Origin of the sequence: Rhizobium metallidurans (genome assembly GCF_014196505.1) — a bacterium.
GTDB lineage: Bacteria > Pseudomonadota > Alphaproteobacteria > Rhizobiales > Rhizobiaceae > Rhizobium > Rhizobium metallidurans.
In genome coordinates this window covers 57179-170244 of record NZ_JACIDW010000001.1, presented here as the reverse complement: position 1 = coordinate 170244, position 113066 = coordinate 57179, and the positions used below count along the sequence as shown (strand labels likewise).

At 62.0% G+C, this 113066-nt stretch carries 105 protein-coding genes (2 of these 105 running past the window's edge); 61 read left to right on the top strand and 44 right to left on the bottom strand.

What is annotated here, in order from left to right; genetic code table 11:
- On the bottom strand, positions 1–108 hold the 5' portion of the coding sequence (locus GGQ67_RS00780) for a hypothetical protein (RefSeq protein WP_183898280.1). 66 nt of this gene lie to the left of the window's left edge; only the first 108 of its 174 coding nucleotides appear in the window; the start codon lies at positions 106–108; its stop codon lies beyond the left edge, outside the window.
- A 296-nt stretch (positions 109–404) separates the two neighbouring features.
- A complete protein-coding gene (locus GGQ67_RS00775; protein WP_183898279.1) occupies positions 405–665 on the bottom strand; it encodes a DUF2934 domain-containing protein in 261 nt (86 codons plus the stop codon).
- Between the two features lie 290 nt (positions 666–955).
- On the opposite strand from GGQ67_RS00775, the gene GGQ67_RS00770 reads away from it, so the two are divergent.
- From GGQ67_RS00770 to GGQ67_RS00760, 3 genes are all read left to right on the top strand, one after another.
- A complete protein-coding gene (locus tag GGQ67_RS00770; protein ID WP_183898278.1) occupies positions 956–2419 on the top strand; it encodes a phospholipase D-like domain-containing protein in 1464 nt (487 codons plus the stop codon).
- A 93-nt stretch (positions 2420–2512) separates the two neighbouring features.
- Positions 2513–3334 (top strand): endonuclease/exonuclease/phosphatase family protein, encoded by an 822-nt coding sequence (locus GGQ67_RS00765; protein WP_183898277.1) that lies wholly within the window; start codon positions 2513–2515, stop codon positions 3332–3334.
- Positions 3335–3445: 111 nt separating this feature from the next.
- Positions 3446–4495 carry an alpha/beta hydrolase gene (locus GGQ67_RS00760; RefSeq protein ID WP_183898276.1) on the top strand — a complete coding sequence of 350 codons (1050 nt, stop codon included), beginning with the start codon at positions 3446–3448 and terminating at the stop codon, positions 4493–4495.
- A 55-nt stretch (positions 4496–4550) separates the two neighbouring features.
- Here GGQ67_RS00760 and GGQ67_RS00755 read toward each other — a convergent pair whose 3' ends face one another.
- Genes GGQ67_RS00755 through GGQ67_RS00740 form a run of 4 tightly spaced genes read right to left on the bottom strand, consistent with a single transcriptional unit; the run spans position 4551 to position 8354 of the window.
- Positions 4551–5591 (bottom strand): sulfate/molybdate ABC transporter ATP-binding protein, encoded by a 1041-nt coding sequence (locus GGQ67_RS00755; RefSeq protein ID WP_183898275.1) that lies wholly within the window; start codon positions 5589–5591, stop codon positions 4551–4553.
- A 9-nt stretch (positions 5592–5600) separates the two neighbouring features.
- Positions 5601–6473, bottom strand: coding sequence for a sulfate ABC transporter permease subunit CysW (gene cysW / locus GGQ67_RS00750; RefSeq protein WP_183898274.1), 873 nt, complete (start codon positions 6471–6473; stop codon positions 5601–5603).
- Positions 6463–7320 (bottom strand): sulfate ABC transporter permease subunit CysT, encoded by an 858-nt coding sequence (cysT, locus tag GGQ67_RS00745; RefSeq protein ID WP_183898273.1) that lies wholly within the window; start codon positions 7318–7320, stop codon positions 6463–6465. The genes cysW and cysT overlap by 11 nt, the downstream gene beginning before the upstream one ends.
- Before the next feature lie 8 nt (positions 7321–7328).
- The gene (locus tag GGQ67_RS00740; protein WP_183898272.1) at positions 7329–8354 is read right to left on the bottom strand and encodes a sulfate ABC transporter substrate-binding protein; all 1026 of its coding nucleotides are present in this window, start codon (positions 8352–8354) and stop codon (positions 7329–7331) included.
- A 337-nt stretch (positions 8355–8691) separates the two neighbouring features.
- Between GGQ67_RS00740 and GGQ67_RS00735 the strand changes: the two genes are divergently transcribed.
- Entirely contained in the window at positions 8692–9735 is a 1044-nt protein-coding gene (locus tag GGQ67_RS00735) for an NAD(P)-dependent alcohol dehydrogenase (protein WP_183898271.1), read from the top strand.
- Between the two features lie 3 nt (positions 9736–9738).
- On the opposite strand, the gene GGQ67_RS00730 is transcribed toward GGQ67_RS00735, so the two are convergent.
- From GGQ67_RS00730 to GGQ67_RS00715, 4 genes are all read right to left on the bottom strand, one after another.
- Complete coding sequence (locus tag GGQ67_RS00730; protein WP_183898270.1) at positions 9739–10320, bottom strand: VTT domain-containing protein; 582 nt, start codon at positions 10318–10320, stop codon at positions 9739–9741.
- Between the two features lie 39 nt (positions 10321–10359).
- Positions 10360–11727, bottom strand: coding sequence for an FAD-containing oxidoreductase (locus tag GGQ67_RS00725; RefSeq protein ID WP_183898269.1), 1368 nt, complete (start codon positions 11725–11727; stop codon positions 10360–10362).
- On the bottom strand, positions 11727–12185 hold the full coding sequence (locus tag GGQ67_RS00720; RefSeq protein ID WP_183898268.1) for a DUF4126 domain-containing protein: 459 nt from the start codon (positions 12183–12185) through the stop codon (positions 11727–11729). The genes GGQ67_RS00725 and GGQ67_RS00720 overlap by 1 nt, the downstream gene beginning before the upstream one ends.
- Before the next feature lie 93 nt (positions 12186–12278).
- A complete protein-coding gene (locus tag GGQ67_RS00715; RefSeq protein WP_183898267.1) occupies positions 12279–13466 on the bottom strand; it encodes an acyl-CoA dehydrogenase in 1188 nt (395 codons plus the stop codon).
- A 158-nt stretch (positions 13467–13624) separates the two neighbouring features.
- Between GGQ67_RS00715 and mmsB the strand changes: the two genes are divergently transcribed.
- Positions 13625–14500: a 3-hydroxyisobutyrate dehydrogenase gene (gene mmsB / locus GGQ67_RS00710; RefSeq protein WP_183898266.1), complete on the top strand. Its 876-nt coding sequence runs from the start codon at positions 13625–13627 to the stop codon at positions 14498–14500.
- 7 nt (positions 14501–14507) lie between these two features.
- Here the strand turns inward: mmsB and guaD are convergent, their stop codons facing one another.
- On the bottom strand, positions 14508–15875 hold the full coding sequence (gene guaD / locus GGQ67_RS00705; protein ID WP_183898265.1) for a guanine deaminase: 1368 nt from the start codon (positions 15873–15875) through the stop codon (positions 14508–14510).
- 172 nt (positions 15876–16047) lie between these two features.
- Complete coding sequence (gene gcvA, locus GGQ67_RS00700) at positions 16048–16950, bottom strand: transcriptional regulator GcvA (RefSeq protein WP_183898264.1); 903 nt, start codon at positions 16948–16950, stop codon at positions 16048–16050.
- Between the two features lie 128 nt (positions 16951–17078).
- On the opposite strand from gcvA, the gene GGQ67_RS00695 reads away from it, so the two are divergent.
- From GGQ67_RS00695 to GGQ67_RS00680, 4 genes are all read left to right on the top strand, one after another.
- Positions 17079–17783 carry an SDR family oxidoreductase gene (locus GGQ67_RS00695; RefSeq protein ID WP_183898263.1) on the top strand — a complete coding sequence of 235 codons (705 nt, stop codon included), beginning with the start codon at positions 17079–17081 and terminating at the stop codon, positions 17781–17783.
- 190 nt (positions 17784–17973) lie between these two features.
- Positions 17974–18537 carry an alkyl hydroperoxide reductase subunit C gene (gene ahpC, locus GGQ67_RS00690; RefSeq protein WP_018901244.1) on the top strand — a complete coding sequence of 188 codons (564 nt, stop codon included), beginning with the start codon at positions 17974–17976 and terminating at the stop codon, positions 18535–18537.
- A 104-nt stretch (positions 18538–18641) separates the two neighbouring features.
- On the top strand, positions 18642–20222 hold the full coding sequence (gene ahpF / locus GGQ67_RS00685) for an alkyl hydroperoxide reductase subunit F (protein ID WP_183898262.1): 1581 nt from the start codon (positions 18642–18644) through the stop codon (positions 20220–20222).
- A gap of 22 nt (positions 20223–20244) precedes the next feature.
- Positions 20245–21162 carry a LysR substrate-binding domain-containing protein gene (locus GGQ67_RS00680; protein ID WP_183898261.1) on the top strand — a complete coding sequence of 306 codons (918 nt, stop codon included), beginning with the start codon at positions 20245–20247 and terminating at the stop codon, positions 21160–21162.
- Positions 21163–21180: 18 nt separating this feature from the next.
- On the opposite strand, the gene GGQ67_RS00675 is transcribed toward GGQ67_RS00680, so the two are convergent.
- Both GGQ67_RS00675 and gabD read right to left on the bottom strand, forming a co-directional pair.
- A complete protein-coding gene (locus GGQ67_RS00675; RefSeq protein ID WP_183898843.1) occupies positions 21181–21708 on the bottom strand; it encodes a hypothetical protein in 528 nt (175 codons plus the stop codon).
- 444 nt (positions 21709–22152) lie between these two features.
- Positions 22153–23607, bottom strand: coding sequence for an NADP-dependent succinate-semialdehyde dehydrogenase (gabD, locus tag GGQ67_RS00670; RefSeq protein WP_183898260.1), 1455 nt, complete (start codon positions 23605–23607; stop codon positions 22153–22155).
- A gap of 277 nt (positions 23608–23884) precedes the next feature.
- Between gabD and GGQ67_RS00665 the strand changes: the two genes are divergently transcribed.
- From GGQ67_RS00665 to GGQ67_RS00640, 6 genes are all read left to right on the top strand, one after another.
- The gene (locus GGQ67_RS00665) at positions 23885–24832 is read left to right on the top strand and encodes a lytic transglycosylase domain-containing protein (protein ID WP_183898259.1); all 948 of its coding nucleotides are present in this window, start codon (positions 23885–23887) and stop codon (positions 24830–24832) included.
- Positions 24833–25010: 178 nt separating this feature from the next.
- Positions 25011–26156, top strand: coding sequence for an extracellular solute-binding protein (locus GGQ67_RS00660; RefSeq protein WP_183898258.1), 1146 nt, complete (start codon positions 25011–25013; stop codon positions 26154–26156).
- A gap of 11 nt (positions 26157–26167) precedes the next feature.
- Entirely contained in the window at positions 26168–27049 is an 882-nt protein-coding gene (locus GGQ67_RS00655) for an ABC transporter permease (protein WP_246400055.1), read from the top strand.
- A complete protein-coding gene (locus GGQ67_RS00650; protein ID WP_183898256.1) occupies positions 27046–27873 on the top strand; it encodes an ABC transporter permease in 828 nt (275 codons plus the stop codon). Before GGQ67_RS00655 ends, GGQ67_RS00650 begins: the two co-directional genes overlap by 4 nt.
- A 36-nt stretch (positions 27874–27909) precedes the next feature.
- On the top strand, positions 27910–28989 hold the full coding sequence (locus GGQ67_RS00645; protein WP_183898255.1) for an ABC transporter ATP-binding protein: 1080 nt from the start codon (positions 27910–27912) through the stop codon (positions 28987–28989).
- Positions 28964–29824 (top strand): glycerophosphodiester phosphodiesterase, encoded by an 861-nt coding sequence (locus GGQ67_RS00640; RefSeq protein ID WP_183898254.1) that lies wholly within the window; start codon positions 28964–28966, stop codon positions 29822–29824. Before GGQ67_RS00645 ends, GGQ67_RS00640 begins: the two co-directional genes overlap by 26 nt.
- Here the strand turns inward: GGQ67_RS00640 and GGQ67_RS00635 are convergent.
- Positions 29821–30657 carry an inositol monophosphatase family protein gene (locus tag GGQ67_RS00635; protein WP_183898253.1) on the bottom strand — a complete coding sequence of 279 codons (837 nt, stop codon included), beginning with the start codon at positions 30655–30657 and terminating at the stop codon, positions 29821–29823. The two genes, GGQ67_RS00640 and GGQ67_RS00635, sit on opposite strands and share 4 nt — an antisense overlap.
- Before the next feature lie 199 nt (positions 30658–30856).
- A complete protein-coding gene (locus GGQ67_RS00630; protein WP_183898252.1) occupies positions 30857–31195 on the bottom strand; it encodes an ArsR/SmtB family transcription factor in 339 nt (112 codons plus the stop codon).
- Positions 31196–31764: 569 nt separating this feature from the next.
- On the opposite strand from GGQ67_RS00630, the gene GGQ67_RS00625 reads away from it, so the two are divergent.
- Complete coding sequence (locus GGQ67_RS00625; protein ID WP_183898251.1) at positions 31765–34554, top strand: bifunctional aconitate hydratase 2/2-methylisocitrate dehydratase; 2790 nt, start codon at positions 31765–31767, stop codon at positions 34552–34554.
- A 134-nt stretch (positions 34555–34688) separates the two neighbouring features.
- Here GGQ67_RS00625 and GGQ67_RS00620 read toward each other — a convergent pair whose 3' ends face one another.
- The 5 genes from GGQ67_RS00620 to GGQ67_RS00600 form a co-directional block, all read right to left on the bottom strand.
- On the bottom strand, positions 34689–34943 hold the full coding sequence (locus GGQ67_RS00620) for a helix-turn-helix domain-containing protein (RefSeq protein ID WP_183898250.1): 255 nt from the start codon (positions 34941–34943) through the stop codon (positions 34689–34691).
- Positions 34944–35066: 123 nt separating this feature from the next.
- Positions 35067–35432, bottom strand: a complete 366-nt coding sequence (locus GGQ67_RS00615) for a hypothetical protein (protein ID WP_183898249.1) — start codon at positions 35430–35432, stop codon at positions 35067–35069.
- Between the two features lie 67 nt (positions 35433–35499).
- Positions 35500–36339: a TIGR01459 family HAD-type hydrolase gene (locus GGQ67_RS00610; RefSeq protein ID WP_183898248.1), complete on the bottom strand. Its 840-nt coding sequence runs from the start codon at positions 36337–36339 to the stop codon at positions 35500–35502.
- Positions 36332–37609 carry an FGGY-family carbohydrate kinase gene (locus GGQ67_RS00605; protein WP_343056440.1) on the bottom strand — a complete coding sequence of 426 codons (1278 nt, stop codon included), beginning with the start codon at positions 37607–37609 and terminating at the stop codon, positions 36332–36334. The genes GGQ67_RS00610 and GGQ67_RS00605 overlap by 8 nt, the downstream gene beginning before the upstream one ends.
- Positions 37606–38772, bottom strand: a complete 1167-nt coding sequence (locus tag GGQ67_RS00600) for a class II aldolase/adducin family protein (RefSeq protein ID WP_246400054.1) — start codon at positions 38770–38772, stop codon at positions 37606–37608. Before GGQ67_RS00600 ends, GGQ67_RS00605 begins: the two co-directional genes overlap by 4 nt.
- A gap of 95 nt (positions 38773–38867) precedes the next feature.
- Here GGQ67_RS00600 and GGQ67_RS00595 point away from each other — a divergent pair, with 95 nt between their 5' ends.
- The 6 genes from GGQ67_RS00595 (at position 38868) to GGQ67_RS00570 (ending at position 45581) form a co-directional block, all read left to right on the top strand.
- Positions 38868–39644 carry a DeoR/GlpR family DNA-binding transcription regulator gene (locus GGQ67_RS00595; protein ID WP_183898247.1) on the top strand — a complete coding sequence of 259 codons (777 nt, stop codon included), beginning with the start codon at positions 38868–38870 and terminating at the stop codon, positions 39642–39644.
- Complete coding sequence (locus GGQ67_RS00590) at positions 39644–41044, top strand: FGGY-family carbohydrate kinase (protein ID WP_183898246.1); 1401 nt, start codon at positions 39644–39646, stop codon at positions 41042–41044. The genes GGQ67_RS00595 and GGQ67_RS00590 overlap by 1 nt, the downstream gene beginning before the upstream one ends.
- Positions 41041–42585 carry a sugar ABC transporter ATP-binding protein gene (locus tag GGQ67_RS00585; protein WP_183898245.1) on the top strand — a complete coding sequence of 515 codons (1545 nt, stop codon included), beginning with the start codon at positions 41041–41043 and terminating at the stop codon, positions 42583–42585. Before GGQ67_RS00590 ends, GGQ67_RS00585 begins: the two co-directional genes overlap by 4 nt.
- A gap of 31 nt (positions 42586–42616) precedes the next feature.
- Entirely contained in the window at positions 42617–43600 is a 984-nt protein-coding gene (locus GGQ67_RS00580; RefSeq protein WP_183898244.1) for an ABC transporter permease subunit, read from the top strand.
- Between the two features lie 65 nt (positions 43601–43665).
- Positions 43666–44604 carry an ABC transporter substrate-binding protein gene (locus GGQ67_RS00575; protein ID WP_183898243.1) on the top strand — a complete coding sequence of 313 codons (939 nt, stop codon included), beginning with the start codon at positions 43666–43668 and terminating at the stop codon, positions 44602–44604.
- 77 nt (positions 44605–44681) lie between these two features.
- Positions 44682–45581 carry a sugar phosphate isomerase/epimerase family protein gene (locus GGQ67_RS00570; protein ID WP_183898242.1) on the top strand — a complete coding sequence of 300 codons (900 nt, stop codon included), beginning with the start codon at positions 44682–44684 and terminating at the stop codon, positions 45579–45581.
- 223 nt (positions 45582–45804) lie between these two features.
- Here the strand turns inward: GGQ67_RS00570 and GGQ67_RS00565 are convergent, their stop codons facing one another.
- Complete coding sequence (locus GGQ67_RS00565) at positions 45805–46668, bottom strand: SDR family oxidoreductase (RefSeq protein ID WP_183898241.1); 864 nt, start codon at positions 46666–46668, stop codon at positions 45805–45807.
- Between the two features lie 100 nt (positions 46669–46768).
- On the opposite strand from GGQ67_RS00565, the gene GGQ67_RS00560 reads away from it, so the two are divergent.
- The 7 genes from GGQ67_RS00560 to GGQ67_RS00530 all read left to right on the top strand — a co-directional run bounded on the left by GGQ67_RS00560 (position 46769) and on the right by GGQ67_RS00530 (position 54149).
- The gene (locus tag GGQ67_RS00560; protein ID WP_183898240.1) at positions 46769–47662 is read left to right on the top strand and encodes a LysR family transcriptional regulator; all 894 of its coding nucleotides are present in this window, start codon (positions 46769–46771) and stop codon (positions 47660–47662) included.
- A 266-nt stretch (positions 47663–47928) separates the two neighbouring features.
- Positions 47929–48651 (top strand): FadR/GntR family transcriptional regulator, encoded by a 723-nt coding sequence (locus GGQ67_RS00555; protein ID WP_183898239.1) that lies wholly within the window; start codon positions 47929–47931, stop codon positions 48649–48651.
- Positions 48648–49814, top strand: coding sequence for a PLP-dependent transferase (locus GGQ67_RS00550; RefSeq protein WP_183898238.1), 1167 nt, complete (start codon positions 48648–48650; stop codon positions 49812–49814). Before GGQ67_RS00555 ends, GGQ67_RS00550 begins: the two co-directional genes overlap by 4 nt.
- A 42-nt stretch (positions 49815–49856) precedes the next feature.
- The gene (locus GGQ67_RS00545; protein ID WP_183898237.1) at positions 49857–51116 is read left to right on the top strand and encodes an ABC transporter substrate-binding protein; all 1260 of its coding nucleotides are present in this window, start codon (positions 49857–49859) and stop codon (positions 51114–51116) included.
- A gap of 200 nt (positions 51117–51316) precedes the next feature.
- Entirely contained in the window at positions 51317–52252 is a 936-nt protein-coding gene (locus GGQ67_RS00540) for a carbohydrate ABC transporter permease (RefSeq protein ID WP_183898236.1), read from the top strand.
- Between the two features lie 3 nt (positions 52253–52255).
- Complete coding sequence (locus GGQ67_RS00535) at positions 52256–53086, top strand: carbohydrate ABC transporter permease (RefSeq protein ID WP_183898235.1); 831 nt, start codon at positions 52256–52258, stop codon at positions 53084–53086.
- A gap of 4 nt (positions 53087–53090) precedes the next feature.
- Complete coding sequence (locus GGQ67_RS00530) at positions 53091–54149, top strand: ABC transporter ATP-binding protein (RefSeq protein WP_183898234.1); 1059 nt, start codon at positions 53091–53093, stop codon at positions 54147–54149.
- A gap of 12 nt (positions 54150–54161) precedes the next feature.
- Here the strand turns inward: GGQ67_RS00530 and GGQ67_RS00525 are convergent, their stop codons facing one another.
- Positions 54162–55253 (bottom strand): calcium:cation antiporter, encoded by a 1092-nt coding sequence (locus GGQ67_RS00525; protein WP_183898840.1) that lies wholly within the window; start codon positions 55251–55253, stop codon positions 54162–54164.
- A gap of 192 nt (positions 55254–55445) precedes the next feature.
- Entirely contained in the window at positions 55446–56375 is a 930-nt protein-coding gene (locus GGQ67_RS00520; protein WP_183898233.1) for a LysR family transcriptional regulator, read from the bottom strand.
- 173 nt (positions 56376–56548) lie between these two features.
- Between GGQ67_RS00520 and GGQ67_RS00515 the strand changes: the two genes are divergently transcribed.
- Genes GGQ67_RS00515 through fhuB form a run of 3 tightly spaced genes read left to right on the top strand, consistent with a single transcriptional unit; the run spans position 56549 to position 61568 of the window.
- On the top strand, positions 56549–58678 hold the full coding sequence (locus tag GGQ67_RS00515; RefSeq protein ID WP_183898839.1) for a TonB-dependent siderophore receptor: 2130 nt from the start codon (positions 56549–56551) through the stop codon (positions 58676–58678).
- Positions 58679–58698: 20 nt separating this feature from the next.
- Complete coding sequence (locus GGQ67_RS00510; RefSeq protein WP_183898232.1) at positions 58699–59604, top strand: iron-siderophore ABC transporter substrate-binding protein; 906 nt, start codon at positions 58699–58701, stop codon at positions 59602–59604.
- On the top strand, positions 59601–61568 hold the full coding sequence (gene fhuB, locus GGQ67_RS00505) for a Fe(3+)-hydroxamate ABC transporter permease FhuB (RefSeq protein ID WP_183898231.1): 1968 nt from the start codon (positions 59601–59603) through the stop codon (positions 61566–61568). Before GGQ67_RS00510 ends, fhuB begins: the two co-directional genes overlap by 4 nt.
- Before the next feature lie 7 nt (positions 61569–61575).
- On the opposite strand, the gene GGQ67_RS00500 is transcribed toward fhuB, so the two are convergent.
- The 6 genes from GGQ67_RS00500 to GGQ67_RS00475 all read right to left on the bottom strand — a co-directional run bounded on the left by GGQ67_RS00500 (position 61576) and on the right by GGQ67_RS00475 (position 68312).
- Positions 61576–62637 (bottom strand): Ldh family oxidoreductase, encoded by a 1062-nt coding sequence (locus GGQ67_RS00500; RefSeq protein ID WP_183898230.1) that lies wholly within the window; start codon positions 62635–62637, stop codon positions 61576–61578.
- Between the two features lie 34 nt (positions 62638–62671).
- A complete protein-coding gene (locus GGQ67_RS00495) occupies positions 62672–63637 on the bottom strand; it encodes a hydroxyacid dehydrogenase (RefSeq protein ID WP_183898229.1) in 966 nt (321 codons plus the stop codon).
- A 74-nt stretch (positions 63638–63711) separates the two neighbouring features.
- Positions 63712–64701 carry a 4-hydroxythreonine-4-phosphate dehydrogenase PdxA gene (gene pdxA / locus GGQ67_RS00490; RefSeq protein WP_183898228.1) on the bottom strand — a complete coding sequence of 330 codons (990 nt, stop codon included), beginning with the start codon at positions 64699–64701 and terminating at the stop codon, positions 63712–63714.
- Positions 64702–64732: 31 nt separating this feature from the next.
- Positions 64733–65866, bottom strand: coding sequence for an iron-containing alcohol dehydrogenase (locus tag GGQ67_RS00485; RefSeq protein WP_183898227.1), 1134 nt, complete (start codon positions 65864–65866; stop codon positions 64733–64735).
- A 345-nt stretch (positions 65867–66211) separates the two neighbouring features.
- Positions 66212–67396 (bottom strand): sialidase family protein, encoded by a 1185-nt coding sequence (locus GGQ67_RS00480; RefSeq protein ID WP_183898226.1) that lies wholly within the window; start codon positions 67394–67396, stop codon positions 66212–66214.
- Between the two features lie 10 nt (positions 67397–67406).
- Entirely contained in the window at positions 67407–68312 is a 906-nt protein-coding gene (locus GGQ67_RS00475) for a dihydrodipicolinate synthase family protein (protein ID WP_183898225.1), read from the bottom strand.
- Between the two features lie 306 nt (positions 68313–68618).
- Here GGQ67_RS00475 and GGQ67_RS00470 point away from each other — a divergent pair, with 306 nt between their 5' ends.
- From GGQ67_RS00470 to GGQ67_RS00435, 8 genes are all read left to right on the top strand, one after another.
- Entirely contained in the window at positions 68619–70259 is a 1641-nt protein-coding gene (locus GGQ67_RS00470) for an ABC transporter substrate-binding protein (protein ID WP_183898224.1), read from the top strand.
- Between the two features lie 158 nt (positions 70260–70417).
- Entirely contained in the window at positions 70418–71374 is a 957-nt protein-coding gene (locus tag GGQ67_RS00465) for an ABC transporter permease (RefSeq protein WP_183898223.1), read from the top strand.
- A gap of 2 nt (positions 71375–71376) precedes the next feature.
- Complete coding sequence (locus GGQ67_RS00460) at positions 71377–72336, top strand: ABC transporter permease (RefSeq protein WP_183898222.1); 960 nt, start codon at positions 71377–71379, stop codon at positions 72334–72336.
- Positions 72336–73343, top strand: coding sequence for an ABC transporter ATP-binding protein (locus GGQ67_RS00455; RefSeq protein ID WP_113362685.1), 1008 nt, complete (start codon positions 72336–72338; stop codon positions 73341–73343). The genes GGQ67_RS00460 and GGQ67_RS00455 overlap by 1 nt, the downstream gene beginning before the upstream one ends.
- Positions 73343–74335: an ABC transporter ATP-binding protein gene (locus GGQ67_RS00450; RefSeq protein ID WP_183898221.1), complete on the top strand. Its 993-nt coding sequence runs from the start codon at positions 73343–73345 to the stop codon at positions 74333–74335. The genes GGQ67_RS00455 and GGQ67_RS00450 overlap by 1 nt, the downstream gene beginning before the upstream one ends.
- Positions 74332–75393 (top strand): four-carbon acid sugar kinase family protein, encoded by a 1062-nt coding sequence (locus tag GGQ67_RS00445; RefSeq protein WP_183898220.1) that lies wholly within the window; start codon positions 74332–74334, stop codon positions 75391–75393. Before GGQ67_RS00450 ends, GGQ67_RS00445 begins: the two co-directional genes overlap by 4 nt.
- A gap of 19 nt (positions 75394–75412) precedes the next feature.
- The gene (locus GGQ67_RS00440; protein ID WP_183898219.1) at positions 75413–76171 is read left to right on the top strand and encodes a FadR/GntR family transcriptional regulator; all 759 of its coding nucleotides are present in this window, start codon (positions 75413–75415) and stop codon (positions 76169–76171) included.
- Between the two features lie 105 nt (positions 76172–76276).
- Positions 76277–77044, top strand: coding sequence for an SDR family oxidoreductase (locus GGQ67_RS00435; RefSeq protein ID WP_183898218.1), 768 nt, complete (start codon positions 76277–76279; stop codon positions 77042–77044).
- 18 nt (positions 77045–77062) lie between these two features.
- On the opposite strand, the gene uxuA is transcribed toward GGQ67_RS00435, so the two are convergent.
- Together uxuA and GGQ67_RS00425 are read right to left on the bottom strand one after the other, a co-directional pair.
- A complete protein-coding gene (gene uxuA / locus GGQ67_RS00430) occupies positions 77063–78250 on the bottom strand; it encodes a mannonate dehydratase (protein WP_183898217.1) in 1188 nt (395 codons plus the stop codon).
- Positions 78251–78293: 43 nt separating this feature from the next.
- Positions 78294–79016, bottom strand: a complete 723-nt coding sequence (locus GGQ67_RS00425; RefSeq protein WP_183898216.1) for a GntR family transcriptional regulator — start codon at positions 79014–79016, stop codon at positions 78294–78296.
- A gap of 210 nt (positions 79017–79226) precedes the next feature.
- Between GGQ67_RS00425 and GGQ67_RS00420 the strand changes: the two genes are divergently transcribed.
- From GGQ67_RS00420 to recX, 6 genes are all read left to right on the top strand, one after another.
- Positions 79227–80402, top strand: a complete 1176-nt coding sequence (locus GGQ67_RS00420) for an extracellular solute-binding protein (protein ID WP_183898215.1) — start codon at positions 79227–79229, stop codon at positions 80400–80402.
- A gap of 69 nt (positions 80403–80471) precedes the next feature.
- The gene (locus GGQ67_RS00415) at positions 80472–81557 is read left to right on the top strand and encodes an ABC transporter ATP-binding protein (protein WP_183898214.1); all 1086 of its coding nucleotides are present in this window, start codon (positions 80472–80474) and stop codon (positions 81555–81557) included.
- Positions 81554–82432 (top strand): ABC transporter permease, encoded by an 879-nt coding sequence (locus GGQ67_RS00410; RefSeq protein WP_183898213.1) that lies wholly within the window; start codon positions 81554–81556, stop codon positions 82430–82432. The genes GGQ67_RS00415 and GGQ67_RS00410 overlap by 4 nt, the downstream gene beginning before the upstream one ends.
- 2 nt (positions 82433–82434) lie before the next feature.
- Positions 82435–83277 (top strand): ABC transporter permease, encoded by an 843-nt coding sequence (locus tag GGQ67_RS00405; RefSeq protein ID WP_183898212.1) that lies wholly within the window; start codon positions 82435–82437, stop codon positions 83275–83277.
- A 140-nt stretch (positions 83278–83417) separates the two neighbouring features.
- Complete coding sequence (locus GGQ67_RS00400) at positions 83418–83633, top strand: hypothetical protein (protein WP_183898211.1); 216 nt, start codon at positions 83418–83420, stop codon at positions 83631–83633.
- Between the two features lie 95 nt (positions 83634–83728).
- Complete coding sequence (gene recX / locus GGQ67_RS00395; protein ID WP_183898210.1) at positions 83729–84280, top strand: recombination regulator RecX; 552 nt, start codon at positions 83729–83731, stop codon at positions 84278–84280.
- Positions 84281–84319: 39 nt separating this feature from the next.
- Here the strand turns inward: recX and lpdA are convergent, their stop codons facing one another.
- The 7 genes from lpdA to GGQ67_RS00360 form a co-directional block, all read right to left on the bottom strand.
- On the bottom strand, positions 84320–85717 hold the full coding sequence (lpdA, locus tag GGQ67_RS00390) for a dihydrolipoyl dehydrogenase (RefSeq protein WP_183898209.1): 1398 nt from the start codon (positions 85715–85717) through the stop codon (positions 84320–84322).
- Between the two features lie 5 nt (positions 85718–85722).
- The gene (locus GGQ67_RS00385; protein ID WP_183898208.1) at positions 85723–86997 is read right to left on the bottom strand and encodes a dihydrolipoamide acetyltransferase family protein; all 1275 of its coding nucleotides are present in this window, start codon (positions 86995–86997) and stop codon (positions 85723–85725) included.
- 2 nt (positions 86998–86999) lie between these two features.
- Positions 87000–88013 (bottom strand): alpha-ketoacid dehydrogenase subunit beta, encoded by a 1014-nt coding sequence (locus GGQ67_RS00380; RefSeq protein WP_183898207.1) that lies wholly within the window; start codon positions 88011–88013, stop codon positions 87000–87002.
- Between the two features lies 1 nt (position 88014).
- Positions 88015–89247 (bottom strand): thiamine pyrophosphate-dependent enzyme, encoded by a 1233-nt coding sequence (locus tag GGQ67_RS00375; protein ID WP_183898206.1) that lies wholly within the window; start codon positions 89245–89247, stop codon positions 88015–88017.
- A gap of 62 nt (positions 89248–89309) precedes the next feature.
- Positions 89310–90437, bottom strand: coding sequence for an acyl-CoA dehydrogenase family protein (locus tag GGQ67_RS00370; protein ID WP_183898205.1), 1128 nt, complete (start codon positions 90435–90437; stop codon positions 89310–89312).
- A gap of 22 nt (positions 90438–90459) precedes the next feature.
- Positions 90460–91647: an acetyl-CoA C-acyltransferase gene (locus GGQ67_RS00365; RefSeq protein ID WP_183898204.1), complete on the bottom strand. Its 1188-nt coding sequence runs from the start codon at positions 91645–91647 to the stop codon at positions 90460–90462.
- 357 nt (positions 91648–92004) lie between these two features.
- Positions 92005–93261, bottom strand: coding sequence for a D-amino acid dehydrogenase (locus GGQ67_RS00360; protein ID WP_183898203.1), 1257 nt, complete (start codon positions 93259–93261; stop codon positions 92005–92007).
- A gap of 204 nt (positions 93262–93465) precedes the next feature.
- Between GGQ67_RS00360 and GGQ67_RS00355 the strand changes: the two genes are divergently transcribed.
- The 5 genes from GGQ67_RS00355 (at position 93466) to GGQ67_RS00335 (ending at position 98470) form a co-directional block, all read left to right on the top strand.
- Positions 93466–93924: an Lrp/AsnC family transcriptional regulator gene (locus tag GGQ67_RS00355; protein WP_183898202.1), complete on the top strand. Its 459-nt coding sequence runs from the start codon at positions 93466–93468 to the stop codon at positions 93922–93924.
- A 188-nt stretch (positions 93925–94112) separates the two neighbouring features.
- Positions 94113–94913, top strand: coding sequence for a glycosyltransferase family 25 protein (locus GGQ67_RS00350; protein WP_183898201.1), 801 nt, complete (start codon positions 94113–94115; stop codon positions 94911–94913).
- 81 nt (positions 94914–94994) lie between these two features.
- Entirely contained in the window at positions 94995–96911 is a 1917-nt protein-coding gene (locus GGQ67_RS00345; RefSeq protein WP_183898200.1) for a polysaccharide biosynthesis protein, read from the top strand.
- Between the two features lie 43 nt (positions 96912–96954).
- Positions 96955–97890 (top strand): NAD-dependent epimerase/dehydratase family protein, encoded by a 936-nt coding sequence (locus tag GGQ67_RS00340; protein ID WP_183898199.1) that lies wholly within the window; start codon positions 96955–96957, stop codon positions 97888–97890.
- Between the two features lies 1 nt (position 97891).
- The gene (locus tag GGQ67_RS00335) at positions 97892–98470 is read left to right on the top strand and encodes a sugar transferase (protein WP_183898198.1); all 579 of its coding nucleotides are present in this window, start codon (positions 97892–97894) and stop codon (positions 98468–98470) included.
- Positions 98471–98491: 21 nt separating this feature from the next.
- On the opposite strand, the gene GGQ67_RS00330 is transcribed toward GGQ67_RS00335, so the two are convergent.
- Positions 98492–99745: an O-antigen ligase family protein gene (locus tag GGQ67_RS00330; RefSeq protein ID WP_343056435.1), complete on the bottom strand. Its 1254-nt coding sequence runs from the start codon at positions 99743–99745 to the stop codon at positions 98492–98494.
- Between the two features lie 61 nt (positions 99746–99806).
- Here GGQ67_RS00330 and GGQ67_RS00325 point away from each other — a divergent pair, with 61 nt between their 5' ends.
- The 4 genes from GGQ67_RS00325 (at position 99807) to GGQ67_RS00310 (ending at position 102751) form a co-directional block, all read left to right on the top strand.
- A complete protein-coding gene (locus GGQ67_RS00325; RefSeq protein ID WP_183898196.1) occupies positions 99807–100493 on the top strand; it encodes a hypothetical protein in 687 nt (228 codons plus the stop codon).
- Between the two features lie 166 nt (positions 100494–100659).
- A complete protein-coding gene (locus tag GGQ67_RS00320) occupies positions 100660–101088 on the top strand; it encodes a helix-turn-helix domain-containing protein (RefSeq protein ID WP_183898195.1) in 429 nt (142 codons plus the stop codon).
- 126 nt (positions 101089–101214) lie between these two features.
- On the top strand, positions 101215–102369 hold the full coding sequence (locus GGQ67_RS00315; protein WP_183898838.1) for a YcaO-like family protein: 1155 nt from the start codon (positions 101215–101217) through the stop codon (positions 102367–102369).
- Between the two features lie 187 nt (positions 102370–102556).
- Positions 102557–102751 carry a hypothetical protein gene (locus tag GGQ67_RS00310; protein ID WP_246400052.1) on the top strand — a complete coding sequence of 65 codons (195 nt, stop codon included), beginning with the start codon at positions 102557–102559 and terminating at the stop codon, positions 102749–102751.
- A 21-nt stretch (positions 102752–102772) separates the two neighbouring features.
- Here GGQ67_RS00310 and GGQ67_RS00305 read toward each other — a convergent pair whose 3' ends face one another.
- A complete protein-coding gene (locus GGQ67_RS00305; protein ID WP_183898193.1) occupies positions 102773–103243 on the bottom strand; it encodes a GNAT family N-acetyltransferase in 471 nt (156 codons plus the stop codon).
- Positions 103244–103547: 304 nt separating this feature from the next.
- Here GGQ67_RS00305 and GGQ67_RS00300 point away from each other — a divergent pair, with 304 nt between their 5' ends.
- From GGQ67_RS00300 to GGQ67_RS00290, 3 genes are read left to right on the top strand one after another with little or no spacing between them, the layout of a single operon-like run.
- Positions 103548–104246 (top strand): glycosyltransferase, encoded by a 699-nt coding sequence (locus GGQ67_RS00300; RefSeq protein ID WP_183898192.1) that lies wholly within the window; start codon positions 103548–103550, stop codon positions 104244–104246.
- A 3-nt stretch (positions 104247–104249) separates the two neighbouring features.
- A complete protein-coding gene (locus GGQ67_RS00295; RefSeq protein WP_343056434.1) occupies positions 104250–104795 on the top strand; it encodes an acyltransferase in 546 nt (181 codons plus the stop codon).
- A complete protein-coding gene (locus GGQ67_RS00290) occupies positions 104792–105655 on the top strand; it encodes a 3-deoxy-manno-octulosonate cytidylyltransferase (protein ID WP_246400051.1) in 864 nt (287 codons plus the stop codon). The genes GGQ67_RS00295 and GGQ67_RS00290 overlap by 4 nt, the downstream gene beginning before the upstream one ends.
- Positions 105656–105700: 45 nt before the next feature.
- On the opposite strand, the gene GGQ67_RS00285 is transcribed toward GGQ67_RS00290, so the two are convergent.
- The 3 genes from GGQ67_RS00285 to GGQ67_RS00275 all read right to left on the bottom strand — a co-directional run bounded on the left by GGQ67_RS00285 (position 105701) and on the right by GGQ67_RS00275 (position 108656).
- Positions 105701–107614: a monovalent cation:proton antiporter-2 (CPA2) family protein gene (locus GGQ67_RS00285; protein ID WP_183898191.1), complete on the bottom strand. Its 1914-nt coding sequence runs from the start codon at positions 107612–107614 to the stop codon at positions 105701–105703.
- Positions 107607–108224 carry an NAD(P)H-dependent oxidoreductase gene (locus GGQ67_RS00280; protein ID WP_183898190.1) on the bottom strand — a complete coding sequence of 206 codons (618 nt, stop codon included), beginning with the start codon at positions 108222–108224 and terminating at the stop codon, positions 107607–107609. Before GGQ67_RS00280 ends, GGQ67_RS00285 begins: the two co-directional genes overlap by 8 nt.
- Before the next feature lie 186 nt (positions 108225–108410).
- Entirely contained in the window at positions 108411–108656 is a 246-nt protein-coding gene (locus GGQ67_RS00275; protein ID WP_183898189.1) for a DUF982 domain-containing protein, read from the bottom strand.
- A 217-nt stretch (positions 108657–108873) separates the two neighbouring features.
- Between GGQ67_RS00275 and GGQ67_RS00270 the strand changes: the two genes are divergently transcribed.
- From GGQ67_RS00270 to GGQ67_RS00260, 3 genes are all read left to right on the top strand, one after another.
- Complete coding sequence (locus GGQ67_RS00270; RefSeq protein WP_183898188.1) at positions 108874–110922, top strand: NADH:flavin oxidoreductase; 2049 nt, start codon at positions 108874–108876, stop codon at positions 110920–110922.
- A gap of 195 nt (positions 110923–111117) precedes the next feature.
- Positions 111118–112119, top strand: coding sequence for an ABC transporter substrate-binding protein (locus tag GGQ67_RS00265; RefSeq protein WP_183898187.1), 1002 nt, complete (start codon positions 111118–111120; stop codon positions 112117–112119).
- A gap of 111 nt (positions 112120–112230) precedes the next feature.
- Positions 112231–113066, top strand: partial view of an ABC transporter permease gene (locus GGQ67_RS00260; protein ID WP_183898186.1) — the 5' portion only. Its footprint extends 52 nt past the window's final position; 836 of the gene's 888 nt are visible here — the first part of the coding sequence; its start codon is at positions 112231–112233; the stop codon falls past the right edge of the window.

Sequence of the window (113066 nt, the reverse complement as noted above, 5' to 3'; positions counted from 1 at the left end):
TGCAGCGGATTTTTCTCGGAAGAAGAAGGCCACGAGATTGTCGACGACGACGACAAGCAACATGGCGAGCGCCAGATAAGCCGTTGCAGCTAGGACCAGGGTCGGCATTGTCTCTCACACGGGAGCGATGAACATGTAGCAACCTGCTACGATGAGGGAAACGAGAATTGCGTCGAAGTAGCTGCGGTTCATGACCATTCTCCCAGTTTTGCAGGACAACCGTCAAACGTCACTTTTGTTCCATCCGGAACAGTCACCGCCACACTTTTAAGCAAAACTGAAATTGCGCTGCGACTGAAGACTTTCCGGCATTCATTCAATACGACTGAATTAATGCAGAGATATGACTGAAATGAAAACAGGGCGCCTTGGGAGCGCCCTTTTAAATCAATAATTTGCGGAGATCATGCCGACTTTCGAGCCGACGATTTCCTAGGCGCGGCCTTCGTCGCCTTCGCCGCGCCGCTCACCTTGATCTCGGGAGCCGCGCGCTTCGTCCTCGTCTTCACTTCCTTGCCGTCGGAAGACGCAGCCGATCCCTCGAGCGCGGCGCGCTCTTTCATCGCCTGTTCCCAATGAGCATGATCACGCCCGGTGGGGCGACCTTCCTCTTCCCAGAGCGCATACGCGCGCTTCTGAACCCACTCTCTTTGAGTTTCCGTCATCGCCGATCTCCACTGCAGGGATGCCATCGTTCAAACGCGATACTGATTGAAGAGTTCCAGACGAATCGCATTGTTTCAAGTCATTTCTGACACACTGCAAAAATATATGCGGCGTTGCAGCACGATGATTAAGCTGACATGCCGTTCGTGCTCCAAATATGGACATATCGAGCTTCAGATAGCGCCATCATACTATCTTCGGATCATGGACGCTATCCGCCGAACGGGGCCGGACGTTGCTGCCGAAGGCGTGATTGAACAGTGCCGAATTGCGACTATATCTTGCCTGCATGTTTTATCTCATATCGACCTATTGGCCGCATATCCTGTTCGTAATTTCGTTGCTCATGGGCGCCGCCGCGGCGATCCATGCGACCATGACGAAGGTGGAGGTGCGCGCCGCGATCGGCTGGGTCGGCGTGATCGTCTTGTCCCCCATCATTGGCGCGGTGCTTTACGCGATCGCCGGCATCAACCGCATCAGGCGTGCCTCCTTGAGCATGCGCCGCGACGCGCTGATGCCGCAGGCCGATCTCGATGAGTTGGAAACGTTCGACGCGGAAGCCGAGATTGTCATCAGCGGTTTCGGGCGACGTTTCGCAGCCCTGCAGACGCTCGGCGATCGCGTCGCCCGTAGTCCGATTTCGACCGGCAACACGATCGACATACTCGACACCGGCGATGAGTGCTACGCCGCGATGAAGGCATCGATCGACAGTGCCGAGCGAAGCGTTCTTCTCGAAACCTACATCTTTGATCGTGATCCGATCGGCCTCAGGATCGCCGATGCATTGATCGCGGCGACAAAGCGTGGCGTGCTGGTCCGCGTGCTGATCGACGCCGTCGGCGCCCGCTACTCGGTGCCGAGTATTCTGGGTTATCTGGAGGAGGGCGGCGTTTCCGTTTCCGTGTTCAACGGCAACGTCATCATGGGGTTGCGCCTGCCTTACGCCAATCTTCGTACCCACAGAAAGATCGTGATCGTCGATGGCCGGGTGGCGCTGACGGGCGGCATGAATATCCGGGCGGGCTTCACACGCGAGATCGCCGGCGAAGACTTCGCGCGAGACACCCATTTCATGGTCACCGGGCCAATCGTGGCCGATCTGTTCGACATCGCCGCGGAAGACTGGCGGTTCACGACGGGCGAGGCGCTTATAGAAGACGAGTGGCGCATCGCCGCGCCGGAGCGGGAGCCGGGCGATCCGGTTTTCATGCGCGTGGTCGCTTCCGGTCCCGACAGGCGGGTGGAGACAAACCACAGGATGCTGATGGGTGCGTTTTCGGTTGCCCGTAAATCGATCAAGATCATGTCGCCCTACTTCCTGCCCGATCGGGAACTGATCAGCGCGCTGGCGACCGCCGCACGCCGGGGTGTGGAGGTCGATATCGTGGTGCCGGCCGCCAACAATCTCGTTCTTGTCGATCGGGCGATGACCGCGCAATTCGACCAGATCGTCAGCAACTATTGTCGTATCTGGCGCGCCAGCGGCTCCTTCAGCCATTCGAAACTGCTGTCGATCGATGGCGTCTGGTCCTATGTCGGGTCGTCCAATCTCGATCCGCGCTCGCTGCGGCTGAACTTCGAGATCGATCTCGAAGTGTTGAACGAGGGGTTCGCCAACGAAATCGAGGAGCATATCGACGAGGCCATCCGCTCGGCGTCGCCGGTCACGCTGGAGGGGTTGCGGTCCGAGCCTTTCGCGGTGCGTCTGCTGAACAAGGTTCTCTGGCTTGGCTCGCCCTATCTGTGACCGTTTTTCGCGCTTCAACATGGCAACTTCGGACAGAGCGCCTATACTGAAACCAACGGAACCATTCGCTTCACGGAGAACCGGAAAACAACGATGCATGCCAGGAACAACAATCTGCCAGCAAGCATTCTTGCTTCCATAAGAAACCACAGGAAGCGCATCGAACTGGCTCCTGACAGCCCGATGTCACGGCCCGAGGGCACGCTGATTGCATCCTACAACGTCCATAAATGCGTTGGCAACGACATGCGGTTCGACCCCGATCGGACCAGCCGCGTCATCCATGAAATCGGTGCCGACGTCATCGCCCTTCAGGAGGCCGATACGCGTTTCGGCGAGCGGACGGGCATTCTCGATCTGCCTCGGCTCGAACGGGAGAGCGGGCTGCTGCCCGTCCCCATCAGCGGCGTCAACAAGGCGCATGGCTGGCACGGCAACGTGGTGCTGTTCAAGAAAGGGCTTGTCAGAGACGTCCACCAGATCAAGCTTCCCGGGCTGGAGCCGCGGGGCGCGCTTGTCGCCGAACTCGATCTTGAGCGGGGTGGGGCGCTGCGCATCATCGCCGCGCATTTCGGCCTACTCAGACATTCCAGGGCGCAGCAGGCGAAAGTGCTGCTCGAATTGATGACGGACAAATCCGACGTTCCGACCATCCTGCTCGGCGACCTGAATGAATGGCGGCTGGGCGATCGCTCATCGCTCCACTCGTTTCAGTCGGTCTTCGGTCCGCAGCCGCTGGCCGTGCCGACCTTTCCAGCGCGTTTGCCGGTACTTGCGCTCGATCGCATCATGGCCAATCGCAAGGGCGTGCTGACCACGGTCGAGGCTCACGATACGCCACTGTCGCGCGTTGCGTCCGATCATCTGCCCATCAAGGCTTTCGTCAATCTGCGGCGAGCGGCCGAGCCCGCCTGATAAGAAACTAGCCGCCCGGTTTACCATAGGCGTCTCGCGCATCTTGACAGCGTTTGCAGGCGTGAGAGGGTCGCGCGGACCGGCATGGGGGCCGGCGCGGAGAGTCCAGCTATGCGAAGCGCACACCATTCTGGAGATGCGGTCGGCCGGTCGATAGTGGCCGCGTTGCGTGCGGCCGTATCAGTCGCCTTGCTCTCGCTCTGTCTCGCGGCTCCCTCGCTTGCCGCGGAAGAGCCCGTCCAGACGGAGGCCTCGAAGGCACAGGTCGCGAAGCTTCTGGACAAGATGGGCGAGTATTATTCCAAGGCCGGTACCCTTGCCGAGCGCCGCGCCGCTTTCGAACAGTTGATGCAGCAGACGCCGGGCCCGTCGAAAGTGCAGATCAGGCAGGTCGATGCCGGCGGCGTGGCCGCTGAATTGATATGGCCGGCGCGGGTTCACTACGCGCTCGGCAAAAGGGCCATCCTCTATGTCCATGGCGGCGGTTTCTACAGCGGCTCCCTGGATACGCATCGCGCGTCGGCGGCTTCGTTCGCGAAGGCGGCATCGGCGGATGTGCTTCTGATCGACTACCGGCTGGCGCCTGAATATCCCTATCCCTCCCAGATCGACGATACGTTGACCGCCTATCTGTGGCTCCTCGATTCCGGATACGAGAGCGGCAACATCGTGGTGCTCGGCGATGCCGCCGGTGGGAACCTCGCGATCCAGGCGGTGCTCCGGCAGATCAAGTTGCGCGGGCCGCCGCCGGCGGCCGTCATCGCCATCAGCGCGGTTACGGATCTTGCGGCGACCGGCGCGTCGATCACGACCAACGCCGCCAATGATCCGTTCGGGAATGCGTTCCAGATCGAGGCGGCGCGAAAAGCCTATCTTGGAGACCGTTCGCCGACGGATCCGCGCGTGTCGCCGCTTTATGCCGACATGAAGGGGTTTCCGCCGCTCCTGATGCAGGTCGGCTCGAGGGAGATCTCGCTCGACGACACCTTGCGTCTCGCCGATAGGGCCAGGCAAGCCGGTGTCGATGTGACGACCGAGGTACTGCCGGGAATGGTGCACCAATGGCATTTGTTCCCGTTCTGGCTCGATGACGCCCGCAAGTCCAACCAGCGCGCCGCTGAATTCGCGCTCCAGCATTTCGCAGACAAGCCGCGACCGTAGAAACGACAATTGGAACTCACCCGGCCGCCAAGCGGCACCGTGGCTGGGTCGATCCTCAGGCCGACCGGAACAGTTTCCAGCGGGTCGGACGAAATGCGATGCCGCCGTGCTCGAGGCCGCCTGCGGCTGCCGGCGGCAGCTCAAGCTCGATCAGCGGATGGCCGTGTCCGATGTCGATCTCGACATGGCGCGTTCCGGCAACGCGGCGGCTGCTGGTCACGACACCCGCGATGCCCTCGGTGCCATCGCGAACTTCGATGTCGTGCGGACGGAAATAGAGGCTCGCTTCGCCATCGGCCTCGCCCTCGGCGCGGATGCCGAGCGAGCGCCCGTCGAACCAGATGTCGCCGTTCGAAATCTTGACCTTCAGACAGTTCGATTGGCCGACGAAGCCGAAGACGAATGGCGAATTCGGGTGATCGTAGACATCATCCGGCGTGCCGACCTGCTCGATCGCGCCCTGGCTCATCACCACGACCCGGTCGGCAAGCTCCATCGCTTCGTCCTGGTCGTGGGTAACAAAGACGGTCGTGTGCCCGGTCCTGTCGTGAATCTCGCGGAGCCACTTGCGCAGATCCTTGCGGACCTGCGCGTCGAGCGCGCCGAACGGTTCGTCGAGCAGCAGTACATTCGGTTCCACCGCCATGGCGCGCGCCAGCGCCACGCGCTGCCGCTGGCCGCCGGAGAGCTGCGCGGGATAGCGCTTTTCAAGGCCGGGAAGCTGCACGAGATCGAGCAATTCCAGCGCCCTTCGCCGTATCTCGTCCCTCGGGGGACGGCGCGAGGAATGGCGGACCTTGAGGCCGAAGGCGACATTGTCGAGCACCGTCATGTGGCGGAACAATGCATAGTGCTGGAACACGAAGCCGATATTCCGCTCCTGAACGCTCTTGCGCGATGCATCCTCGTCACCGAAGTAGATCAGCCCCTCGGTGGGGCTCTCCAACCCGGCGATCAGGCGCAGGAGGGTCGTCTTGCCGGAGCCGGACGGACCAAGCAGCGCGATCAGTTCGCCGGAACGGATATCGAGCGACACGTCATGCAGAGCCGGAAACCGATCGAATTCCTTGCGTAGGTTTTGAACACGAACTTCCATTCTAATTCCTCAGTGCCGCCGGCTCGCGGCGATTTCATCGCTGTATCGCATTTCCAGCAAGGTCTTCAAAACAAGGGTGACGAGCGCGAGCAGCGCAAGCAGGGTGGCAACGGCGAAAGCACCGGTGAAATTATACTCGTTGTAGAGGATTTCCACCTGCAGCGGCATGGTGTTGGTCTGGCCGCGAATGCGGCCGGAAACGACCGAGACGGCACCGAACTCGCCCATTGCGCGAGCGTTGCACAGCAGTACGCCGTATAGCAGTCCCCACTTGATGTTCGGCAACGTCACGTACCAGAAGGTCTGCCAGCCGCTGGCGCCAAGCGAGATCGCCGCCTCCTCGTCGCCGGTTCCCTGTTCCTGCATGAGCGGGATGAGCTCGCGCGCGACGAAGGGAAAGGTGACGAACATGGTTGCCAGGATCAGTCCTGGAACCGCGAAGAGGATCTTGATGCTGTTGGCGCTCAGCCATTGCCCGAGGTAGGTGTTGGCGCCGAGCAGCAGCACGAAGACAAGACCTGATATGACCGGCGAGACCGAGAAGGGCAAGTCGATCAACGTTGTCAGGAAGGCCTTGCCCTTGAACTCGAACTTGGCGATCGCCCAGGCGGCCGCCACGCCGAAGACGATGTTCAGCGGCACGCTGATGCCCGCGACGATCAGCGTCAGCCAGATCGCCGAAAAGGTTTCCGCGTCCTGCAAGGCCGTGAAGAATGCCGCCGGCCCCTTTCGCAACGCCTCGACGAACACGGCCGCCAGCGGCAGGATCAGGATGAGCGTCAGGAACACCAGCGAAATGGCGATGAGCGTCCACCGCGCCCACCGATGCTCGGTGATCACGGATCGGACTTTAGCCGTGGGGGCGTTGGTCTCAAGCGCCATTGCCGTACCTCCGTCTGCTCCAGCTCTGGATGAGGTTGATCACGAGAAGCATGGCGAAGGACAAAACCAGCATGACGGCGGCGATGCCGGTGGCGGCCGCGTAATTATACTCTTCCAGCTTGATGACGATCAGCAGCGGGGCGATCTCCGATTTGAACGGCAGGTTGCCGGCGATGAAGATGACCGATCCGTACTCGCCGACGCCTCTGGCGAAGGCCAGGGCGAAGCCCGTCAAGACAGCCGGCGCCAGGCCGGGCAGCAGCACGCGTGTGATCGTCTGCAGGCGGTTCGCGCCAAGCGTGGCCGCCGCCTCCTCGACCTCCTTGTCGATCTCCTCCATGACCGGTTGCACCGTGCGTACCACAAAGGGCAGGCCGACGAAGACCAGAGCGACGACGATGCCGACGGGTGTGAAGGCGATCTTGATGCCGAGCGGCGTCAGGAACTGCCCGAGCCAGCCATTGGGGGCGTAGAGCGTCGCAAGCGCGATGCCGGCGACCGCGGTTGGCAGAGCGAAGGGCAGGTCGACCATGGCGTCGATGATGCGCTTGCCGGGAAAGCGGTAACGCACGAGAACCCAAGCAAGCACGATGCCGAAGAGGACGTTGACGCACGCGGCTGCGAATGCGGTGCCGAAGCTGATCCGCAGGGCGTTCACCGTGCGGGGGTCAATGGCGATCGACCAGAATTTCTCCCAGCCGAGTTCGCTCGAACGCCATGCGAGGCCCGAAAGGGGTATCAGGATCAGAAGGGTGAGCCAGATCAAGGTAAAGCCGAGTGCCATTCCAAATCCTGGAATGACACTCGGCCGCCTGAACCGCCACCGCGTGGGGCTATGTGCTCTCATGCGATGTATTATTGTGCCGGCTTGTAGATTTGGTCAAACACGCCGCCATCGCCGAAGAATTTCGGCTGCGCTTCTTTCCAGCCACCGAAGTCGTCGATCGTTGCGAGCGTCAGCTTCGGGAAGCGGGCGATATCGGCAGGATCGGCGGCTTCGGGCTTGATCGGGCGGTAATAGTGCTTGGCCGCGATCTTCTGGCCCTCGTTGGAATAGAGGTAGTTCAGATAGGCCTCGGCGACCTTGCGCGTGCCCTTCTTGTCGACATTACCGTCAACCACCGCGACCGGCGGGTCGGCACGGATCGAGAAGCTCGGGGTGACGATCTCGAACTGGTCCGGGCCGAGTTCCTCGAGCGAGAGGTAGGCTTCGTTTTCCCACGCAAGAAGCACGTCACCCAGTCCGCGCTGGACGAAGGTGGTGGTCGCGCCGCGTGCGCCAGTGTCGAGGACGGGAACGTGCTGAAGCAGGCTCGTCACATAGGCCTGCGCCTTCGCGTCATCGCCACCGTTGGCCTGCTTGGCCCATGCCCAGGCGGCCAGGAAGTTCCAGCGCGCGCCGCCCGATGTCTTCGGATTCGGCGTGATCACCTGCACGTCGTCCTTGACGAGGTCGGCCCAGTCCTTGATGCCCTTCGGATTGCCCTTGCGCACCAGGAACACGATGGTCGAGGTGTAGGGCGTCGAGTTGTTGGGGAGCTTGCTCTTCCAGTCGGCGGGGATCTTGCCTGTCTTTGCGGCGATCGCGTCGATGTCGCCTTCAAGAGCAAGTGTCACGACATCGGCATCCAGACCGTCGATGACCGACCGCGCTTGTGCGCCGGAGCCACCATGCGAAGCCTGGATTGCCACCGTCTCGCCGGTGTCCTTCTGCCACTTCTGTGCGAAGGCGGCGTTGAAATCCTTATAGAGTTCCCGGGTCGGATCGTAGGACACATTGAGAAGCGTCTGGTCGGCAAAAGCTGGTGCGACAGCGCCGATGGCGAAGCTGCCTGTCAGAACCGCGGCCGCGAGAAGCCGGGCAATCCGTTGTGCGTGCATGGGAACCTCCTTCGTTGTGATCAAACTCTACCAACTTGGTCGTATAATGAAACGAAGATTGTTTCTGTTCCATACGGCGGTTTCGGAATGACGTGCCATTTCGTCCGCCGATTTGAAATGAATGTGCTGTGACGCGGGGCCGCCGGCGTCCAACAGTTTGACTCGTGCGGCGCCAGAATGCGGGAATTTTACGCGTGCCTTGCGCGGATGCCTGAGCATTTCATCGCGGCGGGAGCGAAAGCCTCTCGGACGGAATTGAAATCCGCCTTGTTCGGCGATTATAGTCCGCCGACGCCGCGCTCGACTCGCGCGGGGAGGCAAGGGAAGGAACGCTTAGATGACCAAAGTCCGCGCACTGGTGCTGGAGCGCCAGCATGAGCTCGCTATCCGCGAAATCGATCTGCCGATGGAAATCGGGCCGGGCGAGGTCAAGATCAAGATTCACACGGTCGGCGTCTGCGGCTCCGACGTGCATTATTACACGCACGGCAAGATCGGACCTTTCGTCGTCAACGAGCCGATGGTTCTGGGGCACGAGGCGGCGGGCACCGTGGTCGAGGTCGGCGCCGGGGTCTCGCATCTGAAAGTGGGCGACCGCGTCTGCATGGAACCGGGCATCCCCGATCCGAATTCGAAAGCAAGCCGGCTCGGCATGTACAACGTCGATCCCGCCGTCAGCTTCTGGGCCACACCGCCCGTTCACGGCGTGCTAACGCCCGAGGTCGTGCATCCCGCCAACTATACGTTCAGGCTGCCCGACAATGTGAGCTTCGCCGAGGGCGCCATGGTCGAGCCTTTCGCCGTCGGCATGCAGGCCGCCACCAAGGCGAAGATCGCGCCCGGCGATACCGCCGTCGTGCTCGGCGCCGGTCCGATCGGCACGATGGTCGCCATCGCCGCACTCGCCGGTGGCTGCGCGCGCGCGATTGTTGCCGACCTTGCCCAGCCGAAGCTCGATATCGCCGCCCAGTATCAGGGCGTGATTCCGGTCAATATCCGCGAAACGAACCTCGTCGAAGAGATCTCGCGGCTGACGGACGGGTGGGGCGCTGATGTGATCTTTGAATGCTCCGGTTCGCCGAAGGCCTGGGAAACGATCATGGATCTGGCACGCCCCGGCGGCGTCATTGTTGCGGTTGGTCTGCCGGTCAACCCTGTTGGCTTCGATGTATCGACCGCGTCGACGAAGGAAATCCGCATCGAAACGGTGTTCCGCTACGCGCATCAGTACGAGCGGTCGATCGCGCTGCTCGGGTCCGGTCGCGTCGATCTGAAGCCTCTGATCTCCGAGACCTTCGGCTTCGAGGACTCGATCAAGGCTTTCGACCGCGCGGTCGAAGCACGGCCGAGCGACGTGAAGCTACAGATCGTGATGGAATAGGCTCTAGGATCGGCCGGCGCTGAGCGTTGCCTTTCTGAAGATCCTTCTGAAGACGAGGGCCGCGCCAGCCACGATGGCCGCGGCCCCGATCGCCATGACAAGATGATGTTGCAGCGGCAGACGGCCGAGTATCCGTTCGATACCTTGCCCGAAGAGATAGCCGAGCGCCGTGAACAGCTGTCCCCAGATGAGAGCCGCGACCGCGTTCAGCACCACGAACTTTCCGGTCGAAATGCGCGTCGTGCCGATCACGATGGGGCTGATCGTCCTCAGCCCGACGAGAAAGCGGAAAGCCAGGATGAAACCTGTCGGGTAGCGCTCGAGAAGGGACGTGACCTGCGTCAGCGTCGGCGTCGCGGTCAACTTGCGGACGACGCGCCAGCGCGCCGCATAGCGGCCGGCGAAGAACCAGATCTGGTCGCCGGCGAATGAACCGGCCGAGGCCATCAGCGAGGCCGACCAGTAAGAGATCAGCCCGCGATGGGAGATGATGCCGCCGAGAAAGGCCGCGGTTTCTCCCTCGATTGCCGTGCCGAGGAAGATCGCGACGATCCCATAGTGTTCGATCAGCTGCTCTATGGACACGATTGACACCTCGGCGTTTTCGGCCCGTCGCCGCGAAGGCTACACGCTCTTAAGGTCGCCGAGCAATGTCGGGATCAATTCGGAGACCGTCGGGTGGATCGGCACGGCCCATTTGAGTTCGGGATAGGTCGTCTTCGCATTCATGGCGTCGATGAAGCCATGGATCGCCTCGTCGCCCTCTATGCCGAGGATCGCCGCGCCGAGAATCTGCTTGCTTTGCGCATCGGCGATCACCTTCATGAAGCCCTTTGTCTCGCCCCGCTCCTTGGCGCGGCCGACCCTGGTCATCGGCCGGGTCGAGATCATGATCTCGCGTCCGGATGCGCGGGCCTGCCTTTCCGACATGCCAACGCGGCCGAGCGGCGGATCGATGTAGAGCGCATAGGCAAGGATACGGTCGCTGAGCTTGCGATCCTCGCCATCGAGCAGGTTCGCGGCCGCGATCTCGAAGTCGTTGTAGGACGTATGCGTGAAGGCGCCGTGGCCATTGCAGTCCCCGAGCGCCCAGATGCCATCGACATTGGTCGCCAGCTTGTCGTCAACCGTGATGTAGCCTCGCTTGTCGGTGGCGATCTTGGCCCGTTCAAGGCCGAGATCATCGGTGTTCGGCACGCGGCCGGTTGCGATCAGGACGTGGCTCGCGGTGATGTCGGCGATACCATCGCCGACCGCGACCACGATCCCATCGGAACCGTTTTTGAAGGCGATGCGGTCGGCGCTGGTGTGCACCGCAATTCCTTCCGCGCGCAGAATGTCGGCGATCGCGTCCGAGATATCGTCATCCTCGCGCGAGGCGAGCTTGGGGCCGCGCTCGATGACCGTTACCTCCGCGCCGAAGCGGCGATACATCTGGGCGAACTCAAGGCCGATATAGCTTCCGCCGATGATCACCAGATGCCGGGGCAGCGTGTCCATCGCAATGATCGATGTGCTGGTCAGGTAATCGATGTCGCCGATACCGGGCATATCCGGAATGGCCGGTCGTGCGCCGACGTTGAGATAGATGCGCGGCGCGGTCAGCAATTCGCCGTTAACGGTGATCGTCCGCTCGTTTTCGAAGCGGGCATGACCGTAGATCACGGTGATGCCGTCCATGTTGGCAAACCACGAGATCAGACCATTGCGGGCCTCCATGATAACTGTCTCGGCTCGTTTGCGGACGACTTCCATGTCGACGCCGATCTCGCCAGGGATGGTCACCCCGTAGCCGCCGGCATTGCGCGCGACATGGGCGGCGCGGGCGCTGGCGACGAGCGTTTTCGTCGGCATGCAGCCCGCGTTGACGCATGTTCCGCCGAGAAACTTGCGTTCGATGAGCGCGACCTTCATGCCCTTCTCCTCCATCCGGGCGGCGAGAAAGGGGCCGGATTGGCCGGCGCCGATAACGATTGCGTCGAAGCTACGCATCAGACCGAAGCCACGATCAGGACCGCGCCGACAATGGCAACCGCATCCTCGAGGATGGCGGCCGGCGGATCTCTCTGAAAGGCGCCTGCCAGCCTGGCGCGCGCCGCGGCGCCACCAAGGGTGCCCGCAACCGCGCCGAGAATGCCGGCGGCGAGCGCCGCGATCAGCGAGCCTCCTGCGGCGCCGATCGTGGCGCCTGATAGCGCGCCCATGATCAACCGCGCGCCGAATTGCATCGGCACCTTTCGGGAAGGGGTGGATGGCAACTGATCGGTCACCAGTTCGACCAGCGCCAGCAGCGTGAATATCCACGGGGTCCAGCGGTACCCCATGAAGGCCAGCGGTGTCTGGGACACATCGAACCAGCCGAGCGCCGCGCCCCATGCGACGGCCGCGGGCGCTGTCAGCGCGCGCAGCCCGGCGATGATGCCGATCAGAAATGCGAGAAACAGAAGCATGCGCAATCCCCCATCGCAGCGCAGGCTATCCCGCGGTGAAGTAAGGCTTGCACATTGTCGGTTCGGTTGCAATTTGACGGCGACGGATTTCTCTCAGTTCGAGAACGCCGCTATCCCCGTTATGGCGCGACCGAGGATCAAGGCGTGAATGTCGTGCGTGCCTTCATAGGTGTTGACCACCTCGAGATTAACGAGATGCCGCGCGACGCCGAACTCATCGGATATGCCGTTGCCGCCAAGCATGTCGCGGGCCATTCGGGCGATATCGAGTGCCTTGCCGCAGGAGTTGCGTTTCAAAATCGAGGTAAGCTCGACCGGCGGGTGGCCGTCCTCCTTCATGCGGCCGAGACGCAGGCAGCCCTGCAGGCCAAGGGTGATCTCGGTCGCCATGTCGGCGAGCTTCTTCTGGATCAACTGATTGGCGGCGAGCGGCCGATCGAACTGTTTCCGGTCGAGGGTGTATTGCCGCGCCTTCGCGTAGCAATCCTCGGCGGCGCCGAGCGCACCCCATGCGATGCCAAACCGGGCCGAGTTGAGGCAGGTGAACGGACCCTTCAGGCCGGAGACATCGGGCAACAGGTTCTCTTCCGGCACGAAGACGCCGTCCATGACCACTTCGCCGGTGATCGAGGCGCGCAGACCGACTTTGCCGTGAATGGCGGGCGCCGTCAGGCCCTTCCAGCCCTTTTCGAGGATGAAGCCGCGGATGACGCCATCCTCGGTCTTTGCCCAGACCACGAAGACATCGGCGATCGGCGCGTTCGATATCCACGTCTTGGCGCCGGAAAGGCTATAGCCGCCGTCGACCTTCCTTGCGCGTGTCGCCATCGATCCCGGATCTGAGCCGTGGTTCGGCTCGGTGAGGCCGAAACAGCCGATCCATTCACCGGTGGCGAGTCTCGGCAGATACTTCTGCTTCTGCGCTTCCGATCCGAATGCATCGATCGGCACCATTACCAGCGATGACTGTACGCTCATCATCGATCGGTAGCCGCTGTCGACGCGTTCGACCTCGCGGGCAATCAACCCGTAGGCAACGTATCCGAGGCCCGCGCCGCCGTATTCGGGTGATATCGTCGGGCCGAGGAGGCCGAGTTCGCCCATTTCGCGAAAGATATGCGGATCGGTCTTCTCATGGCGAAAGGCTTCGAGCACACGCGGTGCGAGCCTGCCTTGCGCATAGGAATGCGCGGTGTCGAGCACCATGCGCTCTTCGTCCGTCAGTTGCTCGACGAGCCGGAACGGATCGGACCAGTCGAAACTCTCGCGGGTGTGCTGCATGGTTCATCCTCCTCGATCCATCGGCATTCAGCGGACCCTATTGGGATACCGCCGGGGCGAGGGAGCGTCAACACGCGCCGCCGTCTCCGTTGCTCTCGACTGTGCGCGTTCATGACATAGCTATTCTAGAGGGATCGTCTCGACGATGGGAGCAGGACATGACAAGGATCGCGTTTATCGGCCTCGGCAACATGGGTGGGCCGATGGCGGCAAATCTGGTCAAGGCGGGCCATGCGGTCGCTGGCTTTGACCTGGTGCCGGCATTGCTTGAGGCGGCCGAAGCGACGGGCGTGAAGCCGGCAAGCGACATCTCCCAGGCCGTGAGCGGCGCCGAGGTTGTCGTGACCATGCTTCCGCAGGGCAGGCACGTGCTGGCGGCGTGGACGGATATTCTCGGCGCTATTCCCTCGGGGACGCTTGTCATCGACTGCTCGACGATCGACGTCGCCAGCGCGCGCGAGGCGCATGATATGGCAAGGACGGCCGGTTGCCCGTCACTCGATGCACCCGTCTCGGGCGGAACCAGCGGGGCGGCGGCCGGAACACTGACCTTCATGGCGGGAGGAACGCCGGAGAGTTTCGCCAGGGCGAAGCCTGTTCTTGAAGCGATGGGCCGGAAGATCGTTCATTGCGGCGAGGCCGGCGCGGGGCAGGCGGCGAAGATCTGCAACAACATGATCCTCGGCATATCGATGATCGGCGTCTGCGAGGCTTTCGCGCTGGGCGAAAAGCTCGGCCTCTCGCACCAGGCGCTGTTCGATGTCGCCTCGACATCGTCGGGCCAATGCTGGTCGATCAACACATACTGCCCGGTTCCCGGTCCGGTGCCGGCATCGCCCGCCAACAATGATTATAAACCCGGCTTCGCGGCCGCCTTGATGCTCAAGGATCTGCGTCTGTCGCAGGAGGCAGCCCTCGCAACCGGCGCTTCGACGCCGCTCGGCGCCGAAGCGGCGCAACTGTTCACGCTCTTCGAAAAGCAGGGCAATGGCGGCCGTGATTTCTCGGCGATCATCGAGATGCTGCGCGGCTGAAGTCCGCTTACGGCAGGCGCAGGTTCGTGCCGCCGACCCAGGCGGTCGCGATGTTGGGTTTCGAGGCGGTGTTGATGATCTTCTGCAGGATTTGTTCGCCGCTATCGAATTCGTCGAACAAGCGCACCGATCCCTTCGGCGCCTTGGTGTCTATAACGATCGCATCGAAGAGATAGCCGGGCGTGAACTGGCCGATCGGCAGATCGAGCGCCACGCCGCCGCCTGCTGTCGCGATATAGAAGGCATCGCGAAAATCGATCTGCGCCGGCCCGTAGCTGGCGCGCGCGTCAGCGTCGCGATTGGGATCGACACCGCTTTCCAGCGCCCGCGACATAAGGATCGCGCCGCGGCAGTTTTCCAGCATCGAGGCGCTCGGTCCGCCGGAGATATCCGTGCCGAGGCCAACGTGGACGCCTTTGTCGAGGGCGGCCTTGAGCGGGAAGACGGCATTGGCGAAATAGACGTTGGAGAGCGGGCAGTGGGCGACCGCCGCTTCACGCTCCCGCACCTTGTCCATGTCGTGATCCGTCAGGAAGTTGGCGTGCGCGAGAACCGTCCGGCGACCGAGCAAGCCGAAGCGGTCGAGCGCCTCGGTATCAGTCACGCCATAACGCGATAGCACGTAACCATGCGCCCAATCGCTCTCCGAACAGTGGGTCTGCACGTGGCAGCCGCACTCCCTGGCCAGAGCACCGAGCCCCTCGAGTGTTGCGTCGGTGCAGGATGGAACGAAGCGAGGCGTGATGACGGGAAGCACCCGCTTCTCGCCATTTTCGGGGTGGGTATTGATGTAGTCGATCAGCGCCCGCGTGCCTTCAATGGCGTCATCCGGCGTTGCGTCACGGTAATAATCCGGGCACTCGTCGGCATTGTCCATCGCCACCTTGCCGATCAGCGCCCGCTGGCCCTTCTCCAGGCAAATGTCCGCGAGCGATCGCGTCGCATCCTGGTGCACGGTGGCGAAATAGAGCGCCGTGGTCGTGCCATTGGCGAGCATATCGTCGACAAGCAGGCCATAGCTGCGCTTGGCGAAGGCGAGATCTCGGTAGCGGGCTTCCAGCGGGAAGGTATATTTCTGCAGCCATACTTCGAGCGGCACATCGAGCGCACTACCAAGCTGGGGATACTGCGGGGCATGGACGTGAAGATCGACGAAGCCAGGAAGAAGATAGGAACCAACGGGCAGCGTGACCAGTTCGCCGCTTTCCTCACGCGCCTCACGAATGGTCCGGTAGTTCGGATCGCTCGGACGATGCATGGCGGCGATCGTGCCGTCCGCGCCGATATCGATCAGCACCTCGTCCAATATTTCGATCTTTCCGCGCTCCGGTGCGTGAAATCCGGAGGCGCAGAGCGTTTTATTCCGCAGGTCCAATGCTGTATTCCCAATTCAAGCGATGCGTCGGTATTCGCGCACGTATACGCGAATTCAAATCTATAGCGAATAACCGGCCGGTCCATTCCCCAAGCCGTGCGTTTTTTGGGTGGCTGCCGTGCATTCGCGGGACGCTCGACACGATTGATGGCCGGGCGGCGCGCCGCTTGGCCTACCGCGAAAGAAGGTGCCGGCCGGCATGTTGAAGCAGCCATGCTCTGACCTTGGCGACCGATTGGGCTTGCCTCGGCTTGCGCAGCGAGACGACGTAAAAGTCCGACTGCGCGCGCATTGTTTCCTTGAACGCCGGCACCAGTCGTCCGGCGGCGATATCTTCGTTGACGAATACCCCGCTTGCCAGCGCGATCCCCTGGCCTGCGAGGGCGGCCTCGATCGCATGGGACGTCTGGTTGAAGCGAACGCCCTTGGAGGCCGCAATCGGCTTTGCGCCGGCGATCGTGGCGATGAACTCGGGCCACTGATTGTGGGTGTCGTGGAGCAGCACGAAACGCGCGAGATCGGCAGGGTCGAGGCCGTCGGCCGGCGGCATCAGTGCCGGGCTGCACACCGCGACGAGCTCCTGCTCGAAAAGCAGATCGGCCTCCAGCGACGCCGGAAAGGGCGGCCGCGCCAGACGGACGGCGATATCCACGTCATCCGATTGGAAATTGGCCACGCGCTCGCTGGCGAGAATGCGCATGTCGAGATCCGGGTGCGCGGCCAGAAAGTCCGGTAGCCTCGGGATCAGCCATTTCGACGCGAAGGTCGGCGTGACGCTGATCGTCAATCGTAACGGCTCCGGCCGCAATGTCGCTGTGGCGTCGGAGATCAGTTCGAAGGCGCGGCGGATGCTTTCGGCATACCCGCGTCCCGCCTCGGTCAGGGCAAGCCTGCGGGGGAGGCGTTCGAACAGGGCGAGGTTCAGTTCCCTCTCAAGGCCGCGAACCTGCTGGGCCACGGCCGCCTGGGTGACGCCCAGCTCCTCGGCGGCGACGCGAAAATTCAGGTGGCGGGCGGCCACCTCGAAGGCGCGCAGGCCATTCAGCGGCGGAAGGCGGAAAAGCGGATCATTCATGTAATAGATTTTCTACTGATTGATGCCAATCGAATTGGCTCGAAGCGATGTCTTCCTGATGGTATCATCTCGCATCAGAGCTGAAAACATGCGCGATGAACAAGAAAAATGACGAAAGGGTGGATGTCATGACAATAGAAAAAGTGGCGCTGGTGACCGCAGGTGGCAGCGGCATGGGGGCGGATGCCGCCAAACGTCTGGCGGCCGATGGCTTCAAGCTCGCCATCCTATCCTCTTCGGGTAAGGGTGAGGCGCTGGCCAAGGAACTGGGTGGCGTGGGTGTCACGGGTTCGAACCAGTCGAATGACGATATCAAGCGACTCGTGGATCTGGCCATGCAGGCCTGGGGTCGCATCGATGTGCTGGCCAACAGCGCCGGGCACGGCCCACGCGCGCCGATCCTCGATATCACCGACGAGGACTGGCACAAGGGCATGGACGTCTACCTGATGAACGTCATCCGCCCGACGCGAATCGTGACGCCGATCATGCAGGCGCAGAAGTCGGGCGCGATCGTCAATATCTCGACTGCCTGGGCCTTCGAGCCGTCTGCCATGTTTCCGACATCGGCGGTCTTTCGCGCCGGTCTCGCCTCCTTCACCAAGATCTTCGCCGACACCTACGCGGCGGACAATATCCGCATGAACAACGTTCTGCCGGGCTGGATCGACAGCCTGCCGGCGACCGAGGAGCGCCGCGAATCGGTGCCGATGAAGCGCTATGGCACGAGCGAGGAGATCGCGGCGACCGTCGCGTTTCTGGCGTCGGAAGGTGCCGGATATATCACCGGGCAGAATATCAAGGTGGACGGCGGGCTCGGCCGATCGGTTTGACCGCGGAGACCAAATTTTGCCAGATCAAGCGGCTGGTTCGCGGCCGCTTGATAAACATCACTTAGAAGATCGCCGATAGAGATTACCTATCGAAATATTTTTCTTTATCTATTTCATTTATCGCCGGCCCCTGTTTATGTTGCGCCGCGAAAGCGGGTTTTCGCTTCGCAGCAATTTTACAGGAGCCTTCATGTCCCTTATCAACACATCCATTAAGCCCTTCAAGGCGCAGGCCTTCAAGCAGGGCAAATTCATTGAAGTGACCGATGCCGACACCAAGGGCAAGTGGGCGGTATTCTTCTTTTATCCGGCTGACTTTACCTTCGTTTGCCCGACCGAACTCGGCGATGTCGCCGATCACTATGCCGAGCTGCAGCGCCTCGATGTCGAGGTCTATTCGGTCTCGACCGACACGCACTTCACCCACAAGGCCTGGCACGACAGCTCCGAGACCATTGGCAAGATCCAGTACACGATGATCGGCGACCCGACGGGCACGATCAGCCGCAACTTCGAGGTCATGCGCGAATCCGAAGGCCTTGCCGATCGCGGCACCTTCGTCGTCGATCCCGATGGCGTCATCCAGGCGATGGAAGTCACCGCCGAAGGCATCGGCCGCAACGCCGTCGACCTGCTGCGTCGCATCAAGGCAGCGCAGTATGTGCGCGCGCATCCGGGTGAAGTTTGCCCGGCCAAATGGGAAGAGGGCGAAAAGACGCTCGCTCCGTCGCTGCACCTCGTCGGCAAGATCTGACGTTCAAATGACAAGCCGCCTTCCGGTGAATGCCGGAGGGCGGCAGCCAATGCCATATTCAGCGCCCTCAGTGGCGCGGCCATCCATTTTTAGCGGAGTGCCCCATGCTCGACGAGAACCTGAAGTCCCAGTTGAAGGGCTATTTGGAAAGGGTCGTTCGCCCGATCGCGATCACTGCTTCGGTCAATGACAGCACAAAGTCCAAAGAGATGTCGGAGCTTCTCGGCGAACTGGTCGCGCTTTCCGACAAGATCTCGGTCGTGGAAACGCGCGACGACGGAGAGCGTGCACCCTCCTTCGCGCTGACCAGCCCGGGCCACGACATCAACCTGCGTTTCGCCGGCATTCCGATGGGCCACGAGTTCACCTCGCTTGTGCTGGCTCTGCTGCAGGTCGGTGGCCATCCGCCACGCACGGAGCAGGCAATCATCGATCAGATCAAGGATCTCGACGGCGATTTCCTCTTCGAGACCTATTTCTCGCTCACCTGCCAGAATTGCCCCGATGTCGTTCAGGCGCTGAACCTGATGGCCGTCTTGAACCCGCGCGTGAAGCATGTGGCGATCGATGGCGGCGTGTTTCCGGCCGAGGTTCAAAGCCGCCAGATCATGTCGGTGCCGACGGTCTATCTCAACGGCCAGCTGTTCGGTCAGGGCCGAATGGAAGTCGAGGAGATCGTCTCGAAACTCGACACCAATTCCGCGGCCCGCGCCGCGGAAAAGCTCAACAGCCGCGAGGCCTATGACGTTCTCGTCATCGGTGGTGGGCCGGCTGGCGCTGCGGCGGCAATCTACGCCGCTCGCAAGGGCATCCGCATAGGCGTTGCCGCCGAGCGCTTCGGCGGTCAGGTGCTCGATACGATGGCGATCGAAAACTTCATCTCCGTGCCGCATACGGAGGGCCCGCAGTTCGCGGCGTCGCTGGAAGTGCACGTGAAGGACTATGACGTGGACGTCATGAACCTGCAGCGCGCCGAAAAGCTCGTTCCCGGCAAGGACATGATCGCGGTCGAGCTTGCCAACGGCGCGACACTGCGCTCGAAGACGGTTATCCTGTCCACCGGCGCGCGCTGGCGGCAGATGGAGGTTCCCGGCGAGGACCAGTATCGCAACAAGGGCGTTGCCTATTGCCCGCACTGCGACGGCCCGCTGTTCAAGGGCAAGCGCGTCGCCGTCATCGGCGGTGGCAACTCCGGCGTCGAAGCCGCGATCGACCTCGCCAATATCGTCAGCCACGTGACTCTGATCGAGTTCGACAACAAGCTGCGTGCCGACGACGTTCTGCAACGCAAGCTGCGCAGCCTTCCGAATGTCGATATCCTGCTCTCCGCCAAAACGACGGAAGTGCTGGGCGATGGCCAGAAGGTGACCGGGCTCGTCTACGAAAATCGCATTGCCGGTCAGCGCCACACGCTCGGTCTGGAAGGGATCTTCGTTCAGATCGGTCTGCTTCCGAACACCGAATGGCTGAAGGGTGCCGTCGAGCTTTCTCCGCGCGGCGAGATCATCGTCGATCATCATGGCCAGACCTCGGTTCCCGGCGTCTTTGCCGCCGGCGATTGCACCACGGTGCCTTACAAGCAGATCGTGATTGCGCTCGGCGAGGGCGCGAAGGCATCGCTTGCGGCCTTCGATCACCTGATCCGCACATCCGCGCCAGACGAGGATGCGGTGAAGGCGGCCTGAGGCCGGCCGACACGGTCCTGCAATGACGCTGCGCGAGCTGGAATACCTGATTGCCTTGGCGGACCACCGGCATTTTGGCCGGGCCGCCGAAGCGTGCCTGGTCAGCCAGCCGACGTTATCGACGCAGATCCGGAAACTGGAGGAGACGCTTGGCGCTCCTCTGATCGAGCGCACGCCGCGCACGGTCATGCTGACGCCGTTCGGCGAGGATACCGTCGAACGGGCACGGCGCATCATGCGGGAGGTCGCCGAGATCAGATCCTCGGCCTTGCGCAGCCTCAATCCAGAGGTCGGCACGCTACGTCTCGGCATTTTCCCGACACTGGCACCCTATTTCCTGCCTCATGCGGTGCCGCGCATCCACACGCAGTTCCCGCGGCTTGAGACGCTGCTGATCGAGGAAAAGAGTGACGCGCTTCTCGCGCGCCTCAGAAGCGGCAATCTCGATGCCGCGATCCTCGCTCTTCCCGTCAACGACGATCACCTGAAGGCCGAGTTTCTCTTCGAGGAAGACTTTCTGCTTGCCGTTCCCGGCTCGCATCCCTTGGCAAGGCGGCGGTCTCTGACGCTCGGCGATCTCGATCGCTATGATCTCATGCTGCTCGAAGAGGGGCATTGCCTGCGCGACCAGGCGCTTGACGTGTGCCGCTTGTCGGGGGCGAGCGAGCGCACGTCGTTTCGCGCCACCAGCCTGGAGACGCTACGCCAGATGGTCGGTGCCGAAGTGGGGATCACGCTTCTGCCCGAGCTGGCCGCGCTCTATCCGGCGTCGGGCGATATCAGGCTGCTCCGTTTCGACGGACTATCGCCCAACCGGCGGATCGGCATCTGCTGGCGCACGGGTTCGGCGATGGGCGCGCTTGTGCAGAACATCGCCGATCTCCTGCGCGAGGTTGCCCAGGAGTTGCTTGCCGGAATCAGACGGTCGCCAACGGCCTGAAGCGTTCTTGAAGCGACGTCACTTCCATTCCCACAGTAGCGTGGAAGAAAACGGTCGTGCGCGGATCAAGAGATCGGGTAGCGTCAACTTGGCCTCGAAAGTCGCGGCATCCGCGTCGCCATTGAGCCCGACAAACAGCATCTTCATCGAAGCGCCGCGCGGCTGGCCTTTCTTTCGGTAGGAGAACTGGACAGCGCAGGTCGGATAGTTCCATCCCGCCGTAAGGGTCTCCGCGAACGCTTCCTCGGCGAGCCCGTTGGCCCGGCCCGTCGACGCCAGGAACTGGCCCAGTCCGAAGAAGCCGGAAAAGACCCGATAGGCGGTCTCCTGTGACATCTGCGTGCCTTGGCCGCTTGCCGTATCGCGACGATAGAACAGGCTGTCCACCTGACCCTGCTTGCGGCTCATCGCGTAGCTGATCAGGTTTTGCTGCGCCAGCAGTTCCATCGTCAGATCGTAGGTCTGATAAGAGGCGGGGTCGCTATGCAGATCGTCCAAGCGTGCCTTCAGATCGACAACGTAATCACGATAAAATGCGGCGCTCATCGGCGTTTCCTCATGGCTTTTGGCGCGTGGTAGCAGAAAACGCGGAGATTCCAAGGGGTAGTACGACCTGCGCCGCAACGGCCACGAGGCGCAAATCCGCGACAGAAGCCGCGCGCCACGCGCATAGCGCATAGCTGTTCTGCAGAATTGTGCCTATGATTTGAGCGTGCTTGCTGTATAAACACATCATCGAAGCGATGCACCTCCTCCCGCAGAGCTTCGAGTTGCAGGTGGCCTTATCCTCCTCCCAAGGGCGCCTGTGGGAATGACAGCACTCCTCCTCCCAGCTGTCATTCGGTTATTTTCGAAAAGCCTGTCGCACCTCCTCCCGCGGCAGGCTTTTTCGATTCTGGCCCGCGCGTTCTTCAGTTTTCAGTTTTCCCGGTTATCGCTCGCGCCAGCGCGCAAACCATTCGGCTTGCGCGCCTTTCGTTCAAGCAAGCGTCAGCTGATGCCGCCGAGGCATACGTATTTGATCTCGGTGAATTCCTCGATGCCGTATCGCGAACCCTCGCGGCCGAGGCCTGAGAGCTTCACGCCACCGAACGGCGCTTCCGCCGTCGAGATCAGGCCCGTATTGACGCCGACCATGCCGTATTCCAACGCTTCCGCCACGCGGAACACGCGCGCGAGGTCCTTTGCGTAAAAATAGGAGGCGAGGCCGAATTCGGTGTCGTTTGCCTGTTCGATCACATCCGCCTCGTCCTTGAAGCGGAAGAGCGGCGCAAGTGGGCCGAAGGTCTCTTCGCGCGCGACAGCCATGTCCCTGGTGACGTTGGCGAGAACCGTGGCCTCGTAGAAGGTGCCGCCCAGCGCATGTGGCTTGCCGCCGCGGATGATGTTGGCGCCTTTGGCAAGCGCGTCGGCGACATGTTCCTGCACTTTCTCGAGCGCCGGCTTGTCTATCAGCGGCCCGAGGATCACGCCCTCGTCGAAGCCATTGCCGGTCTTCAGCTTGCCGACGGCTTCCGCGAGTTTTTCTGAGAAGGCGTCATAGACACCATCCTGCACATAGAGCCTGTTGGCGCACACGCATGTCTGGCCGTTGTTGCGGAACTTCGCGATCAGCGCGCCCTCGACGGCGGCGTCGAGATCAGCGTCGTCGAAGACGATGAATGGCGCATTGCCGCCGAGTTCCAGCCCGAGCTTCTTGATCGTCGGCGCGCTCTGCTTGTAGAGCTCGGCGCCGATTTCGGTCGACCCGGTAAAGGTGAGCTTGCGCACGGTCGGGTTCGAGGTCATCTCCGCGCCGATCGCGGCGGCGGACCCCGTCAGCACCGAGAAAAGCCCAGCCGGCAGCCCGGCGCGCTCCGCGAGCACCGCAATGGCGATCGCCGAGAACGGCGTCTGTGATGCCGGCTTCAGCACCATTGCGCAACCTGCCGCCAGTGCGGGGCCGGCCTTGCGGGTGATCATCGCGTTGGGGAAATTCCAGGGCGTGATCGCGGCGACCACGCCGATCGGCTGCTTCATCACCATGATACGCTTGTCGGGCTGGTGGCCCGGAATGAGGTCGCCATAGACGCGCCGGGCTTCCTCCGCGAACCATTCGATGAAGCTTGCGCCGTAGACGATTTCGCCGGTGGCTTCGGCAAGCGGCTTTCCCTGCTCAAGCGTCAGGATGCGCCCGAGGTCGTCCTTGTTCTCGATCATCAGGTCGAACCATTTGCGCAGGATGCCGGCACGCTCCTTCGCCGTTCGGGCGGCCCAGCCCTTCTGCGCGACACGCGCTGCCTCGATCGCGGCCCTCGTCTCGGCGCCGCCGAGCTTGGGCACGCGCCCGATGATCTCTCCGGTTGCCGGATTGTTCACCTCGATTGCATTGGCGGGGTCGGCGTCGGTCCATTTTCCTCCAACGAGGGCGGCTTGGCGAAAAAGGGAAGGGTCTTTCAGCTGCATCGCATTCATCCTGTTTGACAAGTTGCCCGCATTGATGCCGGCACTGATCGGGTCAGCGTTTCCTGGTGCTGAGGATAAAATGGTCTCCCGTCCGGCAACGTCAAATTGGCCGAATTGCCGAGGACTTGCAACCGAAGCCGCCGACGGTCTTGCATGGTGTCGGTATCGCACGGGCGGAAGGCCGTTTTAGGGATGTCTTGACTGCGCGCGGCAAACGAAATGGTATGCGTCCTGATATCACCCTACGGCGGTGCCGCGGGCGCGGCACCGGGAGCAAATGATCGCGATCAGGCGGCGCAGCATCGGTGTATTCGTGGCTTGGGGCTTCCGCGTCGCCCTTTGCACGACGATGACCGGCATCGCCAGCGCGGCCGAGATCATCGAAGCCGCGCCGCCAGCGGCCTGCCTCTATACGCGTTCGATCACCGGTTCGGCGGAGACGCTCTGCATTCGCAAGGACAGTTTCAACCGCGATCTCTGCGGCGCGATCGAGCGGACCGCGACGGAGCACGATCTGCCGCCGGATTTCTTCGCTCGGTTGATCTGGCGCGAGAGCCGGTTCAGGCCGGACGCCCTGAGTTACAAGGGTGCGCAGGGCATCGCGCAGTTCATGCCGGGCACCGCCAAGCTGCGTGGCCTGCAGGACAGCTACGATGTCTTGGAAGCCTTGCAGAAGTCGGCCGAATATCTCGATGAACTCAGGGATCGCTTCGGCAATCTCGGCCTTGCGGCCGCCGCCTACAATGCCGGCGAAAACGGGCTGTCGAACTTCCTCAATGGCGGCGGCCTGCCGACGGAAACCCGCAGTTACGTGATGGCGATCACGGCGCATAGCGTCGAGGAGTGGAAGTCCTCGGTACCCGAAAAGGCGGCGGGTCCCCTGGCGGAGGACCAGCCGTTCATCGAGGGCTGCGTGGCGCTTGCCGATCGCCGCAAGATGGCCGAACCGGTGTGGCGGTCTGAGGGAAACTGGGCGCCCTGGGGCGTGCAGATCGCGGCGAGCGCCAGCCCCGACGTCGCCCGTCGCCTGTTCTTCGAGGCCGTTGCCCGGTTTCCCGCGCCGCTCGACCGGGAACAGCCGCTGATCCTCCGGCAACGCGACCGCAGCTTCGGTTTTCGGCCGCGCTATGTGACGCGCATCGCGCGGCAGACGAGGGCGGAAGCCAATGATGTCTGCAAGCAGATCCGCGAGAAAAGCCCGATCTGCCTGGTTTTCAAGAACTGAGATGTTGCGGTCAGTGGCATTGGGATGTGCCGCGAGCAGTCGCGGCCATTCGGAGATTTAAATTGCACGGGTGTGCAAAAAATGAAATCCGGCCCTATCTTGTCATGTCACTGTTACGCGTCGGCGATAGCAAAACCACAGTCCAGAGGGCAGAGCCCCAAACCGAATGGAGACGGTCATGAACAGACGCGAGTTTCTTGTCACATCATCGGCGGCAGCCGGTGTGCTGGCCCTGCCACGCTTCGCAATGGCTGCGGATGCGACGATTAACCTCTACAGCGGCTCTGACGCCAACATCATCGATTTCTGGAACAACACCGTGCGTCCAGCCTTCGAAAAGGCCAATCCGGGTCTTGCCCTCAAGATCACCGATGCCGGCGACAACACCGGATTGCGTGCGATTGCAGACCGTGCGCTGGCCGCGCTGAAGTCGAAGGCCGATCCGCAGTCGGACATCTTCGAACACTTCAATCCGCGTCTGCCTGCCGGCGGTATCGACGCCGGCCTCTGGGTGAAGTTTTCGGCCGACAACATCGACGGCTTCGCGAACGTCAATCCGCTGAGCGTCGACAGCGAATATTCGCTGCCTTACCGCGGTTCGCAGGTGCTGCTCGCCTACGACAAGACGAAGCTCGACCCCAAGGATGCGCCGAAGACCTGGGAACAGCTGACGGCCTGGATCAAGGCCAATCCTGGCCAGTTCATCTACAACCGCCCGGACAAGGGTGGTTCCGGCGGAAACTTCGTTCGCCGCGCGATTCACGAAGCCAATGGCCGTGATCCCAAGAAGTTCACCGTCGACAACTACACCGCCGAACTCGGCAACAAGATGCTGACCCCGGCCTGGGCGATCCTCAACGATCTCGCGCCGTCGCTTTATGAAAAGGGCGCCTACACCGCCGGCAACACGCAGTCGATCCAGCTACTTGCCCAGGGTGTCGTCACGATGACGCCGGTGTGGTCCGACCAGGTGCTCCAGGCCCTGTCGCAGGGTGTTCTGCCGGAAACCACCGGTCTGGTGCAGTTGAGCGACCTGGCGCTTTGCGGCGATTTCTCGCGCATGACCGTATTCTCGAACGGCGCCAACAAGGATGCCGCTCTCAAGCTCGCGGGATTCATGCTGACGAAGGAGATCCAGGAAGCAATCATCACCGAACTCGGCGGCTTCCCCGGCGTTTCCTGGGATCGGATATCCGACGAGCTCCGTCAGAAATACGCCGACGTCATCCCGACCACGATCCCGACCTTCCCGGCGGGCGACTGGGAAACCAACATCAACGATGGCTGGTATCGCAACGTTGCTCCGGGCATCAGCCGTACCTGATGCGTAGAGGCATGACATTGCCGCTGCCGGCGCGGGGAACCGCGCCGGGCAAGGCGCAAAATCCGGTGGGACTTCTTCTGGTCGCCCTGCCGGTGTTCCTGCTCGGATGGTTGATCGTCTACCCGATCTTCTCGGCCGTCATCACCACCGTTTTCGTCCGCCAGGCGGATGGGACGATGTCGGTCTCGCTGGCCTCCTATGCGTTTTTCTTCAGCGATTCCTACAGTCGTGCCAATCTCTGGATAACCCTGTGGACGACCTTTGTCTGCGGCGTCTTGCTGCTGGTCATCGGGTTGCCGATCGCGCTCTATCTGCGCTTTTCACAGGGGCGCCTTCCTGCCTATGTGCAGGGACTGGCGATTTTCCCGATGTTCGTGCCATCGATCATCCTGTCCTATGCGCTGATCCGGACAATCGGGCCCAACGGCACCGTCGATCTGCTGCTGAATGCGGTCGGGCTGCCGAAGCTGCCGTCACCCTATCTGACGCCATGGGGTCCCGTCATCGGCCTGGTATGGGACAATCTTCCGCTGACCGTCCTGATGCTGACCGCCGGACTTGGTAACATTCCCAAGAGTTCCGTCGAGGCCGCGCGCGATGTCGGCGCGTCACCGCTCAGGGTTTTCGTATCGATCATCCTGCCGCGCATGGGCAATTCCCTGCTGGTCACGGCCTCCTTCGCCATCCTTGGCATCTTCTCGTCCTTCACGTTGCCATATGTGCTCGGGCCGGCATCGCCGGAGATGATGGGACCGTTCATGCAGCGTACCTTCTCGGATCTCAACGATCCCCAGAATGCGTTGACGCAGGCTGTCATCGCGTTCGGCTTCTGCCTGATCTTCGGGATATTGTATGTGCGTTCCATCGCCAAAAATCGGGGGGCGTCACGATGAGAATATCGAGCACCGTCAAGGGTTCCGGCATCGATTGGACGGGCATTGTCTTCGCCGTGCTTCTCACCCTGTTCATCGCGGTGCCGCTGATCGTGGTCGGCACCTGGGCGTTCACGGAGGTGTGGCGCTACCCGTCGGTCGTTCCGCAGCAGTTCGGTTTGCGTTTCTGGTCGCAGACGCTGTCGCGCTCGGATGTGTGGGATGCGCTCTTCCTGAGTCTGAGGCTGACCACGACGGTCACGCTTCTGTCCGCCATCATCTGCCTGCCGGCGGCTTACGCTTTCGCGCGCATGTCGTTTCCCGGAAAGAACGTGCTGTTCCTGTCGTTTTTGTCATCCTACGCCTTTCCGAAGTTCGGCCTGCTGGTGGCGATCGCCGGCATCTTCCTGAAGCTCGGGCTGATCAGCACTTTCTGGGGCGTGGTCCTGATCCAGTTGGTCGGAACGCTGATGCTGATGATCTGGATTCCCGTGGCGGCGTTCCAGAATATCGATCGCCGGATGGAGGAGGCTGCTCGCGATGCGGGCGCCGGGCCGCTGCGGGTGTTCTGGTCGATCACGCTGCCGCAGGCGGCACCGACGATCGTCGCCGCATTGCTGCTGACCTTCGTCGGCACATTCTATGAAACCGAAGGCGCTTGGCTGATCGGCGCGCCTGAGATCCGCACCATGCCGGTGTTGATGATCACGTTCATCAACAACCAGATCGTCGTGCAGTATGGCGCCGTTCTGTCGGTGATGCTCTGGGTGCCGTCGTTCATCGCGCTGATGTTTGCCCGCCGGGTCGTCGGAACGGGTTCTTTTGCGCGTGGTTTCGGCGCGTGACGTTGAGATCGGGCTCTGCCCGAGGAAAGGCTTGATATGGCACGCTTGACGATCAGGAACGTCTCCAAGACGTTCGGCACTTCGTTCGCGGTCCGTGACTTCTCGCTCGATGTGGAGGATGGCGAACTCGTCTGCCTGCTCGGTCCGTCCGGATCAGGAAAGTCGACGCTGCTTCGCATGATCGGCGGCTTCGAGCAGCCGAGCGGTGGCTCGATCCTGATCGATGCCAAGGACGTGACGGCGCTGCCGCCGGAAAAGCGGCCGACCGGGATGGTCTTCCAGAGCCATGCGCTGTGGACCCATATGGACGTGTTCAACAACATCGCCTTCGGTCTCAAGCTTCGTCGGCTGCCCAAGGCCGAGATCCGCGAGCGCGTCGAGAATGCCCTGGCGCTGGTCGGTCTTGCCGACTACGGCCGGCGCATGACGACGCAATTGTCGGGCGGTCAGCAGCAGCGCGTGGCGCTCGCCCGGTCGCTGGTCCTGGAACCGAAGATCCTCTTGCTCGACGAGCCATTCGCCAGCCTCGACCAGCATTTGCGGGAGCGGCTGCGCGAGGAAGTGCGCGATATCCAGCAGCGGGTCGGCATCACCACCCTGTTCGTCACCCACGGGCAGGACGAGGCCCTGGCGCTCGCCGACCGCATCGTCGTGATGCGCGACGGCAGCACCGAACAGATCGCGCCGCCCGATATCGTCTACCGTGAACCGCAAACGGAATTCGTGGCAGGCTTCATCGGCTCGATGAATTTCGTCAGGACCAGCATCCGCGGCGGTGTTAGCCAGCATCCGGCCTTTCCCGTGGCCGTGCCGATCGAGGATGGTGACGTCGTTCTCGCGTTTCGCCCCGAGGCGCTGTCGCTGCAGCCGTCGAAGACGCTTTCGACCGCCATCGTTCATCGCAGCATCGATTTCGGCACCCACAAGATCGTGGACATCGACCTCGCCGATGGGACGCGCTTGAAGGCGATGACCGCGCCGGATAGCAATTGGAGCAAGGGCGTGGGCATCGAGCCGAGGGCCTCCGCGTTCCGTGCCTTCCGCGACAACCGGCTGGTCTATCAATCGACAACCTCAGGCGAACGGCATCATGATCGAATCCTTGGCAACGCTTGATCGCAGCGGCATCGCGATCGATCAGGCAGGCCACAAGACCTGGCTGAAATGGCATCGCGGCCACCGCTATGCCGGTGATATCTCGTTTACGGGGCAACGCATTGCCGAGGCGATGGCGCTGGGTGCCAGCGTCGAGATCGATCTGGTGCGTTTCAATGGCGCCGGCTTCGCCGTGCTGCATGACGAGACACTGAACAAGGCGACAACGGGCGAGGGGCGCGTCATCGAGGCGACGGAGAGCGAGTTGCGCGCACTTCGTCTGCGCGACCCTTTTGGCGAGCCGACGGCCCATAAGATCATGCTGATCGATGATCTCGGTCATCTTCTGCGAGGGATCGGCCGCGATGGCGGCGCCGTTCTGCAGCTCGATCTCAAGGAAGATTCCCCTGCCATCCGCGATGAGGATATCGCGGCCTTCGCCGCGGCGATCTCGCCGGTCGCGCAGTCGGTCATTCTCTCGGCGGGGGATCCCGAGGCCGTGGAACGCCTGTCCCTGAGCGTGCCGGAGATGCCGATTGGCTACGACCCGTGCCATCACGGCGCGATCGAGCGGCTGAAGGAAAGTCGTGACTTCGACGGCTTCGTTGCCGATGCCGTGGCGGCGTCGCCGCGAGCGCGGATGATCTACCTGCATCACCAATTGGTACTGTTTGCCGAGGACGCCGGATACGACCTGGTGTCGGCCTTCCATCGCGCCGGGCGCAGCATCGACGCCTACACCATCAATTCGGCAATCCCGGCCGCACTGCCTGTCGTGCGCCGCCTCCTGGCGCTGAAGGTCGACCAGATCACCACCGATGACCCGGTCGGCCTGCAAGCACTGCTCCTCGGCTAAGCCTGCTCTCCTTCAAATCCTTGAACGAGCCAGGGGTGCAGCGCGGTGTTGGCGGCGAGAATGTCGCCATTCGCCGTCACGGCGCCGCCCTTGAAGGCAGAGACCTTGCCGCCTGCCTCGGTCACCAGCAGCGCGGCCGCGCCGTAGTCATGCGGCGATAGCCCGTCCTCAAAGAAACCGTCCAGGCGGCCGCTTGCGACATAAGCGATCGACAATGCCGCCGAGCCCAGGCGTCGCACGCCGGCGGTGTTGCCCATCAGCCTCTTCAGCGCATTGAAATAGACGTCTGGTGCAACGGCCTTGACCTGACCGGGAACGGGCAGGCCGGCGCCGACGACGACGTTTTCGATATCGGCGTTATCGACGCAGGAGATGCGCTCGCCGTTGAGATATGCGCCGCCGCCGAGTTCCGCGCTGAACAGCTCGTCCAGCATGGGGTCGTAGACCACGCCGGCAACGATCCGGCCGCCTTCTGCGATCGCGATGGTCATGCCGAAATGCGGAATGCCCCAGGCGAAGTTGGTCGTTCCGTCGATCGGGTCGATGTAGATGATGGGCGCGTCCGTTCCCGCCACCCGGTTGCCGACATCTTCCTCGCCCTTGATGGAATAGGAAGGGAATGCCGCGATCATATCCGCGACGATGATGCGTTCGACGGCAACATCGATCTCCGTCTGGTAGTCACGCGGCGCCTTTGACACCACATCGCTGATGCGCCGACGCTGCAAGGAACGGCGCGCCGTTTCGCCGGCTTTCACGACCGTCGAGGCGAGAGTGATCAGGCGCTGGGAGGCTGTCGGCGAAAGGCGTGAGGATATGAGGGAGGATGTCATCAGGAACCCGGATAATGAAACTGCAATACGGCCGGAACGCATGGCAGAGCTGCATGACGCTTTCGTGACGTGTATACGGCTTTTCGAGGATCACGCCACGAGGTCGCGCGACCTTGGTTTGCTTTTGACCACATGGTCAATTCAATTCGAACCGCGGTGCGTCATGGCGCGCGTGCAACGGGCACGACGCGCCACGCGTCTAAGGGCGCTGCGCGGCTGCGCGTTCGGTCTCGCCATCACGCGTGCCGATGAGCAGATCCCGCGCATCCGACAGCGTTGTGGCGATCGAACGCGGCTTTAGCGAATAGAACACGGATTGCGAGGCGCGTCGCGTCGAGACGAATTCGCATGCCCTCAGGATGGCGAGGTGCTGCGAAAGCGCCGATTGGCCGAGGCCGAGCTTCTTCGCGAGCACATTGACCTGGATCTCGCCCTCGGCGAGGTTGGTCAGGATGGCGAGCCGGTTGGCGTTTCCGAGAACCGCGAGTTGATCCGCCAGAGCGGCAATGCCCTGCGGGTTCCGATTGTCTTCCTGCATATGATTTTCCCAATGAAATAAGCGGGAAAACGCCGCCCACGATGTGGCGCGGTCCGTCGTCCCAGGATGTTTAAGTACGAAACGTAACGACTAGCCCGACGCGGCGGGCAGTCGCTGGAGGGTCGACGGATGAATGGATTGGAAGCCAATGTGGAAGCCGACGGAACAAGGCCGTGGCGGCAACAGCGCATTTTCCGCCATATGGGGCGGCTGGCCATGCTGTGATGGAATAGTGGACATCATGTTCACCCGGTTGAAGTTACCCTGCCACAATCGTTCACAGTGTTGAAAAGATGGTTAACGACAGGCCTTCAAGCCTATGAAAAATTTGGCTTACCGATGTCATCAGCGGTTGCGTTCCGCTCACGGTTTCCGTTCGGTGCGTTGGTGGCGAGCCATCAAAAGCGCGCGGTTATCGATCGAAGGTAATATTTTTTTTGCTGAAGTACGGTATCTGCGCTGATGGCCTTGGTTGACACGCACGAAAGCTGTAAGACCTCGGCTGATGAACACTGCCGTTCGGTGGCGCTGCGCGTCGGCGCCCCACAGACCATGACGTTGGGATTGCGATGAACCTTTACCTGGAATACCTGGCCGAGATTAAAAGCAGAGAAACTCAAGGGCTCGCCCCCAAGCCGATCGATGACGGCGCGCTGACTGGCGAAATCATTGCCCTGATCGAGGATGCCGGTAGCGAATACCGCGCCGATGCTTTGAAATTCTTCATCTACAACACGCTGCCGGGCACGACGAGTGCTGCCGGCGTCAAGGCCGCCTTCCTCAAGAAGATCATTCTTGGAGACGTCACCGTCCCGGAAATTACGCCGAAATTCGCCCTCGAGCTGCTGTCGCACATGAAGGGCGGCCCCTCGGTCGAGGTGCTGCTCGACGTAGCCCTCGGCAGTGACGCCGAGATTGCCTGTCAGGCCGGCGACGTGCTGAAGACCCAGGTCTTCCTCTACGACGCCGACATGTTCCGCCTGCGCGATGCCTACAAGGCCGGTAATGCCGTTGCCAAGGACGTTCTCGAGAGCTACGCCAAGGCGGAGTTCTTCACCAAGCTTCCCGATGTCGACGACGAGATCAAGGTCGTGACCTTCATCGCCGCCGAAGGCGACATCTCGACCGACCTTCTTTCTCCCGGCAACCAGGCGCATTCGCGCTCTGACCGTGAGCTGCACGGCCAGTGCATGATCACGCCAGAGGCGCAGGCCGAGATCGTCGCGCTTCAGAAGCAGCACCCGGACAAACGGGTGATGATGATCGCCGAAAAGGGCACGATGGGCGTCGGCTCCTCGCGCATGTCCGGCGTCAACAACGTGGCGCTGTGGACCGGCAAGCAGGCCAGCCCCTACGTTCCCTTCGTCAATTTCGCGCCAGTCGTCGCCGGCACCAACGGCATCTCGCCGATCTTCGCGACCACCGTCGACGTCACCGGCGGCATCGGCCTCAACCTGAAGAACTGGGTCAAGAAGCTCGACGAAAACGGCAAGCCGATCCTCAACAACGAAGGTAACCCGATCCTCGACCAGAAGTTCTCGGTCGAAACCGGCACCGTGCTGAAGATCGACGCGAAGAACAAGAAGCTGCGCGATGAAGCCGGCAACGAACTGGTCGATGTCGCCTCTTCCTTCACGCCGCAGAAGATGGAGTTCATGAAGGCCGGCTCGTCCTACGCCATCGTCTTCGGCAAGAAGCTCCAGACCTTTGCCGCGCAGACGCTCGGTGTCGAAGCAACACCGGTCTTCGCGCCGAACAAGGAAATCGCCATCGACGGCCAGGGCCTGACCGCGGTCGAGAAGATCTTCAACCGCAACGCGGTCGGCGTCACGCCTGGCAAGGTGCTGCATGCCGGCTCCGACGTTCGCGTCAAGGTCAACATCGTCGGCTCCCAGGACACCACCGGCCTGATGACCGCGCAGGAACTGGAAGCGATGGCGGCAACCGTCATTTCGCCGCTGGTCGACGGCGCCTATCAGTCGGGTTGCCACACGGCATCCGTCTGGGACAAGAAGGCCCAGGCCAACATTCCGAAGCTCATGTCCTTCATGAACAACTTCGGCGTCATCACCGCCCGCGATCCCAAGGGCGTCTATCACTCGATGACCGACGTCATCCACAAGGTGCTGAACGACATCACCGTGGATGACTGGGACATCATCATCGGCGGCGACAGCCATACGCGCATGTCCAAGGGCGTTGCCTTTGGTGCCGACAGTGGCACCGTGGCGCTGGCGCTTGCCACCGGCGAAGCCACCATGCCGATCCCGCAGTCGGTCAAGGTCACCTTCAAGGGCACGATGCAGCCCTACATGGACTTCCGCGACGTGGTCCACGCCACCCAGGCGCAGATGCTCAAGCAGCACGGCGACAACGTGTTCCAGGGCCGCATCATCGAAGTCCACATCGGCACGCTGCTCGCCGACCAGGCCTTCACCTTCACCGACTGGACGGCAGAAATGAAGGCCAAGGCCTCCATCTGCATTTCGGAAGACGAGACCCTGATCGAGAGCCTCGAGATTGCCAAGTCGCGCATGCAGATCATGATCGACAAGGGCATGGACAACGAGGCTGGGACGCTGAAGGGCCTGATCGCCAAGGCCGATCGCCGCATCGCCGAAATCCGTTCGGGTGAGAAGCCGGCGCTGACGCCTGACGACAACGCGAAGTATTTCGCGGAAGTCGTCGTCGATCTCGACCTTATCGACGAGCCGATGATCGCCGACCCAGACGTCAACAACGCCGACGTCTCGCGCCGCTACACCCACGACACGATCCGCCCGGTCTCCTACTATGGCGGCACCAAGAAGGTGGATCTCGGCTTCGTTGGCTCATGCATGGTGCACAAGGGCGACATGAAGATCGTGGCGCAGATGCTGAAGAACATCGAGAAGAACGAGGGCAAGGTCGAGTTCAAGGCGCCGCTCGTGGTCGCAGCACCGACCTACAACATCATCGACGAGCTGAAGGCCGAAGGCGACTGGGAAATCCTCCAGAAGTATTCGGGCTTCGAATTCGACGACGTGAAGCCGAAGACATCGAACCGCACCGAGTATGAGAACATTCTCTATCTCGAGCGTCCGGGCTGCAACCTGTGCATGGGCAACCAGGAAAAGGCCGAGAAGGGCGACACCGTTCTCGCCACCTCGACCCGCCTGTTCCAGGGGCGCGTCGTTGAAGATACGGCGGAAAAGAAGGGCGAGTCGCTGCTCGCCTCCACGCCGCTGGTCGTGCTCTCGGCGATCCTCGGCCGCACGCCGAGCATCGAAGAGTATCGCGTGGCCGTCGAAGGCATCAACCTGACGAAGTTCACGCCCCCGAAGACGACGCCGATCGACAGCCGGTCCGTCCACTACTAAGGCAGTGATCCGACAAAAACGCCCCTCAATGCGATCCATTGAGGGGCGTCTTCTATTTTTGAACGACGTTCCTTTCGAGAGACGCCGGATGGGCAGCCGCCTTTCGGGGCCGAAACGAGGCTGTCGAGCTCGAATTAGGCAGCGACGGACGGGGACAGCGAAGTCGCGGTCATCCCCAGCGCCTTTGCAATCCGCGTCACGAGCCGCTGATCTCCCTCATGGCCGGACTCGACCTTGGCAATTTCCGTTTCCGTCAAACCACAAGTCACGGCCACTTGTTCGATGCTGTAGCCAGCCAGGTGCCTTGCCGCGCGCACCGCTTCGCCAAGATCGGTGGTCAGAGATGTGGGAACGTTCGAATCCTCGATATTGCCGTAGGATCGTGACATGTGCGCTTCTCCAGATGTGTCTACTTTCGGACACAATTTAGATGCTGCGCTAACAATTGCAATGCCATTGAATTCACTATTCGTTGTATGGAATAGTTCACTCCGTTGCCCAGTCGGCCTATTTCAGCTTGCGGTCTTTTGAGAGTTCTGAGCCTGCGCACCTTCGGTGTGCTGAAGAAGGAAGACGGCCTCGCCGAAAATCTCTCGCCGCCGTTGGTGGCGAAGCTTGTAAGCGCGCTCCTTGTCGTCCGCCCTGATGTCGAGTGGCGAGGCCGACGCTTCGTTCTCCACCATGTCGATCAGCAGATTGCGCATGACGGCATTCATCTCCCGGATCTCCTGCATTTCCGTCAAAATCGGCGATGCGCGCAGCTTGCGAGCGATGGCCTCATCAATTTTCTTCTCGGCGAGGCGCGTTCTCGCCGCAAGATAGCGCATGACGGAAAACGCACACAAAGCGATACAGAGCACGATGATGATCGACGTCATTGGCAGCCTCCTGATGCCATGTAGATCGTGGTTCGCGGCGGCAATTTCAATATTCGCCGGCGATGCGTCAGAAACAGAACCTGTCCAGTACATAGTTTGCATGGGCGGACGATTGTTCAGACAGCCTCGCGAGCTCTTTTTCGTCTTTGTCGGCCAGGATTCCGGTGCGTACCAGCACGGAGGCCAGTCCGGCGGTGTTCGCGCCGAGGATGTCGTGCTCGATGCTGTCTCCGATGCAAACGACACGACGCGGATCTTCTACCCCGGCAACGCGCAGAGCATGCCGATAGATTTCTGGAAACGGCTTGCCAAGCCAAGCCACTTTGCCGCCCATTTCCTCGTAAAGCCTGGCAATGCTTCCGGCTCCCGGTGCGACCCGCCCCTCATGCAGCTTGTGGATGTCCGGGTTGGTGCAATAGCAGGGAGCCCGGCTCTCGGCTGCCGGCCGGAGCATCTCGCGGTACTCCTCCATCGGGATGCGCTCGGCTTCGCTGCCGGAAATGATGATGACATCGGCGTCGCGCGCGGTGTCTATCGACACCAGTCCCAGGCGGTCCGCCAGATTGCGATCGCCGCCGCTGGAAACGGTGAAACAGCGGCCGTGTTTGGCGACACTCCACTGCGCGCGCGAAAGAGTTTCGAACGCGACATCGCCCGAAGTGATGAAGTGTTGGAAGCTGGTCGGCGCGAAGCCGAGTTTGATCAGTCGTTCGGCGTTGTATTGGCCACTTCGCCCGGAATTCGAAAGGATTACGATTTGCTTTTTTAGCGCCGCCAGCTGAGACAAGGCGGATATGGCGCCGTCATAGGGTCCGACGTCATCGCGGAGCACGCCGAACTGATCGACGAAGAAGACATCATAGGCTCGCGCCAAGGCCGCCAGATCGGTGTGAACAGTATCAGACATCGTTGCCTCGATTGGCCAGAACCAGCGTCGCTGTCCCCACGGCAGCCTCAACCGACTTCGCGGGCAGTGGCTCGACGCCCATCGCACGCGCTCTCATGGTTGTCCATACCGGGTTGCGCGCGCCGCCGCCGACCGTACGCAGGCTTCTCAGCCGCGGTGAGCCAAGTTCGTGCAGACGTTGGTAACCCAGCCGCTCGATGTCCGTCATCCCCTCCAGTAGCGCCTGCAGGAAGACGGCGTCGTCGGCGGGCCTTGGATCGAGCCTTGGCGGGTGCTGCGGATCGTTGATCGGGAAACGCTCTCCCTCCCGCAGGAGAGGATAAAACCCCAGCCCGAGCGGACGGTCCGGATCGATCCTACGTGTGAGATAGTCCAGGCGGTCATCTCCGATCAAAGCACGCAGGACGTTGCCACCGCTGTTCGATGCCCCGCCGACCAGCCAGAAATCACCGACGCGGTGCGAGTAGATTCCGTACTCCGGTGCATTGATGGGGTTTCTGGACGCCAGCTTCAGCACGATCGTGGACCCGAGTGCCGTCACGGCGTCGCCGACGGCGGAGGCGCCGGTCGCCAGGAACGACGCGCAGCCATCCGTGGTGCCGGCGTGATACCAAGCTGTTTCTGGCAACCCAAGCTCGCGAAGATATCCTGAAACGCGCGCAATCTTCGCGCCGGCGCGGTGGATACAAGGAAGCTTCGAGATATCCATGCCCGCCGCTTCGATCCATGTCGGCCAGTCCCGCGCGTCGAGATCAAACCCCGACTTGAGTGCGTTGTTCTCGTCGCCAGGACGCCCGGGGCATCCCAGTTTCATGAGAATCCAGTCCGCCTGATGTACGACCGCATCGACGCCATGCCCATGCGACAGGTGAATGGCGCGGGCTAAACCCGAATTCGCGCCGACTGCCGTCGCGCCTGTTGGCGCGTGCTTCGAGATGCGTGTGACGATGGCTGTATCGGGGCACGGCTCATTGTACATGAGCACCGATCCAGTCGCTTCGCCGGAGGCGTCCAACGAAAGGACAGTGCCGGAGGTTCCATCGACGGCGATACCCTCGACCGCACCGAGATCGGTTGTCGCGGCGAGATGTTCGATCGCCTCCTTCACCCTCAGCCACCAGAAAGCCGGCTGGCGCAGTTCGTCACTGGACCTGAACGGCGCGGCGGTGAACGCCACGGTGTTGCCATCGGCATCGATCGCGGCCGCGCGCGCGCCCGACGTCCCGATGTCGATGCCGAGGGCAGCGGCTCGTCGTGGATGCGCGATCACGCGGTCTGCCTCGCCGACCCGCGATCGAGCGCCTGGCGATATTGCTCGGCCTCCCAATGCGTCAGCTCGTATTCGTCTTCCTCGGACAAGTATACGACCTTGCTTCCATCAGGAATGCGGCCAACGACCTCGGCAAGGCAACGCGCCATAACCTCGCCGCCAGCAGTCAGCGAACTCGACAACAGGACGCCCTTGTCGGGAACAATCAACATTTTGGGAGGCGCCCGTCCCGCGTCGTGCAGCGCGGCCTGGAAGTCCTCCGCGCTTTGACCTTCCGACAGAACGCCGATCTCGGTTCCGAGGAAGATGACGTGGTCGGGATACAGCGAACCGCCCAATGCGAGCTTCCGGTTGATTTCGGACAAGGCGACGGCGTGACTTGCGGGGTCTCGCGCGGGATGGAAGCCGGACCCTTCGGCAATCTTTTCAAGTGCCGCGACATCCGCCTTGATCGTCTCGCGAGTCCCGCAAGACAGCGCTTTCGTGACACGTTCGATCCTGTCGGCGACCTGTTCGAGAGTGTCGCCGCATACGATGATGCCGTGATTGAACAGGATCAGAACATCCGGTCGGGCCGCCGCGGCTTTTTCGATCTCGCCCGCCAGTGGTGTTCCAGGGCGTCGGTAGGGGATGGTCACCCATGTCAGCTCCGGAACTGTGCTCATTCGAGCGGCGAGCTCGCTGTCGCGGCTTTCGAGCACGGCAAGGGCGATCGCGTTGACACAGTGGTAGTGAGCGACAACGGGACTGTTGAGTGCCGCATGAAAGCTCGTTTCGATCGAGGGTCTCAGCCCACTCGAGTTCAACGCGCTGACGATGAAATCCGTGGATTTTTCCGCGCGCGAGTCCCCTTCGCGCAACGCGGACACGAGTGGATCGACAACCACCGGCACCATGATGTCTTCGGCCTCGGCCTTCGCGAGCCAGGTGCCCGACGCCTTCACCCACATGACACCGTCCTGCTTAAAGGAAGTGTTCCCACCGGCGCCTTGGGTTTTCAGGATGTCGTTTCCGATTTCGCTCGAAAGCCGCAGGAACCCCTTGAACACGTCGGTTCCCCTCAGGTCTGGTTTGCCCATGAATGCCTCCTCCCGCTTATTGACGCCCATTGGATGAGCGAACTCTGGCGCAATCATATAAATGTGATTGAATATCGTCAACAATGAAGATTTTCGATCTTTCTCTGTTGCGGATCGCGATTTCGTGTGATTATAGTTTGTCATAGACGTTAGGGAGAAGCGTCAGTGGAGGTCAATAGTTGAACGATTCCGATCGCCATCGCCTGATTACGGAGATGCTTCAAGAGAGGCCCTTCGCATCCGTGCGCGACCTCCAGGAGCGGCTCGGTGTTTCTCCCGCCACCATTCGGCGTGACATCGACAAGCTCGATGAGATCGGCGTCGCCCGAAAAGTCTACGGCGGCATTTCTGCGAACGAAACCTCCGCCTCGGGCCGCCTCTCGGCGCGTCCATACGATGAAAACCGCGATATCGCGGTCGATGCCAAGCGTGCGATTGCGGAGAAGGCGGCGAGCCTTGTGCGGGACGGAGATTCGATCATCGTCCATGCGGGGTCGACATGTTATCAGCTTGGGCTGCAGCTGGCCCGGCGTAATGTCCGGCTCTATACCAATTCCATGCCTCTCGCCGCATATCTCGGCGAACACGGCACCTGTAGTCTGATTTTGGCTGGCGGCGTTCTCTACAGGGAGCCCGGCATCATTCACGATGCATCGGCTGGCGCCCCTGATTTCTTCGCGTCTCGCTTTTTCCTCGGCACGCAAGGGATCAGCGGTGAGGGGCTCCTGGAGTCGCATCCGCTGCTGACGAAGGCGATCGGTGAGCTGAGCAGCTGCGCGGACGAGATCGTCTTGCTGGCGGATAGCCGGAAGCTGTCGATCCAACCTCGCAACGTCGTCCTGCCGCTTTCTCGTATCGGGACGATCGTCACCGACGATGGCCTGTCGGATGCCGGTGCGAAAATGCTCGAGGACGCTGGCATCACGATCATGATCGCAACGGTCGGGGGGCAATGATGACGTCCCGAAACGCCGTCGCTGTCTTCGATCTGGGCAAGACGAACTCGAAACTCTTCGTGTTCGGCGCTGACGGATCGATTCTCGCGCAAACCCGGACCAAGCCGCAATGGGTCGAGCACGACGGAATTCGTGTCCTCGATGACGAAGCGCTGTTCGAGTGGATGACGGATACATTGCGTCAGGCCGTCGATGATTACGCGGTGGGCCACGTGATGTTCTCCGGACATGGGTGCACCTTCGCGCTTGTCGGCGGCGATCACCTGACGCATCCGATTCTCGATTATGAGCAAGATCCGCCAGAGGCGCTTGCGCCGCACGTCGACATGCTGGCGCCTGTATTCAGCGAGACATACTCGCCCAAGCTGCCGCTCGGCTTCAATTATGGCCGGCATATCCTGTGGTTGGAAACGACCAGGCCCGACAGTCTGTCCAAGGCTGACGCGATCCTCGCATATCCGCAATTCTGGTCATGGAAGTTCTCCGGCCGCAAGGTGTCTGAAGTCTCCTACATCGGTTGCCATTCTCATCTCTGGGCGCCGCTCAAGCAGGATTTCAGCAGCCTGGTCGATGGTCAGGGCTGGCGGGCGAAAATGCCGGAGTTCGCGCGTGCGGGCGCTGTGATCGGAAGCTGGAGGGGGTCGGAGGGCAAAAGCGCGGATGTCAAAGTCCACAACGGTGTCCATGACAGCAACTCGGCGCTCTACTACTACCGCTCGCTGGGATTTGACGATTTCACGCTCGTATCGACCGGCACCTGGGTGGTCATCTTCAATTCGGCTTGCCCGCTGGATGCGCTGGACGAGCATCGCGACATGCTGGCTAACGTTACCGTGGATGGAAAGCCTGCTCCTACGATCCGCTTCATGGGCGGCAGGGAATACGATCTGGCGGGCGGCGGATGGACCAAGCCGGTCAGCCTCGAGGCTCTATCAAGGGTGATCGCAAAGGGTGTCTTCGGTCTCCCATCCTTCGCACCGGGCGGCCCCATGCAGGGGGTCGAGGGTCGCTTCGTGGGGCCACAGGTCGAGGGCGAGGAGCGGGCCGCCGCCGCACTCCTCTACGTCGTCATGATGACGGACCTGTCTCTCGATCTGATCAGGTCCGAGCATTCGATCGTCATCGACGGCGGACTGGTGAAAACTGGTTTGTTTGCCGAGCTTCTCGCCGAACTGCGTCCTACGCAGGAAGTCTATTCAAGCACGACCGCGGAGGGGAGTGCGTTCGGCGCGGCGGCGCTGGTCTTTGAAACCGTCGGACAATCCCCTTTCGAAAACGAAACGAAGCGGGCAACGCCATTGCCGCTTTTTGGGCTCCGCGCCTATCGCCAGGCCTGGAGGTCGTTGGCCGAGATCGAAGAGCCGGATGTCGCGCGGCCACGCAAGGAGTTCCACGCATGACGACCGCAGGAACCGTCGAGCACGTACCCGTTCTCGAGATGCGCAACATCAGCAAGACTTTCGGAAGCACCCGGGCGCTCACCAATGTATCGCTCACGGTTTACCCGGGAGAGGTCCACGCGCTGATGGGGGAAAACGGTGCCGGCAAATCGACACTGATGAAAGTCCTGTCCGGCGCCTACATAGCCGACCCGGGAGGTGCGGTTCTCGTGGAGGGCAGGCCGATCGTGGCGGGGGATCCGATCAAGGCGAAGGCAAACGGAATTTCCGTCATCTATCAGGAATTGTCGCTCGCTCCTAATCTGACCGTCGCCCAGAACATGTTTCTCGGAGCCGAGCCGTCCCGTTATGGCGTTGTGGATAAGGCGGAAGCGCGTAGCCGTGTCGAGCCGATCCTCAAGCAACTCGGCATTTCCTTCGGCCCTTCGCAGATTGTGGCCGCCCTCTCCCTGGGCGAGCGCCAGATGGTGGAGATCGCGCGTGCTCTGACAACCAACGCGAAAATCATCGTGATGGACGAACCGACGACCTCGCTGACGTCAAGGGAGACGGAACGTCTGTTCGAGGTGATCGCCGGGCTGAAGGCGCGGGGGATCGCGATCATCTATATCAGCCACCGCATGGAAGAGATTTACGCGCTTGCCGACCGTGTGAGCGTTCTGCGCGACAGTGCCTATGTCGGCACGCTCGAGCGCGAAGACCTGTCCGCCGAGAAGCTGGTGGCGATGATGGTGGGACGCGATCTGTCGTCATTTTACAAGAAGGAACACCGCGCACCGCTTCAGGCGGCCAAGACGGTCCTGGCCGTCCGGGATATGGGAGACGGCCGTCGCGTTCACGGCTGCTCATTCGATGCAAAGGCCGGCGAGGTCCTGGGTATCGCCGGTCTCGTCGGCTCTGGCCGGACAGAACTCGCACGCCTGATCTTCGGTGCGGACGGGAAGACGTCGGGGACAGTGGCCCTCGACGGAAAAGAACTGGTCATCGGCGGGCCGCGCGACGCCATGGATGCGGGCATTGCCTACCTCACCGAGGACCGGAAGGGGCTCGGACTCTTTCTCGATATGACGATCAACGAGAACATCAATATCGGCGTTATCGGCAAGGACGCGGCGCGCGGCGGCATATTGAATTTCGCGGCGGCAAAAGAGCGGGCGAGCCGGGCTATCAAGGCGCTCTCCATTCGCACCCTCAGCGCCAGCATCAATGTCGGAGCGTTGTCCGGCGGCAACCAGCAGAAGGCCTTGATCGCGCGTCTTCTCGAGACCAAGCCCAGGGTGATCATCTTGGACGAGCCAACGCGCGGCGTCGATGTTGGTGCCAAGTCGGAAATCTACCGGATCATCGACGAACTCGCGCAGAGCGGCATCGCGATCGTGGTGATTTCAAGCGATCTTCCTGAGATCATCGGCATCGCGGACCGTGTCCTTGTCATGCGCGAAGGCCGCATTGCGGGCGAGGTCCAGGCGACGCCGGAGCATCCGATAAGCCAGGAGGCCGTCATGGCCTTTTCCACGGGATCGGCATCGAAAGTAGCCTGAAGCCTGAAACCATAGACGACGGGATTATACCATGACCTCGACATCGACCGACCAGACAAACGTCAGCAAGGCAAAATTCAGGTCGACATTGACCGCGCTTGGGATGCTGCCGGTGCTTGTCATCCTGGCGATCGGCTTTCACCTTCTCAGCGGTCGCTTCCTGAGTGTCAACAATCTGTCGATCGTCACCCAGCAAGCCTCGATCAACACCGTGCTTGCCGCGGGAATGACCTTCGTCATCCTGACCGGCGGCATCGACTTGTCGGTCGGCTCGATCCTGGCGGCCTCGGCGATGGTTGGCGTCATCGTTTCGCTCTATCCTGAGATCGGCATGCTGGGCATCCCGGCGGCAATTGGCGTCGGCCTCGCCTGCGGCGTGGTCAACGGGGTCATCATTTCCTTCCTCAAGCTGCCGCCGTTCATCGTGACGCTCGGCTCGCTGACGGCGATGCGCGGCATAGCCCGTCTCCTCGGCAATGACACGACGGTCTTCAACGCCGACCTTCCGTTCGATTTCATCGGCAACGGCTCCCTCTTCGGCATCCCGTGGCTCGCGATCATCGCGCTCGCCACCATTGTCATCTCCTGGTTCATCCTGAAGCGAACCGTGCTCGGGACGTGGATCTACGCGGTAGGCGGCAATGTCGAGGCGGCACGACTGACGGGCATCAAGGTGCCTCTCGTCCTGCTCTTTGTCTATTCGATGTCGGGGCTTCTGGCCGGCGTCGGCGGCGTGATGTCGGCGGCGCGCCTTTATGCGGCAAACGGGCTGCAACTGGGGCAGGCTTACGAACTCGATGCGATCGCGGCGGTCATCCTTGGCGGTACCAGCTTCGTCGGCGGTGTCGGGTCGATATGGGGAACGCTGATCGGGGCTCTCATTATCGCCGTGCTGTCAAACGGTCTCATCCTCGTCGGTGTCTCCGACATCTGGCAGTACATCATCAAGGGGCTTGTCATCATCGTCGCCGTGGCGCTCGACCGCTACAGGCTGAAAGGGCTTAGCCGCACATGACGTGCGGCTCAAGAAACCGGGTTTACCGGATCACGGGCGCGGGGAGCGCCAAAATGGAGGAAAGTATGCGTCTGTTTTCTAAACTGCTCGTCGGTACCGCACTCGCGGCGGCCATTGCAATGCCCGCTACTGCCAAGGACCTCCAGAAGATCGGCATTTCGGTCGGTCTTCTCGGAAACCCCTTCTTCGTCGCGACGATCAAGGGCATCGAGGACCGCGCCAAGGAGATCAATCCGAACGTCCAGGTGACCTCCGTTTCAGCGGACTACGACCTCAACAAGCAGGTCTCGCAGATGGACAGCTTCGTCGCCGCCGGCGTCGATATCATCATGCTCAACGCGGTGGACGCGAAGGCAATCGCCCCCGCGGTAAAGAAGGCCCAGGCCGCCGGCGTGATCGTAGCGGCGTTCGACGTCTCCGCGCCGGGTGCCGACGTCACCGTCATGACAAACAACATCAAGGCCGGCGAGGAAGCCTGCAAGTACATCGTCGATCAGCTCAAGGGCAAGGGCGACGTCGTCATCATCAACGGCCCGGCTTCGTCCTCGATCATCGACCGCGTTCAGGGTTGCAAGAACGTCCTGAGCAAGAGCCCGGACATCAAGATCCTGTCCGACGACCAGAACGCGCAGGGCTCGCGCGACGGTGGTCTCGCTGTCATGCAAGGCTTGCTGACCCGCTTCGACAAGATCGATGCGGTCTTCGCGATCAACGATCCGACGGCGATCGGTGCGGAGCTGGCGGCCAAGCAGCTGAACCGCAACGAGTTCTTCTTCACCGCCGTTGACGGCGCGCCGGATATCGAAAAGTCGCTTGCCAGCGGCAACTCGATGATCAAGGCGTCGGCATCCCAGGACCCTTACACGATGGCGGGCGACTCGCTGAAGATGGCGGTCGACCTATTCAATGGCACGAAGCCAGCCGAAGCTACGGTTCTTCTCGATCCTCAGCTGATCACGGCTGATAACATCAAGGACTACAAGGGCTGGACCGCGGCTCGCTAAAGTCTCCTCCCGGTGCTCCGTCGGAACCTTCGGGTTTCGGCGGGGCTCATTCCGCAAGAAATCAGGAAATTGATGTCATGTCCAAAATCGGCGTCCACTCGTTTGTCTGGAGTGCAGGGTCTTCGAAGGACGAGATCGAAAGGACCCTTGCGCGGTCTCACGAACTCGGCTTCAAACTGGTTGAGTTCTCCTATCTGGATCCGGAGCAGGTCGACGTTAAATGGCTTGCGTCCCGCATTCGGGAACTTGGACTGGATGTCGCCGTCAGCATGGGGCTGCCGGCGGATGGCGATATCTCCAGCGATGACCCGTCGGTTGTCGCCAATGGCGAAGCGATCCTAGACCGCGCCGTGGCACTGGTTCGCGATCTCGGCGGCTCAAAGCTCGCGGGCATCTTGAGTTCGGCCCACGGCAAGCAGGAACATGCGCTGTCGCGAAAAGGTTGGGACCAAAGCGTCGGCACGCTTTCGAAGGTCGCGGACCGTGCAAAGGCTGCGGGCGTGACGCTGAACCTCGAAATCGTCAATCGTTTCGAGAGCAACATGCTCAACACCGCGGCTCAAGGACTGGCCTATATTCGCGACACGGGCGCTTCGAACGTCTTCCTGCATCTGGACACCTTCCACATGAACATCGAGGAGGCGGATGTCGGCCTCGCGATCCGAAACGCTTCTGACAAGATCGGCTATGTCCACATTGGTGAAAGCCATCGCGGCTATCTCGGAACCGGTAACATCGATTTCGCTTCGATCTTCGACGCTCTCGTCGCGATCGGGTGGAACGACTTCGTCACGTTCGAGTCGTTTTCGACGACCATTGTCGACAAGGACCTTTCGCTGAAAACCGCTATCTGGCGAAATCTCTGGCAAGACAATGTCGCGCTCGCAAAACATGCGCGTACATTTATCGAACTTGGTATGGAAACGGCGCGGCTGAAGGCCGATCTGGTGAAGGCGGCCCACTTGCCGACGGCCTAAGCGCATTTCGAGATTCATGTCCGGCGGTGTTTCATGCCGCCGGCAAACCCGGCGCCGTTCGCTATCCCCCAGGAACAAGGGCTTTATGGGATAGTACACCGGCTTCCCGCCGACGCATGAGACCCTGTGATCCTCACTTGGATATTCCTGTCGCCATGGGACGAAATGGCCAAAGCTGTCGAGGACCGACACTTCCTGGTTCGGCCCTCGACTCGGGTTAGGTCTAAGCGGCAAGAGCTGCCGCGGTCTCGCGATAGGAATGCAGCGGTCGGCCAAGTGTCTTGACGAGGCGTTCCACGTCGCCATCCTGCGGGATCATGCCGTGGCTCACGTACCGCTCCGCCATCAGGCGCATTTCATAGGCCGTCCATTTCGGCATGAAGGTCGCCATATTCTGCTCGAAGCCGGCCGGATCGTCGCCCCCGTAGACGATTTGCCTGCCAAGGATATCCGACCAGATGGCGGCGATGCCGTCTCCTGTGAGCGTTTCCGGTCCAACGAGGTTGATCGTCTCGATCGGAAGCTTGCCTGGCGCCTCGTCTCGGCGGATCAGTTCGATTGCCGCCACCTCGGCGATGTCGCGGACATCCACCATTGCAACGCCCTTGGCGCCGATCGGCATAGGGTAGACGCCATGGGTCAGGACAACGTCTTTGATCATGACCTCGTTGTCGATGAAGTAGCTCGGGCGCAGGATCGTCGCGCTGAAATCCATCTCCTTGAGCATCCGCTCGGCGCCAGACTTCACGGCGAAGTGCGGAACATTGACCGCACCATCGGCATCGAAGACCGACAGGTATACGACGCGCTCGACGCCAGCTTCTCTGGCGATGTTAAGGGCGATAATCGCCTGAGCAAACTCGTCGCCCGTTACGGCATTGAGCAGGAAAAGCGTGCGCACACCTTTGAAGGCGTTGCGCAGGGAGTCGAGGTCGAGGATCTCACCCTGGACCACTTCGACGTCGATCGGGAAGCCCGCCTTCGAGGTGTCGCGGGTCAGGATGCGTACCTTGGCGCTGCGGGATACAAGCTGCTCGACGACATGACGGCCGACGCGGCCGGTTGCACCGATTACGAGGATTGTCATGAAAGTTCTCCGTTGGTTGTTGACAACCCAAATATGAATGGCTCACTGGTGACCCAATAGATGGATAATCTGAACACCTTGTCTCAAGAGTGGAACACTTATGGATCTCCTTGGTCTTGCCGATTTTGTACTTGTCGCCCGCCATGGCGGCTTTGGCAAAGCGGCGAGGGCGACAGGTCGTCCTAAAGCCACTCTCTCTCGACGTGTCGCTGAGCTGGAAGCCAGTCTTGGTCTGCGCCTTGTGGAACGCGGTGCCAGGATGCTGAAACTTACTGAGGAGGGGCGGGCGCTTCACCAGCGGGCTGGAGCGCTCCTCACCGAACTGGATGAGACAGCCTCCGCGATCGCAGCCGGCGGCGACAGGCCGCGTGGCAGGTTGCGCATCAGTGCTCCGTTGCTGTTCTCTCAGACGGCAATGGGAAAGTTGGCCGCCAGTTTCGCCCTGAAGCACCCGGATGTCAGACTGGAGGTCACCACCGAGGATCGCGCGGTAGATATGGTCGAGGAAGGTTACGACCTTGTGATCCGCGTCAATCCTGATCCTGACAACAGTCTCGTTGGCCGTGTCTTTCTTCGGGATCGGCTAGTGATAGTCGCCCCTCCGGACATGGATTACCTGCGAAGCAGTGCCGTCGTTCCCGTGGTAGTGCGCGGCACGACGAGTGAGATGAAGCCGTGGGTGATGACTTCCGAAGAGGGTTCTGCCTCCATCAATGTTGAGCCGGTCCTCACTGTCTCCTCGCTGATGAATGTCCGCGACGCCGTCAGAATGGGCGTGGGGGCAGCACAGCTTCCTATTTCTCTTGTCAGCCGGGATCTTGCTCTGGGTCGGGTTGCCAAGTGGGGCGACGTCCAAGGCTCAGAGGTTGGCCTTTGGGCGCTCTATCCTTCAAAACGATTGCTAAGTGCGCGGGTCTCGGCGTTCATCGACCACCTCAAAAGTGCGTTCCCGACGGGGATGCCGGATGAACTTTCCACCTACATCGACCCCTGATCGCCCGCATTGCGTGCTACGTTCGTCCGATAAGCAGGCGACAAAAGTAAGTAACTGAAAACGAACGATTAATTCAATTTTGTGATCGCCTGGAGGTTTTCGAGGTCAGTGCTGCAGGGAAAGCCATGCCTTGCAATCGGGAAATGTGGCCACTGTGATTGGGAATCCGCAGTCACGCGGCATCTTGACGAGTCACTAATCTATGTGAAATGCTAAGATGTCAGACCAATTCAGAGGTCGGCTGCCTATAAGAATATTGGGGAACCATGAGGGCATCAAACAGCGATAGGCCGGTTATCCGGCCGCTTCCGGCAATGGATCGCGCGCGTCAGGTAACGGATGCGCTGGCGGACTATGTGGAAGCCGCGCGGCTGCAGGCCGGCGAGCGGTTGCCGGCGGAGCGCGAGCTGATGGCGAACCTCAGGGTCGGGCGATCGACCATTCGCGAGGCGATCCGGCACTTCCAGGCGCTCGGCGTGATCGAGACGCGCAAGGGCAGCGGAACATACCTGCTGAAGCCGATCTCGAAGGCGACCATCCATATGCCGCTGTCGCTGCATGCGACTGATCTGCGCAATGCATTGCTGCAAACGCTGGAAGTCCGTCGCGGCATCGAGTGCGAGGCGGGCATGGTGGCGGCGAAGAAGCGGACGGCGCAGGATCTGATCGTCATCGAGGAAAAGCTCGACGAGATGGAGCGGGTTCATCTGGAGAAGGGCACGTCGGGTCCCGAGGACCTGGCCTTTCACCTCGCCATCTATGACGCCAGCCACAATCCGCTGTTTCGCCAGTTGCTCGAGCAGATGCGCGAGACCTTCTGGCAGTTCTGGCAGCACCCCTTCGAACGGCAGGATTTCGCCCGTCGCTCCTTTCCCTTTCACCGCACGCTCTTCAACGCGATCGCCGCGCGCGATCCCGAGGCGGCGCGCGAAGAGACACTGAAGATCCTCGCCGTCGTCGAGGAAGACATCAAGGACATGTCCCAATGAGCAACGGTTCAGACCCGTTCGAGTTCGCATCCCTCATCACCGCGCACGACGAAGGAAATTTCGCCGAGGCCGTGGTGCCGCCGATCTTCCAGACGTCGCTGTTCACCTTCTCCGATTATGACGACATGATTGCCTCGTATCGCGGCGAAAAGGTGCGCCCGATCTATACCCGCGGCCTCAATCCGACGGTCAGGATGTTCGAGGAGATGCTGGCGAAGCTCGAGGGTGCTGAGGACGCGCTCGGTTTTGCCAGCGGCATGGCGGCGATCTCGTCGGCGGTGCTCGCCTTCGTCGAGCCGGGGGACCGTATCGTCGCGGTCAAGCATGTCTATCCCGATGCATTCCGCCTGTTCGGCACGGTGCTGAGGCGGATGAAGGTGGAGGTGACCTATGTCGATGGCCGCGATGAAGAAGCTGTTGCCAAGGCGCTGCCCGGCGCCCGGCTGTTCTACATGGAAAGCCCGACGAGCTGGGTGATGGAAGCGCACGATGTCGGCGCGCTTGCGGCGCTGGCAAAGCAGCATGGTGTCATCTCGATGATCGACAACAGCTGGGCAAGCCCGGTCTTCCAGCGGCCGATCACGCTGGGCGTCGATCTCGTAATTCACTCGGCCTCGAAATATCTCGGCGGCCACAGCGATGTCGTCGCCGGCGTCGTGGCGGGATCGAAGGAGATGGTCGCCCGCGTCAAGGCGGAATCCTATCCCTATCTCGGCGGCAAGCTGTCGCCCTTTGACGCCTGGCTCCTGATCCGTGGCATGCGCACCTTGCCGATCCGCATGAAGGCGCACGAGGCGGCCGGCATGACGATCGCCAAGCGCCTGCAGGATCTCGATGTCGTCGAAACGGTCTGCCATCCGGGCCTCGCCAATCGGCTGCCGGCGGGTCTCAACGGCACGTCCGGCCTGTTCTCGTTTATATTCCGCGAAGGTGTCGATATCCGCGCCTTCGCCGATCACCTCAAGCTCTTCAAACTGGGAGTGAGCTGGGGTGGGCATGAAAGCCTGATCGTACCAGGCGAGGTCGTCCTTCAGCAGAAGGCACAGCCCAATTCCGCGCATACCTTCGGGATCCATGCGCGGTCCGTACGCCTCCATGTCGGTCTCGAAGGAACCGAGGCCTTGTGGAGAGACATCGAGGAGGCGCTTTCCGTCGCTTCGTAAAAGTCCAGAAACAGAGGAAAAACCTGGAAGGGGGAACTGAGCATGAAAAGACTGATAACCGCAACGCTGCTGGCCACGATGATGGCGGGTACGGCGATGGCCGAAACGACGCTGAAGCTCGTGGAGGTGATCACCAGTCCGGAGCGCACGGAAACGCTGAAGTCGATCGTCGCCAAATTCGAGGCCGCCAACCCCGGCACCAAGGTCGACATCATCTCGCTGCCCTGGAACGAAGCGTTCCAGAAATTCGCGACGATGGTATCGGCGGGCGACACCCCTGACGTCATGGAAATGCCGGACACCTGGCTCTCGCTCTACGCCAACAACGGCATGCTGGAGAGCCTCGAGCCCTACCTCGAGAAATGGGAATACACCAAGGGCCTGACGCCGCGCGCGCTCGAGCTCGGCCGCGACGTCAAGAATACCGCCTATATGCTGCCCTACGGCTTCTATCTGCGCGCGCTCTTCTACAACAAGAACCTCTTCAAGCAAGCCGGCGTGTCCGAGCCGCCGAAAACGATGGACGAATTCGTCGCCGCCGCCGAAAAAGTCTCCAAGATTCCCGGCAAGTCCGGCTACTGCCTGCGCGGCGGACCGGGCGGCCTGAACGGCTGGGTGATGTTCGGCGCGACCATGGCCGGCTCCAACAAGTTCTTCAACGACGACGGCACCTCGACCATGAACAGCGAAGGCTGGACGAAGGGTCTCGAATGGGTGGTCGATCTCTACAAGAAGGGCCTGGCGCCGAAGGACAGCGTCAACTGGGGCTTCAACGAGACGGTGGCCGGCTTCTATTCCGGCACCTGCGCCATGCTCGACCAGGATCCGGACGCCCTGATCGCGGTTGCCCAGCGCATGAAGCCCGAGGATTTCGGCGTCACCAAGATGCCGGTTGGACCGAGCGGCAAGGGCTTCACGACCATCGGTTTCGCCGGCTGGTCAATGTTCACCACCAGCCAGAACAAGGATCTGTCCTGGAAGCTGATCGAGACGCTTGAATCGCCCGAGGGCAACATCGAGTGGAACAAGCGCACCGGCGCGCTGCCGGTTCATACTTCGGCGGAGAAGGACCCCTTCTACGCCAGCGAGCAGTTCAAGGGCTGGTTTGACGAATTGGCCGACAAGAACATCGTTCCGACAGTGATGCCGACCTACCTCGAGGAATTCGCCTTCTTCAAGGATTCGCTGGCTATCAAGACGACGCAGCAGGCGCTTCTCGGCGATATCACGCCGAAGGAACTGGCTGACCAGTGGGCGGACTATCTGACCAAGGCTCAGCAGAAGTACCTCTCGAAGAAGTAAGCGGGTGAAGAGGGGGCTTCGGTAAATGTGGCCCCCTCATCCGCCTGCCGGCACCTTCTCCCCGTTGGGGAGAAGGGGTTCCGTCGCAACCTCTCCGTTCCCTTCTCCCCAATGGGGAGAAGGTGGCCTGGTAAGGCCGGATGAGGGGGCCGCGGGCACTACTGCGGGCAAACCGAACGTAACCATGAAAGCCGCCCAAGATGACCATGACCGCCGATACGCTCGACAGTCGCCGTGACCGAAGGTCGTGGCTGAAGCGCGTCGCCGATGCCTCGGAACCCTATCTCTATAGCGCGCCATCGCTCGTCCTCATCATCGCCGTGATGCTGGTGCCGCTGGTGATCGGCGTGTCCTACGCGTTCCGCGACGTCCAACTGCTGAACCCCTTTTCCGGCGGCTTCGTCGGCCTCGATCAGTTTCGTGCGCTTTCGAAGGACGCCGCTTTCTACGGGGCGTTGAAGAACACGCTCTGGTGGACCGGCGCGTCGGTGGTCCTGCAGTTCATCTTCGGGCTGATCCTGGCGCTTTTGCTCGACAAGCCGTTCTGGGGCAGGGGGCTCGTTCAGGCGCTGGTGTTCCTGCCCTGGGCCGTCCCATCGTTTCTCGCCGGCCTCAACTGGGCCTGGCTGTTCAATCCCGTCATCGGACCAATTCCGCACTGGCTTTACGCGATCGGCCTGATGAGCGAGCCGCGCAACATCCTGTCCGACCCTCAATACGCCATGTGGGGACCGATCATCGCCAATGTCTGGTGGGGCATTCCCTTCTTCGCCATCACCCTGCTCGCCGCCCTGCAGGCGATCCCGCGCGATCTCTACGAGGCCGCCTCGATCGACGGCGCGACGTGGTTTCAGCGGTTCCGCTCGATCACGCTGCCGTTTCTGGCGCCCACCATCGCGATCACCGTTCTCCTGCGCACCGTGTGGGTGTCGAACTTCGCCGACCTCATCGTCGTCATGACCGGCGGTGGTCCGGCCGATCGCACGCAGATCGTTGCCAGCTATATCTTCACCCAGGCCTTCAAGCGGCTCGATTTCGGATATGCCTCGGCCATTGCGCTTGTGCTGCTGGTGCTGCTGCTCGCCTATTCCATGCTGATCATCCTGCTGCGGCAGACCCTGCTGAACAAGGATTGAGCCATGAGACGATCCATCATCCCCACCATCGCGCACCGTCTGGCGATCCTGTGCTACATCGCTTTCGCGCTGTTTCCGCTGTTCTGGCTGCTCAAGGTCTCCGTGACGCCCAACGACCTTCTCTATTCCGAGGGTGTGCGGATGTGGCCGTCGCGCACGACATGGGACCACTATAGCTTCGTGATCCGGAACAGCGCGTTTCCGACCTTCTTCAAGAACAGCCTGATCGTTTCGGCCTCGACCGCCGTCGTCGTCACCATCTGCGCCTCGCTTTCGGGATATGCGCTGTCTCGGTTCAATTTCCGGGCGAAATACTGGATCGTGGCGCTGATGCTGCTGACGCAGATGTTTCCGCTGGTCATGCTGGTGGCGCCGATCTTCAAGATCCTGACGCCTCTGCACCTGACCAACAGCCTGACCGGCCTTGTCGTCGTCTACACCGCCTTCAACGTGCCCTTCGCGACCTTCCTGATGCAGTCCTTCTTCGACGGTATCCCGAAGGATTTGGAGGAGGCGGCGATGATCGATGGCGCGACGCAATTCACCGCGTTTCGCCAGATCATCCTGCCGCTGACATTGCCGGGGATCGCCGCGACGCTCGGCTTCGTGTTCACCGCGGCCTGGAGCGAGCTGCTCTTCGCGCTGATGCTGATCAACGGCAACGACGCCGCGACCTTCCCGGTCGGACTGCTGACCTTCGTGGGCAAATTCTCGGTCGACTTTGGCCAGATGATGGCGGCGGGTGTCCTCGCGCTCATCCCGGCCGGTCTCTTCTTCCTTCTCATCCAGCGCTACCTCGTCCAGGGCCTGACGGCCGGCGCGGTCAAGGGTTAATCACATGGCATCGATCGATATCCAGAACGTCAAGAAATCCTTTGGCCATGTCCACGTCCTGCAGGACGTCGAGCTGAAGATCGAGGATGGCGAGTTCGTCGTGCTCGTCGGGCCGTCCGGCTGCGGCAAATCCACATTGCTCCGGATGATCGCCGGCCTCGAGGAGGTGACCTCCGGCGAGATCCGGATCGCCGGAAACCGGGTCAACGAACTGCATCCGAAAGACCGAGACATCGCCATGGTGTTCCAGTCCTATGCGCTCTATCCGCATATGAATGTCGCCGGAAACATGAGCTACAGCCTGAAGCTCCGGAAGACGGCCAAGGACAAGATCGCCAGCGTCGTCGGCGCGGCTGCCTCCAAGCTCGGGCTCGACCCGCTTCTCGAGCGCCGCCCGAAGGCTCTATCGGGGGGGCAGCGTCAGCGCGTCGCCATGGGCCGCGCCATCGTGCGCCAGCCGAAGGCGTTCCTGTTCGACGAACCTCTGTCGAACCTCGATGCCCGTCTGCGCGAGCAGATGCGCGCCGAGATCAAGAAACTGCATGGGGACCTGAAGGCGACCTCGATCTACGTCACCCATGACCAGATCGAGGCAATGACGCTGGCGGACCGGATTGTCGCCATGTATGGCGGGGTGGTGCAGCAGGTGGGCAGTCCGCTCGAGCTCTACGATCGCCCCGCCAATCTCTTCGTCGCCGGCTTCATCGGCTCCCCGGGCATGAATTTTCTCGACGCAACCTACAGGAACGGCGGCGCGCAGCTGAAGGACGGCACCGTTGTCTCGCTGTCCACTCCGCTCAAGCTTGCCGTTGGCGACAAGGTGACGCTTGGAATCCGTCCCGAGCATGTCGTCATGACATCGGAGGAGACCGGCATGAAGGCAAGTGTCGAGCTGATCGAGCCGACCGGCTTCGGGATCATCCTCCATCTTTCGCTGCATGGTTTGCCGTTCAAGATATTCACGCTTGATCGGGCGGCACTGACGGCGGGGCCGGATGTCAATGTCAGCTTCCCCGCACAGCATCTTCATGTGTTCGACGCGAAGGGCGAGAGGGCGAGCTGATCGCGATCAGCCTTACGCCTCGAAGATCAAAAGGAAGTAGGCCACGAACAAAACGAGGTGCACCGCCCCTTGCATCAGATGCGTGCGGCCGCTTGAAAAGGTGATGATGCTCAAGGCAAGCGTGAGCACCAGCATGATCGGGCTGCTGTGATCGAGGCCGAGAATGACGGGATTTCCCGTGAGATGGCTGATCACGAGCATGGCGGGGACAGTAAGGCCGATGGTCGACAGCACCGAGCCTAGAAAGATGTTGACCGATCGCTGCAGGTGGTTGGCGACCGATGCGCGCACCGCGCTTATCGCCTCGGGCGTCGCTACCAGTATGGCCATGATCACGCCGCCGAGCGCGGGCGGCGCGCGCAGCGTTTCGATGAAATAGTCGATCGGCGCCGCCAGCTGCTCGACAAGGAACACGACCAGCGACATGTAGACGAGGAGCATCACGATCGGCCACCAAAGCGGCCCCCGATGAGCCGCGTGACGGCTTTGAGGCATTGCCTCTTCCGTATCGTCGATGAAAAAGCCCCGGTGGCGTCCGGTCTGCAGCATCAGGAACACGCCATAAAGCCCGACCGAGATGAAAGCCAGCACCGACTGCTGGACAGTCGAGTAACCCGGTCCGCCGCTGGGGTGCGTGAAGTTCGGCATGATCATGCTGAGCGTTGCCAGCGGCACGATCACGCCCAGATAGGCATTCGCGCCTTGCAGATTATGCCTCTGCTCATGTCGCCGCCAGGCGCCGAACAGCAGCGAGAGCCCGACCATCCCGTTCAGGATGATCATGACAACGGCAAACAGGGTATCGCGCACCAGCGTCGGGTTGTTCTCGCCGTGCTGCATCACGGCGGTGATCGCCACCACCTCCATCGTGGTGATCGAGAGCGTCAGTATGAGCGTCCCATACGGCTCGCCCAGGCGCTCCGCAAGGTGATCGGCATGCCGCACGACCGCCAGCGCGGAGCCGAGAACGACGGAGAACAGCCAGAGAAAAATGAGCGTGAGCAAAAAGGGGTTGGCAAGCAGCGCCAACAGCTTCGGACCCTGAAGCAGGAAAATGACGCTCGTCAGCGCGCTGATCGCAAGGAACCACTCCCGCCGCAGCATGCTGCCGGTGGGCGGACGATGCAGCGTTCCCGCATCTGCTGTCACGTCGCGTTTCTCCCGCGGAAGGTTTTCGTAGCCAGGCAGCACGTCCCATGAGAAAGGCCCGGCGACCCCATGAGATGAAAGCACGGGGCTTGCTCGGCCTCAAGATCAAATCAACCGAGCGTTTCGCGCAAGGCGCTGCATTCTTGCTCAGAGGTTGCGTTTGCTGTGGGCGATGAACGCCCGTACAGCCGGAGAGGCTTCCGTTTTCCTGTAGGCGACGACGAGGTCGGAGGTTACGTTGGTATGAGGCAGCGGGACGTAGCGGATACCCGGTAGCCGAACGCATTCGAGCGATTTCGGCACGACCGCGACGCCTGCTCCGATCGCCACCATGCTGCCGATGCCGGTGAAGTCCCAGGAGGTGGAATCGATATTCGGCTCGAACCCCGCCTCCTTGCAGGCCGCGTATGTCGTGCCGTGGAAGCCGACATCGCGCGGCTGCTGTGGCGTCAGAAACATTTCACCAGCGAGAGCCGCGAGATTTGCGGTGCTGCGTTCCAGTGTGAGCGGATGCCCGTCCGGCGCCATCAGCATGATGGGCTCGCGGCGGATGATGTGGGTTGCAAGGCCGTCGGGGATAGGCGCGGGGCCGCGGATGAAGGCGAAATCGAGCAGTCCTTCGACGATGCGGGCGAGCTGCTTGCGCAGTTCCATCTCGGTCAGGTCGATCTCGACGCCGGGGTGGTCGCGCTTGTAGGCCTTGATCGACTGCACGACGGCGCCGGAATAGGCTGCCGACGCCACATACCCGATGGAGACGCGCCCCGTTTCGCCCCGGCTGATCCTGTTGACCGCCGCCATCGCGACATCCGCCTGCGCGAGGATCTTCATTGCCTCGTCGTAGAGCACCTGGCCGGATTGCGTGAGGTGCACGGATCGTCGTGTGCGATCGAGAAGCGACGTTCCCAAGATCTCCTCGAGTGCCATGATCTGCTGGCTCAGGCCCGGTTGGGCGATGCCGAGCCGGGCGGCCGCGCGCTCGAAGTTACGTTCCTCGACAAGGGCCACGAAGTATTTGAGGTGGCGCAGTTCGAAGGTTGGGTTGCGGGAAGACCGCCGTGAATTCGGGTTCGTCATGGGGGGCTGCTTTAGAATAATCATAAACTATGAGCGTTGAAAATTATCATAACTAAGACTGATGAAAATACCCCCTGTTATTTATTGGATGAATCGGGATAAGGTGACTAAACAAGTCCAGTTTTCGGATCGTGACTGGATTGGGCGGTAGAGTGGCAAGACACCTTAGTTTCATGGAAGCGCTGGCGGCAACGGCGGTGGTAGGCGTATCGGTATCGGCTCCGGGCCAATTGCGGGCGCAGGATACCGACGCTGCGACGGTTCTGGCGCCGATCACCGTGCAGTCCAAAGGCGCTGATGACCCCAAGGCGCCCGTGAAAGGTTTCGTCGCCAAGACCAGCTCGACGGCGACCAAGACGGGGACGCTGCTCCTGGAGACCCAGCAATCCATCTCGGTCGTCACCAACGATCAGATGCGCGCGCAGGGTGCTGAAACGGTCGGGCAGGCGGTGGAATACACGCCGGGCGTTTCCGGGACGCCCTACGGCTCCGATCCGCGCTTCGATTCGCCGCGAATCCGCGGCTTCGACGGCCGCCAGTCGCAATATCTGAATGGCCTGAAGATGATGCGCACCGCCGGCGCGCCGGCGATCGATCCCTATCAGCTGGAGCGCATCGAGGTTCTCAAGGGGCCGGCGTCGGTGATGTACGGCCAGGGAAATCCAGGCGGCATGATCAATCTGATCAGTAAGCGACCGGTGTTCGAGCGCTTCGGAGAGGTCGGCCTGCAGGCGGGAAGCTATGATACCTATGGCTCGTTCTTTGACGTCGGTGGTCCGGTCAGCGACGGTTCGGATTTCGCCTACCGCGTCACTGGCCTGGTACGCGCCGCCGGTGCCCAGACCGACAACCTCGACAACGATCGCTACTTCATCGCCCCCGCCCTGACATGGCAGCCCGATGACGATACGAAGCTGACGATCCTGACCAGCGTCCAGCGCGATAACCCCAGCACGCCATCCAGCCTGCCGGCCCAGTTGACGCTCAACGCTAAGGGCAATCGTCTTTCCCGCGACTTCTTCGTCGGCGACGAGAGTTTCGACAGTTCCTCGCGGACGCTGACAAACCTCGGCTATGAGTTCGAACAGCGTCTGAACGACGTCTGGACCTTCCGGCAGAATGTTCGCTACTCGAATTTCGACTGGAGTTATCAGGCGCTCGGCATGGCCACATCAGGTCTGGCGGCCGATGGTCGGACCATCAATCGAAACGCCACCTTCCAGGACGAAAACCTCAACACGTTCAACATCGACAACAATTTCCTGGCTGAGTTCGATACCGGCGACGTCGACCACAAGCTGCTGATGGGCGTCGACTATCGATACTTTTCCAACGATGCCAGCACGCAGTTCTGGCGGGCCACACCGCTCGATGCGTTCAATCCGGTGTATGGTGGTCCGATCACGCTCGCATCGAAGACGACCGACGCGCACGTCGTCTCCGATCTCCAGCAGTTCGGCGTCTATATCCAGGACGAGATGTCCTACAACAATTGGCGGGCGACGCTCGGCCTCAGGCAGGACTGGGCGAGCACGACAGGCACGTCGCTGAACGGGTTGAACAACGTCAGCCGGTCGCTCGACAAGGATGACCAGAAGCTGACCGGTCGCGCCGGGCTCGGCTATGTCTTCGACAACGGCATCGCGCCCTATATCAGCTACGCGACGTCGTTCGATCCGGTTCCGGTGCCGACGACCGGCCAGCTTCTGGAGCCGACCACCGGCAAGCAGGTGGAAATCGGCGTCAAGTATCAGCCCGAGGGCTGGAACGGCTTTTTCTCGGCCGCCATCTTCGATCTTCGCCAGCAGAACGTATCCAACACCGTCGCTCTTCCGGGCGGCGGAACGACGATCGCGCAGATCGGCGAAGTGCGCGCCAGGGGCGTCGAGCTCGAAGGTGTGGCAAGTCTCACCGACGGGCTGGACCTGCGCGCCGCCTACACGTACATGGACACGGAAATTCTGGGGCGTACGGACAATGGCAAGCGGTTGGACAACGTCCCGGCGAACGCCGCAAGCCTCTGGCTCGATTACACCTTCCAGGAGGGAAGCGAGCTGGATGGCTTTGGCATCGGCGGTGGCGTCAGATATGTGGGACAGCGTTATGGCGATACGGCCAATACATTCGATCTTGCCGGCGTCGCTCTCCTCGATGCCGCGATCCGCTACAAGAAGGACGGCGTTACCGCGTCGCTCAACCTCAAGAACATTACGGACAAGAACTATGTCTCAAGCTGCTCCTCGTTCGGCTGCTCCTATGGTGATGGCCGCACCGTCATGGCCAGATTGAGTTTTGCCTGGTAGCCGGCAGATAAAGTGGGCGCATGATTTCAGACAAATCCAACAGATCGGCTCTGATCGGGCGGCGGCAGGCTCTTGGCCTGCTCGCTGCCCTTGCCGTTGCATGGGATGCGAAGGCGGCAGATGCACCAGGCCGCATCGCGGCGATCGACTGGGCGATGCTCGAAACGCTGATGGCGCTCGGCGTGACCCCGATCGCGGCGACCGAGCTCATCCAGTTTCGCAGCGATGCCGTCGAGCCGGAGATTCCGTCTTCCGTCGTCGATCTCGGCTTGCGCGGCTCGCCCAATTTCGAGCTTCTCTACCTGCTGAAACCCGAGCTCATCCTGATTTCGCCGTTCTACGTCAGACACCAGCCGGCGCTTGAGGCCATCGCTCCCGTCTACTCGCTGCCTTTCTACGTCAAGGGCGAGCCGCCCTATGCCAAGGCGCTGAACGCGGTCTCGCAATTGGGCGCTCTGCTCGGTCGCGCGGATATGGCGGTCAAGGTGCTGGCCGATCAGGAGGCGCTGCTGGCGGGCCTTCGCCGGCAACTCGCACCGTTTTCGGCGCGGCCGACCTACATCGTCAACATCGGCGATTCCCGCCACTTCCGCGCCTTCGGCGCCGACAGCATGTTCGGGGACATCCTGCAGCGCCTCGGTCTGCCGAATGCCTGGACGGACCGGTCGCGCTTCACCTTCGCCGCACCGGTGCCCATGGAAAACCTCGCCGCCAATCCCGAGGCGCGTATCGTCATCGTCTCCGACATTCCCGTCGAGGCGCGAAACGGCCTGCGCAACAGCATGATCTGGAAATCGCTCCGGCCGGTTCGGGAAGGACGCGTCGTCACTATCGGCAACGTCAACCCTTACGGCGGCATCACCGCCGGTCTTCGCTTCGCGCGGCTGTTGAGCGAAGCGCTCGCCAACAGCGGAGAGACGCTTTGACGACACGCACAGCCTCGATATTCTTCGCCGCCGCCACCGCGCTTGCGGTCCTGCTCTTCCTGCAGCAGGCGCTGTCGTTCCTGTCGTTCGCTGCCTGGCCATCGCTGCCGCTAGCGCCGGATGGCATGAGCACAGAGCAGATTATTCTAGCCTACGGCGTCTTTCCAAGAGCCGCCGTCGCCATCCTAGCGGGTGCCGCCCTCGGCCTCGCTGGCGCCTTGCTGCAGCGGCTGCTGCGGAACCCGATCGCCGATCCCTCGACATTGGGCGTTTCGGCTGGCGCCCAGCTCGCCATTGTCGCGACGACGCTGTTTTATCCCGCGGTGCTTGACGGCTACCGCGCGCTCGTCGCGCTCGCGGGCGCCGGCGGCGCGACGGCGCTGGTTTTCCTGCTCGGCTGGCGCCGCAGCTTCGATCCCGTCACCATGGTCGTCTCAGGCCTGCTCGTCGGCATCACATGCGGCGCGCTGTCGGCCGCGATGACGCTTTCGCAGGGCGAATATCTCATGTCGCTGGTGACATGGAACGGCGGCGCTCTCGGCCAGCAGGATTGGTCCGTCGCCTCGACGCTTTCGCTCGAACTGCTCGCGGGCCTTGCCGCCAGCATCCTGCTGCTGCGGCCGCTGGCGCTGTTCGGCCTCGGCGACAGCGGCGCGAAATCGCTCGGCGTCGGGATCGTCGGCATACGCGTGGCGGTCGCGGTGATCGCGGTGGGTCTGGCCGCGGGTGTCGCGGCGAGCGTCGGGCTGGTCAGCTTTGTCGGCCTCGCCGCGCCGGCCCTGGTGCGCGGTCTCGGCGTCAGGAAGCCGCATGCCATCATCCTTTTGTCGCCGGTTGCGGGCGGTCTGTTGCTCTGGCTGTGCGATGGCCTTGTGCAATTCCTCGGGTCATCCACCAGCGAGACCTTTCCGACGGGGGCGATGACGGCGCTGATCGGCGGGCCGCTGCTGCTCTGGCTGCTGCCGAGGGTGAAGCCGGTGGAACTGCACGAGGAGCGTGCGCATGTGGCCGGTGCGAGGGCGCCGCGCAGATGGCTGGTCCTGCTTCTCGCTTTCTTGCCGGCGATTGCACTGGTTGTGCTTTTCCTGGCGCGGACCCCTGCCGGGTTCACACTGCTGTCGACACAGGACTTCGGCGACCTTCTGCCCATGCGCTGGCCACGTCTGCTGGCGTCGGCCGCCGCGGGCAGCCTGCTCGCGATCGCCGGCACCATTCTGCAGCGGTTGACCGGCAATCCGATGGCAAGCCCCGAGGTGCTGGGCGTCAGCGGCGGCGCCGGTGTCGGCTTTGCGGCGGCGATCACCATCGTGCCTGCCGCCGGTGTCGCCGAACTGTTCGCCGGCGCCGGTATCGGCTCGATGATCGTGATGATCATCGTCGTCGCATTCGCCAGCCGCCGTCAGCTCTCTCCCGAACGGCTGTTGCTCGCGGGCATCGCCGTCAGTTCGCTGACGTCGGCCATATTGTCGGCGTTGCTTGCGATCGGTGACCAGCGCTCATGGCAGATTCTCTCATGGCTCGGCGGCTCGTCCAACACGGCAACGCCGGCCTCGTCGACGGTTCTGGCGGTTCTGGCGCTGGTCAGCACGGGCATCGTGCTTTTCTTCACGCGCTGGCTGACGATCCTGCCGCTCGGCAGCGCTGTGCCGGTTGCGCTTGGCGTGCCGGTGCGCTCGGCTCGCACCACGATGATCTTCGTTGCCGGGCTTGCGACCGGCGCGGCGTCGCTACTCGTCGGACCTTTGAGTTTCGTGGGGCTGATGGGGCCGCACATCGCCCACCGCGCGGGCTTCACAAAGCCGGCGCACCAGCTTCTGGCATCGTCGGCGATCGGCGCTCTGTTGATGATCATCGCCGATCTCGGCGCGCGCACGGCGACCTTTCCCTACGAACTGCCGCTCGGCCTCTTCGCGGCGCTCGCCGGCGCGCCCTATCTCGTCTGGCTCATCGCCGTCAGGCGCTGAGCGTCAGTCAAGCCAGTGTCGATGGCATCGAGACGCCCAGCCGCTCGGCATGGCCACGTAGCGAGTCGATAATTCCGGGAAACAGGCGCACACCGTTGGCCAGCGCGCCGCGCTTGCGCGCGAGCCCGTTCTCGCCCGGCAGGCGGACGCGCTCGACGCCGGGGCGCGGCGGATTGTCGTGGCATGCATCGACGAGCCATCCCGTCTGGCGCAGGAAGGCTTCGCGACCGCCGAACGCAGCCGGATCGAACACCTGCACGGTAACCGCGGCATTGGTCCCCTTCGGCGCATCCGCGCGGCCATAGCCCGATAGCGCCTGGGTGAAGGCTTCGACATGCAGCGCCATGCCGTATCCCTTCTGGCCGTGGTCGAGCCCGCCTGTCGGCAACAGCGTCCCGCCGCGTTCGATGACAGCAGGGTCACGGCTCGGGTTGCCATCCGCGTCCATCAGCCATTCGTGCTCGTACTGGCGACCTTCGCGGATCAGGCGCTGCGCCATGTTGACCGTGGTGATCGAGGCGCTGATATCGATCAGGATCGGATCTCCCGATGTCGGGATGCCATGCGCCACGGGGTTGGGCGTGTAGACGCCCTTGCGGCCGCCGAATGGGGCGACCTGCGCGCCCGAAGGGCTCGAACTTGCGATGCTCACCATGTAGCCGCGGTCGGTCGCGATCGGCAGATAGGCGGCGAGGCAACCGATATGGTGGCTGTTGGCGATGGTTATCGTCGCCGTCCCGTATGTCTCGGCTCTATCGCAGCCAAGTTTGACGGCCTGCGATGTCAGCCATGCGCCGGGCAGGCGCTTGCCGCCCCAGGCGACGGCGGGTCCGCGGTCCGATATGACATCGGCGCTGCCCTCGCGCATCATCACGCCATCGGCGATGCTCTGCAGATACCAGCCGGCAAGTGCAAGGCCATGGGTCGTGTGCCCCATCAGATCCGCCTCGACGAGATAGAGGGCCACCGCCTCCGCTTTGTCCTCCTCCAGACCGGCGGACTTAAACAGGTCCTTGGCAAAGCCGCGCAGTGCCTCGGGCGCATATCGGATATCGGCGGTGTCGCTCATGGGTTTCTCCGTCGTTATTGAAAGTGCGAGCCGTTCAGCGCGCGAGAAAGCGCGCTTCGAGCGGCTTTCCATCCAGCGCATCCAGGACATTTCGTGCCGCCATCACGGATACCGCGCGCTTGGCATCGAGCGTGACGCCCGCCACATGCGGTGAGACCAGCGTGTTGGGGAGCTGGAACAGCGGATTGTCGGCGCCAGGCGGCTCCTGTTCGAAGCTGTCGAGACCGGCGCCGGCGAGATGGCCTTCTTCCAGCGCGCGAATAAGCGCGCCTTCGTCGACGACCTCGCCGCGCGCGGTGTTGATCAGAAGTGCGCCCGATTTCATAAGCGCGATCCGGCGTGCATCGATGAGCTTGTCGGTTTCCGGCGTCAGCGGACAGTGCAGGCTGACAATATCCGATGAAGCGAGCAGCTTATCCAGGTCGGTCTCGCGGCGAACGCTCCCGGCAAACGCGCTTTCCGGCGTATGCGGATCGAAGGCGATAATTTCCATGCCGATCGCGCCGGCCATCTTCGCGAGCGTCTGGCCGATGAAGCCGAAACCGACGATGCCGAGCGTCTGGCCACGCAGTTCCCGGCCCTGATACTGGTTCTTGTCCCAGATGCCGTCGCGGATCAGCGCATCCTGCCGCGGCAGGTCCTTGGCGAGTGTCATGATCATCGCCAGCGCGTGTTCGGCGACCGAGTGACCGTTGCTGCCAGTTGTCATCGAGACCGGAATGCCGAGCGCGGTGGCGGCCGCGACATTGATATCATTGGTGCCGACGCCATGCTTGGCGATATGCCGGAGCTGTCCGCCAGCCTTCATCTCCTCGGGGCCGAGCTTGTCGGCCAGCAGCCGGATGATGACGGCGTCCGGCTTGTGGGTCTTCATGATGTCGATCACCGCCTGCCTGTCGATATAAGGCTCGGTCGATACGACCGTGACGCCGGCTTCGACCAGCACGGAGAATCCTTCCGGCGCCAGCTGGCCGCCGAGAACGATAACGGTTTTGTTCATTGTTCATCTCCTCCCGCGAGAATGACCGGCCATGGCGCGTGGTGACACCGAGGCGTTTCAGATCTCGTTCCGGATCAGGCCGCCTGACGACGCGGCGAGCGGGCCATCAGTCTGGCATAGGCGATCGCCGAGAGCATGTTGACGTGATTGGCCTTGCCTGTGCCGGCGATATCGAAGGCCGTGCCGTGATCGACGGAGACGCGATCGATCGGCAGGCCCAGCGACACGTTGACGGCCGTGTCGAAGGCGACGAGCTTGATCGGGATATGTCCTTGATCGTGGTATTGCGCGATCACCAGGTCGAAAGCGCCATTATAGGCGCGGGCGAAGACGGTGTCGGCCGAAATCGGCCCGACCACGTCTATACCCTTGGCCTGTGCCAGTTCCACGGCGGGCGCCAGGAATTCGGTGTCCTCGGTGCCAAACAAGCCATTCTCGCCGCAATGCGGGTTGAGGCCGGCAACGGCAATGCGAGCTTTCTTGCCTAGCCGCAGGAAATGCTGGTGACCGGCTTCGATCGTGGCCAGCACGCGCTCGGTGCGTGCCCGTTCGATCGCCCCCTTCAGCGAGATGTGCGTGGAGACGTGAATGGTGTTGAGGCGTTCGGAGGCAAGAAGCATGAACGAGCTTTTCGATCCGGTCAGGTGCGCCAGAAGCCCCGTGTGGCCGTCGAAGTGATGGCCGGCAAGGTTCATCGCCTCCTTGTTGATCGGCGCTGTCACGATGACATCGGCCTCGCGCGACATCGCAAGCTCGACGGCGCGGCTGATGTAGCGGACCGAGGCGTCGCCCGCGACCGGGCTGACCTTGCCGATTTCGGGGAGGGCGGCGCCGAGATCTACTTCATCGACGGCGATGCTGTCATCACCCGACGACCCGGCAAGCGCGAACCGCAGGCCCGTTCCGGCTGAACGATTGGCACGCTCAAGCGCTTCGGTGTTTCCGACGATCACGAAATCGCGGCGCTCGATCTCAGGCAAGGTTGCCAGCGCCTTGACGATCACCTCGGGGCCGACGCCGGCCGGATCACCCAGAGTCACCGCGACTTTTGCATTTCTGTCCATCAGTCACATTCCCTTATTGGATCGAAGGCACTCAGTAGGCGGCTTCGTATATCGAACGTATGTCGGCGCGCGCGAGATCGCGCGGGTTGTTGTCGAGAAGACGACGAATGGCGAAGGCATCGTCGGCCATGGCGTCGAGATCGCTATCCGGCACGCCGAGCGCCGAGAGCTTCATCTCGATGCCGAGATCGGCGCAGAAGGAATAGGCCGCGTCGAAGACCGACTGCACGTCGTCCGATGTCTTGCGGCCAAGCGCGTCCATCACCGCGCGGGTCTTTTCCGGAACCGACGGTGTGTTGAACGCCAGCACATGCGGGAAGATCAGCGCATTCGCGGCGCCATGGGCGATATGCCAGCGCGTGCCGAGCGGATAGGCCAGCGCGTGACCGCCAGCCGTGTTGACCGGCCCGAGACAGAAACCGCCGTAAAGCGAGGCGAGCGCCAGGCCGGCGCGGGCCTCGGCGTCGGCGCCATCCTTGACGGCGCGGGCGAGATACTTGCCGACCAGTCGGGTTCCCTCGATCGCGTAGAGGTCGATCATTGGATGCGCCTTGCGATTGGTGAAGGCCTCGACGCAATGCGCCATGGCATCGACACCCGTCGCCGCCGTCGTGCGCGCCGGAACGGTGAAGGTCAGCGCCGGGTCGATGACGGCGATATCGGCGAGCATGTGGATGCTTTCGACGGCAAGCTTGGCCATCGTCTTGGGATCGGTGACCAGCGCGCGAATGCCCGCTTCACTGCCCGTTCCAGCCGTCGTCGGCACTTGCGCCAGCGCCACGCGGCGTGGGCCGTGAACCTTGTTGGGACCGACGACTTCGCGCAGCGTCTGCGACGAGCCGGCAAGAACGGCGGCCAGCTTTGCAAGATCCATGGCACTGCCGCCGCCGAACCCGACGACCAGCTGCGCATCGGCGGCATTGGCGGCCGCAAGCACCTTGTCGAGATTGGCGGTGTCTGGCTCCGGCGTCACATCGGCGAAAACCGTGATATCACCCTTCAGGCCGAGTGTTTCGACGCGCGTGGAATTGAATGCGTCGGAAATAACGAGGATCCGGGCATAGCCCTTGTCGCTCGCCCATTTGCCCAGGCGCTCCGCCGTCCCCACGCCGAACTCGATGATATCGGGCCTGATGATTGTGATAGGCGAATCCAAGCTGACCACCGGATTACTCCTCCCCTGCGGTATCGCGGCATCTCTCGGTGCCGCCAAGATGTAAATTTGTTATACCAGCTTCGTCGTGTTGGCAAGCTTGGAGAGTATATTTGTTCGGAAAAATACAATGCGCTCCAGCTGCCTGGCCGTCATGTTCGTCGAAAATATCCACTATATAATTGATAATATTGAATTATTGTGCGACGCAGAAAAGTTTCTGTACGAAGCGACCCTTTACGCGGTGCATTGGCCAGCGATCGACGAATTTGTAAATTCCAACCAATGCGGCGCCAGATCGACGCGCCAAGCTGGCCCGCTGGCGCGTCGATTTGACAAGCGAAACGAGACCCGGCGTCAGCCGAGCGCGTCGGGAGACAGCCGCACATACTTGATCGCGCGGCGATAGTACGTGTAGGCGATATGCACCGTGCCATCGGCCCCCTGGGTGATCGACGCGTAGGAAAACTCGCGGTTGACGGCATCCTTCGAGTTGTTGCTCAAGCAGTAGCCATCGCCGGTATCGAGGTCGATCCGGCGCGGAAAGCTGTGGCCGCCATCCGCCGAAAAGGCGAGGCTAAGCGGCGCGCGCGGCACGCCCCAGATCGCCTTGCGCCTTTGGTGCGGCTCGACTGCGGCGGACGCGGTTTCCTCGTCGCCTTCGATCTCGTCATAGAGCGACAGGCGCCGGGCGTCGGACATCGAGGCATTACAGTGGTTGTAAACCATTGCAATGTCGCCATTTTTCAGCTTGGTTGCCTGGATGGACGAGTTGTTGTTCGGCAGGTCGATCGGCTCCGGCGCGCTCCAGCTTTCGCCGTCACGCGAGCGGCTGGACAATACCGATTCGGCGAAGCGGTTGCGATAGAAGGCGACGAATTCACCGTTCGGCAAGGGCACGATGTTCATGTGAACAGCGCCCACGCTGTCGGGCACCTCGGTCATCGCCCAGCTTTTCCCGGCGTCGCGCGAGATCAGTACGCCCGCGGTATCGGCGTCGCCCGTCCAACGCTCGCCGGACAGTCCGACGCAGCGAAAGACGGGTAGAAGCCAGGTGCCGGCGCTGTTGACGACAATGGGCTGCCTAACGAACGTGCCGGGAAGATCGCACAGCACTCGGACGTCGCCGAAGGTAAGGCCGCCGTCTCTGGATATCCGACATTTGACAACCGAGCCGTCCTGGTTTCCAGATGTCTGCGAGGTGTAAAGCAGCCAGACATTTCCATCAGGAGCATTGAAAATCAATGGATTTTGCTCGGACTTTGCGGGATCGTCGGACATTTTCTCCGGTTGCGACCATTGCGTTGAGCCGGGCACCAGGCGCGACATGTAAATCGAGATGTCGCCCATGCCCTCCATCGTGCCGCCGAACCACACACAGGTCAGCGTCCCGTCCGGCAGGAAGGCCAGATTGGCCGCATGGTTCTGGATGCAGGGGGAGGGTAGGTAGGCGTCGAAACGTCCGCTTTCGCTGCGATTGGCGGTAATTTCACCCGTCATCAGGGCCGGAACGGCATCCGGCTGCAAACCCGTGAAGGCCATGTCGTCCTCCTTACGGCAGCGTCTTGTAGGCTTCGGCAAGCGATGCGTAATCCGCGTCGCTGATCGGCATCAGCGGTGCGCGCGTACGCTTCCAGGCGGGGTTGCCGGTCTTCAGGCCGACCATCGCCTTGATGGTCGGGATCTGGACGTAGGAATTGGACAGCGTGCGGTAGGCGTTGATGCGCGCCTGCGCGGTTTCGACTGCGTCGGCGCTGCTTTCGTCGTGCACCTTGTCATAGACGGTGCGCAGCGAATCCGCGACGAGGTTGGAGGTTGCCGTGATGCAGCCGGCGCCGCCTGCCTTCAACAATGGCAGCAGCAGCGGATCGGCGCCCGCAAGAACCGAGAAACCCGGGTAGGCGGCGATGATTGCCTGCATGTTGTTGAAATCGCCCGCCGATTCCTTGATACCGACGACCGTTTCAGGGAAGGCTTCGATCAGTCGTCCGATCAGCGGCACCGACAGCGGAACGCCTGAAACCTGCGGAATATGATAGAGGATGACCTGCAACCTGTTGTCGGCGATCTTCTCCAGGATCTGGGAATAGGCGGCAAACAGGCCGTCGTCGGAGACGCCCTTGTAGTAGAAGGGCGGCAGCATCACGACCTTCGTCACGCCGAGCGACAGGGCATGCTTGGTCAGCTCCACCGTCTCCTGGATGGCGACGACGCCGGTGCCTGGCAACAACTTGTCCGCGGGGATCCCCGCCTTCAGTGCCGCCTCGAGGATCGCCTTGCGCTCGCTCGACGAAAAGGAATTCGCCTCGCCCGTGGTGCCCAGAAGCGCCACGCCGTGGCATCCTTCCGAAAGCAGGCGCTGGCAATGCTCGGTGAAGAGGCCGAGATCCGGGCTTCCGTCGGCATTGAGGGGGGTGGCGGCTGCACTATAGACACCGGTGATCTTGTGATTGTTCATGTCGTCCTCCTCGGATGAACGCCGCAAATGGCGGCAAAAGGCGGGAAGTCCAGCCCTGCAAGATGCGGGTTTTCTCATCCTCGTTCCGCATGTTGTCAATATGATAAAGCGCATTTCAATCGATCGAATTTTTTAAGCGTTTGAAATTTAATAAGAAAAATTTTTGTGCGTTTTGCCGGCGTGTTGTTGAATTAATTTCTGTTGACATATTTACATTATCGAGCGAGTGTCAGCGCCATGTCATGACGCACTTTCGGGATGGAGCGAAAGATGGAGACGTCATCGATTTTGTCATGGGAGGATGGAATGACTGATCGGACTAACAGCGAAAATAAAGGAATGTCGCGTCGCGAGGCGTTGAAGCTCAGTCTGGCCGCAGGCGTCGGCCTGACGATTTTCGGCCTGAATGCGCGCATCGTGCTCGCCCAGGACGGCCAGGTTCTGAAGGTGGCCAACCCGGCGTTCAACCAGGATTGGTCGCCACTACGCGGCGGCGGCGTTCCATTCCGCTGGAACTCGATCTGGTGGGCCTCGCCGATGTATTTCGACAGCGAAGGCAAGATCAAGCCTTACGTCTTCACCAGCTGGGAATCATCGGACAACAAGGTCTGGACCTTCAAGATCGACCCCAAGGCCGTCTTCTCGGACGGCAGCAAGATCACCTCGGCCGACGTCAAGGGCTCATGGGAAGTCGCTTCCATGCCCAATACCAAGAGCCAGCGCGCCGACCAGGTGCTGAGCAAGGTTCAGGGCTACAAGGAAATCGGCGCCGGTTCCGGCAACGAGCTGACGGGCGTTGCCACGCCTGACGAGGGCACGGTTGTCGTAACGCTGACGGAAGCCGACCCGATATTCTTCATGCGCCTTGCAAACCACATCGCGCCGATCACCAAGGCCGCGCAGTCTCGCGGCAGCGACGGCGAGGAAGTGGTGGATTGGTACAAGCCCGACAGCAGCGCCGTCTATTCTGGCCCGTTCAAGCTCACCAGCATCGATATCGACGCCGGCAAGCTGGTGTTCGAGCCGAACGAGAACTTCTTCGGCCCGAAGCCGAAGCTGGCGCGCATCGAAATCACCTCGATCGAGGACAACGTCACCGCGACGTCGCTGATCAAGTCCGGCGAGTTCAACGCACACACCGAGCTGGTCACCTCGACGATCATCCAGGACCTCGGCCCTGAATTTTCCGCCGGCCCGCTGATCCCGACCAGCCAGCACTTCTGGTTCAACGTCACCCGCGCGCCGATGGACGATCCGAAGGTTCGCCAGGCGCTGATCATGGCAATCGACCGTGACGGTCTCTTCAAGGCCTCCTATCCCGATGGTCCGCACAAGAAGGCCGATCAGATCCTGAACTCGGTGCCTGGCGCCGACAATTCCGGCTTCGAGCCCTATCCTTACGATCCGGCCGCCGCCAAGAAGCTGCTCGCCGAATCCAGCTATGGCGGGCCTGAGCGCCTGCCGAAGATCCTCTTCGTCGGTATCTCCGCTCCGGCCATTCAGGCCGCGGCGCAGTTCATCGCCGAACAGTGGCGGCAGAACCTCGGCATTACCGCCGTCGACATGAAGCCGCAGCAGGACTCCTACGCCGGTCCGGACCAGAACTCGGTGCAGATCTTCCGCGACGACGTCGGCACCCGCGTGCCTGACGCCGTATCCTATCTCGCCGGCTGCATTGCCTCGACCTCGTCCAACGCCCAGAACAAGCTTGGCGGCTACAAGAACGAGAAGGTGGACTCCGCTCTCGCCGAAGCAGCGACCAAGGCGGCCGACGATCCCGATCGCATCAAGCTCGCACAGGATGCCCAAAAGGCATTCCGCGAGGATTGGGCCTTCATTCCGTGGTATTCTCAGGCGATGTCGCGCTGGGCCACCAAGGAGGTCAAGGGCATGGAGAAGAACCTCGACTGGCAGGTCGTGGCGCCCTGGGACATTTCGATCGGCTGAGCCGCTCAGAAACCTACGAACAGATAGCCCGCCCGTAATCGGATTCTGGGCAAATTAGCAACCGCGCGAAGACCGCAAGGCCTTCGCGCAAGTTTCAAGAAGACATCGCATGTCCGCATCGCCGCGGAAACGTGTCTACCAACCGGTGGGAGGTGACCTTGTTACGCTACGTGCTAACCCGGTTTGCCATCTGGATTCCGTCAGTCCTGATCGTAATGCTGGCCGTCTATGCGCTGGCTTTCTATGGTGCTGGCGATCCGATCAAGCTGATCTTTCTGCGTGCACCCGGCGATGTCGCCTATAATCCGCAGCGCATCGAAGCCATCCGCGAAAGTGCCGGCCTGAACAGGCCCTTCATCGAGCAGTTCGGCCTTTACATCTGGAACCTCCTGCATGGGCAGTTCGGCAATTCGCTGACCTCGGGCCGCTCGGTCTGGGCGATGGTCTCCGCCGCCGCTCCCGTTTCCTTCAAGCTGGCGCTCTGTTCCATCATCCTGACGACGGTCATTGCCATTCCGCTCGGCATGATCGCCGCGATGAACCAGAACAGCCGCCTCGACTATGCCATCCTCGGATCGGCGCTCTTCCTCTGGGCGATCCCGGCCTATGTCGCCGGCCCGCTGCTGATGGTCGGTCTCATCGTTCTCCTGCCTGGTGTCAGCGTTCCCTATGGCTGGGGCGGCGTCTTCGACGTGCGCATCCTGCTGCCGCTGATCGTCCTCTCCTTCCAGCCGATCGCGCTGATCGTGCGCCAGACGCGCGCTGCCGTCATCGAGGTGCTGTCGGAGGATTTCGTCCGCACCGCCCGCGCCAAGGGTGTGCCTGAAATGGTGGTAGCCTTGCGCCATATCCTGCGCCCGGTGCTGACACCCGTCGTCACGCAGCTCGGCCTTATCATGATCACCATCGTCAACGGCGCGATCTTCGTCGAGCTCGTCTTCGGTCTGCCCGGTCTCGGCCGCCTGACCGTGCAGGCGCTGACCAATTCCGACTATCCCGTCATTCTGGCGATCACGCTCATCGGATCCTTCCTGGTGATGATGTCGAACCTCCTGGTCGATGTTCTCTATCCGCTACTCGATCCGCGTGCCAACGATGCAAGAAGGAGCCGCTGACCATGTCCGCTATCCCTCTCTCTCCAGTCGCCCAACAGGAAGAGGCGCCCGTCAATCTGTGGCGCGACGCCTGGTATCGACTGAAGCGCAACAAGCTCGCCGTCTTCGGGCTCATCGTCGTGGCCATACTCGCCTTCACCGCGATCTTCGGCCCTTATCTGACACCCTATGACTATCTGAGCCAGGATCTGCAGGCCCGCAACGCCACCCCGTCGCTGACGCATCTTTTCGGCACCGACGATCTCGGCCGCGACGTCTTCAGCCGCGTCGTCTTCGGCACCCGCACGGCCTTCCTGGTCGCTGTCATCGTCACCGTCATCGCGGTCTTCATCGGCACGCTGCTCGGCGCCATCGCCGGCTTCTTCGGCAATCCGTTCGATCGCGTGATCATGTGGCTGACCGACATGACCATGTCGGTACCGAATCTGCTTCTCGTTGTCGTCATCAACGCTTCGCTGAAGGCGCCGATCGCCAATTGGATGGAAGCGCAGTATCTGGCGACCCTCAATCCCTTCTATCGCCAGACCGTGTGGGTCGACTTCATGCTGGTCTTCGGCTCGATGGCGCTGATCTCCTGGCCGCCCTATGCGCGTCTCGTCCGCGCCCAGGTCCTGTCGATCCGCGGCCGTCCCTATATCACCGCCGCGCAGGCGCTCGGCCTGTCGAACTGGGTCATCATGAAGCGCTACGTCATTCCGAATGCGCTTGGCCCGTTGATCGTCTCGGTCAGCGCCGGTCTCGGCACGGCCATGGTGCTCGAAAGCGCCTTCAGCTTCCTCGGCGTCGGCGTCAATCCGCCCACACCCAGCTGGGGCAACATGATCTCCGACGGCCTGCGTGTCTGGCAGCACTATCCGCATCTGCTGGCCGCCCCGGCCGCCGTCCTCGGCCTTGCCTCGGTCGCCTTCAGCTTCCTCGGCGATGGCCTCAACGATGCACTCAATCCGCGGGGTTCCAAATAATGAACACGACGCGATCCAATGAGAAACTGCTCGATGTCCGCGGCCTGACCGTCGAGATCGACGGCAGAAACGGCCCGGCGGTCGTGGTCGATGGCATCGACCTGCATGTCAACAAGGGCGAGACGCTCGGCGTCGTCGGCGAATCCGGCTGCGGCAAGAGCCTGACCATGCTGAGCTTGATGCGGCTTCTGCCGAACAAGATCAAGGTCACCAAGGGCTCGGCGAGCTTCGATGGTCACGACCTGCAGAAGATGTCGAACAGGGAACTGCGCAAGGTGCGCGGCGGCGATATCGGCTTCGTCTTCCAGGACCCGATGACCTCGCTCAACCCGGTGATGCGTATCGGCGACCAGATCTGCGAGCCGCTGATCTACCACCGCGGCATGAAGAAGGCCGAGGCACGCACCCGCGCCGTCGAGCTTTTGCGCCTCGTCGGCATTCCGGGCCCGGAAGAGCGACTGCAGGCCTATCCGCACGAACTCTCCGGCGGCATGCGCCAGCGCGTGATGATCGCGATCGGTCTCGCCTGCAATCCGAAGCTTCTGATCGCCGATGAACCGACGACGGCGCTCGACGTCACCATCCAGGCGCAGATCGTCGATCTCGTGAAGGATCTGCGCGCCAAGCTCGGCATGTCGGTCGTCTGGATCACCCACGACCTGGCGCTGATCGCCGGTCTCGTCGATCGCGTCGCCGTGCTCTATGCCGGCACGGTGGTCGAGGATGCCCCCGTCGACGAACTCTACGCTCGCCCGAGCCACCCCTACACGCGCGGCCTGCTCGCTTCGATCCCGAAGCTGTCGGATGCGCCGGCAAGCCGTCTGAGCTCGATCGGCGGCACGCCGCCGGAACCCGGCCGCCGTCCCAAGGGCTGCCCCTTTGCCCCGCGCTGTCCGCTGGCGGAAGCCGTCTGCCACGAGCGTGTGCCGAAACTCGAGCCCATTTCAGGCGCTGGAAACCATCGCACCGCCTGCTTCGTCGTCCAGAAAATGCAGGAGGCCGCGTGATGGGTGCCCAACCGCTGCTCAAGGTCGAAAACCTCGTCAAGCATTTCCACGTCAAGCTCGGCGCCTTCGGCGAACGCTCGGCCACCGTCTATGCGCTCGACAACGTCAATCTCGACATCATGGAAGGCGAGACGCTCTCGCTCGTCGGCGAATCCGGCTGCGGCAAGTCGACAACAGGCTTCACCATCCTCAACCTCTACAAGGCGACATCCGGAAAAGTCGTCTACAAGGGGCAGGATCTGGCGACGCTGGATGAAAAGCAGATGCGGCCTTTCCGTCGCGACCTGCAGATCGTCTTCCAGGACCCTTATTCCACGCTCAACCCGCGCATGACGATCGGCGAAGCCGTCGGCGAGCCGATCCTTTTCCACAAGCTCTGCTCCAAGGCCGAGTTGAACGACCGCGTCGCGGCGCTGCTCACCGACGTCGGCCTGCCGACCCGCTTCGCGCAGCGTTATCCGCACGAGCTTTCCGGTGGTCAGCGCCAGCGTGTCGTCATTGCCCGCGCGCTTGCCTGCCAGCCGAAGTTCATCGTCTGCGACGAGGCGATCTCGGCGCTCGACGTGTCGATCCAGGCGCAGATCATCAACCTGCTGCTCGACCTGCAGGAGAAATATGGGCTGACCTACCTGTTCATCGCTCACGACCTCGCCGTCGTGCGCCATATCAGCACCCGCGTCGGCGTCATGTATCTCGGGCGTTTGGCGGAGCTCGCGACCCGTGAGGAGCTGTTCGAAAACCCGCTGCACCCCTACACCAAGGCGTTGCTATCGGCCGTTCCGGAAACCGATCCGGAGCTTGAACGCACCCGCACACGGCAGATCCTCCAAGGCGACGTGCCGAGCCCGCTTAACCCACCCAGCGGCTGCCGCTTCCATTCGCGCTGCCCGATCGCCATGGATGTATGCAGCAAGGTCGTGCCGGAGTGGAAGGAAGCAAAGCCCGGCCACCTCGTCGCCTGCCACGCGGTGAACACGGGACAGACTGCATGACGCTGAAGGTCGCGATCATCGCAGACGATCTGACCGGCGCGCTCGACACGGGAACCCCGTTCGTCGACGCCGGTCTTTCCGTTGCCGTGGCGATCGAGATCGAGGCCATCGAGGACGCTCTGGCGACCGGTTGCGAGGTGGCAGTTGTTAACACCGCCTCGCGCGCCCTCCCGGAGGGGGAAGCGGCGAGAAGGGCCGGCCTCGCGGCCAGCGCTCTTCTTGCCGCACATCCCGACATCGTGCTGAAGAAAATCGATTCCCGGCTGAAGGGCAATGTCGCGGCCGAAAGTGCCGCCATTGCCGCCATCTTCGGCCATCGCGAGGTAGCGGTCGCCCCCGCCATTCCCGACCAGGAGCGTTTCACCCGTGACGGCCATGTGGTCGGACGCGGTGTGGAGGTGCCGTTGTCGGTTGCCGCCCTTTTCGACGGCAGTGCCGATCGGGTTGTGATCGCAGACGCAAGCAGCGATGCGGATCTCGACCAGCTCGTCTCAGCGCATGATTGGACGACGACGCTAGCCGTTGGCGCCCGCGGACTCGGCAGCGCTTTTGCCCGTCATCTTCGCCGCGGACGTGGCTCGGTAACGGCGTTCGACCCGGCGCGCAATACGCTCTTCGCATTCGGCTCACGCGATCCGATCACCGGCGCGCAAATGGCCCGGCTCGAGGCGTCGGGGTCTCTGCGTGCCTCGATCGCGGCGCCGATGGGTGCGCTCGACCAGACTGAAGCGCTGGACCTGCCTGCACTGCTATGCTGCACCGGCGACATATCGGAGGACGCGGTCGCCGTTGCCGATCGCTTCGCCAGGGGCGTGAGATCGGCGATCGAACGGACGCATCCCGATATGCTGATGGTTGGCGGTGGCGACACGGCTCTGGCGGTGTTTAGGGCGCTCGGCGTTCGCACGCTGCTGCCGAAGGGGGAAATAGAGGCGGGGATACCCTGGTTCGACGTGACGGCCGCCGATGGTCGCCATTTCCGTTGTGCGGTAAAGTCGGGGGGCTTTGGGAAACCCGATAGTTTGCTAAGACTGATTTCTCAGAATCAGGCGGCCTGAAACAATGCCTGCGGGGAGAATGGACGTGGATGAAGCAAACGGTGCGCCGGCAACGCCGGCGCCGAAGCCGGAGCGCGGCAAGCCGATGAAGCTGGTGGACCGTGTGTTCGATCAGTTGCAGGAACGCATTCGTGCCGGGAATTATCCGCCGGACTCGCGGCTCCCCGGCGAGCACGAGCTTGCCTCCATGCTCGGGGTTTCCCGGCCGATCGTCCGCGACGCGCTGGCCAAGCTGCGTGACCAGGGCATGGTCTACGCCCGCCAGGGCGCCGGCACCTTCGTCAGCGCCAACAGTTCGCCGACGACCCATCTTTCCTATTCGCCGGTCAAGACGATCGCCGATATCCAGCGCTGCTACGAGTTCCGCCTGACGATCGAGCCGGCCGCGGCCTTCTTCGCCGCCAAGCGCCGCGATGAGGCCGCGATCCAGAAAATCGCCTCGGCGCTTGCCGATCTCAGAGAAGCCACGAGCCATCAACTGCACAGGACCGACGCGGATTTCAATTTCCACCGCGCCGTGACGGAAGCCGCCAACAACCATTACTACACGGCCTCGATCGATGCGCTCAAAGCCCATATCGCGGTCGGCATGCATCTCCACGGGTTGTCCTTGCTGGGGCCGAGGCCCGGCCTCGAGCAGGTCTTCCAGGAGCACAACGCCATCTACAAGGCCATCGCGGACGGCCGCGCCGAAGAGGCGCGCGACCTGATGCGGTCACATCTCGAAGGATCTCGCGACCGATTGTTCGAGGGCAGGGCGCTCGATCTGTCGTTCTGATGCGGTGCTGATGTCGATGGCGTTCGATGGTCTGGCGCAAGCAGGACTTGCCGCATCGGCGTTTCGCGCTCATGTAGACCGGATCAGGCTGCATGGAGACCCGGCATGACATTCCCGTTGTTCGACCTCACAGGCAAGCGCGCGCTGGTGACCGGATCGTCGCAAGGCATTGGGCTGACGCTGGCGCGCGGTCTGGCCGAGCACGGCGCCTCGGTCGTGATCAACGGCCGCGACGCGGACAAGCTTGCCGCGGCGGCGCGGGGTCTGTCGGATTCCGGGCACGATGTTCATGTCTCTGCCTTCGACGTCACGGATCATGACGAGGTGAAGAGCGCGGTCGATAGCCTCGAGCGCGATATCGGGCCGATCGACATCCTCGTCAACAATGCAGGCATGCAGTTTCGCGCGCCGCTCGATGTGTTTCCGTCAGACAAATGGGATCAGCTGCTGCGCACCAACATTTCCAGCGTCTTTTATGTCAGCCAGGCGGTCGCGACGCATATGATCGCGCGCGGCCGCGGCAAGATCATCAACATTGCTTCCGTGCAAAGCGAATTGGCGCGTCCGGGCATCGCCCCCTATACGGCAACCAAGGGTGCGGTGAAGAACCTGACGCGCGGGATGTCGGCCGATTGGGCCAAACACGGCCTGCAGGCGAACGCCATCGCGCCCGGCTATTTCGATACGCCGCTCAATCAGGCCTTGGTCGATAGCGAGGAATTCACGGCATGGCTGGAAAAGCGGACGCCCGCCGGACGCTGGGGCAATATCGACGAGCTGATCGGCGCCGCCGTGTTTCTGGCAGCGCCGGCATCCTCCTTCGTCAACGGCCACACCCTTTATGTCGATGGCGGCATCACCACCTCTCTGTGAAAGGTGCACACGCTTTCGTCAGGTCGGCGGCGCGCCCAGTGCGTGCAGGATGCCGCGAAGCTCGGCGAGCCCTCGCAAGCGACCGATCGCCGGATAGCCCGGCGTCGTGGTCTTGTTGAGGTCGTCGAGCATCCGGTGGCCGTGGTCGGAGCGGAAAACGATCGTCTCGTCTGACTTGCGATTGCGGTCCTCGGCGACCAGCTCCTTCAGCACGGCAACCATGTCGACATCGCCTTCGAGGTGAGCGCTTTCGTGGAAGCTGCGGCCGTCCCCTTCGCGTTTGGTCGCACGCAGATGCGCGAAGTGGATGCGCGAGGCAAACCGGCGCGCGATGGCGGGCAGGTCGTTATCAGCGCGTACGCCGAGACTGCCGGTGCAGTAGCACATGCCGTTAGCCAGAGACGGGACCGCATTGAACAGCGCTGCATAATCCTCGGCGGTGGACGCGATGCGCGGCAGGCCGAACAGGGAGCGGGGCGGGTCGTCGGGATGAAGCGTCAGCTTGACGCCACGGGCTTCCGCCACCGGCGCCACGGCTTCGAGAAATTCGATCAGATGCTGGCGCAGTCGCGCCGCATCGATGCCGGCATACGCGGCGAGCCTGTCGCGAAATTCAGGAATGGTGAGCGGCTCTGTCGTCGAGCCCGGCAAGGCCGAGGTGATGTTACGGGTGATGTCGGCGATGTCGCTTTCCGACATGGACTCGAAGGCGATGCGGGCGCGCGCCTTGTCTTCCTGCGAGTAGGCCGCATCGGCGCCGTCGCGCTGCAGAATGAAAAGATCGAAGGCGGCGAACTTCTCGTGGTCGAAACGCATCGCCGTCGCGCCGGTGTCGATCTCGTGGTCGAGGTCGGTCCGTGTCCAGTCGACGACGGGCATGAAATTGTAGCAGACGATCGGGATGCCGCAGGCCGCGACCGCCTCAAGGCTGGCGATCCATGCTTCGATCTCCGCCGTGGCCTGCCCCCCCTTGCGCTTCACCGCGTCCGGAATGGGAATGCTTTCGACGACCGACCAGGTGAGCGGCGAGCGCGCTGATGGCGTCGTCTCGATCATCGCCTGCCGCTCGCGCACTTCGGCCTCGGTCCATGCACGGCCGATTGGCACCTGGTGCAGCGATGACACGATGTTGGTCGCCCCGGTTTGTCTCACCTCGTCGAGAGCGACCGGTGCGTCCGGTCCGAACCATCTCCAACCCTGCCGCATCTGTTTCCTCCTTCCATGCCTTTTGTTTTGCTGTTGCTGTTCGTCAGCAGAAATAATCGGGATAGCGCGTACGCAGCTCCGCCACGTCGGGGATGACGGCGCTCAGATGATGCGTCATCGCCGCGCGCGCGGCCTCCACGTCATGCGCGGCGATCGCGTCACGGATGACCGCGTGCTCGCCCACCACATTCTCCATGCGGCCCAGCACCGGCAGTGTCAGCCGCCGAGCACGGTCGATCTGTACCTTGACGGATTTGAGGATGCCCCAGATGCCGGGATAGCCGGCAATCTGCGCGATCGCCTCGTGAAAGGCCTCATCCTCTTCGTGAAAGCCCGAGGTGTCGCCCAGGATGGAGAGTGCTCTCTGGCGCGTGATGATGGCGTCGAGGCGGGACAGATCGGGCGCCGAGGCTATCTGCGCGGCGCGCTCGACCGTGGTGCCCTCCAGCGCCTTGCGCACAACGACCGCCTCGGGGATCGCCGATACCGGCACGCGCGACACGACGGTGCCCGACTGCGGGTAGATATCAACCAGCCCACCTTCCGAAAGCCGAAGCAAGGCCTCGCGCACGGGCGTCCGGCTGACCGCGAAATCCTCGGCGATCCGCTTTTCCTGCAACGCCATGCCGGGCGGCATCTTCAGGGAGACGATGTCGTCGTAAAGCCGTTCGAAAATCGCGTCCGCCGTAGTAACGCGCCGCAGCTTGGGCGGCCGCTCGGCCTGTGCCGAAAGGTCGGGAGTGGCGGTGGCTGCGGCTGGATGCATGTAGTGCCCTAACGTTGACTTGAATGTGAATACTAGTATATCAATTAAACATGGCTGCCAAGATCCACCGCGGAGGAACGGTGTTTTTGGCAGGGAATTCAGGAGGTTCCAAAAAAGCAGGCCAGAAAATCCGACCGCGAAAATGGATCAGGATACGCAGTTGCACGGATTTGTTGTGCTCCGTGCGGCCACAAGAGGAGGAGAGACAGCATGAAATTTACCCGCAGAACATTCGTCGGAACCGCGGCAAGCGCTGCCGTTGCCGCCATGCTTCCCGTCAAGGTCTGGGCGCAGGCCAAGAAGCCCGCGAGCCCGGTGACCATCACAATCGCCGACGTCGCCGGCAATCTGGCGCTGACGCAGGGCATGTTCGAAGCCTACGCATCCGAAAAGTCCGACTGGGTTTCGAAGTTCGCATTCACCAAAGCGCCGGCCCCCGAGCTTCCCGGCAAGATCAAGGCGCAGCAGGCGGCCGGCAAGGTCGATATCGACCTGGTGCTGACGGGAACCGATGCGCTTTCGGCTGGTCTCGACCAGGGCCTCTGGCTCGACCTGTCCGCGCATAAGGCGGCCCTTCCCGACTTCGAGAAGATTTTGCAGCCGCAGGCATTCAAGATGCAGGCCCTCGCCAAGGATCAGGGCGTCGTCATCACCTATTATCCCTCGGGCCCGCTGATCGAATACATGCCCGACAAGGTCGCCAACCCGCCGAAATCGGCGCCCGAGCTGCTGGAATGGGCAAAGGCGAACAAGAACCGCTTCATCTACGCCCGTCCGGCGAATTCCGGTCCCGGCCGCACCTTCCTGATGGGGCTGCCCTATCTGCTCAAGGACAGCGATCCCCGCGATCCCGTCAATGGTTGGGCGAAGACCTGGGAGTATCTGGCGGCGCTTGGCGAACACATCGAATACTATCCGACCGGCACCGGCCAGGTGATGAAGGAGCTCGGTGAGGGGACGCGCGACATCGTGGTGTCCACCACGGGGTGGGATATCAACCCGCGCGCGCTCGGCATCGTTCCGGCCGAAGCGAAGGTGCAGAAGCTGGAAGGCTTCCATTGGGTGACGGATGCGCACTACGCCGTTATCCCCAAGGGCGTCTCTGACGAGAAGATCGCGGTGCTGATCGACGTCTTGAACTACATCCTGCAGCCGAAGCAGCAGGCGATCGCCTATGACGCCGGCTATTTCTATCCCGGCCCCGCCGTCAAGGACGTGACGATCGACATGGCGCCGCAAGAAAGCCAGGACACGATCAAGGAGTTCGGCCGGCCGGAATATGCCGACTGGATTGCCAACAATCCGCTGGAAGTGCCGCTCGAGCCGAAGCAGCTCGTCGAAGCCTTCCGGATATGGGACGAAAAGATCGGCTCCAAGAAGGGGTGATCCAGCTTGTCGCCGGCGCTGGCTGCGATAGCCGGTGCCGGCCAATTCCATCCTGACACGGAGAGTGGTTTGAACTCGGTAGCGAATACGGTGGCCTCTTCGCGCGGCACCGCGCGTCTTGAACTCGATGGGCTCAGCCGTTCCTTCGGCGCCTACAACGCGCTCGATGGTATCGACCTTGCGATCGAGCCCGGTGAATTCGTGGCGCTGCTCGGCCCGTCGGGCTGCGGCAAGTCCACGGCGCTCAACTGCATCGCCGGCCTCTTGGCGCTATCCGGCGGGGAGATCCGTCTGGGCGGAAAACGCATCGACCAGCTTGAGCCCGAGCGTCGCGGGTTCGGGATGGTGTTTCAGAGCTACGCGCTTTTCCCGCATATGAGTGTGCGCAAGAATGTCGGCTTCGGGCTGACCATGCAGGGCATCAAGGGGCCGGAAGCCGACAAGAGGATCAACGACGCTCTGGCGCTGGTGCGGCTGGAAAGCCAGGCGGAGAAGCTGCCCGGGCAGCTCTCCGGCGGCCAGCAGCAGCGCGTGGCGATCGCGCGCGCCATCGTCATCCGCCCGCCGATCGTGCTCATGGACGAGCCGCTTTCCAATCTCGACGCCAAGCTGCGTCTGGAGATGCGCGCCGAAATACGCGGTATCCATGATCAGATCGGCTCGACGACGATCTACGTCACGCATGACCAGGACGAGGCGCTGTCGCTCGCCGACCGCATCGTGGTGATGAGCCAGGGGCATATCGAGCAGATCGGCTCTCCTCAGGATCTCTATCAGCGCCCCGTCAATGTCGGCGTTGCCGACTTCATGGGGTTTCGAACCCGCGTTTCCGGCAAGGTCGTCTCGGTTTCAGGCGAGGAGGCCGAGATCGATGTCGCGGGCGCGCGCATCACCGGCACGATGCGCACGCCGCTCAAGACCGGCGATGCCGCCATCCTGTCCGTCCGACCCGAGGATCTGGTCGCCGCCGACGAGGGCATCGCCGCCACCGTTTCAAGCATGGAATACCGCGGCCGCGCCTTCTTCGGGCTGGCACGTTCCGCCGATGGGTCCGACCTCTATTTTAGGGCCGACGACGCCTTGCCGCGCGGAACGGCGACGCGGCTGAAGCCGGTCGCGGGCAGGGCGCTCCTGTTCGGGGATAGCGCACGATGAGCGCGCCATCGCTTCGAACGCGGCTGGCCGCCCGTGGCTTCGACGGCACCACCATGCTGATCATCCCCGGCCTCGGCTTCATGATCGCGCTGTTCGTCTATCCGTTTCTCTACGGCGTCGTGGATTCGCTGACCCCGAAGGACGGCGCGTGGTACGCCAACTACGCCAAGTTCTTCAGCGATCCCTTTCAATACAACACGATCGGCGCGACGCTCTGGCTGGCGCTGCCGGTCACGATCATCAATCTCGCCTTCGCCGTGCCGGTGGCCTTTCGCGTCCGCCTGATGCGCCGGCAACGCCTGCTGACGACCATCCTCGTGCTGCCCATTACGCTCGGCACGGTCTTCGTCGCTGAGGGGTTGCTGACATTTCTCGGGCCGCGTGGCTGGTTTAACCAAACGCTGTTGATCATCGGCATCATCGACAATCCGATCAAGCTGACCAACAACTACTGGGGCGTCTTCGCATCGCTGCTTATCACCGGCTTTCCCTTCGCCTTCCTGCTGACGCTGTCTTACATCACCGGCATTGATCCGGCGATCGAACAGGCAGCCGCCACGCTTGGAGCGGGCCCCCGGCAGCGTTTCCTGCGCGTGTTCCTGCCGCTGCTGGTGCCGGGGCTTGCGGTGACCTTCTGCCTGGCTTTCGTCCAGGCATTTGCGGTGTTCCCATCGGCCGTGCTGCTCGGCGCGCCGGCGGGCCCGACTCGCGTCATCTCGATTGCCGCCTATCAGGCCGCGTTCGAGCAATATGATCATTCGCTGGGCTCGGCGATCGCGCTCATCATGGGCGGCGTCGAATTGGCGGTGGTGCTGGCCGTCCTCGGCGCACGCTCATTCTTCTACCGCGGCCCCGCCGGCGGCACGAAAGGCTGACCATGATCCGCGACCAAGGCCTGACCTCGAAGATCTGGCGTTTCGCCATATGGGCGCTGGCCACGCTCTTCGTCCTCAATCTCCTGGCGGTCATCGCCGCCGTCGTCGTCAATTCCTTCGGGACACGATGGCTCGGCACCTGGCTGCCGGCCGGCTGGACAACCAAGTGGTACTTCAGTGCCTGGAAGGAATTCCAGCTCTCCAGCGTCGTCCTCGTCACCTTCGAGATCGTCTTCACCGTCGTCATCATCTCCGGCATTCTCGGCGTGATGACCGCCTACGCCCTGGCGCGCCGCGACTTCGCCGGCAAGCGCGTGGTCATTCTGCTCTTCCTTCTGCCGCTGCTCATTCCACCGCTTACCTACGGCATCCCGCTGGCGACGGTGCTCTACCAGCTTGGGCTTGGCGGAACCTTCTGGGGCGTCGTTCTCATCAACGTCGTGCCGTCGCTTCCCTTCGTGGTGCTGGTGATGATCCCCTTCATCGAGCAGATCGACCCGCGCATAGAGGCCGCCGCCCGTGTCTTCGGCGCAGGCACCGCCAGCCTGTTCCTGCGCATCTTGCTGCCGCTGCTCTTGCCGGGAATGCTGGCAGCGCTGCTTTTGGTGCTGGTTCGCACGATCGCGATGTTCGAGCTTACCTTCCTCATTGCCGGACCGACCACGCAGACCCTTGTCGTGTCGCTCTATTATGCCGTGTTTGCTTCCGGCGTGCGGGCCGGACAGTCGATCGATGCCATGGCGGTCGTCTATATGGTGACGACGCTGTTCTGGCTGGTGATCGCGCTGCAGTTCGTCAATCCGACGCAGATCGTTGCGAGGGCAAAGCAGCAGCCCGCGCACTGAGCGGAGTGTGTCCGGCGCGCGCCACGGTTCCGATATTTCTGTTAACAGAAAACTTATTGGGTAGGGCGGCTGTTCTTGACTATCGGCGGGTGGCTGCCAAGTATTGTGGGCGTGACGGTCATTTCTTGAGGAACTTGATCATGGCGCAGTACAAAGAGACCAACCGCTTTCACTGTGAGAGCAGTTCGGGCGCGCATTACGTTGTTATCGAGCAGATCCTGACGTCGCGTTTGGCGCTGGATGTCGGCGAAAGCCCGCGTACCGATTACGTGACAGATACCGGCGAGATCGCCGAGCGGCTTGATGACGATACCTTCCTTCTGCTTCTGTCGGCGGAAGTCCTGCACGTCGCCTGAGGCGGCCGTGAGCAGCTCGCGGCTGGAAATCTCCGCCGGATGGCTTTAACTGGGCAGACCTGCTCCGGGCGATTCCGTGAGCGATCCGGAACGTCATGGCCGACGAAGACACGCAATCCGATATGCCCACCACCCGCATGCAAAGCTGGGCGCGCAACTCGACCATCTACCGCCTCGGCCGGCAGATGATGACCGAAAAGCAATTGGCCGACGCGATCTCGCGCAAGGCGCGGCAGAAATTCGAGGACATATCCGAAGCTCAGATCAAGGCGCTCGCCGATCTCGCGGTCAAGTTCGGTTATGAGCAGGGCGGGTTGAACGATACCGTCTATGCCGAGATCAGCGTACGCTCCGGCGTGCGCAGCGGCCGGTCGAAGCGGATCATGGCGCAGAAGCTCGCGATCAAAGGCATCGACCGCGAGACAGCCGTCATGGCGCTCGAGGAGAGTGACGATCTCGTCGCCGCGATCAACTTCGCCCGTAAACGCGCCTTCGGCCCTTTCCGGCGCGAGGAAGCCGACGACAAGCGCTACAACAAGGAAATGTCCGCCTTCGCCCGCAACGGCTTCGGCTTCGAATTGGGACGTTCTGTTCTCGGCATGAGCCGCGATGAAGCCGAGACGGTGCTTGACGAGCGACGGTCGTAGGCGCAGGCGACAGCACTCGAATTTCGGCCGTGCCATCCCTCACATGTGCAAGGCATGCCCAAGCGCCTTCAGCGCGGCTTCCTGAACCGCTTCGCTGCGGGTCGGATGGGCGTGGATCGTTCCGGCGATATCCTCGAGGCGAACGCACATCTCGATCGCCAGCGCGAATGCCGCCGACAATTCGGAAACGCCACGACCGACCGCGTGCAGGCCGAGCACGAGATTGGTGTCGGCGCGCGCCACAACACGCACGAAGCCATCCTCGGATTGCATGGTCATGGCGCGTCCATTGGCCGAGAACGGGAACTGTCCGACCCTGATCTCATAGCCCTGCGCGCGCGCTTCCTCGGGCGACAGTCCGGCGCTGACGATTTCCGGATCGGTGAAGCAGACGGCGGGAATGCAGCGCTTATCCCAGCTGCGCGGCCGGCCGGCGATGATCTCCGCCACCATCTCGCCCTGCGCCATAGCGCGGTGCGCGAGCATCGGTTCGCCGGTGATGTCGCCGATGGCATAGACGCCGCGCATCGACGTGCGACACCGGTCGTCGATGCGCAGATACGGCCCGGCGCGATCGAGATCGAGTTCTTCCAATCCCGCGCCTGTTGTTCTCGGCCGACGCCCGACGGTCACCAAAACGCAGTCAGCCGGCAGTTTCATCTCGCGGCCATCCGCCTGCTCGACGATCAAGCTTTCCTCGGCATCGGACAGCGCTTTTGCCTTGGCCATCAGATGGAGCTCGATGCCGCGCTCCTTCAGCGCCTTTGCAACAGAGCGGACAAGGTCAGCATCGTATTGCGGCAGCATCCGGCCGGTGGCCTCGACGATGGTGACCGACGAGCCCAGCTTGGCGAAGGCCGTGCCGAGTTCGAGGCCGATATAGCCGGCGCCGACGACCACCAGTCTCTCCGGCACGCTTTGCAGCGCCAGCGCTTCGGTGGACGAGATCACCCTTCCACCAAATGGAAGGCCAGGCAGTTCCACCGGCTCGGAGCCCGTCGCGATCACGATGCTCTCCGCGCGGATGAGCTGTGCGCCGGTTTCCGTCTCGACCTCCACGGTCTTCCCGTCGCGGAACCGCGCCCGACCATGGACCTGCTTCACCCGCGCCTTCTGCAGCAAGGCGGCAACGCCACCAGTGAGACGCCCGACGATGCCGTCTTTCCAGGCGATGGTCCTGGCGAGATCGATCGTCACGCCTTCGGCTCGAATGCCAAGCGGGTCTCGACCGCTCGCCATCCGGCGTGCGGCGTCGAATTCGTCGGCGGCATGGATGATCGCCTTGGAGGGAATGCAGCCGATATTGAGGCAGGTGCCGCCTGGCTTTTCCATTTCGACGATCACGGTGTCGATGCCCAGCTGACCGGCGCGGATCGCGCAGACGTAACCGCCGGGTCCGGCGCCGATGACCAGCAATTTGCAGATGATCTCTTTCATCGCCTTCAACCTTCAATGAAAATCAGCGCCGGTGTTTCAAGCAGCACGCGGATGCGCTGGATGAAGGTCGCCGCATCCCAGCCATCGATGATGCGATGGTCGAAGCTGGAGGAGAGGCTCATCATCTTGCGCGGCACGAATTGCGTCCCATCCCAGGCGGGGCGGGTGGCAATCTTGTTGACGCCGATGATCGCGACCTCCGGGTGGTTGATGACAGGCGTCGTGACGATCCCGCCAAGCGCGCCGAGCGAGCTGATGGTGATGGTGGAGCCTGTCAGTTCGTCCCGCGTCGCGGTTCCGTTGCGCGCCGCCTCCGCCAAGCGCGCCATCTCGCCGGCGCAGTCCCAGATCGTGCGTGCCTCGGCGTGGCGCACGACCGGCACGACGAGGCCGGCGGGCGTTTGCGCGGCGATGCCGACGTGAACGGCGCCGTATCGGGTGAGGATGCCGGCATCGTCGTTGAAGGTGGCGTTGAGATCCGGCTGGTCGGCGACGGCCTTGACGATGGCCCGCATCAGGAAGGGAAGGATCGTCAGCTTCGGATGCTCCGGCTTGCGATCCCGGTTCATCGTCGCCCGAAGCTCCTCCAGCGCGGTCATGTCGATTTCCTCGACATAGGTGATGTGCGGGATGCGCGAGGTGGAGAGCGACATCTTCTCGGCGATCCGCCGCCGCATGCCGGTCAGTTTGACGTCCTCGGTCGTCGTATTCCTCGCGAATTGGGCTGGTACCGCAAGCGAAGACGCACCGCGCGCGAGATATTGCTCAACGTCCTTGCGCAAAATGCGTCCATCCGGACGGTTCGGTGATATCTGCCTGAGGTCGACCCCGCTTTCGCGGGCGAAGAGACGGACGGACGGCGATGCCAGCGGCTTGTCATGCGGTACGATGGTTGCTGGCTGGGAAAGCGGTTGCTTGTTGGCCTGCGTCGGCTGCGGCCGGGCAGGCGCTTCGCCTTCACTGGCAGCGGCGGACGGGGTCCCGGTCACCGATGGCGCTGCCGGCTGAGCGGGCGTCGGAGCGTCATCTCCACCTCTGTCGGCTGTCTCTATCCTCACCAGCGGCGCCTTCACGGCCACGGTGTCTCCCACTTCGGCGCCGAGCCAGGTTACCGTGCCGCTGACCGGCGACGGGATTTCGACCGTTGCCTTGTCGGTCATCACGGCCGCGATCACCATGTCCTCGCGAACCGGATCACCGGCCTTCACGTGCCATTCGACCAGTTCTGCTTCGGCAACACCTTCCCCGACATCGGGCATCTTGATCGTGAACTCGCCCATCCTCACGCCTCCATCACTTCGCGAAGCGCCCGTCCGACGCGCGCGGGACCGGGGAAATAATCCCACTCCTGCGCATGCGGATAAGGCGTGTCCCAGCCCGCGACGCGCACGATCGGTGCCTCCAGATGGTAGAAGCAATGCTCCTGGATCAGCGACACGATCTCGGCCCCGAAGCCCGAGGTCAGCGTTGCCTCATGGACCACGACGCAGCGGCCGGTCTTCGACACGGATTGCACGATCGTGTCGAGGTCGAGCGGCAGCAGGCTGCGCAGATCGATCACCTCGGCGTCGACGCCAGTATCCTCGACCGCCGCGAGCGCCACATGCACCATCGTGCCATAGGCGATGACCGTTACGCCTGTTCCGGCGCGGCGGATCTCCGCCTTGCCGATCGGGATCGCATAGTGGTCTTCGGGCACCTCGCCGAGTTCGTGTTTCGACCATGGCGTGACAGGGCGCTCGTGATGACCGTCGAACGGGCCGTTGTAGAGCCGCTTCGGTTCGAGAAACATCACCGGATCAGGGTCCTCGATCGCGGCGATGAGCAGCCCCTTGGCGTCATAGGGGTTGGAGGGGACGACCACCTTCAGGCCGCAGACATGGGTGAACAGCGCTTCCGGGCTCTGGCTGTGCGTCTGCCCACCGAAGATCCCGCCGCCCGTCGGCATCCTGAGCACGATCGGGCATGTGAAATCGCCATTCGAGCGGTAGCGAATGCGCGCGGCCTCCTGGGTGATCTGGTCGTAGGCCGGATACATGTAATCGGCGAACTGGATCTCGACGCAGGGTTTCAGCCCATAGGCCGCCATGCCGATCGCCGTGCCGACGATGCCGGATTCGCTGATCGGGGTGTCGAAGCAGCGCGTCTTGCCGTATTTCGCCTGAAGCCCCTGGGTGCAGCGGAACACGCCGCCGAAATAGCCGACATCCTCGCCGAACACGACGACGTCATCGTCCCGGGCCATCGAGATATCCATGGCGCTGCGCACCGCCTCGATCATGGTCATGCGCGCCATATCAATACCCCGCTTTCTGCCGCTGCCGGCGGATATGCGGCGGCATCTCGGCGTAGACGCCCTCGAAAATGTCCCGCACCGAAGGCTTGCCGCCGGCATGCAGCGTACCGTGTTCCTCGGCGCGTTTTTGCGCGTCAATCACCTCGTCGAGGATCTCGGCCTCTGCCTGCACGTGACGCTCCTCGGACCACACACCCTTGAGGATCAGATGTTTCTTCAGCCGAAGCACGGGATCTCCAAGCGGCCAGGCGTCAGACTCGGTCTTCGGCCGGTAGGCGCTGGGATCGTCGGAGGTCGAGTGGGCGCCGACACGGTAGGTGACATATTCGATCAGCGTTGGCCCCAGATTGCGTCGCGCCCGCTCCGCCGCCCAGCGCGCCACCGCGTAGACGGCGAGATAGTCGTTGCCATCGACGCGCAGCGCCGGGATGCCGAAGCCGAGCCCGCGAGCGGCGAACGTGCCGGAACCGCCGCGCGCGATCCCTTGAAAGGTGGAGATTGCCCACTGATTGTTGACGATGTTCAAGATCACCGGCGCCCTGTAGGTCGAGGCGAAGACGAGGGCCGAGTGAAAATCGGACTCGGCGGTCGAACCGTCGCCGATCCAGGCGGCCGCGATGCGTGTATCGTTCTTGATCGCCGACGCCATCGCCCAGCCGACGGCCTGGACATATTGGGTGGCGAGGTTGCCTGATATGGTGAAGAAGCCATGCTCCTTGGAGGAATACATGATCGGCAGCTGCCGCCCGCGCAGCGGATCGTTCTCGTTGGAGAAGATCTGGTTCATCATCTCGACCATCGGATAGTCGTCGGCGATCAGGAGGCCGGCCTGCCGATAGGTCGGGAAATTCATGTCCCCCTTGTTCAGCGCCTTGCGCACGGCGCAACTGACAGCCTCTTCGCCAAGATGCTGCATGTAAAAGGACGTCTTGCCCTGGCGTTGCGCCATCAGCATGCGCGCGTCGAAGGCGCGCAGCTTCATCATGTTGCGCAGCCCGGTCAGAAGCGCTTCGTCCGAGAGCAATCCCGCCCAGGGGCCGACAGCTTCGCCCTGCTGGTTGAGCACGCGGATGATCGAGTAAGCGAGGTCGCGGATGTCTTCGGAGGCGACATCGACCTCCGGGCGTGGCACGGCGCCGGCCTTGGCGATCTTGACGTTGGAGAAATCGGGTAGACCGCCAGGGCGAACGGCGGGTTCGGGGACGTACAGGCTCAGTCGTTGACTGTCTGGCATTTCCTATCTTCCTCCTCCGCTCGCATCGATCCTCTCCTCAGGATCGACACGGCGTCGTCTCCCTATAGATTGCGGGCGATCACCATGCGCTGCACGTCACTCGTTCCCTCGTAGATTTGGCAAATGCGGACATCCCGGTAGATGCGCTCGACGGGGTAATCGCTCATATAGCCGTAGCCGCCGTGGATCTGGATCGCATCGGAACAGACGCGCTCGGCCATTTCAGATGCGAAGAGCTTGGCCATCGACGCCTCGGAGAGACAAGGCAGTCCCGCCTCGCGCAGGCCTGCTGCATGAAACACCAGCTGCCGCGCCGCCTCTATCTGTGTCGCCATGTCGGCGAGACGAAAGGCGACGGCCTGATGCTCGATGATCGGTTTGCCGAAAGCGGTCCGTTCGCGGGCGTAGTCGCGTGCCGCCTCATAAGCCGCGCGCGCCATGCCGACGGCCTGTGCCCCTATCCCGATCCGACCGCCTTCGAGATTGGCGAGCGCGATCCTGTAGCCATCGCCTTCCTCGCCGAGGCGAAGGTCCGCGCCAATGCGCATGTCGTTGAAGGCGATCTGGCAGGTGTCGGAGGCGTGCAGGCCCAATTTGTGCTCGACGCGAATGACCTCGTATCCCGGCGTGTCCGTCGGCACGATGAAGGCGGTGATGCCCTTTTTGCCGGCCGCCGCATCCGTCACCGCGAATACGATGATGACCTGCCCGTTCTTACCCGAGGTGATGAACTGCTTGGCGCCGTCAAGCACGTAGTGATCGCCGTCACGGCGCGCGCGGGTGCGTAGATTGGAGGCGTCGGAGCCTGCCTGCGGCTCCGTGAGCGCAAAGCCGCCAATCCATTCGCCTGCGGCAAGCCTGGGAAGAAAGCGCTGTTTCTGCTCTTCGTTTCCGAATTTGAGGATGGGAACGCAACCAACGGAACTATGGACGCTCATGATCGCCGAGCAGGGGCCATCGCCGGCGGCGATCTCTTCGAGTGCCGCGGCGTAGGCGACCGTCCCCGTATCGGAGCCGCCATACGTTTCCGGCACCAGCATGCCGAGAAGGCCGAGTTCGCCCATCTGCTTCAGTTCGTCACGCGGAAAGCTGTGGGTTCGATCCCGCTCGGCGGCGCCCGGCGCCAGTCGTTCGCGTGCGAAATCGCGCGCAAGGTCCCGGATTTGGCTCTGCGTGTCGGACAAGATCATCAGCGCGCCTCCCTGCCTGCGCTCACGGACGCTCGATGGCGATGGCTGTCGCCTCGCCGCCACCGATACAGAGCGCCGCCATCCCGCGCTTCAGCCCGTATCGCTCCAGCGCCGCCAGCAGCGTGACGATGACACGGGCGCCGGAGGCGCCGATCGGATGCCCGAGCGCGCATGCGCCGCCGTGGACGTTGACCTTGTCGTGGGGGATGTCGAGATCACGCATCGCGGCCATCGGCACGACGGCGAAGGCTTCGTTGATTTCGAAGAGATCGACGCTCGACAGCGGCCATCCCGTGCGCTCGGAGAGCTTTCTCAAGGCACCGATCGGCGCAGTGGCGAATTCGCTGGGTGCCTGCGAGTGTGTAGCGTGCCCGACGATCGTCGCACGCGCTTCCACATCGTTTTGGTCGGCCCGTGACCGGCGCATCAACACGAGTGCGGCTGCTCCGTCGGAAATCGAACTCGCATTGGCGGCCGTCACCGTGCCGCCCTCGCGGAAGGCCGGTTTCAGGCGGGGGATCTTGTCGATGCTGGCCTTGCCGGGCTGCTCGTCCTCGCGGATCGTCGCTTCGGTTTTGCCTGATATGACCGATACCGGCACGATCTCGCGATCGAAATAACCGACCTCTATCGCCTTCTGTGCCCGGGTGAGGGAGGCGATGGCATAGGCGTCCTGCGCCTCGCGCGTGAATTGATAGGCCTCGGCACAGTCTTCCGCGAATGTCCCCATCAACCGCCCCTTGTCATAGGCATCCTCGAGCCCATCGAGGAACATATGATCGACCACGCGCCCATGGCCGAGCCGATAGCCGCCACGGGCACGATCAAGTAGATAGGGCGCGTTCGTCATGCTTTCCATGCCGCCCGCGACCACCACCGAGGCGCTGCCGGCGGCCAGCAGATCATGGCCGATCATGGCGGCCTTCATGCCGGAACCGCACATCTTGTTGACGGTGCTTGCGGCGGTGGAGAAGGGAAGGCCGGCGCCAATCGCGGCCTGCCGTGCCGGCGCCTGCCCCTGGCCGGCGGCGAGCACGCAGCCCATGATGACCTCGTCGATGCTCTCGGCCGGTACGTTGGCTTGCGAAAGCGCCGCCGCGATCGCCGACGCCCCGAGCTGTGGGGCGGTCGCCGCGCTGAACACGCCCTGAAATCCGCCGATCGGCGTGCGGGCAGCGCCTGTGATCACAATCGGATCCTGCATCGTCATTGCGACCTCCTCCTCGAAGCCGGCATCGGGCTACACCGCAGGCCACAACGCAATTGCCCCTCCGAAAACGGAAAGAGCATGATGTCGTCGATCGGCACGGTTCTCCTCCCATGCGGCATCTCGCCGATTGCACCGCGCCGCAACCTCCCACGGCACTTCAGGCAATCAAGATGAAGCAAAGTCTATGCGCGCTCGGCGTTGAAAGCGATGGCAAATTGTTGCGATGTTCTTGGGCGCCGGGCAACGATGTTGCCGGACATGCGCCCGCCTTGGACCGATCGTTGCCACGCGGCTCCATCGCTGGCGCTGGACCGTGACGGTGTTTCGAATCCAGCGCCTTTGGGGTGGTTGCGTCGGCTATCGGCCGTATCGGGAGAGCGACAGATCGCTGACGTCGATATCCGCCTTCCGGCCGCCGACGACATCCGTCAGCACCCGCGCCGAGCCTGTGCTCATCGTCCAGCCGAGCGTCCCGTGGCCGGTGTTGAGGAAAAGATTGCGGATATTGGTCGCGCCGATAACAGGCGTGCCATCCGGCGTCATCGGCCGCAGTCCCGACCAGTAGTTGGCAGCCTTCAGATCGCCGCCGGGGAAAAGATCGCTGACGGAATGCTCGAGCGTTTTCCGGCGCGCCGGGCCGAGATCGTTGGTGTAGCCGGAAATTTCCGCCATGCCGCCGACGCGGATACGGTCGCCGAGACGCGTGATGGCGATCTTGTAGGTCTCGTCCATGACCGTGGACTCTGGTGCGCGCGACGCGTCCGTGATCGGAATGGTCAGCGAATAGCCTTTCACCGGATAGACGGGAAGCTTGATCCCGAACGGCTTCAGGAGCAGTGGAGAATAGCTGCCGAGTGCCACCACGACGGCATCGGATAGAAGAACGGTGCCGGTATCGGTCACGACACCCTTGGCTTGTCCTGCCTCGACCACGAGCCCCTTGATCTGGCGCCCATAATCAAACGCAACGCCCATCGATGCGCACTTGGCGGCCAGCGCGTTGGTGAACTTGAAGCAATCGCCCGTTTCGTCCTTGGGTGTCAGCAGGCCGCCGACGATCTTGTCGCTGACATGGCGCAACGCCGGCTCCATGCGAATGCAGCCCTCGCGGTCCAGCACGTCATACGGAATGCCGTCGGCGGCCAGCGCCTTGACATCCTTGGCCGATGCGTCGAGCTGCGCCTGCGTGCGGAACAGCTGCAGCGTGCCCTGCATGCGTTCGTCATAGGCGATACTGGTCTCGGCGCGCAGCTCGGCGAGCGATACGCGGCTGTAATCGGCAAGCCGTAGCATGCGTGATTTGTTGATCGCATAGCGCTCGGATGTGCAGTTTAAGAGCATCCTGACCATCCATGACAGCATGGCGTAGTCGACCTTCGGCCGGAGAACCAGGGGCGCATGTTCCATGAACAGCCACTTCAACGCCTTCCGCGGGATACCCGGCGCGGCCCAGGGAGAGCAATATCCGAACGATACCTCGCCGGCATTGGCGAAACTCGTTTCGAGCGCCGGGCCGGACTGGCGATCGATGACGGTGACCTGATGCCCGGCTTTCGCCAGATAATAGGCGCTGGTAACGCCGATGACGCCGGCGCCGAGAATGGTCACTTTCATGATTGCCCCTGCTATGAATTATCGTGCCATGTCGACAGGCGTTGGAAGCACCCGCGATCGCCCTTTGCGCGCCCGCCTCCCCGTGGAAGCGTCTTCGCGAAGATACCGAAAGAATCGAACAATTTCCCACCGATCATCGCGCAAGCATTGCGGTTGATGTGAATATGAGACAATAATGACGCGTCAAGAGAAGGAATATTGCGCATGCTTCTGGACGCGATCGATCGCAACATCGTCCGGCATCTCAGGTTGAATGCGCGGATCGCCAATACCGCCCTTGCCACCGAAGTCGGTCTTTCGCCATCGGCCTGCCTTCGCCGCATCGCGCGGCTTGAAAAATCAGGCCACATCAGGGGCTACACCGCGTTGATCGGTAGGGCGGATGACGACGATGCGCTGGCGGTGATCGTCAACATCACGCTCGATCGGCAAACGGAAGAGCACCTGAACCGGTTCGAAGCCGCGATCCGCAAGTACCCTGAAATTCAGGAGTGCTTTCTGATGACCGGCGGTTCGGATTACATCCTCAAGGTCGAAGTCGAAAGCGCCCGCGATTTCGAACGAATACATAAGGATATCCTGTCGACCTTGCCCGGCGTGGCGCGGATACACTCAAGCTTTTCGATCCGCGATGTGCTGAAGAGTGGGGTAAGGCGCACGTAATTGTCGTCGGCATCGCGTTTCGACCCACGCGGATTCGCGGTAAAACGCCGTGCGCGCCTGGGTAGATCCTTGCATGGCCACCGCATACATATTAATGCCTGTCGTCGTTGGCTGCGTTCGACATTTGTCCGGCGGCGGAAACCTTTAGCAATCTTTGGCGGTTCGACGGAATGCCTGAGGAGACGATTGTGCGTGAACCCCAGCAAGCCGGGAGCGGTGCCGATGCCTTTGCCGCTCAGCGTTTGACGGCGGAAAAGATCGTCTCCTACGTGATCAACCTCGACCGGTCCATCGAGCGTTGGCAGCATATTCAAAGCCAGGCAGAGGGCTTTGGCCTGGACGTGCGCCGCATTTCCGGCGTTGAAATCGACCCGGCGAGCCGCGAGCCCTGGCCGCATTATGACCATGCGGCATTCGTGCGCGGCAGCAGTCGTCCGATGTTGCCCCAGGAGTATGGTTGCTATCTCGCCCACGTCAAAGCGCTGAATGCCTTTCTGGCAAGCGAGGCGGAATGCGCGGTCATCATGGAAGACGATGTCAGTCTGAGCGCGGATCTTGTGTCTCGCGCCTACAGCGCCCATGAGGCTGCGCCATTCGCCGAGGTCATCAAGCTGTTGAACCACCGCACTGTACTCTTTCGCGCGGCCGCGACATCCGCCGACGGTGATGAGATCGGCAAATGTCTGTTCGGTCCGCAGGGATCGGCGGCATGCTACCTCGTTACCCGCGACGGCGCGCGCAAGCTTGTCGATGCGCTCAAGATCATCACCTGTCCGTTCGACGTGGCGCTTGAGCGCGGCTGGGCCACGGGCGTGCGGGTCTACACCGTGAAAGACAATCTGATCGCTTTGTCGGTGCGCTCGAAAGAAAGTCAGATCGCTGATCGCGCACGCTATCGATCGATCAAGCTGCGTGGGCTTCGCAAAATTCCGACGCATGTCTGGCGCACGGTGGAACTCTTTCGTCGGGTGCGGTACGCAGTTTCATGAGCCACGTTTCTCAATCTCTTTCCTGCCATGGCATTGCATGTCGGCTGCTATCGCTAAATCCGTCACGATCGAGCCTGCCTTATGTTTGAAAGCTACGTTCAGCAAGTTCTTGCCTTGCCGCGACCGGCCAAGCGGGTCATCGCGTTGCTGTTCGACGCCTGCCTGTGCATCATCACCGTGTGGCTCGCCTTCTGCTTTCGCTTCAACGACTGGTACCTGCTGACGGGTGCTCAATTCTGGACGATTCCGGTATCGCTGGTCATCGCCCTGCCGCTGTTCATCACCTTCGGGCTTTATCGCGCGATCTTCCGCTTCATGGGCTGGGCAGCCTTTTCGACGGTCATCAAGTGCGTGCTGATCTACGGCGCGGTCTACATGGTGATCTTCACCGTCATCAGCGTTCCGAGCATACCGCGAACGGTCGGCATATTGCAGCCGATGCTGTTGCTGCTCGCCGTTGGCCTGTCGCGATTCGTGGCGCGCTACTTCCTCTACGATGCCTATAGCGAAATTCTGAGCGAGGCCGCGCCGATCCGCACCCTGGTCTATGGCGCGGGGTCACAAGGCCGGCAACTGGTCAGCGCCCTTGGGCACTCGGCCGAGTTCAAGGTCGTCGGCTTCCTCGATGACGATCGTGGCCTGAAGGGCATGTCGCTCAACGGCGTCAAGATCTACAGCCCTCTTAACATAGAGAGGGTTTGCGCCGATCTCGAGGTCAAGACCGTTCTGCTCGCTCTGCCGCAGATCGATCGCGGCCGGCGCAACGAGATTATCGAACGGTTGCGCTCCGCAAGGGTCGCCGTGCGCACGGTTCCCGATATCAGCGCGATCGCAACCGGCCAGGCACAGCTGACCGACCTTCAGGATCTCGACGTCGAGGACCTGTTGGGCCGCACCGCTGTCTTGCCGAACAAGGGGTTGCTGGAGCAGAACGTGCGCGACAGGATCGTGTTGGTCACGGGCGCTGCCGGCTCCATCGGAAGCCAGCTGTGCCGCGAGATCGCCAAGCTGAGCCCGAAGGCGCTCCTGCTGCTCGATCAGAACGAATTCGGCATCTACGCGCTGCAGGGCGAGCTCGCTGGCGAAGACGCGGAGCCGCCGTTTCCGATCGTGCCGCTGCTGGCGGATGTCTGCGACGAACATCGCATCGGCACGATCCTGCAGACCTGGAAACCCGCGACCGTCTATCACGCCGCCGCCTACAAGCATGTGCCGCTGGTCGAGCAGAACCCGGCCGAAGGCGTCAAGACGAATGTGTTCGGGACGCTGACGGTATCCAGGGCTGCCCTTGCGGCGGGTGTCGAGCGCATGATCCTCGTCAGCACCGACAAGGCCGTTCGCCCGACCAATGTCATGGGCGCCACGAAGCGACTGGCCGAGATGATCCTGCAGGCGCTCGCCGAGGAGCGCAGGAACACGACCTTTTCCATGGTCCGCTTCGGCAACGTTCTGGGGTCGTCGGGGTCCGTCGTGCCGCTCTTTCGCCAGCAGATCGGCCGGGGCGGTCCGATCACGCTGACACACGAGGAGATAACGCGCTTCTTCATGACGGTGCCGGAAGCAGCACAGCTGGTTATCCAGGCGGGCGCGATGGCGACCGGCGGCGATGTGTACCTGCTCGACATGGGCGAGCCGGTGAAGATCATCGACCTCGCGCGCCGCATGGTCGAGCTATCGGGTCTCACGGTGCAGGACGAGCAGAACCCGGGCGGCGACATCAGCATCGTGACAACCGGTCTGCGGCCGGGAGAAAAGCTCTACGAAGAGCTCCTGATCAACGACAATCCTGAAGTGACCGACCACCCGAAGATCCGCCGCGCCCGCGAACAATTCCTTGGCTGGCCGCAACTGTCGGCCAAGCTCGACGAACTCGCGGAGCTTGCACGCGATGGCGACGCAAGGCGCCTGAAGGCGGCGTTGAGCGATCTTGTGCCGGGATACAGCCCGATGGAAGGTGTCGTGGATCTTGTCGCTCTCCGGCAGGAAGTATCGCAATGACCATGTCCGCTTCGCGAAACGGCGCTTTCTCATGGAGTCCACCATGTTGCTTGTAACCGGCGCGTCTGGCTTCGTCGGGCGGGGGCTCATACGAACGCTGCGCCAGCGTGGCATGCCGTTTCGGGCGGCGAGCAGGCAGGGTGGAGACGACCTCTTCGCGGTCGGCGAGATAGACGGTCGCACGGATTGGTCGGCCGCGCTCGCCGGCATCGACACCATCGTTCATCTGGCGGCGGTCAACCAGAATGTCGTCGAGGGCTCGCCGGCTGTTCTGGCGCAATACCGGTCGGTGAACGTCGAGGGAACGATCAATCTGGCACGTCAGGCCGCGATGGCCGGCGTCAGGCGGCTGGTGTTCATCAGTTCCATCAAGGTGAACGGCGAGGCGACGGCGAGGGGCAAGCCCTTCACCGCCGCGGACGTACCCGCCCCGGAAACCGACTACGGCCGGACGAAGCTGGAAGCCGAGCAGGGGCTGCGGGCGCTGGCCGACAGCACCAAAATGGAGATTGCCATCATCAGGTCTCCGCTGGTCTACGGCCCCGGGATGCGCGGAAGCTTCCAGGCCCTGGTGCGACTCGCTCAGCGCGGCCTGCCCTTGCCCTTCGCCTCGATCGATAATCGCCGATCGATGGTTTATCTCGAAAACCTGACCGATCTCATCGTCACCGCCGCAAGGCATCCGGCCGCCGCCGGCGGGACGTTCATGGCTGCCGACCGGACGAGCCCGTCGACGCCGGCACTGGTACGCCTGATTGCCTCAGCGGTCGGATCATCGACACTGCTGCTGCCGTTTCCGCCCGCGCTTCTGGAACTTGGAGGTCGCGTCACCGGAAAGCGGGAGCTGGTCAATCGTCTGACGCGGTCACTCGAGGTGGACATCTCCGACACCAGCCGGCGCCTTGGCTGGACGCCTCCATTCGACATGAGCGACGGTCTGTCGCGCACGCTCGGCACGACACAACCCGCGAAGGACTGACATGACATCGACACCGACCCAGGGGATGAAGAGGGCCTTTGATTTTTGCGCCGCCTTGGGCGGGCTGGTCGTCCTGTCGCCCGTGCTGCTCGTGCTCACCATCATGGTTCGGCGCTCTTCGCCCGGCGGCGCATTCTTTCGGCAGCTGCGAGTGGGGCGAAACGAAGTGCCGTTCACCTGCCTGAAGTTCCGGACGATGGCGGCGGGCACGCCGAATGTCGGCTCGCATGACGCCGCGGAAGCCTGGATCACGCCGATCGGCAAGACGCTGCGCGCCTACAAGCTCGACGAGCTTCCGCAGCTGGTCAATGTGCTGAAAGGCGAGATGAGCCTGGTCGGACCACGCCCGTGCCTGCCGACACAGCCCGATGTGATCGCCGCCCGCAGGGCCAAGGGTGTGTTTGTCGTTCGCCCCGGGATAACCGGCCTGGCGCAGATCGCGGGCATCGACATGTCGACGCCTGAAAAGCTTGCGACCGCCGATGCCGAATACGTCAAGACGGCCAGCCTCTGGAACGACATCGCGATGATCCTTGGCTCCGTCATGGGCAAGGGAAAAGGCGACGCCGCGCTGAAGTAGCCCCGTTGTTTGTTCGCGGCTTTATGCCGCCGCCGGCCAGGGCGATGCTTCCCTTGCTGTCGACCGCAAACGGAGATTACACCAGCAAGCGAATGCCGATGTCACGAGAGCAAGGCTCTCGCCGATCGCCAGCCTGTTGTTGGAATTGCTGAGCAGCGTCAGCGCGAAGAAGAAGATGCAAACCAGATAGGTGTGCATCGCGGCGCGGGGAATGAGGCCCCGACGATAGGCCTTGACGACGGATACGACGAAGCTCGCCAGGATAAGGGCCATGACGAAGGCGCCGAAGAGGCCGAATCGGACCAGTATTTCCAGATAGCCATTGTGAAGCAGCGTATAGGCCACGGTGGCGTAGCGGGTCTGCTGCCAGCGCTCCAGCCATTGGTTGCCCCAGCCGAAGACCGGCGCCGATGAAAACAGCTCCCAGCCGTTGGACCATAGCTGCAGCCGTTCATCCATCGCGGTCGGTGTCTCTCCCGACTGAATGGCCTGCGTGATCGCGTCGGCCCGGTTCGAACTGCCCCAGATGCCGCCGATCATCGAAGCCGTTGCTCTTACAGTCGGACCGGCTGTCTGGTCTAGGTTCTGACGCACGGCATATATGCCGCCGACGAGCAGGATCGCGGCGCAGGCGATCATCAATCCGCTGCGGGCGCGTATCCTGATGTAGTGCATGCCGAGCACGGCGATGACGGGCAGCGTGAACGTCATCGCCAGCCAAACGCCCTTGGACTTCGCGCCATAGATGGCGATGAGACAGAGAACGAGGATAATCGGCGCGATCACCTGCGCGAGGCGTGCAAAACGGGGATCGGCGTTCGGTGTGGTCACGTAATGCAGGAGCCAGAACGTCGTCGTCACGAAGATCAGGCCGCAGGCGACCGCGCCATGGATCTGGTTGTTCATGATCAGCGGGCTGACCGCGACGCCGGTGGTGATTGTGCCGATGGTTCGGGATACGGTGACGGCGAGCATGATCAGGGCCACGACGAAAAAGGCGGCAATGATCTTTTCCATCTGGTTTTCGTAAAGCGCGAACGCTATGCCCAAAATCGGGAAGAACAACGGGAACGCAAAGAGCCAGTCGGATGCTCCGAGGTCGTGATTTTCCGTCGTTATGTAGATGTAGGCGAAGCGCGCCAGAACATAGGCCGCCCACCCCATGCAGAGCCAGCCGAGCCAGTTTGTGCGTGGGCGCGAAGGCTCCTTCACATAATAGACGAGCGCGATGATGGCCAATATGCCCGAGGCGTAGCGGTATGTGTCGCTTTCCACGAGAAGCGCCGACGCCGCCAGCAGCCAAAGAAAACAGCCGAACATTCGAAGAACAGGGCTCATGGTTGCGCTGGACGCGCGGAACGAATTATCCAACACTTTTACTTCTGCTCGCGCGCGTTTCCATGCGTCTTTATCGACGGCCGCTCTCTTCGTCGACATGACCCGTCCCGCGTCTTCTCGGAGCACGGTACGGTTGTTTGATGAAATCCATATTTACGAAAATAGTAAGGCCGACAAGCCGTCATCGGCGTCGTCCAGATCAAAAGTCGGGCCGTGGACGCAAAAAAAGCGTGGGCGTGACATGATCGTCGCGCCCTGCGAAAGACACCACCGGATGACCTTGCCGCGTCGGCTAATGGGTGGCGCGGTTCTGCTTGGAAAGCGTAAGGATATAGTCGTCCGCGATATCGGCGATCGCCATCGCGATCTCGGCCGGGGAGAAATCCATTTGCTTTTCCCCGAAGATCAACTGATGAACCGCTTCCTCGATCTGCTGACGGCAAGCCAGCAATCGGTCGGCGTGACTAATTTCAATGGCAGGTATCTGCATGGCATCTGTCCCCAATGTGCTGCGCCTGAAACGAAGTTCCGTGTCCAGATTGCTCCGGCGCTGACGGTCGCCGACGCGACCATGGCCACACGCATGCCCCGATCTTCGCATGCCAGTATAGAGAGTAAGTCCAACGATTTGCGTGAAATCGCTGTGACACCATTTAAAGTGGTTCTTTTGAATTCCCTAACCTAAGACGGTAAAAGAGCCTCGGCGCTGCTATGGGGCGACCGCGGCCTCTTTTCTGCAACGTTCGAGATGGAGCGAAAAGAATTTTCGTCGCTTCTTTACTTTTAGTTGCATTTTCCTGCGACGGCTTCATTATACACCTGTATTCCTAATATTGCAGGCGAGGGACGCCATGAAGGCGAAATCGACGAACGCGATCGACGGCTATGTCGGGGAGCGAGTAAGGCTGCGCCGCAAGATGCTCGGCATGAGCCAGGCCAGCCTCGCGGAGGCCCTTGGCATAACTTTTCAGCAGATTCAGAAATATGAAAAAGGCATCAACCGCATCGGCGCCAGCCGGCTTTTGCGGATGGCCGAGATATTCGGCGTAGCTGTCGGCTATTTCTTCGAGGACGGCCTCGTAACGGCGGGCGACGACAACATGCGCCCGGAAACGGACGCTGTCGCTGCCTTCATGGCGTCGAAGGAAGGCCTGGCGCTCGGTAAAGCCTTCATTGCGATAGAAGACCCGAATGTGCGCCAGAAGCTGCTGGCGTTGACGCGCAGCCTCGGCTCCTCCGGTATCGTCATTGCCGACCGTGACGGCGCCGACCAGACATAAGGTGATTTGGACGAGAGCAATGACGCGTTTTGATCGATCGCCGGCAGAGCCTTCGCGTCTCGCGCGACCAATGGGTGAACGGTTCTGACGGATTTCCCTCAGCATCAAAGCTATTCGGATCGGATCATTCCCGCATCCGAAACGCTCACGCGCGTGACCCCGTTGCTCGGGCGTTTCGGCATTACCCGCGTCGCCCGCCATACCGGCCTTGACCACGTCGGAATACCCGTCTGGTGCGCCTATGCGCCAAATGCGCGGTCCGCCGTGATCGCCCAGGGAAAAGGGCTGTCGGACGAGGATGCGAAGGTTTCGGCGGTCATGGAAGCGCTGGAAAGAGCTGTTGCCAGCCGCCCGGCCGTATCCTCCTTTCGGACCACGGCGAGAGACCTTCAGGAGCAAGGGCATCGGTTCACGACCCTGAAAGAGCTGATCGGTCTGCGCAAGGCCGATATCGGCTTGGACGATACGGTGGAGTGGGCGACAGCCCGGGAGCTGATATCCGATACGCCCATTCATCTTCCGCTTGAGGCCGCTGTTCTCGACCGGCGGCATGAGGGTCGGTTCTGGGCGTCATCGGACGGACTTGCTTCGGGAAACAGCCTTGATGAAGCGATCCTCCATGGCATGCTGGAGCGCATCGAACGTGATGCCTTCGTTCTGTGGCAGATCGGCAGCGACAGCCATCGGCACGCGACATGTGTCGACCCGACCGCGTTCGGCGATGAGGTCCTGAACGGACTGGTTCAAAGGATCAGTGCCTCTGGCCTTGTGCTGAAGCTGTTCGACATCGGCAGTGACATCGCCGTTCCGTGCTTCACCGCCCTGTTGGGACCAAGGACGGTTCTATCGGGTGCAGAGGTACGTTTTACCGAAGTCACGGGCGGAAGCGGGGCGCATCCGTCGCCGGTAAGGGCGATCATCCGGGCCGTGACGGAAGCCGCGCAATCGCGATTGACCTTTGTCAGCGGCGCGCGGGACGACATCTCGCCCAAAATGTTCCAGGCGACGCTGCCCGACCAGCTGCGCCAGAACTTGCTCGCCTTGCCGGTCAAAGCGCCGGCAATCGTCGCTCGCACCGAGCGATCACTCCAGCAATGTCTGGCTTTCACGCTGGATGCGCTACGCAGGGCGGGCATCACTACGGTCGCGGCGTTACCGCTTGGAGATCCCGATCTTCCGTTCAGCGTCGTGAAGGTCTTCATACCGCAGCTGGAAAACCCCGAAGGCAAGAGGGCGCGTCGGTTCGGTAGCCGGGCTCTATCGAAAGCGTTCGTTTCGTGACGGTCCTGCTTTCGCAGGCTCGAAAACGTCATGCGTTTCAGCACCTTAAAGTTGTTTCACGCTTTATTCACGGGCGCCAACCGCCGGGCTGTCTTATGTTGCAGGCAGTTGGCGGAGAAGACATATGAGTGCTATGCCCAAAAGCGACAGGGACGATCGACGCGGTAATGCAAGATCGGATGAAGAGATGAAGGAACTCGCGGCTCTCGCGCGTCTGATCAGCTATGCGCGGTGCGCGGCGGAGGATGTGGAGCTGGTCGGCGCGATGCATTGGCTTGAGCTTGCGGTGCAGGCGGTGAATCGCGAGATACTGGAATCGCCGAATGTCGAGATGATCACGCCATATCTCGGTACCACGACCGACCGTCGCAACACCCACTGACCAACGGATAGATTCGAGCGTCTAGGCGACCTGCGAAGCCGCCTTTTCCTCGATGATCTTTGCATAGACGCAAAGGTTTTTCGACTGATCGTAGCCATTGGCGCGATAATAATCCGCAACGCCGCCGGCTTGGCGGGACACCAGCCATATCTGCTTGTAGCGCAAGCGGATCGCTTCGCGCTCGATGTGAAAGAGGAGCGTGGTCCCTATTCCCATTCTCTGATGCGATGGCAGCACGGCGATCTCGGCGACATACAAGCCCGTGCCGATGGCCGAGGTATAGGGCGACGCGAACACGAAGCCGACGATCCGGTCTCCGTCGAAGGCGGCCAAGGATATGCTATCGGCCGAAGAGCACAGTTCGGTCAGCCGTCGTCTGGCGTTGTCGATGTCCCAGCGCTCCTCCCAGGGAGGAGCGGCGTATGCCTTGACGATAATGTCCGCGCTGGCCAGCGCCTCTGCCTGATCAATTCGCCTTACGCTGAACGTCATACGAACCTGCTACCGACCGGTGCCCTGTTTGTTTCAACCGACGCAATAAAACATACCTATGCCTGCAGATGTTGTGACTTCGATGTGACACACCTTATGGATGAATTCGAGGCGTAATACGTACATCCCCGAATGCAAGTGGGTCGAACGCAAGCCTATGATCGCTTCGAACGGATCGTGGCGGGAAGCATCGCCCATCGACCGCCTATCGCGCGTCGAGACCTCGTGCGGATGTTGACTTTCACATTCAGCATTCCAGATGACTTATCTTGAACTGTTGCGCGCTGACGTTTGGAGGAAATGAATGGCGGAACTAGCAGTTTTTATCGGATGGGATTCCCGCGAAGATATTGCCTACCAAGTTGCGAAGGCCACCTTGCTCGACAAGGCCTCCATCGACGTCGAGGTGCACTCAATCAAATTGCAAGAACTGGTCGATCGGGGTGTTTATACCCGTGAAGTCGATCCTCTTGCTTCCACGGAATTCACCTATTCCCGTTTCTTTACGCCGTGGCTTGCCGATTATAAGGGGTGGGCGCTGTTTTGTGACTGCGATTTCCTGTTCTTCGGCGATGTCGCGGAACTGCTGCGCTACAAGGACGACAGCAAGGCCGTGTCCTGCGTCCATCACGACTACACGCCCAAGGAGGGGGTGAAGATGGATGGCAAGGTGCAGACCAATTATCCCCGCAAGAATTGGTCCTCGTTCATGCTGTTCAATTGCGAACATCCCTCCACCCGCCAGCTGACGCCCGAGCTCGTCAATTCTCAGACCGGCGCCTATCTTCACCGCCTGCAGTGGGCCAAGGACAGCGAAATCGGTGAAATTCCGGAAGAATGGAACTGGCTCGAGGGCTGGAGCACCAAGCCGTCCCAGGGCTTTCCGAAGGGTGTTCACTACACCAACGGCGGTCCATGGTTCCACAACTGGCAGGACGTCGAATACGCGGACGTCTGGCTTGAGAAGGCGCGGGCGCTCGACCCGCAGTTCGCGCCCGTGTGACCCGTGAACCTCGGCTTTCTGGTCCGCCTCCGCGCCGCTTTGTCGGGCGGAGCGCTGCGGATCGGCAAGAGCCCGAACATGCGGTATCTGCCAAGGCTTCGTTATCGGGACGGTACGATAGAAATCGGCGACCGGCTTTTCACCCGATGCGGCGTCGTCCTTGATGCGCAGAGCGGTATGATCGAGATCGGCAACGATGTTTCGGTAAACGATTACTCAATCCTGTTGGGACATGGCGGTGTCAGGATTGGCGATAATACCCGGATCGCGGCACACGTCGTCATCGTCTCCTTCGAGCACAGCTATGAAGACCCCACGATTCTCATCAGGGATCAGCCGATCAAAAAGGGCAGGGTGGTGATCGGCAAGGACGTCTGGATCGGTGCGGGCGCAAAGGTGCTTGCCGGCAGCAACATCGCCGATGGCTGCGTCATCGGTGCGAATAGCGTGATCAAGGGGGCGACGGAACCGTTTGGCGTCTATGTCGGCTCGCCAGCGCGGCTCGTCAAAAGGCGCGCCTTGCCCGACATGACAGGGAGAGATCAATGATCGGCAGAGATGAGGGCGTCGACTTCGAGACCAGAAACTCCGCCGCCGCCGAGGAGTGGAAATCCCTGCTGGCGGGATATAGCGATGTTGTTCTGGTTGCGAACAGCGATGAAGTGGACATCGAGGAGCTGAAAGCGCGCTTTCCAGAGACCACGCTTTTCATCTTCTTCAACAAGGTCTTCAAGGTTCTAAGGGAGCCGTTCACCCGCCATTCTATCCTGCTGTCGAGAAGCGGAACGCTGGGCGCCAACCTCGTCAAGAGCGGCAAGGTCGACAAGGTACTGCCCTATTTCGACATGCGCACCTTCCACGGCGTCGTCAACATGAAGGCGGGGCCGAACGAACAGCTCAGCCCGGCATCGGACTTCGGCGACGTTCATGTCAGGCACCTCGATCTGACGGAGGTGTTCACGCCGTTCTACCCGCGTGCCAGCGTGCCGACGACTGGATTTGCGCTATGCTTCTGGCTGACGACGCTTGATCTTGGCGTCAGGATCACACTGGCTGGCTTCTCGTCGAAGCGGAGCGAGCGCTACAAGGTGTTCGATGTTCACGACTGGACATTCGAACAGGTGTTTTTGCGTCTGATGTTCCGCAAAGGGAAGATCGATATCATCGGGCGCGAGGCGTCCAACGCCTATGCTGACCTTTCCGCGCACTTTCCCGAATACACGCCCGCGGATATCGCGCTCACCGCCAACGAGATCATCGGCGAACGCCTCTCCAACCTGAGCTCGATCGTCGATCGCCTGATGGACGTGACCCGTTTTCTCCGCTTCCTGGATCGGACCTGGAAGAGCATAAAGCCAAAGTCTCGCAAGCAGCGGCGATGGGACGCGATGGAGAAAAAGGGAGGCTGATCGATCGACGATAGGAGCCTGTCCGCAAAGCCGGCCCGCTGATCATTAATCGATGTTCTTCTCCAGTTGTTCAGCCGCGATATCGGGCGGCGTCCAGCCGCGCTCGGCCTTCTCGCCGAGCGCGCTTCGGTCTCCCATCATCGCCTGCTCCAGCAGGTCGGCGATTTCCTTGGCCTTGGCTACATATTCCTCATTGTCGTACACCTCGACGTCCTCCCGCCACAGGGGCGCGAGTTTGCGAAGGCCTCGGACGTCCTGCCGGACGAACACCGCCTTGCTTTTCTCGACGTCGTAGGGATGCATGCCGAGCCCCCGCAGCGCGTAGCCGGCGGCGCGCACGGAGCTGTCGAAGACCTCGCGAACGATATCGTGCGCGCCGGCCTCGTAGAGCCGGTAGACGGTGGTGCGGTCGAAGGCGCGAGCGATGATGCGGATGTTCGGGTTCTCGCGGCGCGCATGCTTGACGATCTCGATCGCCCGTTCCGGATCGTCGATCGCCACCACCAGGACCTTGGCCTCGTGAAGTCCGGCCGAATGCAACAGGTCAGGGCGGCTGGCGTCGCCGAAGAAAGATCGGACGCCGAACTTGCGCAGGCCATCGATGACCTCGGCCTGGTGGTCCAGCACGATCGTCTTGTAGCCATTGGCGAGAAGCATGCGGTTGACGATCTGCCCGAAGCGGCCAAGGCCGGCGATGATGACGGAACCCGGCTCGGGTATCTCGTCGGCCTCTTCTTCCTGCCGCCGGTCGAAGCGCGGCACGATCAGCCTGTCGAAGATGATGAAGAGGGCTGGCGTGAATAGCATGGAAACCGCGACGACGAGCAAAAGGATCGCTGCCAGATCGGGCGGTAGGACAGCGCTTTGCACTGTGAACGAAATCAGCACGAAACCGAATTCGCCGGCCTGCGCCAGCCCAAGCGCGAAGAGCCAGCGATCGGGCCCGCGCAGTTTGAAAACGAAGGCCAGCGCGAAGAGAACGATGGCCTTGAGGAGCATGACACCAAGCGTGATCCCAAGCACGGCCCAGATTTGCGCGTAGAGCAGCGAAAAGTCGATGCTGGCGCCGACGGTGATGAAGAACAGGCCGAGCAGCAATCCCTTGAACGGCTCGATATCGCTCTCGAGCTCGTGGCGGAATTCGCTGTTGGCGAGCACGACGCCGGCGAGGAACGTGCCGAGCGCCGGCGACAGGCCAACGACGGTCATCAGCAGCGCGATGCCGACGATCAGTAACAGCGCCGCGGCGGTGAAGATTTCGCGCAGCTTGGAGCGGGCAATGAGGCGGAAGATCGGCCGCGACAGATAGTGGCCGGCGGCGATGACGAAGGCGACGGCGACGATCGTCACCAGCGTTACCTGCCAGCCGGGCAGCCCATCGACCAGGCTGAGCGATCCATGACCGCCGCCTTCGGCATTGCCGGCAAGCGGGCGCCGCGCGAGCTCCGGTAGCGCCAGAAGCGGGATGAAGGCCAGCATGGGAATGACGGCGATATCCTGGAACAGCAGCACGGAGAAGCTACACTGTCCGCCCGACGAGCGCAGCAGGCCCTTTTCGCCGAGCGTCTGCAGCACGATCGCGGTCGAGGACAGCGAGAAGATGAAGCCGATGGTGAGCGCAACGCTCCAGACCTGGCCGAGAAGCATGGCGCCGCCCATGACCACGAGTGCGGTGACGACAACCTGCAATCCGCCCAGCCCGAGCAGCTTGGAGCGCATTTCCCACAACGCGCGCGGCTGCAGCTCGAGGCCGACGAGAAACAGCATCATCACGACACCGAACTCGGCGAAACGCTGCAGGTCCTGCGTTTCGTTGCCGACCAGATGCAGGGCCGGGCCGATGACGATACCGGCGATCAGATAGCCGAGCACGGAACCAAGCCCCAGCCTCTTGGCGATCAGCACGGAGACGACGGCGGCCAGCAGATAGATGAAGGCCTGGAAAATGAAGCTATTCATGGGGCGTGCTCTCACGAAGCGGAAGCGTTTCGGCGCTCAGCAACTCCATTCGGGCGGCGGCGTCGATGTCGAAGGTTTCGTCGCGCAAGGCTTGGAGCAGCCGCCCGTATCCCTCCAGATGCGGATCGGCCCGGCCGTCGCCGCGCGCATCGTGCGCGGAAAACAGCGCGTATGGCGCGATGAAGCGCATCCGGCAGAGATTTGCCGTCTGCTCCAGCGGCGAAAGCAGAGCCCGTAGACGGAAGTGATTGCGGCCTTCTTCGGTGTAGGCGTGATCCGGGCCGCCGGCGGTGATTACGGGCAGGAACACCTTGCCCGCCAGCTTGTCTCCCGTGTGACCATAGGCGAAGCCGTATTCCAGCACCAGGTCCTGCCACTCCTTCAGAATGGATGGCGTCGAGTACCAGTAGATCGGAAACTGGAAGATGATCACATCGTGCTTCAAAAGCCGGTCCTGCTCCACATCGATGTCGATATCGAGCTTTGGATAGTCGGCGTAGAGGTCGACGAAGGTGACGCCTTCGATACCGCCGGCGATCTTGGCCATCAGGATATTGACGCGCGAATGGCGCTGTCCGGGGTGAGCGAAGAGCACGAGCACCTTGGCCATGTATGGGCTCCCATCTGAATTCGAAGTGCGTGAGATCCGGGGCCGGATCGGCTCTACCTGTTCAGTTTGCTCTGGCAAGTCAACCATGATTTCATCGGCATGGCACCCGCCCATCGTTCGGGCGCTCAAGGAAAAAGCGCCGGGCGTGTTCGCGGCCGGCGCTTCCAGTTTTTCCCAAGTGAATGATCAGCCTTCGATCTGAAGGTTGGCATCCCGCGCCGCGGCGATCAGGGCCTGCCTCGCATGGCCGCCGCCACGTTTTCCCTCCATCACGGCGGCGCACGCCTTGAGCGCGCGGACGAACGCGTCACCTGTCAGCACCGGCCATTTGTCGGCGAGCAGCCAAGCCGCGTCGCGTGCGCTTTTCACGACGTATTTCACCGAGCCGATCGCGATTGTCAGCGGTCTTTTCCAAGGCTTTTCATCAGTCATGCATCACCTCATCGGCGGCCTTAACGCCGGCCGGCGGATTTGGTTCCGCTCTCAACGTCAGATGAGGCGACGCTCATAAAGCATCTGCTGGACGAGCATCGTGTCGCGCAAAAATCGCGGCGCGACGCATTGGGGGCGTTTGATGGCGTTTTTGTTCATCGCACACGGCGTCGTTTTGAGTGAAGATCAGCTCTTCTCTTATTGGTGGTGCAGATCGATGGCTTCGCAGGATCCCCTACTTCAACCATTCCAATTGAAACATCTCGTACTGAAGAACCGGCTGATGTCGACCGCGCACGAGCCGGCCTATTCGGAAGATGGCATGCCGACCGACCGCTATCGGCTCTATCATCTCGAAAAGGCAAAGGGTGGCATCGCTTTGACCATGACGGCCGGCTCGGCGGTGGTCTCGCCGGATTCTCCACCAGCCTTCGGCAACCTGCACGCCTATCGCGACGAAATCGTGCCATGGCTGAAGCGGTTGTCCGACGACTGTCACGAGCACGGTACGGCCGTGATGATCCAGCTCACTCATCTCGGCCGCCGCACCGGCTGGAACAAGGGTGACTGGCTGCCGGTGCTGGCGCCAAGTCCGATCCGCGAACCCGCCCACCGCGCATTCCCCAAGGAGGCCGAGGATTGGGATATCGAACGGGTCGTCGACGACTATGTTTCGGCCGCGCAGCGCATGCAGGCCGCGGGCCTCGATGGCATCGAGTTCGAGGCCTACGGCCACCTGATGGACGGCTTCTGGTCGCCGGCCACCAACATGCGCGAGGACGAATTCGGTGGCGGGCTCGAGAACCGGATGCGTTTCTCGACGATAGTGACGGAGGCCGTGCGCAAGGCCGTCGGTCCCGATTTCATCGTCGGCATCCGTCTGGTCGCCGACGAACAGTGGGACAAGGGGCTGTCGCGCGAGGAAGGGGTGGAGATCGCCAGAAGGCTGGTGGCGGGCGGATCGATCGACTTTCTCAATGTCATTCGTGGCCATATCGACACCGACGCCGCGCTCAACAACGTCATCCCCATCCAGGGCATGCCGTCCGCGCCGCATCTGGATTTCGCCGGCGAGGTCAGGGCGGCCACCAAATTTCCGGTGTTCCATGCCGCCCGCATTTCCGACGTCGCGACAGCGCGCCACGCGATCTCCGAAGGCAAGCTCGACATGGTCGGCATGACGCGTCCTCATATCGCCGATCCGCACATCGTCAGAAAGATAGAGGCCGGCGAGGAGGCGCGCATCCGTCCATGCGTCGGCGCGACCTACTGTCTCGATCGCATCTACGAGGGCGGCGAGGCGCTCTGTATTCACAATGCGGTCACGGGCCGCGAAACGGAACTGTCGCACGAGACCGCCGCCGCTGCGTCGCCGCGGCGGGCGGTGGTCGTGGGGGCAGGGCCGGCCGGGCTTGAGGCCGCGCGCGTGCTGGCCGAGCGTGGCCACAAGATCGACCTTCTGGAGGCGAGCGGCGAGGCCGGTGGGCAGATCAATCTTCTGGTCCGCAATCCAAGGCGGCGCGAGATGGTCGGTATTGTCGACTGGCGCCTGGAGGAACTCGAGCGTCTCGGGGTCGCGATACACTACAACGTCTTTGCCGGAGGCGACGACGTCCTGGCCTTCGAGCCGGATCTGGTCGTGGTGGCGACCGGGGGCATCGCGCAGTCGCCGGCGCTCGATGCCGGTGACGGTGACGGGCTGGTCACCTCGTCATGGGATATCCTTGCCGGCTCGACGAAGCCGGGCGACACCGTGCTTCTGTTCGACGACAATGGCGGCCATCCCGGCATGTCGGCTGCCGAGGTCATCGCCGCGACCAGCGCGGAACTCGAATTGGTGTCGCCGGAGCGCTTCTTCGCGCCCGAGATCGGCGGCATGAACCATGTGCCATATGCGAAGGTCTTCGCCGAAAAGAACGTCAGGGTGACGATCAACACGCGGCTGAAATCGGTGCGCCGCGATGGCAACCAGTTGGTGGCCGTCCTCGGCTCCGACTACGCCGAAGCGACGGAGTGGGAGCGCCGGGTGTCGCAGGTCGTCGTCGAGCATGGCACGATGGCAAATGCCGATCTCTACTTCGAGCTGAAGCCGCTGTCGCGCAATCTGGGCGCGGTGGACTACGGCGCCTTGATCGCGAGACGGGCGCCATTGCCACAGCGCAATCCGCAAGGGCGTTTCGATCTCGTTCGAATCGGTGATGCCGTGGCGAGCCGCAATATCCATGCCGCGATCTACGAAGCCTTCCGTTTCGCATCACTTCTTTGAGATCAGGTGCGACAAGGATGATCTTATTGCGACTGCCGTTCCATCAGAACATTGAAAGAAACCTCCAATGCGCCATTTTTTGACGCAATCGGAATGGCGCATGCCGAGCCAATGACGGCTCAATGGGGAGGCTGGCGGACGCGGTGCTGCCGGCGCCCGGGTTCACGTTGCACCGCGACCAGAGGGAAAAAGAAAATGAAAATGCTTTTGGCTTCCACCGTCCTCGCCGCCGGCCTGCTTGGTCTTGGCGGTGCTGCATCCGCCGCCGAATGTGGTGATGTCACCATCGCCAACATGAACTGGCAGTCCGCTGAAGTGGCGGCGAACATCGACAAGCTGATCCTCGAGGCGGGTTATGGCTGCAAGGCCGAACTGGTTGTCGGCGATACCGTCCCGACGCTCACCTCCATGGCCGAAAAGGGCCAGCCCGATATCGCGCCGGAGGCCTGGGTCAGCCTGCAGCCCGAGATCGTCAACCGCGGTCTGACCGACGGAAAGTTCATCAAGGCCGCGAAGATTCTCTCCGACGGCGCCATCCAGGGCTGGTGGATTCCGAAATATTTCGCCGACGCCAATCCCGACATCAAGACGATCCCAGACCTGATGAAGCGTCCGGATCTCTTCCCTGCGCCTGAAGACAAGAGCAAGGGTGCCGTCTTCAACGGTCCGCAGGGCTGGGGCGGCACGGTCGTGACCGCGCAACTCTTCAAGGCATACGGCGGCGACAAGGCCGGCTTCACGCTTGTCGATACCGGCTCGGCCGCGGGCCTCGACGGCTCGATCGCCAAGGCCTACGAAGCCAAGCAGCCATGGGTCGGCTACTACTGGGCGCCGACAGCACTGCTCGGCAAGTACGAGATGGTGAAGCTCGGCTATGGCGCGGAATATGACGCCGCCGAGTGGAAGCGTTGCACCTCGGTCGCCGATTGCGCCGATCCGAAGGAAAACGCATGGCCGGCCGACAATGTCGAGACGCTGGTCACCAAGACCTTCGCCGATCGCGCGGGTCCCGATGTCGTCGGCTACCTCAACAAGCGCGCCTGGACCAACGATACCGTCAACAAGCTGATCGCCTGGATGTCGGACAACCAGGCCAGCGGCGAGGAAGGCGCGAAGTATTTCCTGAAGAACAATGAAGCGCTGTGGACCACCTGGGTTTCGCCAGAGGTCGCAACGAAGATCAAGGCTTCGCTCTAAGCGCCGCATCGACAGCGGGCGGCCCCGATTGTGGGACGCCGCCCGCCTACACACCGGCGAGACGGCCAACAATAATCAAAGCCGCCGCCGATTTTGTCATGGGGAACCGACATGGATTGGCTCTGGAAATTTCCGTCGATGGACGAGGACATGCTGCGCGCCTTGAAGAAGAGCGTGGACGAAGGCTTTCGCGCCTTCACACGCGGCTATGGCAGCGGCATCGAAAACCTGTTCAGCCCGCTGCAAAGCTTTCTGATCTGGGCTGAACGCCTGATGACGGGCATGCCATGGCCGCTGGTGATCGCGCTCATCGGCGCGATCGCGTGGCTTGCGACGCGCAGCTGGCGGATCGTCGTCGGCTGTATCGTCACGCTGCTGCTGATCGGCTATTTCGATATGTGGGACGACACGATGAAGACGGTCTCGATGATCTTCGTCTGCACCGTGCTCTCGATCGCGATCGGCATTCCGATTGGCATCGCCATGTCGCGCTCGGATCGGCTGCAGAAGATCATCAACCCGATCCTCGACGTCATGCAGACGATGCCGAGCTTCGTCTATCTCATTCCCGTCGTCATGCTGCTCGGCATCGGCCGCGTGCCCGGGGTCATCGCCGTCGTCATCTACGCGCTCCCGCCGATGATCAGGCTCACCAATCTCGGCATCCGCATGGTCGATCGCGATGTGCTCGAGGCAGCCGACGCCTTCGGGTCGTCCAGCTGGCAGAAGCTGCGCAACGTGCAGCTGCCTCTGGCGCTGCCGACGATCATGGCCGGCATCAACCAGACGATCATGATGGCGCTCGCCATGGTGGTCATCGCCTCGATGATCGGCGTGCAGGGTCTCGGCCAGCCGGTCTTGAAGGCCATCGCCAACCAGTATTTCACGCTCGGCGTCTTCAATGGTCTCGCCATCGTCGGCATCGCCATCATCTTCGACCGCATCAG

What these genes read in the sequence shown, in the direction of transcription:
- GGQ67_RS00775 (WP_183898279.1), bottom strand. Translation starts at nt 665, where the DNA reads ATGACGGAAACTCAAAGAGAGTGGGTTCAGAAGCGCGCGTATGCGCTC.
- GGQ67_RS00770 (WP_183898278.1), top strand. Translation starts at nt 956, where the DNA reads ATGTTTTATCTCATATCGACCTATTGGCCGCATATCCTGTTCGTAATT.
- GGQ67_RS00765 (WP_183898277.1), top strand. Translation starts at nt 2,513, where the DNA reads ATGCATGCCAGGAACAACAATCTGCCAGCAAGCATTCTTGCTTCCATA.
- GGQ67_RS00760 (WP_183898276.1), top strand. Translation starts at nt 3,446, where the DNA reads ATGCGAAGCGCACACCATTCTGGAGATGCGGTCGGCCGGTCGATAGTG.
- GGQ67_RS00755 (WP_183898275.1), bottom strand. Translation starts at nt 5,591, where the DNA reads ATGGAAGTTCGTGTTCAAAACCTACGCAAGGAATTCGATCGGTTTCCG.
- cysW (WP_183898274.1), bottom strand. Translation starts at nt 6,473, where the DNA reads ATGGCGCTTGAGACCAACGCCCCCACGGCTAAAGTCCGATCCGTGATC.
- cysT (WP_183898273.1), bottom strand. Translation starts at nt 7,320, where the DNA reads ATGAGAGCACATAGCCCCACGCGGTGGCGGTTCAGGCGGCCGAGTGTC.
- GGQ67_RS00740 (WP_183898272.1), bottom strand. Translation starts at nt 8,354, where the DNA reads ATGCACGCACAACGGATTGCCCGGCTTCTCGCGGCCGCGGTTCTGACA.
- GGQ67_RS00735 (WP_183898271.1), top strand. Translation starts at nt 8,692, where the DNA reads ATGACCAAAGTCCGCGCACTGGTGCTGGAGCGCCAGCATGAGCTCGCT.
- GGQ67_RS00725 (WP_183898269.1), bottom strand. Translation starts at nt 11,727, where the DNA reads ATGCGTAGCTTCGACGCAATCGTTATCGGCGCCGGCCAATCCGGCCCC.
- GGQ67_RS00720 (WP_183898268.1), bottom strand. Translation starts at nt 12,185, where the DNA reads ATGCTTCTGTTTCTCGCATTTCTGATCGGCATCATCGCCGGGCTGCGC.
- GGQ67_RS00715 (WP_183898267.1), bottom strand. Translation starts at nt 13,466, where the DNA reads ATGCAGCACACCCGCGAGAGTTTCGACTGGTCCGATCCGTTCCGGCTC.
- mmsB (WP_183898266.1), top strand. Translation starts at nt 13,625, where the DNA reads ATGACAAGGATCGCGTTTATCGGCCTCGGCAACATGGGTGGGCCGATG.
- gcvA (WP_183898264.1), bottom strand. Translation starts at nt 16,950, where the DNA reads ATGAATGATCCGCTTTTCCGCCTTCCGCCGCTGAATGGCCTGCGCGCC.
- GGQ67_RS00695 (WP_183898263.1), top strand. Translation starts at nt 17,079, where the DNA reads ATGACAATAGAAAAAGTGGCGCTGGTGACCGCAGGTGGCAGCGGCATG.
- ahpC (WP_018901244.1), top strand. Translation starts at nt 17,974, where the DNA reads ATGTCCCTTATCAACACATCCATTAAGCCCTTCAAGGCGCAGGCCTTC.
- ahpF (WP_183898262.1), top strand. Translation starts at nt 18,642, where the DNA reads ATGCTCGACGAGAACCTGAAGTCCCAGTTGAAGGGCTATTTGGAAAGG.
- GGQ67_RS00680 (WP_183898261.1), top strand. Translation starts at nt 20,245, where the DNA reads ATGACGCTGCGCGAGCTGGAATACCTGATTGCCTTGGCGGACCACCGG.
- GGQ67_RS00675 (WP_183898843.1), bottom strand. Translation starts at nt 21,708, where the DNA reads ATGAGCGCCGCATTTTATCGTGATTACGTTGTCGATCTGAAGGCACGC.
- gabD (WP_183898260.1), bottom strand. Translation starts at nt 23,607, where the DNA reads ATGCAGCTGAAAGACCCTTCCCTTTTTCGCCAAGCCGCCCTCGTTGGA.
- GGQ67_RS00665 (WP_183898259.1), top strand. Translation starts at nt 23,885, where the DNA reads ATGATCGCGATCAGGCGGCGCAGCATCGGTGTATTCGTGGCTTGGGGC.
- GGQ67_RS00660 (WP_183898258.1), top strand. Translation starts at nt 25,011, where the DNA reads ATGAACAGACGCGAGTTTCTTGTCACATCATCGGCGGCAGCCGGTGTG.
- GGQ67_RS00655 (WP_246400055.1), top strand. Translation starts at nt 26,168, where the DNA reads ATGACATTGCCGCTGCCGGCGCGGGGAACCGCGCCGGGCAAGGCGCAA.
- GGQ67_RS00650 (WP_183898256.1), top strand. Translation starts at nt 27,046, where the DNA reads ATGAGAATATCGAGCACCGTCAAGGGTTCCGGCATCGATTGGACGGGC.
- GGQ67_RS00645 (WP_183898255.1), top strand. Translation starts at nt 27,910, where the DNA reads ATGGCACGCTTGACGATCAGGAACGTCTCCAAGACGTTCGGCACTTCG.
- GGQ67_RS00640 (WP_183898254.1), top strand. Translation starts at nt 28,964, where the DNA reads ATGATCGAATCCTTGGCAACGCTTGATCGCAGCGGCATCGCGATCGAT.
- GGQ67_RS00635 (WP_183898253.1), bottom strand. Translation starts at nt 30,657, where the DNA reads ATGACATCCTCCCTCATATCCTCACGCCTTTCGCCGACAGCCTCCCAG.
- GGQ67_RS00630 (WP_183898252.1), bottom strand. Translation starts at nt 31,195, where the DNA reads ATGCAGGAAGACAATCGGAACCCGCAGGGCATTGCCGCTCTGGCGGAT.
- GGQ67_RS00625 (WP_183898251.1), top strand. Translation starts at nt 31,765, where the DNA reads ATGAACCTTTACCTGGAATACCTGGCCGAGATTAAAAGCAGAGAAACT.
- GGQ67_RS00620 (WP_183898250.1), bottom strand. Translation starts at nt 34,943, where the DNA reads ATGTCACGATCCTACGGCAATATCGAGGATTCGAACGTTCCCACATCT.
- GGQ67_RS00615 (WP_183898249.1), bottom strand. Translation starts at nt 35,432, where the DNA reads ATGACGTCGATCATCATCGTGCTCTGTATCGCTTTGTGTGCGTTTTCC.
- GGQ67_RS00610 (WP_183898248.1), bottom strand. Translation starts at nt 36,339, where the DNA reads ATGTCTGATACTGTTCACACCGATCTGGCGGCCTTGGCGCGAGCCTAT.
- GGQ67_RS00590 (WP_183898246.1), top strand. Translation starts at nt 39,644, where the DNA reads ATGACGTCCCGAAACGCCGTCGCTGTCTTCGATCTGGGCAAGACGAAC.
- GGQ67_RS00585 (WP_183898245.1), top strand. Translation starts at nt 41,041, where the DNA reads ATGACGACCGCAGGAACCGTCGAGCACGTACCCGTTCTCGAGATGCGC.
- GGQ67_RS00580 (WP_183898244.1), top strand. Translation starts at nt 42,617, where the DNA reads ATGACCTCGACATCGACCGACCAGACAAACGTCAGCAAGGCAAAATTC.
- GGQ67_RS00575 (WP_183898243.1), top strand. Translation starts at nt 43,666, where the DNA reads ATGCGTCTGTTTTCTAAACTGCTCGTCGGTACCGCACTCGCGGCGGCC.
- GGQ67_RS00570 (WP_183898242.1), top strand. Translation starts at nt 44,682, where the DNA reads ATGTCCAAAATCGGCGTCCACTCGTTTGTCTGGAGTGCAGGGTCTTCG.
- GGQ67_RS00565 (WP_183898241.1), bottom strand. Translation starts at nt 46,668, where the DNA reads ATGACAATCCTCGTAATCGGTGCAACCGGCCGCGTCGGCCGTCATGTC.
- GGQ67_RS00560 (WP_183898240.1), top strand. Translation starts at nt 46,769, where the DNA reads ATGGATCTCCTTGGTCTTGCCGATTTTGTACTTGTCGCCCGCCATGGC.
- GGQ67_RS00555 (WP_183898239.1), top strand. Translation starts at nt 47,929, where the DNA reads ATGAGGGCATCAAACAGCGATAGGCCGGTTATCCGGCCGCTTCCGGCA.
- GGQ67_RS00550 (WP_183898238.1), top strand. Translation starts at nt 48,648, where the DNA reads ATGAGCAACGGTTCAGACCCGTTCGAGTTCGCATCCCTCATCACCGCG.
- GGQ67_RS00545 (WP_183898237.1), top strand. Translation starts at nt 49,857, where the DNA reads ATGAAAAGACTGATAACCGCAACGCTGCTGGCCACGATGATGGCGGGT.
- GGQ67_RS00540 (WP_183898236.1), top strand. Translation starts at nt 51,317, where the DNA reads ATGACCATGACCGCCGATACGCTCGACAGTCGCCGTGACCGAAGGTCG.
- GGQ67_RS00535 (WP_183898235.1), top strand. Translation starts at nt 52,256, where the DNA reads ATGAGACGATCCATCATCCCCACCATCGCGCACCGTCTGGCGATCCTG.
- GGQ67_RS00530 (WP_183898234.1), top strand. Translation starts at nt 53,091, where the DNA reads ATGGCATCGATCGATATCCAGAACGTCAAGAAATCCTTTGGCCATGTC.
- GGQ67_RS00525 (WP_183898840.1), bottom strand. Translation starts at nt 55,253, where the DNA reads ATGCTGCGGCGGGAGTGGTTCCTTGCGATCAGCGCGCTGACGAGCGTC.
- GGQ67_RS00520 (WP_183898233.1), bottom strand. Translation starts at nt 56,375, where the DNA reads ATGACGAACCCGAATTCACGGCGGTCTTCCCGCAACCCAACCTTCGAA.
- GGQ67_RS00515 (WP_183898839.1), top strand. Translation starts at nt 56,549, where the DNA reads ATGGAAGCGCTGGCGGCAACGGCGGTGGTAGGCGTATCGGTATCGGCT.
- GGQ67_RS00510 (WP_183898232.1), top strand. Translation starts at nt 58,699, where the DNA reads ATGATTTCAGACAAATCCAACAGATCGGCTCTGATCGGGCGGCGGCAG.
- GGQ67_RS00500 (WP_183898230.1), bottom strand. Translation starts at nt 62,637, where the DNA reads ATGAGCGACACCGCCGATATCCGATATGCGCCCGAGGCACTGCGCGGC.
- GGQ67_RS00495 (WP_183898229.1), bottom strand. Translation starts at nt 63,637, where the DNA reads ATGAACAAAACCGTTATCGTTCTCGGCGGCCAGCTGGCGCCGGAAGGA.
- pdxA (WP_183898228.1), bottom strand. Translation starts at nt 64,701, where the DNA reads ATGGACAGAAATGCAAAAGTCGCGGTGACTCTGGGTGATCCGGCCGGC.
- GGQ67_RS00480 (WP_183898226.1), bottom strand. Translation starts at nt 67,396, where the DNA reads ATGGCCTTCACGGGTTTGCAGCCGGATGCCGTTCCGGCCCTGATGACG.
- GGQ67_RS00475 (WP_183898225.1), bottom strand. Translation starts at nt 68,312, where the DNA reads ATGAACAATCACAAGATCACCGGTGTCTATAGTGCAGCCGCCACCCCC.
- GGQ67_RS00470 (WP_183898224.1), top strand. Translation starts at nt 68,619, where the DNA reads ATGACTGATCGGACTAACAGCGAAAATAAAGGAATGTCGCGTCGCGAG.
- GGQ67_RS00460 (WP_183898222.1), top strand. Translation starts at nt 71,377, where the DNA reads ATGTCCGCTATCCCTCTCTCTCCAGTCGCCCAACAGGAAGAGGCGCCC.
- GGQ67_RS00455 (WP_113362685.1), top strand. Translation starts at nt 72,336, where the DNA reads ATGAACACGACGCGATCCAATGAGAAACTGCTCGATGTCCGCGGCCTG.
- GGQ67_RS00450 (WP_183898221.1), top strand. Translation starts at nt 73,343, where the DNA reads ATGGGTGCCCAACCGCTGCTCAAGGTCGAAAACCTCGTCAAGCATTTC.
- GGQ67_RS00445 (WP_183898220.1), top strand. Translation starts at nt 74,332, where the DNA reads ATGACGCTGAAGGTCGCGATCATCGCAGACGATCTGACCGGCGCGCTC.
- GGQ67_RS00440 (WP_183898219.1), top strand. Translation starts at nt 75,413, where the DNA reads ATGGACGTGGATGAAGCAAACGGTGCGCCGGCAACGCCGGCGCCGAAG.
- GGQ67_RS00435 (WP_183898218.1), top strand. Translation starts at nt 76,277, where the DNA reads ATGACATTCCCGTTGTTCGACCTCACAGGCAAGCGCGCGCTGGTGACC.
- uxuA (WP_183898217.1), bottom strand. Translation starts at nt 78,250, where the DNA reads ATGCGGCAGGGTTGGAGATGGTTCGGACCGGACGCACCGGTCGCTCTC.
- GGQ67_RS00425 (WP_183898216.1), bottom strand. Translation starts at nt 79,016, where the DNA reads ATGCATCCAGCCGCAGCCACCGCCACTCCCGACCTTTCGGCACAGGCC.
- GGQ67_RS00420 (WP_183898215.1), top strand. Translation starts at nt 79,227, where the DNA reads ATGAAATTTACCCGCAGAACATTCGTCGGAACCGCGGCAAGCGCTGCC.
- GGQ67_RS00410 (WP_183898213.1), top strand. Translation starts at nt 81,554, where the DNA reads ATGAGCGCGCCATCGCTTCGAACGCGGCTGGCCGCCCGTGGCTTCGAC.
- GGQ67_RS00405 (WP_183898212.1), top strand. Translation starts at nt 82,435, where the DNA reads ATGATCCGCGACCAAGGCCTGACCTCGAAGATCTGGCGTTTCGCCATA.
- GGQ67_RS00400 (WP_183898211.1), top strand. Translation starts at nt 83,418, where the DNA reads ATGGCGCAGTACAAAGAGACCAACCGCTTTCACTGTGAGAGCAGTTCG.
- recX (WP_183898210.1), top strand. Translation starts at nt 83,729, where the DNA reads ATGGCCGACGAAGACACGCAATCCGATATGCCCACCACCCGCATGCAA.
- lpdA (WP_183898209.1), bottom strand. Translation starts at nt 85,717, where the DNA reads ATGAAAGAGATCATCTGCAAATTGCTGGTCATCGGCGCCGGACCCGGC.
- GGQ67_RS00385 (WP_183898208.1), bottom strand. Translation starts at nt 86,997, where the DNA reads ATGGGCGAGTTCACGATCAAGATGCCCGATGTCGGGGAAGGTGTTGCC.
- GGQ67_RS00380 (WP_183898207.1), bottom strand. Translation starts at nt 88,013, where the DNA reads ATGGCGCGCATGACCATGATCGAGGCGGTGCGCAGCGCCATGGATATC.
- GGQ67_RS00375 (WP_183898206.1), bottom strand. Translation starts at nt 89,247, where the DNA reads ATGCCAGACAGTCAACGACTGAGCCTGTACGTCCCCGAACCCGCCGTT.
- GGQ67_RS00370 (WP_183898205.1), bottom strand. Translation starts at nt 90,437, where the DNA reads ATGATCTTGTCCGACACGCAGAGCCAAATCCGGGACCTTGCGCGCGAT.
- GGQ67_RS00365 (WP_183898204.1), bottom strand. Translation starts at nt 91,647, where the DNA reads ATGACGATGCAGGATCCGATTGTGATCACAGGCGCTGCCCGCACGCCG.
- GGQ67_RS00360 (WP_183898203.1), bottom strand. Translation starts at nt 93,261, where the DNA reads ATGAAAGTGACCATTCTCGGCGCCGGCGTCATCGGCGTTACCAGCGCC.
- GGQ67_RS00355 (WP_183898202.1), top strand. Translation starts at nt 93,466, where the DNA reads ATGCTTCTGGACGCGATCGATCGCAACATCGTCCGGCATCTCAGGTTG.
- GGQ67_RS00345 (WP_183898200.1), top strand. Translation starts at nt 94,995, where the DNA reads ATGTTTGAAAGCTACGTTCAGCAAGTTCTTGCCTTGCCGCGACCGGCC.
- GGQ67_RS00340 (WP_183898199.1), top strand. Translation starts at nt 96,955, where the DNA reads ATGTTGCTTGTAACCGGCGCGTCTGGCTTCGTCGGGCGGGGGCTCATA.
- GGQ67_RS00335 (WP_183898198.1), top strand. Translation starts at nt 97,892, where the DNA reads ATGACATCGACACCGACCCAGGGGATGAAGAGGGCCTTTGATTTTTGC.
- GGQ67_RS00325 (WP_183898196.1), top strand. Translation starts at nt 99,807, where the DNA reads ATGGTTGCGCTGGACGCGCGGAACGAATTATCCAACACTTTTACTTCT.
- GGQ67_RS00320 (WP_183898195.1), top strand. Translation starts at nt 100,660, where the DNA reads ATGAAGGCGAAATCGACGAACGCGATCGACGGCTATGTCGGGGAGCGA.
- GGQ67_RS00310 (WP_246400052.1), top strand. Translation starts at nt 102,557, where the DNA reads ATGAAGGAACTCGCGGCTCTCGCGCGTCTGATCAGCTATGCGCGGTGC.
- GGQ67_RS00305 (WP_183898193.1), bottom strand. Translation starts at nt 103,243, where the DNA reads ATGACGTTCAGCGTAAGGCGAATTGATCAGGCAGAGGCGCTGGCCAGC.
- GGQ67_RS00300 (WP_183898192.1), top strand. Translation starts at nt 103,548, where the DNA reads ATGGCGGAACTAGCAGTTTTTATCGGATGGGATTCCCGCGAAGATATT.
- GGQ67_RS00290 (WP_246400051.1), top strand. Translation starts at nt 104,792, where the DNA reads ATGATCGGCAGAGATGAGGGCGTCGACTTCGAGACCAGAAACTCCGCC.
- GGQ67_RS00285 (WP_183898191.1), bottom strand. Translation starts at nt 107,614, where the DNA reads ATGAATAGCTTCATTTTCCAGGCCTTCATCTATCTGCTGGCCGCCGTC.
- GGQ67_RS00280 (WP_183898190.1), bottom strand. Translation starts at nt 108,224, where the DNA reads ATGGCCAAGGTGCTCGTGCTCTTCGCTCACCCCGGACAGCGCCATTCG.
- GGQ67_RS00275 (WP_183898189.1), bottom strand. Translation starts at nt 108,656, where the DNA reads ATGACTGATGAAAAGCCTTGGAAAAGACCGCTGACAATCGCGATCGGC.
- GGQ67_RS00270 (WP_183898188.1), top strand. Translation starts at nt 108,874, where the DNA reads ATGGCTTCGCAGGATCCCCTACTTCAACCATTCCAATTGAAACATCTC.
- GGQ67_RS00265 (WP_183898187.1), top strand. Translation starts at nt 111,118, where the DNA reads ATGAAAATGCTTTTGGCTTCCACCGTCCTCGCCGCCGGCCTGCTTGGT.